The sequence below is a fragment of the Paenibacillus sp. HJGM_3 genome, assembly GCF_045062745.1.
In the GTDB taxonomy this organism is placed as follows: Bacteria; Bacillota; Bacilli; order Paenibacillales; family NBRC-103111; genus Paenibacillus_AA.
The window spans coordinates 115,344-230,686 of the sequence record NZ_JBJGED010000007.1 but is presented as its reverse complement, the minus strand read 5'-3'; the positions used below and the strand labels follow the sequence as shown (position 1 = coordinate 230,686).

The 115,343-nt window shown below is 53.7% G+C and carries 90 protein-coding genes and 1 pseudogene (1 of these 91 only partly in view); 12 read left to right on the top strand and 79 right to left on the bottom strand.

Going from position 1 to position 115,343, the window contains the following annotated elements:
• Nucleotides 1-27: 27 nt before the first annotated feature.
• From ACI5FR_RS10665 to ACI5FR_RS10645, 5 genes are all read right to left on the bottom strand, one after another.
• Nucleotides 28-3,018, bottom strand: coding sequence for a M60 family metallopeptidase (locus ACI5FR_RS10665; RefSeq protein ID WP_405454202.1), 2,991 nt, complete (start codon nt 3,016-3,018; stop codon nt 28-30).
• A gap of 70 nt (nt 3,019-3,088) precedes the next feature.
• Complete coding sequence (locus ACI5FR_RS10660; RefSeq protein WP_405454199.1) at nt 3,089-3,313, bottom strand: hypothetical protein; 225 nt, start codon at nt 3,311-3,313, stop codon at nt 3,089-3,091.
• Nucleotides 3,314-3,466: 153 nt separating this feature from the next.
• A complete protein-coding gene (locus ACI5FR_RS10655) occupies nt 3,467-4,573 on the bottom strand; it encodes a DNA alkylation repair protein (RefSeq protein WP_405454196.1) in 1,107 nt (368 codons plus the stop codon).
• 262 nt (nt 4,574-4,835) lie between these two features.
• A complete protein-coding gene (locus ACI5FR_RS10650) occupies nt 4,836-6,569 on the bottom strand; it encodes a hypothetical protein (RefSeq protein WP_405454193.1) in 1,734 nt (577 codons plus the stop codon).
• Nucleotides 6,570-6,780: 211 nt separating this feature from the next.
• Entirely contained in the window at nt 6,781-7,614 is an 834-nt protein-coding gene (locus tag ACI5FR_RS10645) for a helix-turn-helix domain-containing protein (RefSeq protein WP_405454311.1), read from the bottom strand.
• A 136-nt stretch (nt 7,615-7,750) separates the two neighbouring features.
• Here ACI5FR_RS10645 and ACI5FR_RS10640 point away from each other — a divergent pair, with 136 nt between their 5' ends.
• Nucleotides 7,751-8,587: a phytanoyl-CoA dioxygenase family protein gene (locus ACI5FR_RS10640; RefSeq protein WP_405454189.1), complete on the top strand. Its 837-nt coding sequence runs from the start codon at nt 7,751-7,753 to the stop codon at nt 8,585-8,587.
• A gap of 196 nt (nt 8,588-8,783) precedes the next feature.
• Here the strand turns inward: ACI5FR_RS10640 and ACI5FR_RS10635 are convergent, their stop codons facing one another.
• The 11 genes from ACI5FR_RS10635 to ACI5FR_RS10585 form a co-directional block, all read right to left on the bottom strand.
• Nucleotides 8,784-9,437, bottom strand: a complete 654-nt coding sequence (locus ACI5FR_RS10635; protein WP_405454186.1) for an isochorismatase family protein — start codon at nt 9,435-9,437, stop codon at nt 8,784-8,786.
• Nucleotides 9,438-9,658: 221 nt separating this feature from the next.
• The gene (locus tag ACI5FR_RS10630) at nt 9,659-9,931 is read right to left on the bottom strand and encodes an aspartyl protease family protein (protein WP_405454182.1); all 273 of its coding nucleotides are present in this window, start codon (nt 9,929-9,931) and stop codon (nt 9,659-9,661) included.
• 109 nt (nt 9,932-10,040) lie between these two features.
• On the bottom strand, nt 10,041-10,283 hold the full coding sequence (locus ACI5FR_RS10625) for a hypothetical protein (protein ID WP_405454179.1): 243 nt from the start codon (nt 10,281-10,283) through the stop codon (nt 10,041-10,043).
• A 185-nt stretch (nt 10,284-10,468) separates the two neighbouring features.
• Nucleotides 10,469-10,972 carry an SRPBCC family protein gene (locus tag ACI5FR_RS10620; RefSeq protein ID WP_405454176.1) on the bottom strand — a complete coding sequence of 168 codons (504 nt, stop codon included), beginning with the start codon at nt 10,970-10,972 and terminating at the stop codon, nt 10,469-10,471.
• The gene (locus ACI5FR_RS10615; protein WP_405454173.1) at nt 10,969-11,313 is read right to left on the bottom strand and encodes an NUDIX hydrolase; all 345 of its coding nucleotides are present in this window, start codon (nt 11,311-11,313) and stop codon (nt 10,969-10,971) included. The genes ACI5FR_RS10620 and ACI5FR_RS10615 overlap by 4 nt, the downstream gene beginning before the upstream one ends.
• A 234-nt stretch (nt 11,314-11,547) precedes the next feature.
• Nucleotides 11,548-12,027 carry an NUDIX hydrolase gene (locus tag ACI5FR_RS10610; RefSeq protein ID WP_405454170.1) on the bottom strand — a complete coding sequence of 160 codons (480 nt, stop codon included), beginning with the start codon at nt 12,025-12,027 and terminating at the stop codon, nt 11,548-11,550.
• A gap of 283 nt (nt 12,028-12,310) precedes the next feature.
• Nucleotides 12,311-12,931, bottom strand: a complete 621-nt coding sequence (locus tag ACI5FR_RS10605) for a histidine phosphatase family protein (protein ID WP_405454168.1) — start codon at nt 12,929-12,931, stop codon at nt 12,311-12,313.
• 261 nt (nt 12,932-13,192) lie between these two features.
• Nucleotides 13,193-13,555 (bottom strand): VOC family protein, encoded by a 363-nt coding sequence (locus ACI5FR_RS10600; protein WP_405454165.1) that lies wholly within the window; start codon nt 13,553-13,555, stop codon nt 13,193-13,195.
• Nucleotides 13,556-13,800: 245 nt separating this feature from the next.
• On the bottom strand, nt 13,801-14,391 hold the full coding sequence (locus ACI5FR_RS10595; protein ID WP_405454162.1) for an AAA family ATPase: 591 nt from the start codon (nt 14,389-14,391) through the stop codon (nt 13,801-13,803).
• Nucleotides 14,392-14,627: 236 nt separating this feature from the next.
• Entirely contained in the window at nt 14,628-14,912 is a 285-nt protein-coding gene (locus ACI5FR_RS10590) for a hypothetical protein (protein ID WP_405454159.1), read from the bottom strand.
• Between the two features lie 1,210 nt (nt 14,913-16,122).
• Nucleotides 16,123-17,271, bottom strand: a complete 1,149-nt coding sequence (locus ACI5FR_RS10585) for a GntR family transcriptional regulator (RefSeq protein ID WP_405454157.1) — start codon at nt 17,269-17,271, stop codon at nt 16,123-16,125.
• 123 nt (nt 17,272-17,394) lie between these two features.
• Between ACI5FR_RS10585 and ACI5FR_RS10580 the strand changes: the two genes are divergently transcribed.
• Together ACI5FR_RS10580 and ACI5FR_RS10575 are read left to right on the top strand one after the other, a co-directional pair.
• Nucleotides 17,395-20,232: an alpha-mannosidase gene (locus ACI5FR_RS10580; protein ID WP_405454154.1), complete on the top strand. Its 2,838-nt coding sequence runs from the start codon at nt 17,395-17,397 to the stop codon at nt 20,230-20,232.
• A 157-nt stretch (nt 20,233-20,389) separates the two neighbouring features.
• Nucleotides 20,390-22,303: an ABC transporter ATP-binding protein gene (locus tag ACI5FR_RS10575; protein WP_405454151.1), complete on the top strand. Its 1,914-nt coding sequence runs from the start codon at nt 20,390-20,392 to the stop codon at nt 22,301-22,303.
• Between the two features lie 63 nt (nt 22,304-22,366).
• On the opposite strand, the gene ACI5FR_RS10570 is transcribed toward ACI5FR_RS10575, so the two are convergent.
• From ACI5FR_RS10570 to ACI5FR_RS10525, 10 genes are all read right to left on the bottom strand, one after another.
• A complete protein-coding gene (locus ACI5FR_RS10570; RefSeq protein ID WP_405454148.1) occupies nt 22,367-25,834 on the bottom strand; it encodes an alginate lyase family protein in 3,468 nt (1,155 codons plus the stop codon).
• Between the two features lie 280 nt (nt 25,835-26,114).
• Entirely contained in the window at nt 26,115-26,975 is an 861-nt protein-coding gene (locus tag ACI5FR_RS10565; protein ID WP_405454144.1) for a diguanylate cyclase domain-containing protein, read from the bottom strand.
• A gap of 15 nt (nt 26,976-26,990) precedes the next feature.
• Complete coding sequence (locus tag ACI5FR_RS10560) at nt 26,991-28,658, bottom strand: two-component system response regulator (protein ID WP_405454141.1); 1,668 nt, start codon at nt 28,656-28,658, stop codon at nt 26,991-26,993.
• 35 nt (nt 28,659-28,693) lie between these two features.
• The gene (locus ACI5FR_RS10555; protein ID WP_405454138.1) at nt 28,694-29,071 is read right to left on the bottom strand and encodes a response regulator; all 378 of its coding nucleotides are present in this window, start codon (nt 29,069-29,071) and stop codon (nt 28,694-28,696) included.
• 145 nt (nt 29,072-29,216) lie between these two features.
• Complete coding sequence (locus ACI5FR_RS10550; protein ID WP_405454135.1) at nt 29,217-29,837, bottom strand: hypothetical protein; 621 nt, start codon at nt 29,835-29,837, stop codon at nt 29,217-29,219.
• A gap of 46 nt (nt 29,838-29,883) precedes the next feature.
• On the bottom strand, nt 29,884-30,597 hold the full coding sequence (locus tag ACI5FR_RS10545; RefSeq protein WP_405454132.1) for a response regulator transcription factor: 714 nt from the start codon (nt 30,595-30,597) through the stop codon (nt 29,884-29,886).
• A 138-nt stretch (nt 30,598-30,735) separates the two neighbouring features.
• The gene (locus tag ACI5FR_RS10540) at nt 30,736-32,400 is read right to left on the bottom strand and encodes a thiamine pyrophosphate-binding protein (RefSeq protein WP_405454129.1); all 1,665 of its coding nucleotides are present in this window, start codon (nt 32,398-32,400) and stop codon (nt 30,736-30,738) included.
• On the bottom strand, nt 32,387-34,201 hold the full coding sequence (locus ACI5FR_RS10535; RefSeq protein ID WP_405454126.1) for a GAF domain-containing sensor histidine kinase: 1,815 nt from the start codon (nt 34,199-34,201) through the stop codon (nt 32,387-32,389). The genes ACI5FR_RS10540 and ACI5FR_RS10535 overlap by 14 nt, the downstream gene beginning before the upstream one ends.
• A 33-nt stretch (nt 34,202-34,234) precedes the next feature.
• Nucleotides 34,235-34,606, bottom strand: coding sequence for a response regulator transcription factor (locus ACI5FR_RS10530; RefSeq protein WP_405454124.1), 372 nt, complete (start codon nt 34,604-34,606; stop codon nt 34,235-34,237).
• 352 nt (nt 34,607-34,958) lie between these two features.
• Nucleotides 34,959-35,162, bottom strand: coding sequence for a hypothetical protein (locus ACI5FR_RS10525; protein WP_405454121.1), 204 nt, complete (start codon nt 35,160-35,162; stop codon nt 34,959-34,961).
• A 563-nt stretch (nt 35,163-35,725) separates the two neighbouring features.
• Here ACI5FR_RS10525 and ACI5FR_RS10520 point away from each other — a divergent pair.
• The gene (locus tag ACI5FR_RS10520) at nt 35,726-40,378 is read left to right on the top strand and encodes an Ig-like domain-containing protein (RefSeq protein WP_405454118.1); all 4,653 of its coding nucleotides are present in this window, start codon (nt 35,726-35,728) and stop codon (nt 40,376-40,378) included.
• Between the two features lie 569 nt (nt 40,379-40,947).
• Here ACI5FR_RS10520 and ACI5FR_RS10515 read toward each other — a convergent pair.
• Complete coding sequence (locus ACI5FR_RS10515) at nt 40,948-44,664, bottom strand: Ig-like domain-containing protein (RefSeq protein WP_405454116.1); 3,717 nt, start codon at nt 44,662-44,664, stop codon at nt 40,948-40,950.
• A gap of 272 nt (nt 44,665-44,936) precedes the next feature.
• On the opposite strand from ACI5FR_RS10515, the gene ACI5FR_RS10510 reads away from it, so the two are divergent.
• Nucleotides 44,937-46,334 carry an extracellular solute-binding protein gene (locus ACI5FR_RS10510; protein ID WP_405454114.1) on the top strand — a complete coding sequence of 466 codons (1,398 nt, stop codon included), beginning with the start codon at nt 44,937-44,939 and terminating at the stop codon, nt 46,332-46,334.
• Here ACI5FR_RS10510 and ACI5FR_RS10505 read toward each other — a convergent pair.
• Nucleotides 46,303-46,809: a TetR-like C-terminal domain-containing protein gene (locus ACI5FR_RS10505; protein ID WP_405454111.1), complete on the bottom strand. Its 507-nt coding sequence runs from the start codon at nt 46,807-46,809 to the stop codon at nt 46,303-46,305. The genes ACI5FR_RS10510 and ACI5FR_RS10505 overlap by 32 nt on opposite strands.
• Before the next feature lie 6 nt (nt 46,810-46,815).
• Here ACI5FR_RS10505 and ACI5FR_RS10500 point away from each other — a divergent pair.
• The 3 genes and pseudogenes from ACI5FR_RS10500 to ACI5FR_RS10490 form a co-directional block, all read left to right on the top strand.
• Nucleotides 46,816-47,736 (top strand): annotated as a pseudogene (locus tag ACI5FR_RS10500) (MFS transporter); the annotation flags it as partial.
• A 179-nt stretch (nt 47,737-47,915) separates the two neighbouring features.
• The gene (locus ACI5FR_RS10495; RefSeq protein WP_405454108.1) at nt 47,916-48,620 is read left to right on the top strand and encodes a hypothetical protein; all 705 of its coding nucleotides are present in this window, start codon (nt 47,916-47,918) and stop codon (nt 48,618-48,620) included.
• Between the two features lie 11 nt (nt 48,621-48,631).
• The gene (locus ACI5FR_RS10490) at nt 48,632-49,330 is read left to right on the top strand and encodes a CD3324 family protein (RefSeq protein WP_405454107.1); all 699 of its coding nucleotides are present in this window, start codon (nt 48,632-48,634) and stop codon (nt 49,328-49,330) included.
• Nucleotides 49,331-49,682: 352 nt separating this feature from the next.
• On the opposite strand, the gene nagA is transcribed toward ACI5FR_RS10490, so the two are convergent.
• The 21 genes from nagA to ACI5FR_RS10385 form a co-directional block, all read right to left on the bottom strand.
• A complete protein-coding gene (nagA, locus tag ACI5FR_RS10485; protein WP_405454102.1) occupies nt 49,683-50,834 on the bottom strand; it encodes an N-acetylglucosamine-6-phosphate deacetylase in 1,152 nt (383 codons plus the stop codon).
• Between the two features lie 30 nt (nt 50,835-50,864).
• Complete coding sequence (locus ACI5FR_RS10480; protein ID WP_405454099.1) at nt 50,865-51,644, bottom strand: DeoR/GlpR family DNA-binding transcription regulator; 780 nt, start codon at nt 51,642-51,644, stop codon at nt 50,865-50,867.
• Nucleotides 51,645-51,707: 63 nt separating this feature from the next.
• The gene (locus ACI5FR_RS10475; RefSeq protein ID WP_405454097.1) at nt 51,708-53,021 is read right to left on the bottom strand and encodes a four-carbon acid sugar kinase family protein; all 1,314 of its coding nucleotides are present in this window, start codon (nt 53,019-53,021) and stop codon (nt 51,708-51,710) included.
• Nucleotides 53,018-53,680 carry a class II aldolase/adducin family protein gene (locus ACI5FR_RS10470; protein WP_405454094.1) on the bottom strand — a complete coding sequence of 221 codons (663 nt, stop codon included), beginning with the start codon at nt 53,678-53,680 and terminating at the stop codon, nt 53,018-53,020. The genes ACI5FR_RS10475 and ACI5FR_RS10470 overlap by 4 nt, the downstream gene beginning before the upstream one ends.
• A gap of 37 nt (nt 53,681-53,717) precedes the next feature.
• Nucleotides 53,718-56,156 (bottom strand): alpha-mannosidase, encoded by a 2,439-nt coding sequence (locus ACI5FR_RS10465; protein ID WP_405454091.1) that lies wholly within the window; start codon nt 56,154-56,156, stop codon nt 53,718-53,720.
• A 53-nt stretch (nt 56,157-56,209) separates the two neighbouring features.
• On the bottom strand, nt 56,210-57,130 hold the full coding sequence (locus tag ACI5FR_RS10460) for a class II fructose-bisphosphate aldolase (RefSeq protein ID WP_405454088.1): 921 nt from the start codon (nt 57,128-57,130) through the stop codon (nt 56,210-56,212).
• A gap of 60 nt (nt 57,131-57,190) precedes the next feature.
• The gene (locus ACI5FR_RS10455; protein ID WP_405454085.1) at nt 57,191-57,427 is read right to left on the bottom strand and encodes a hypothetical protein; all 237 of its coding nucleotides are present in this window, start codon (nt 57,425-57,427) and stop codon (nt 57,191-57,193) included.
• Complete coding sequence (locus ACI5FR_RS10450) at nt 57,408-59,249, bottom strand: alpha-amylase family protein (protein ID WP_405454082.1); 1,842 nt, start codon at nt 59,247-59,249, stop codon at nt 57,408-57,410. Before ACI5FR_RS10450 ends, ACI5FR_RS10455 begins: the two co-directional genes overlap by 20 nt.
• Nucleotides 59,250-59,295: 46 nt before the next feature.
• The gene (locus tag ACI5FR_RS10445; protein WP_405454079.1) at nt 59,296-60,171 is read right to left on the bottom strand and encodes a carbohydrate ABC transporter permease; all 876 of its coding nucleotides are present in this window, start codon (nt 60,169-60,171) and stop codon (nt 59,296-59,298) included.
• A complete protein-coding gene (locus ACI5FR_RS10440; protein WP_405454076.1) occupies nt 60,168-61,103 on the bottom strand; it encodes a carbohydrate ABC transporter permease in 936 nt (311 codons plus the stop codon). The genes ACI5FR_RS10445 and ACI5FR_RS10440 overlap by 4 nt, the downstream gene beginning before the upstream one ends.
• 135 nt (nt 61,104-61,238) lie before the next feature.
• Nucleotides 61,239-62,576 carry an ABC transporter substrate-binding protein gene (locus ACI5FR_RS10435; RefSeq protein ID WP_405454073.1) on the bottom strand — a complete coding sequence of 446 codons (1,338 nt, stop codon included), beginning with the start codon at nt 62,574-62,576 and terminating at the stop codon, nt 61,239-61,241.
• 532 nt (nt 62,577-63,108) lie between these two features.
• Complete coding sequence (locus tag ACI5FR_RS10430) at nt 63,109-64,086, bottom strand: ROK family protein (protein ID WP_405454071.1); 978 nt, start codon at nt 64,084-64,086, stop codon at nt 63,109-63,111.
• A complete protein-coding gene (locus tag ACI5FR_RS10425; protein ID WP_405454068.1) occupies nt 64,083-64,721 on the bottom strand; it encodes a D-sedoheptulose-7-phosphate isomerase in 639 nt (212 codons plus the stop codon). Before ACI5FR_RS10425 ends, ACI5FR_RS10430 begins: the two co-directional genes overlap by 4 nt.
• A 10-nt stretch (nt 64,722-64,731) precedes the next feature.
• Nucleotides 64,732-65,523 carry a DeoR/GlpR family DNA-binding transcription regulator gene (locus ACI5FR_RS10420; protein ID WP_405454066.1) on the bottom strand — a complete coding sequence of 264 codons (792 nt, stop codon included), beginning with the start codon at nt 65,521-65,523 and terminating at the stop codon, nt 64,732-64,734.
• A gap of 23 nt (nt 65,524-65,546) precedes the next feature.
• Nucleotides 65,547-68,168 (bottom strand): glycoside hydrolase family 2 protein, encoded by a 2,622-nt coding sequence (locus ACI5FR_RS10415; RefSeq protein WP_405454062.1) that lies wholly within the window; start codon nt 68,166-68,168, stop codon nt 65,547-65,549.
• Nucleotides 68,158-69,981: an MBL fold metallo-hydrolase gene (locus ACI5FR_RS10410; RefSeq protein ID WP_405454059.1), complete on the bottom strand. Its 1,824-nt coding sequence runs from the start codon at nt 69,979-69,981 to the stop codon at nt 68,158-68,160. Before ACI5FR_RS10410 ends, ACI5FR_RS10415 begins: the two co-directional genes overlap by 11 nt.
• Before the next feature lie 27 nt (nt 69,982-70,008).
• Nucleotides 70,009-71,571, bottom strand: coding sequence for an FGGY-family carbohydrate kinase (locus ACI5FR_RS10405; RefSeq protein ID WP_405454056.1), 1,563 nt, complete (start codon nt 71,569-71,571; stop codon nt 70,009-70,011).
• Nucleotides 71,568-72,239: an aspartate/glutamate racemase family protein gene (locus ACI5FR_RS10400; protein WP_405454054.1), complete on the bottom strand. Its 672-nt coding sequence runs from the start codon at nt 72,237-72,239 to the stop codon at nt 71,568-71,570. The genes ACI5FR_RS10405 and ACI5FR_RS10400 overlap by 4 nt, the downstream gene beginning before the upstream one ends.
• 239 nt (nt 72,240-72,478) lie before the next feature.
• Nucleotides 72,479-73,234, bottom strand: a complete 756-nt coding sequence (locus ACI5FR_RS10395) for an alpha/beta fold hydrolase (protein ID WP_405454051.1) — start codon at nt 73,232-73,234, stop codon at nt 72,479-72,481.
• A gap of 182 nt (nt 73,235-73,416) precedes the next feature.
• A complete protein-coding gene (locus ACI5FR_RS10390) occupies nt 73,417-73,803 on the bottom strand; it encodes a DUF6220 domain-containing protein (protein ID WP_405454048.1) in 387 nt (128 codons plus the stop codon).
• A complete protein-coding gene (locus tag ACI5FR_RS10385; protein WP_405454045.1) occupies nt 73,800-74,735 on the bottom strand; it encodes a DMT family transporter in 936 nt (311 codons plus the stop codon). The genes ACI5FR_RS10390 and ACI5FR_RS10385 overlap by 4 nt, the downstream gene beginning before the upstream one ends.
• 132 nt (nt 74,736-74,867) lie before the next feature.
• Between ACI5FR_RS10385 and ACI5FR_RS10380 the strand changes: the two genes are divergently transcribed.
• Nucleotides 74,868-76,214 carry an aminotransferase-like domain-containing protein gene (locus tag ACI5FR_RS10380; protein WP_405454042.1) on the top strand — a complete coding sequence of 449 codons (1,347 nt, stop codon included), beginning with the start codon at nt 74,868-74,870 and terminating at the stop codon, nt 76,212-76,214.
• A gap of 31 nt (nt 76,215-76,245) precedes the next feature.
• Here the strand turns inward: ACI5FR_RS10380 and ACI5FR_RS10375 are convergent, their stop codons facing one another.
• Nucleotides 76,246-76,683, bottom strand: a complete 438-nt coding sequence (locus tag ACI5FR_RS10375; protein ID WP_405454039.1) for a MarR family transcriptional regulator — start codon at nt 76,681-76,683, stop codon at nt 76,246-76,248.
• 165 nt (nt 76,684-76,848) lie between these two features.
• On the opposite strand from ACI5FR_RS10375, the gene ACI5FR_RS10370 reads away from it, so the two are divergent.
• Nucleotides 76,849-77,853 (top strand): carboxymuconolactone decarboxylase family protein, encoded by a 1,005-nt coding sequence (locus ACI5FR_RS10370; protein WP_405454036.1) that lies wholly within the window; start codon nt 76,849-76,851, stop codon nt 77,851-77,853.
• Here ACI5FR_RS10370 and ACI5FR_RS10365 read toward each other — a convergent pair.
• The 11 genes from ACI5FR_RS10365 to ACI5FR_RS10315 all read right to left on the bottom strand — a co-directional run bounded on the left by ACI5FR_RS10365 (nt 77,843) and on the right by ACI5FR_RS10315 (nt 92,685).
• On the bottom strand, nt 77,843-80,719 hold the full coding sequence (locus tag ACI5FR_RS10365) for a glycoside hydrolase domain-containing protein (protein ID WP_405454033.1): 2,877 nt from the start codon (nt 80,717-80,719) through the stop codon (nt 77,843-77,845). The genes ACI5FR_RS10370 and ACI5FR_RS10365 overlap by 11 nt on opposite strands.
• A 78-nt stretch (nt 80,720-80,797) precedes the next feature.
• Nucleotides 80,798-82,669, bottom strand: coding sequence for a DUF4082 domain-containing protein (locus ACI5FR_RS10360; protein WP_405454030.1), 1,872 nt, complete (start codon nt 82,667-82,669; stop codon nt 80,798-80,800).
• 102 nt (nt 82,670-82,771) lie between these two features.
• Entirely contained in the window at nt 82,772-83,656 is an 885-nt protein-coding gene (locus ACI5FR_RS10355; protein ID WP_405454027.1) for a ComEC/Rec2 family competence protein, read from the bottom strand.
• A gap of 58 nt (nt 83,657-83,714) precedes the next feature.
• Nucleotides 83,715-84,464, bottom strand: coding sequence for a glycerophosphodiester phosphodiesterase (locus ACI5FR_RS10350; protein WP_405454024.1), 750 nt, complete (start codon nt 84,462-84,464; stop codon nt 83,715-83,717).
• A gap of 31 nt (nt 84,465-84,495) precedes the next feature.
• Complete coding sequence (locus ACI5FR_RS10345; RefSeq protein WP_405454021.1) at nt 84,496-85,122, bottom strand: histidine phosphatase family protein; 627 nt, start codon at nt 85,120-85,122, stop codon at nt 84,496-84,498.
• Nucleotides 85,119-86,594, bottom strand: coding sequence for an FGGY-family carbohydrate kinase (locus ACI5FR_RS10340; RefSeq protein WP_405454018.1), 1,476 nt, complete (start codon nt 86,592-86,594; stop codon nt 85,119-85,121). The genes ACI5FR_RS10345 and ACI5FR_RS10340 overlap by 4 nt, the downstream gene beginning before the upstream one ends.
• A complete protein-coding gene (locus tag ACI5FR_RS10335) occupies nt 86,581-87,597 on the bottom strand; it encodes an NAD(P)-dependent oxidoreductase (RefSeq protein ID WP_405454014.1) in 1,017 nt (338 codons plus the stop codon). The genes ACI5FR_RS10340 and ACI5FR_RS10335 overlap by 14 nt, the downstream gene beginning before the upstream one ends.
• A 28-nt stretch (nt 87,598-87,625) precedes the next feature.
• Nucleotides 87,626-88,687, bottom strand: a complete 1,062-nt coding sequence (locus ACI5FR_RS10330; RefSeq protein ID WP_405454011.1) for a DUF4082 domain-containing protein — start codon at nt 88,685-88,687, stop codon at nt 87,626-87,628.
• Between the two features lie 850 nt (nt 88,688-89,537).
• Nucleotides 89,538-90,170: a carbohydrate-binding family 9-like protein gene (locus tag ACI5FR_RS10325; protein ID WP_405454008.1), complete on the bottom strand. Its 633-nt coding sequence runs from the start codon at nt 90,168-90,170 to the stop codon at nt 89,538-89,540.
• A 43-nt stretch (nt 90,171-90,213) separates the two neighbouring features.
• Entirely contained in the window at nt 90,214-90,897 is a 684-nt protein-coding gene (locus ACI5FR_RS10320; protein WP_405454005.1) for an RraA family protein, read from the bottom strand.
• Between the two features lie 66 nt (nt 90,898-90,963).
• Nucleotides 90,964-92,685, bottom strand: coding sequence for a glycoside hydrolase domain-containing protein (locus tag ACI5FR_RS10315; protein ID WP_405454003.1), 1,722 nt, complete (start codon nt 92,683-92,685; stop codon nt 90,964-90,966).
• 218 nt (nt 92,686-92,903) lie between these two features.
• Between ACI5FR_RS10315 and ACI5FR_RS10310 the strand changes: the two genes are divergently transcribed.
• On the top strand, nt 92,904-93,704 hold the full coding sequence (locus ACI5FR_RS10310) for an IclR family transcriptional regulator (RefSeq protein WP_405454000.1): 801 nt from the start codon (nt 92,904-92,906) through the stop codon (nt 93,702-93,704).
• Nucleotides 93,705-93,764: 60 nt separating this feature from the next.
• On the opposite strand, the gene ACI5FR_RS10305 is transcribed toward ACI5FR_RS10310, so the two are convergent.
• The 14 genes from ACI5FR_RS10305 to ACI5FR_RS10240 form a co-directional block, all read right to left on the bottom strand.
• The gene (locus ACI5FR_RS10305) at nt 93,765-94,772 is read right to left on the bottom strand and encodes a Gfo/Idh/MocA family protein (protein WP_405453997.1); all 1,008 of its coding nucleotides are present in this window, start codon (nt 94,770-94,772) and stop codon (nt 93,765-93,767) included.
• A 13-nt stretch (nt 94,773-94,785) separates the two neighbouring features.
• Complete coding sequence (locus tag ACI5FR_RS10300; RefSeq protein WP_405453994.1) at nt 94,786-95,175, bottom strand: RidA family protein; 390 nt, start codon at nt 95,173-95,175, stop codon at nt 94,786-94,788.
• Nucleotides 95,172-95,948, bottom strand: coding sequence for a creatininase family protein (locus ACI5FR_RS10295; protein WP_405453992.1), 777 nt, complete (start codon nt 95,946-95,948; stop codon nt 95,172-95,174). The genes ACI5FR_RS10300 and ACI5FR_RS10295 overlap by 4 nt, the downstream gene beginning before the upstream one ends.
• A gap of 14 nt (nt 95,949-95,962) precedes the next feature.
• Entirely contained in the window at nt 95,963-97,072 is a 1,110-nt protein-coding gene (locus ACI5FR_RS10290; RefSeq protein ID WP_405453989.1) for a mandelate racemase/muconate lactonizing enzyme family protein, read from the bottom strand.
• Nucleotides 97,073-97,169: 97 nt separating this feature from the next.
• Nucleotides 97,170-97,853 (bottom strand): hypothetical protein, encoded by a 684-nt coding sequence (locus tag ACI5FR_RS10285; protein ID WP_405453987.1) that lies wholly within the window; start codon nt 97,851-97,853, stop codon nt 97,170-97,172.
• A gap of 25 nt (nt 97,854-97,878) precedes the next feature.
• Nucleotides 97,879-98,436, bottom strand: a complete 558-nt coding sequence (locus ACI5FR_RS10280; RefSeq protein ID WP_405453985.1) for a HupE/UreJ family protein — start codon at nt 98,434-98,436, stop codon at nt 97,879-97,881.
• A 104-nt stretch (nt 98,437-98,540) separates the two neighbouring features.
• Nucleotides 98,541-101,042, bottom strand: a complete 2,502-nt coding sequence (locus ACI5FR_RS10275) for a discoidin domain-containing protein (protein WP_405453982.1) — start codon at nt 101,040-101,042, stop codon at nt 98,541-98,543.
• A gap of 198 nt (nt 101,043-101,240) precedes the next feature.
• Nucleotides 101,241-102,086 carry an amidohydrolase family protein gene (locus ACI5FR_RS10270; RefSeq protein ID WP_405453979.1) on the bottom strand — a complete coding sequence of 282 codons (846 nt, stop codon included), beginning with the start codon at nt 102,084-102,086 and terminating at the stop codon, nt 101,241-101,243.
• 23 nt (nt 102,087-102,109) lie between these two features.
• Nucleotides 102,110-102,985, bottom strand: a complete 876-nt coding sequence (locus tag ACI5FR_RS10265) for a carbohydrate ABC transporter permease (RefSeq protein ID WP_405453976.1) — start codon at nt 102,983-102,985, stop codon at nt 102,110-102,112.
• A 17-nt stretch (nt 102,986-103,002) separates the two neighbouring features.
• Nucleotides 103,003-103,908 carry an ABC transporter permease gene (locus ACI5FR_RS10260; protein ID WP_405453973.1) on the bottom strand — a complete coding sequence of 302 codons (906 nt, stop codon included), beginning with the start codon at nt 103,906-103,908 and terminating at the stop codon, nt 103,003-103,005.
• Between the two features lie 85 nt (nt 103,909-103,993).
• Complete coding sequence (locus ACI5FR_RS10255) at nt 103,994-105,715, bottom strand: type 2 periplasmic-binding domain-containing protein (RefSeq protein WP_405453970.1); 1,722 nt, start codon at nt 105,713-105,715, stop codon at nt 103,994-103,996.
• Between the two features lie 369 nt (nt 105,716-106,084).
• A complete protein-coding gene (locus tag ACI5FR_RS10250; RefSeq protein WP_405453967.1) occupies nt 106,085-107,803 on the bottom strand; it encodes a DUF4091 domain-containing protein in 1,719 nt (572 codons plus the stop codon).
• 108 nt (nt 107,804-107,911) lie between these two features.
• Nucleotides 107,912-108,670: an amidohydrolase family protein gene (locus ACI5FR_RS10245; RefSeq protein ID WP_405453964.1), complete on the bottom strand. Its 759-nt coding sequence runs from the start codon at nt 108,668-108,670 to the stop codon at nt 107,912-107,914.
• The gene (locus ACI5FR_RS10240) at nt 108,667-109,407 is read right to left on the bottom strand and encodes an amidohydrolase family protein (protein WP_405453962.1); all 741 of its coding nucleotides are present in this window, start codon (nt 109,405-109,407) and stop codon (nt 108,667-108,669) included. The genes ACI5FR_RS10245 and ACI5FR_RS10240 overlap by 4 nt, the downstream gene beginning before the upstream one ends.
• Before the next feature lie 294 nt (nt 109,408-109,701).
• Here ACI5FR_RS10240 and ACI5FR_RS10235 point away from each other — a divergent pair, with 294 nt between their 5' ends.
• Nucleotides 109,702-110,493, top strand: a complete 792-nt coding sequence (locus ACI5FR_RS10235; RefSeq protein WP_405453959.1) for an IclR family transcriptional regulator — start codon at nt 109,702-109,704, stop codon at nt 110,491-110,493.
• Nucleotides 110,494-110,567: 74 nt separating this feature from the next.
• On the opposite strand, the gene ACI5FR_RS10230 is transcribed toward ACI5FR_RS10235, so the two are convergent.
• The 4 genes from ACI5FR_RS10230 to ACI5FR_RS10215 form a co-directional block, all read right to left on the bottom strand.
• Nucleotides 110,568-111,416, bottom strand: coding sequence for an SMP-30/gluconolactonase/LRE family protein (locus ACI5FR_RS10230; RefSeq protein WP_405453957.1), 849 nt, complete (start codon nt 111,414-111,416; stop codon nt 110,568-110,570).
• On the bottom strand, nt 111,413-111,586 hold the full coding sequence (locus ACI5FR_RS10225; RefSeq protein ID WP_405453955.1) for a hypothetical protein: 174 nt from the start codon (nt 111,584-111,586) through the stop codon (nt 111,413-111,415). The genes ACI5FR_RS10230 and ACI5FR_RS10225 overlap by 4 nt, the downstream gene beginning before the upstream one ends.
• A gap of 82 nt (nt 111,587-111,668) precedes the next feature.
• Complete coding sequence (locus tag ACI5FR_RS10220; protein WP_405453952.1) at nt 111,669-112,643, bottom strand: phosphotransferase family protein; 975 nt, start codon at nt 112,641-112,643, stop codon at nt 111,669-111,671.
• A 264-nt stretch (nt 112,644-112,907) separates the two neighbouring features.
• Nucleotides 112,908-115,343, bottom strand: partial view of an OmpL47-type beta-barrel domain-containing protein gene (locus ACI5FR_RS10215; protein ID WP_405453949.1) — the 3' portion only. The gene runs 1,896 nt beyond the window's last position; only the last 2,436 of its 4,332 coding nucleotides appear in the window; its start codon lies off the right edge, out of view; it ends in the stop codon at nt 112,908-112,910.

Genomic DNA, 115,343 nt, shown 5'->3' with positions numbered 1-115,343 from the left:
GCCCCTCAAAGGCGGTCTTCTTCTTAATTAGTTCAACTCAAGACTTGCAAGAGCATCTAGCAGCATCTGCGCCGGCTTAGCGTCAATTTGCTTTCCTGCTTGCGCACTAATATGGTTTTCAAGTGCCTTTAAAGCGGATAGCACCTGATCGCGATTCTCCTTTTTCTGCACTTCCTGAACTTGGGCTATCACACTTTGATAAAGGCCTTCATTCTGGATCCAGCCCCGCTCCTTGACAATCGCGAACAGCTCATCGAGCCGATCGATCGTCAGGATGACCTGGAACGGGTACTCCTGCGTGACCTCGTTTCCAGCGGCATCCTTCGCCGTTACTCGAAATACATGCTGACCGACCGAGAGGTCTAGGGGTTGAACGCTCAGCGGCACTTGAACGGGCTTGCCGTCCAGATAGAAGGAAGCAGATTCTACACCGCTTGGCGAGTCATAGACTTGGGCCGTAACCGTGAGCAAGTCGGTTAGGTTGACCGTCCGGCTCACGGCAGCTTGAATCGTTGGAGCCGTTTGATCGATTTTGACCGTTATCGTGCTCACCGGACCCGTAACGCCGGACAGCTCCCTATATCGTGTGGAAACCGCGGTTTCTCCCTCCGTTTCGATAACTAGAGGTGCCGTATAATCCGTCCAGCCGCCGTTTCCGACTTTCACCTGCTTGATCGCCATCGGATGCCATTCCGCAGTGACAACGTCTGCGATGCTGTCTCTCAGGGTAACGGTTACGGGTCCGTTAGACCATTCCCTCGCGGAGCTAATGTCGAGGACAGGAGAGGGCAGCCTGTTCGTCTCACGCAGCTGCCATACCGGTTGCTCCGGTGTAGGCAGATTCAAGGCTTGCACCTGAGGGACGACGGCAGATTTCGTATAGGGCAGCGACCACTTGTCAAAAAACTCAAGCAGGTTGTAGCCGGCCGTCCGGGAAGCGTTCACGACGAATAAGTCAATTTCCTCTTGATTCGTCTTGGGAAGGCTTGCGGCCGGCAGTTCCCGGTAGATTCGATGCAGGTCCGTATAGAACTCCCAGCCGTAGGCCAAGGACAGTTGACGGAACATAACCAGATAGCCCATCACATCGAGGTATGCGGTGTCGCCATACGTTTTGTTCGGATTCGGATTATTGATGTATTCTTGAGCTTTATCATAGAGAGTTTTGCCTTGTGCATCCGCAACGAGCAGGTTGCTGCTGTTGCCGAATTTCTGCTGGACGTAGAGGGAATAAATGTTGACGGTGATCTCGCTCGTTACGCCCCAGTTCATATGCACTTGCTGATATTCATGTCCGGTCTCGTGCCAGAAGCCCCAGCCCCCTCGCGTCATTCGATCGTTATCTACCGCATACGGCGCTGACGGAGTGATATGGAACATGATCGGATAACCGGCATGCATGAATCCGGCCGAGATCTCGATGTCCGCCACGTAGCGGAACGGCAGGTTCACGCTTTGGTGAGGCAGCGGCTGATCAGGTGCCAACCCGGCGAGCTCATCGTCAAAATCCACGATGGCATCCCAGCTCTTAACGACTTGCTCCGGATCGTCCAGGGTACGCAGAACAGTGGATGGTACGGTGACAATCACCCGTCTGCCCTGTAGCTCTGCCCACGGCGCCGGGGCGTTCCGAATCGTTTGCCACTCTGCCGCCGTCGTTCGCCCTAACACATAATAAGGGGCTTGCACCGCATCGCTGATTGTAACGACGGTTTGCACACCTGGCTGCGGCTTGGTCGGGATCAGATAGATCAAACCGCCGTACGGACTGCGGATCAGATTCTCCCCGGCCGTTAACGTTTTACGTTGGAATACAACCGGTACCCGATCCCAAATATCTTTGCTCGATAAATTGTCCGTCTGCGCTCCGATTTGCACGTCCAGGTTAGTCACCCCAGGCGGCACTTGAACCTTAACCCACTCTCCGGCGGGAGCGTATAAGCCCGTACTGACCCATCCCTTGGGAACCGTGCCTTGGCGTAAATAATCATAGGTCGAGTAGTCGAAGCTTACCGGTATCGTAACGTTCCGGACGCGCTCGGCATTACTGGGAACAACGCCCGGGAAAACGTCCGCATAAGGGGATTTGGCTCCGGTCAAATTCCCCGGGATTTGACTGAGTTTGTAAGACAGCAATGCGCTGGTGTAAGGCTTTTTCGATTTATCCAAGGGGAATTCCAGCGTATTTAACTGTTCCGCCTCCGCTTGCACCTCCGCGTAAATCGAACTATATGGGGTCAAGGTCCCGAAAGTGCCGGACAATGCCGCCGCCATGATTTGCAGCTTCTTGGTCGGTGCAGCATCGGGTGCTCCTACCTTGACGTCATCGATCGTCAGCGTACCCGCTTCCATCTTCTTCGATTGGTCCCGAAGCGTGTTCATATGATACGCGACGGATTGCTCGACGGTTGTTTTCGGAAGGACCGCGGTTTTGGTCGTAGCCGTGTTGTTCATAAGGCCAAGCCCCACTTGATTCAACAGCCTTTGTACGGGAAAATCCTCGGACAATTTGGCTGAGCGGCCCTCATAGGCGCTGCCTAGGAAAACGGACGGATATTGCTCCATGACCCAGCCTTTTAACGGCACCACCACATTTCCGCCTTGGCGTATGTATGCTTCCAGAACCGGAATCTCTTCCGCTTTGACCGTCCCGTCGACATACGCTACCGGATACACCGCAGGATCCAAAGCATGGTCGGTGAAGCTGCTCCACTTGAGATGCTCGATCGGATATTGGCTGTCAATCGTCCAGTTTTTCGTGGTAGCACTTACGAGCGAAAGCTTCCCTTGTCCCTGCAGGGCTTCCCGGTACGTAATCGGAGAGGCGGTTTCCGTCACCCAGGAAAGAATGTTGCGGGCTACCGTCTTCCTCTCGTCGGTGATATCTGAGGAAAATTTGAAGTAGGAGTCGTCCCCTGCCACTACGACACGTCCTGCTCCATACCTGGCCGCCGCGAGGATGGGAGTCGTATCCGGATTCACCGCGACGATGAAGGCGGAAGACTCGATTGCGGCCACGCCTCCGTTATAAGTAGCTGAAAAGGTAGGGTACCCATTCAAGTCCTTGTAAAACGCGTCCAAGTCCGATTCAGCGGTTGAGGGTGCGGCTACTGATGCTGTCGCGGGTGGAGCCGAAGCGGCCTCCGAGGCGGTCACAGGCTGGGCGATTGTTGAAGCGACAGTAAGGAAGCAAAACGCTGAAATAAGCCATGTTTTCCCTTTTTTCAACAAATCCATTCAACTCCTTCTCAATAGTTAAATCAGCTGAGCAATCCGTTCCTCCTTTGCCTTGGATTGAAAAATACAAACTCATTATAGCTGGCCGCCTCTCCGGTAAGGCACCGACAATAAGCAAGAGAGGCTGACGATTTTAAAGAATCCGGGTCTTAACCGCCTGCGCACAATGAAAAAACCGAGCGCATAAAGCGCTCGGCGGTGTGACGTGACGAACCAGTTATTCGACATTCTAGGCCTTTACCAATTCAATTTCCGTCTCGGCGACTTCTTGCCCATTCACCACTAGCACGATCCGGTGCGTGCCGGAGTAATGGCGGCGTGTGCTTAGATCCGACCAATTGTGCGATCGGCTGCCGCTCAGCTGGAATCCGCCTTCCATGATCTTGTCGGTCAGCAAGAACAATTTGCGGGAAGTGTTCCCCCCTGCTTTTACGAAGTATATCCCGTATTCGACTCGGAACCGCTTGGGGTCGCCTTCCCGGATCGTCAATTCATACCGTAGATCGCAACGCTCGCCGATCGAGATCGTGGATGGCTCGGATACGATTCGGGCGCCGGTCACCAAAGCCATCGTATCGTTCTCCTCTTCGTAGCCGAACAAGGCGAGCACGTCCGGATCCGCCTTCCGGATCAGGGTCCGGCATGCGTGCCGAACGATCCAATCCGTCTCCGCCTGCTTCCCTAACCAGCGTCGAGCCGTCTCGATCACAATCGACGGATGATCTTTGGCAATATCGTTCAGGTTGTTGGCGACGCTCTTCCTTACGTACAGCGACGGATCCGCTTTTAATTGCTCCAGGATGGGTAGTATCGGAGACGGATCTTTCTTCAGCATTTGCAGAACCTTCCCCCAGGGCAGCCTGGGCCGACAACCCTCGCTGGCCAGACGCCGGACATGCTCATTCTCGTGTCTCGACCAGACGAGCATCTGCTTCATGGCCCGGTCCGGATCCCGAACGATAAATTCCCGGATCGCGAACTCGGCGGAAGAGAAGCAAGTGAACCGTTCCAGTGCCTTCATGGACAACTCCCAATGCTCCTCACGCGTCCCGTACACTTCAACGAAATCCGGGAAAAACAAATACGGAAATCCGGAACACTCCTCACAAATGGAGAGCAGCACGTCTATGGCATCTTCGTACCGTTCTGGGAGAGAGGAGCCTAATACCGTGGAGATTCGGCGAATCCTGGCTTTCAACTCGAGCTCCTCCCAACCATCCTCCATAACTTTGGCTACGAATGCCTCTTGGTTAAAGCCGCTGTATCGATTTCGCACTATATGGGCGAAGCTGTGCAAAAACGCAGGACTGTAGATTGACTTTAAGGGTTCAGCCATTATCGGGCTCCTTCTCTGCTACTAGGGATTAGAAATTCCATGCCTGAAAGCGGAAAAATGTTATTGTCTGTTCCATATAACTGACTGCCATTCGTTAACACCTTGTTAAAAGACGTACCAGTCTTCTTCGATACTTCTTGCAAACTTATGTTCTATATTTCTTCTTGAATCCCTCCTTTTATGTTATAAGTTAGGTGATATGGTCTCAAATTCGGAAAGGCCGCAGAAATGTCTCCACGGCCAACCGCTTTGTTTTTAATCATTATTGGCTCAAACCCAAAACGTCTAACAACCTCGAAGTATATTCGGATAGCGCCTGTTGACTCTCCTCTTCAGTCAGGCTGCCGCTCACGACAAAATCGTTCAGCTCACGGTTCACATCGCTCAGCAGCTTGTACACCAAACTGCCGTTGTCTGTCCCGACCTCATCAGCCAGCAACCGGCCTTGAGCCAATGCAAGGAGCAGCTCATCCGCAGGCTTATTTGCAAGTGCCGCCACATCCGCTACGACCCGCTCGAGTCGTTCCTGCACATAAGCTTCTACGCCTACTTTGGGGACGTGTCCCCTTGTTTCGATTGCCTGCTCAAGACGATGTCCCGCCTCAGCCTTGGTCAGAGCAGCGGCGCCTTGCGCTAAAGTCCCGTCATCGACCGCAGAGTTGATATAAGCATCGACGGTCGATTGCAGTACCATGAGCAATTCATCCTGCTCCACGCCGGTAGCCTCGACGAGAGTCTGTCCCGCCTTCAGCGCGTCTCGCACTTCTACGGTGGATAGGTTGGCGTAGCTGGCGCTCCGCTCGATCATGTGACGGAGGCTCGCCTCGGCGACACCGGAATCGCTCCTTGCGTCCGCGGACGCCGCAGTACCGTAACCGGCCATCCTGACGGCCTCTTTCAACCTCTCTGCAGCCTTCTGCTTCAATTCGTCCGCCAGCTTTACCGTTACGCTTCCGCTTCTCCACGCGCTATCAATCGCCTCGTCGGCTTTCGCGCCCAATCCCGCCAGCAAGTCGGATTCGGTCATGCCGGAGGCGGATACGAGAGTCCCCCCTTGCTCGAGCGACTCGATCACCTCGGAGGACTCCTGGTCACACAGGAGGGCCGTATCCATAATAATCCAATCTAGGCGGTCGTGCAGCAGCGATTCACCATACTTTTGCATCCAAACCGACGTCTCCGGCTCGTAACGGGCCGTGCCCAAGATGCGGTCGATCGCTTGGGTGCCCTTTTCCATGCTCTCGGCTGCTGCTTCAGCGGTCAACTCGCCTGCCCGAACGCTCCCATCGAGATCCTGCTGCAACAAACCGACGAGGTACACGGATAGCGTAGTATCCTCAATATCCGACACCGTGGAATCCGCACCCGACTCATCTCGAATCGCCGCGGCGTTTAGGGTTTGGCCTTCACGGAGTGCCTGTCTGATCTCGATCGTGCTTTTCTTAGCCCAAAAGGCTGCATCCTGCACGATACTTGCGAGCCTCCGTTCCACAACGTCCACCCCGCGCGTCGGGAAAACACTCGCGGCCGCCTTTGCGCCCCGGGAGCCGGAGACGGCCTCTTCGAACAAGCTCGTCGCCTCTTGGAGCGCCTCGTCCGCCTGCTGCCGGGTGATGCTTCCCCTCATCACGTCCCGATCCAGTTCCCAGCCAAAATCATCGCGCAGCGCCTCCACGAGGGAAGCGGCTCCCATCCCTGTAGCTTCCGCCAGCGAACTGCCGGATTCGACCGCATCGAGCACTTTATTGTAATCCTGATCCGCAACAGCAGCCGCTTTGACAACGATCAGGGGCAGCTGCTTGTACACCAGTAACGTAATGAAGTCGATCTGATCCGTATGCGCTATAGTCATGGCAGCCTCTGCCTGAACGGCCGCCGCTGCTATCGCCGGGTGCCCTGGAGTGGCAAAGTTGCCCGATGCCGCAATGACAGCAGCGCCCATAAGGACCATCAGTCTTTTTTTCATCGATTTTGTTGCATGATTGTTGTTCTCCATTCGGATCTCCATCCTCTCGTCTCTGCATGGTTTCTTTTTGCTTCGTCCCCATCATAAGTCCGATGCGTGACATTCATGGGTCAGATGCGTGACAATGGTGTGACATGCAGCAGCGAGGCGAACCGCGCCTATTTTTTTCAATCGAATGCAAAAAAAAAGCCGCCGAAACAATCCCGGCAGCGGAGTATCACTCTTTAGTTTGACAAGCTGGTTAACCGCGATTCCGCCATTCGGTCGGCGTGGCGAACGTATGCCGTTTGAACACGGTGGCAAAATGCTGGCTCGACGGGTAGCCCAATTCGTGCGAGATTCGGGTGACCGACTGAGCCTCTTCCTTCAGCCTTCGGCATGCTTCCTTAATCCTTGTCCGCTCCAAATAAGACATGGGCGAGAAGCCTGTGTAAGATTGGAAGGTGCGGTGAAAGTGCGAAACGCTGACACGGGCATCGCCGGCCAAATCTTGAACGGTAGGCCGCCATGACGGCTCTCTCTCGATCCTAGCGATCATACGGTCGAAATATCGAAGGAGATCTTCCGCGATTACGCGTTCATCGGGAACAGGATGAAGAAATAGCAACAAAAGCTGGACCAGGGTCTGACGTACGGCCATGCTGCGGAACTCGCTTTTCTCTTGCAGGCTGCGCTGCAATTGCTTGAACGGCTCGACGGGCAGAAGTCCGGTATGAATGATTCTCGGCAAAGCGTGCAGCGCTGTTCTCGCAACGGTCTGTTCTCCCGGGGACAAGCGAAGCCAATCCTCCCGCTCGGGCGCCCTAAGGATGATCCACCAAAACTTGCACGGTTCGATGACATGGAACGCTCCTCGATGGATTTCTCCCGGACGTGTATGAAAAACGTCTCCGGACCGCGTTTCATACAACGCTCCGTCCATTTCCCAGCTCGCCTTGCCCCGTTCAACGAACACGAATTCATAACTGCCGGGGTGAATATGATCCTTGAGCGGCAATGCCTTGCGAGGGTCATCGCTTCCTACCATGACCAACTCCGGAACGGAGGGTACTTCTTGGTCATACACCCATCTCATCGTGGACAAGATCCCCTCCCGATTTCATGTATCGATTTCTTCCTATGTTTCTGATTCTACTCTGTACGAAAGCGAACGCCAAGCCCCATTCACTTCCTTAAGATAGGATCAAGACATGCAAAGGAGGAAACGAAGTATGAATTTGACCGCTGAAAGGCAGTATCGGATTACGGAAGAAGATAAAACGGTGTTTTGGCGTGACGGCTATTGGATCAGCCCCAAGCTGTTCGATGACGATCAAATTGAGAGGCTGCGAAAGGCGCATGAGCGGATTTGGTCCGGCGATTGTGACGGGGACGGACACCCGATGAACGGTTATTATTCCAAGCGGGATCCCGATGCGCTCCGCAAAATGGATAATGGCTGGTGGATTAACGACGAAGTCCGGCGTGCGGTAACCGACCCGATCATGGGCGAATGGGCCGCCGATCTGCTTGGCATAGATGAAATCCGGCTTTGGCACGACCAAGTGATCTACAAACCCGGGGTAAACGGTAAGCCCACGAAAGCCGGAAACGTCGGTTGGCACCAAGACTACGGATACTGGCAATGTGCCAGCACATCCGATATGATTACGGTCTGGGTTGCGCTCCAGGATACCGATCTGACGAATGGCGGCATGATGACGATTTTGGGCTCGCACAAGTGGGGACTCGTACCGGACAGCGACTCGTTTTTTAACCAGAACATGGAGGAACTGCAGCGAAAATACGCGAACGGCCGCGAATGGGTCGAGGAACCGTGCATTCTCAAAGCGGGGCAAGCCAGCTTCCACCATGCGCTTACGTTCCACGGCTCAGGCGCGAACAACACCGATCAACCCCGAATGTCGGTGGTTGCCCACTTGATGCCGGGGGATACGTGCTATAAAGCCCATATTCAGCGTCATGACAATGTACGATTTTTAGGGCCGCGCCCTTCGCACGGCATGCCTTTCAACAATGAATACTTCCCTGTTGTTTTCAAGCGATAATCAAGGAACACAAAAGCCGCTGCTATCGCGGCTTTTGTGTTAGGGCGGAGTCGATCCGGCCTGGCCCTTCTAAAGAGAACGATTAGGGGTGACAGACTTCCCACATGTTCGGGTTCAGATCGTAGAACTGAAATTTGGCGTCAACATGCTCGTCCTTCCAGCGGGTGTGTCGCCTGAAATCGCTTCCCGAATTACTCTACAACCATTTATTTAATATAGCCCTTACTAGTTCGATCGAAGTTGAAGTGTAACCTATATCCGTTTCATACATTCTTATAAAAACAAACCTTAACCATCCACCTTCTGGATTGCTAGAATCAACTGTATCAGGAAATTCTAATGTATTTGTACAATCCCTCAACATAATCACGCGATAATTATTATGTCTTGCACCTATACAAGTATGAAACAAACATGATTTGATATGAAATCCCACAGCAATAATCGTATCTATATTCCATGTTTTTAGGTAGTAATCAAGCATTGTTCCGTTGAACCCATCTTTATGCGATTTCGGTAAAATAGCTTCTCCTTCAAGCGGTTGTATTAATTTACTGAAAGTAGGCATTAATGGCTTCCAACTGTTCTCAAGATAATCTAATCCGTGAATCCTAGTCGTAACATCATAAGGCCCGCCAACCCCCTGAATAGCGTTATATAAATAAACTATTTTCATTCCAGAACGTCTAGCGATATCTAAAGATGAACATATTTGATTTTCGACTATCTTTTGATCTGCACTCGATTCATCACAATCGACTAATAAGAAAGCTGTTTTTTCAGGAACAATCTTAACATTTAGATCAGGATCGGATTTGTACTTTCTTACTGGTAAAAATAAATCATCCATACTCTAATCCTCTCTTCGGTAATTTCTAACCGAATTTACAATAGATTATTGCTCGGTTTTCGCCTAACGTTCCCGTATTCACGACGCCCCACCGACTTAAGGCGACGAAGTCGCCGGCTGCTTGCGGAGTTAGTCGGTGTGGATGTGTCCGCTGAATCAACTCCTCTGCCAATTGCATTTTATCTCTCCTTCGAAAAACATACAAAAAAAAGCTGCAATACTTATTGCAGACGTTGTAACAGTTCTAGGTTGTATAAATCTATGTTGAATTTCCCATTCATTAGTACATCAAGTCCTAGTAGTCCATTTATGTTGGTATACTTAAAGGAAGTAAAATCAAGCGGAATGTCGTTCAATACATATTCACCGACTTCTATTGATTGTACGGTTTTTACAAAAGCGTGTTCCTTCCCACCGATTCCGTAGCTTGTAATAATATCATCTTCATATGTTACTTTAATTCCGATTTCATCGACTTCATCTTGTGATAGCAAGGTATGGCTTGCTCCCGTATCTATTACGATATTATTCACTTTCTTCTTAGGCCGTTATATTGAATCGTAAGTTCTGTAAAAAGAAGTCCGTCTCTATATACAATCCGCATTAGAGTGTTCTCCTTAGACCAGTACTCTTTCGGATTTTTACTATAACTTGGTCTTTTGAAGTATGATAAACAAGGGTCTTCTCTTTGCAACCTAGAAGTTCCCGCGTCGCGTCTTCATCTTTGACAGGTCCAATAACTGCAACTTCATCAATGATTTCTTGGTTGTCCATCTCTTCAGCGTGAAGGATTTCGAACTTTACGAATTGATTTGGATAAATGTTCTTGACTTCCTGCCATTTCACGCTTGATCCCTCCAAACGTTTTGCTTTTATTGTATCATTTATTGGTTTATGCCCTAGTTAGAATTTCACTGACTTAATCGAGCGCAGTTAGGTTCGCAGGGTTGTCCGCCTGAATCACTTCCCCGAAATCCCTCGGGCGGACCGAGGGACGGCGAATGCCGACCCGACGCGTGAATAAGGTGTTATCAGAAGTTAGTGTCTTCTTGAGCTGCTTTCGCACGTTCTTCTGCGATCTTTTTTAATTGAATATTTCGATGTTCTATAAACTTCTTCATGTATTTCTTAAGTATAATCCTTTCAACTATCCAGCCAAGAAGCCCAAATGGGGCTTCAAAATGCAAAGTATCAATCATTAATGTCTTTCCATCTAACTCTTTGAACTCATGAATATGTTTAAGTCTTTTAAATGCGCCTCTTTGCATTTCATCGACAAATATAAAAGGCTCATCAAAAACTGTTATTTTTGAGGTGAGTGTTTGCTTCAAAAGAAAATGACTGGCTTGGAATGTTACCGTTTGTCCAAATTCAATTGGGCCAGTGATGATTCCATCAATTGCTCTTTCCCTTGTATGTTTCCAGACTGTTTTTGTATGAATTTCAATGTCTCTTGCTAAATCAAAACAAAGACGAATTGGAGCAGAGATCTCGATCTGCGTCCGTACAATAACCAAATGATCTCCGCCCTTCATGAATTGACATGCTCTACAGTAATTTCCGATAACGTTGTTGTATTCGCGACATCCATCCCCCTTAGAAAGCGATACTTGTAATACATATCTTGTCCCGAATAAATATTAATAAATTCTAACGACCTCGCCTTTAAGCCCGCTTCCTCGAATAATTCTCGTTTTGCGGTTTCTTCAAAAGATTCTCCAGGTTCCATAGATCCGCCAATTGTTCCCCAATCAAGCGTATCAGTTCGGCATTGAAGGAGTAACTGATTCTCATTATTAAATACAAGTACACAGGCTCCGGCCATAATTAAAGGTCGTGTCCCGACGACCTTTCTTAAATCTAAAATATATCCCATTAAATGACCCTTTCTGTTTATAGGTTTCCGGCGATTTACTGTTATGTTCTTTGTATTCACGAACCCTCACTGGCATAAGGCGCTTAGCGCCGGGTGCGATGGACTTACCCAGTACAGCGTTGTCTGCTGAATCGCTTCCTTGAAATGCCTCTGCAGACCGAGGGCCGTCAGGACCGCAGCGTGCATACGGTGTTATAAGAAGGTGGGGACTTCTTCGAGATCCATTCAATAAAGTCATTCTAAGTCATTATTTATCAAATGTTTTATCCCCTTGTCTAAATTAATGTTTTGTATCAATCCCTTTAATGATCTTGGATAAATATTCATTCCTTTTATTTCATTAATATCAATCCATTTAAAAATCAGGTTTATATCTTCTTCATTCCCTATAAATTCTTTATCATTAATTACTAATTCTTCTTTACATTCCATCAAATAATAAATTCCAAATTCATGTAAATTTTCATTTCCATATGCATTAAAGTTTTCAATAATCCCTAATAATCTTTGTACAGTTACATCTAGATTGAGTTCTTCTTTAAATTCTCTAACTACTGTTTGATAACTTTCTTCATTAATTTCTGCTCTACCGCCAGGTAATACCCAACCCTTCTCACTCTTTGTCCTATGTAACAAAATCTTACCTTGATTTATCAAGACTCCACAAACTCTAAGTAAAAATTCTTCATGACCAACTTTCATCGAGATCGGCAAAAAGATTCCCTCCTGATTGTCTATTGCTTCTGGACTTGAAATATATTCAATTCCCCCACTTTCTTATAACGTTCCCGCATTCACGACGCCCACCACCTTAAGTCCCGAAGGGCCGGCTGCGATGCAGTTAGGTGGTACGGGTGAGTCCGCCTAATTCCGCTCCCCTACTACTGAAATCGCTCCGTTGTGATTTCAATTCTACTGCTTCGGGCGGACCGAGGGACAGCGGAGCTGGCCCGATGCGGTGAATGTATTGTTAGATGATGTCGATCGCATCGTCGAACTACCCACAAGTTTCTAAATGACAGGTGTCATTAAGTTTTGAAATTGTTTTTTCGCCCCAACTATTTATGATTAAATGACTTATACTACAAGGCGCCACTTTGAATGATACTCTTGATATTACTTCTTCAGGAAACTCTAACCACCAATGAATTATCGAGATCCCTGAATTTGCATGTGATACTATTAGGGTTGTATCATGCTTATCGTTAAGTATTCGGTCCATAAAATTATTGATTCTCATACGCATCATATTCCAGCTTTCTGCTTCTGGATAAGGCACCCAATCTATAGCAGGTTCTGTAAGAGGTAACATTAATTTTTCTGCTTCTTCTTTTGACTTATTCGCAGCAATTCCATTATTTAGTTCCCTTAGATGGTCACTAATTGTCGGTGATGATAGGATCTCATCAGCGATTATTTCTGCTGTTTCTCTTGCTCGTGAAAGATCACTACTATAATAATTAATCGCTCTTCCACCAAGAAATTTTCTTAATCTCTTTCCCGTATTTCTTGCTTGTTCTCTTCCAAGATCAGTTAACGATGTATTTGTCCAGCCTCCCACTGTCCCTGTGAGCAAATGCTCAGCTTCTCCGTGTCGAACTACATATAATTCCTTCAAACAGTGCTCCCCCCAAGTTAATATGCTTTTTGATCGATTTCTAACGTCTCTCGTATTCACGAACCCGAGAACCTTAAGCCCCAACGGGGCGGCCGCGAGGCGGTTAGGTTCGCAGTGTTGTCCGCCTGGATCAACTTCTCCGAGATGCCTCGGGCGGACCTAGGGTCGACGCATGTCGGCCCGACGCGGGAATACGGTGTTATCGGATGTCAAATTCCTGCGAGAAGACAAGTCTATATTGCGGTGATTATTACGAAATTATTATATTCCCAAATTCTCAGTCTTTTGAACAACGCAGAATAGATTGCCATCAGGATCTTCCAACACAACGTAGTCTGCGTATGGAGGATATCGCCATGGATAGCGGCGTGCACCTAAAAGTAGCAACCTATCAACTTCTCCCTCTTGGTCATTCGTATACAAGTCTAGGTGTATCCAGTTTCTTCGTCCTGCTCGCCTGTTTCTTGCTTGGAAAGATATATTAGGGCCTTTTCCTTTAGGGTCATATAACACTACCCAATCGTTGTAATCAGCATCTCGAGGAACATAGTGGAGCACTGCCTGCCAAAATTCCACCATGCGATTGAATTCATAACAGTGGATCACGATTGATCCTATTTTCATTCGACCATCTCCTCTCGCTGTTAGTTCTGTTTTGCATTGATTTCCGATAACGTTCTTGTATTCACGAACCCGGGAACCTTAAGCCCCAACGGGGCGGCCGCGATGCGGTTAGGTTCGAAGGGTTGTCCGCCTGATACCGCTTCCTCGAAATGCTTTCTGTCGGACCGAGCAGCCACCAGGCTGCGATGCGTGAATACGGTGTTAGCCGAAGCCATTTCCTACTTTGAGCTGGCTTCCAATTGCTATTAGAACCTATAATGTTTAATTTGAGTTATTAATCTATCTATTTTCTTTTTTATGAATCCTCTATTGTCCGGTTGCAACTTAATATTACACTCTCTTGAAATGTAGTTAATTATTTCTTCTGTTGTTAAGTTATCCGTCTGAATATGTACTTTGAACAAATCTTGAGATAAGCCAGATATGCATCTATCAATTTGATTGGCAGGCCATGAGTTTTCATTATCCCCTCTGCTTTTCAATCTCTTTAACAATGTTTCACGGTTTGCTAGTAAGGTAAAATGATTGACTTCAACTCCACTTGATCTTAATTTATCTATAATTTCATTAAAGTATTGAGGGTTTACAATCGTCATAGGAACAATAATAATGCCGGGGAATTCATCGCTGATTGTTTGAAGAATTGAAAAGTTAATCTCTCTCCATATAACATGATCTTGAAAATCGTCTTTTAATATTTGTTTTGGAACATTCTTTCTAATGAAATAGCCAACATTCTCAGGATCATAAACAAACGAGTTGGGTATTCTTCTCTTTAATTCGTACGATATTGTTGTCTTACCTGATCCAAATGCTCCATTAATCCAAAGGATCAATTGATTCACCTCTTTTTAATCATTGCAATTTCAGCTAACGTTGTTGTATTCACGGATCCTCACTGACTTAAGGCCCGCCAGGGCCGGCCGCGATGCGGTTAGTCGGTGCAGGGTTGTCTGCCTGATTCTACTTCCTCGAAATTCCTCGGGCAGACCAAGGTCGGCAAAGCCCGCCGCAGCGTGAATACGGTGTTAGACGAAGGTACATTGAAATACCCGGATTGTTTAATAATTTATTACTGTCTGATATTCTTTTTGATTTGTATTATTGAATCTTTCTCTTTGTCGTATCTAAAAAAATAGACCTGTTTCTCATCTTCTTTATACAACCAGTAACCATCCTGCGAAGTGCCGCCAGACAAATTATTCTGACCAATGAGACCAAGGTTCCCTTGCATCGTAACCACTTGGTTTGAATTATTATTATTATTTCGTACTTCTTGTTTTAATTCTAGAAGTTGATAGAACAGAAACATAATTATCGTTAATAACCCTGCAATCAATAAACTAACATTTCTCATTTGCTCTTCACTTCCTTCTTAATATTGAACATCGTACTTTCGTCTAACGTTCTTGTATTCACGAACCCTCACTGGCTTAAGGCCCTCCAGGGCCGGCCGCGACGCGGTTAGCCAGTGTTGGGTTGTCTGCCTGATTCCACTTCCTTGAATAAGCTTCGGGCAGACCAAGGTCGGCGCAGCCGACCGCAGCGTGAATACGGTGTTAGGTGATGCTCTCAGCCTCTCCGAATTTACTTTCATTGTTTCTTATTAAGTCATATATCATCAGATAAATTTCAATCAATAAAAGACCTGTCGTAATACCAAAACCTATCCTTAGTAATATTGGATTTAATGAATTAATTAGAAAGAAGTAACCTGAAATTAGAAAGAGACAAATTACCGGATAAAACTTAAGTAAATATAAATGTATTTTTCCGCCATCTCTTCTTATAAAAGCATTTATTACTATTGCACTTAATAACGGCAAAGGAATGCTGATAATGAGATGTAAGAACTTTAGACCCTCATCATGTGTGGCCCAGGGAAAGAAATCATAGTCATCCGAGTATAGAAAAAAGGCAAATCCGATTGAAGCTATTAATAGTAAATGATGAATAATTTTTACCAATAGGTTAATGAACGAAATTCATCAAGATTACATTCCTTTCTTATTTCGAGACCTTCAGCCAGGTAATAAAAGACGCGAATTAATATTTATTCTAATGTTTTGAGAGTTTCACCTAACGTCTTTTTCACGAACTTCGCAAAATCTCCAGACTAGAAGTATTCGCGAAGTAAGAGAGCAATCCTGCCATTATCGCGAAACGAGGTTTCAGAACGAATCAGAGGCATTCCTGGACACATGGCATGACTACAATGTGACGGTCGCCGGGAATCGATTGCAGATTCAACCCTCGATGCCAACTTGATTTCCTGCTCATAACATTCCTCCTTTGAACGTTTACGGTTCCCTTCTCACTACCAACCCAGCTTGATGCAAGGCTTGATGTATGACCTGTTGTAAGTCGTTAAACGATATCCCCCTTTCCCATGCATTCCATATCGTGGCATGCAAGCAATAAGCCATGGAATAGACGGGCTTTACATTTCCTTTGTTATTCTGGAATAAGAAAAAACCTCTGAAGCCGATCTCTTCAAAGGTTCTTGGTCGTGAAGTTCACTGAACTATTAACGCAGGTTGGTGATTCGGCACAAATAAGCCGAACAATTACTCCCGAAGAGGCACGGCCGTCGATTGACGCAGCACCAGACGTGTAGGAAGTACAATTTTCCTCCGTTCCTGCAAGGGGTTGTCCATGACGGACAGCAGCAGTTTCGCCGCCTCCTCGCCGATCTCGTGTTCGGGCTGAACGATACAGCTGGGCGGGATGCGGGAGAGCGAGGAATGTACATAATCGTCGAAAAAAAGGACCGACAGCTGCTCCGGCACCCGGATACCCAGCGCCTCCGCGGCCTCCAGGACCGCAAGCCCGCTCGCTGTTGTTGCCGCGAACACCGCGGTGACATCGCGGTTACGTTCCAAGAACGATTGAACAGTCGCTCTCCAATCCAACGGGACTTCCTCCTCGCGGCGATCGGCTGCCAGTTCGAAGAGACAGCGGTGATGGTCTACCGGGATATGATGCTGGGCGAGCGCCCGCTCATAACCGGTCAATCGATCTTCCAGGCTCGTCGTGGTCCGGCCGTGTACGGAAACGAAGGCGATGTTGGTATGCCCCTGCCCGAGCAAATACGATGTGGCATCGAATGCGCCTCCGGCGTGATCGGAACAGACACAGTTCGTCTCGACCCCGCGCAGGTAGCGGTCGATCACGACGACCGGAAATTGGTTCAGCGTGAGGCGCAGCAATTCTTCGCTGTAGGACTCGCCGTCGACCGGAAACACAATGATGCCTTTCGCACCCAGTCGTACGCTCTCCTGCAAAATGCGGCGCTCGGTCTCCGGCTCGTTCCGGGATGACCGATACACGACCTGGCAGCCGTTCCCCGAGAGCTGCTCTTCGATGCCGGCCAAGATGTTCGCGGCCAAAGCGCTCTGAACGTTCGGACACACAAAAACGACAGGTCGGAACGCCGCTCCGCCCGGAGGCTCCGCCGATTGCGAATGATTCTCGCGCGCGTCAGGAGCCGTGCCCTTGATGTAAGTCCCTTTTCCCTGAATGCGATAGACGAGGCCATGCCGCACGAGCTCGGACAGCGCTTTTTTGACCGTAAACCGGCTTACGTCGAACTGAACGGCCAATTCCGCTTCCGTAGGCAGCTGATCGTCCACGCGCCAATGGTCCCTGTGAATTTGCTCAAGAATATAGTCTCGGATTTGAAAGTATAATGGAATGCGTTTCGTGTCGCGGTTCACCTATGTCTATCCTCCGTTCACGTGCAATATGCATAAGTGTAGCACACAAAAATACCAATATACAAATTTGGTATGTGATATATTGGGCATATAGGTATTCAATTTAAGGATGGAGGGATTGGAATGCAATCGATCGATTCACGGTTAAGGCAGCTCCTCGGCTCCGTGCCCCAAAGCTACTGGGATGAGAAAATCAAGTCCTCGCCGGGCTATTGGGGCGAGCGGATTATTTCGCAGCTGGTATTTGCTCATGAACTGTCAAAGGTCCATGATCGGAAGTTCAATCCCCAAATTGAAACGTCACTGACCTATGTGGAAGGCCGGATCGCCGAAGAAGGAGTCATCACCAAACAGACCGCGCTGCATGCCGAACAGATGCTGAGCGGACTTGCTTCGGAGGCGAAGAGCTACGACATCCTCTGTGTCGCGCATGCCCACATCGATATGAACTGGATGTGGCCCTGGGACGAGACGGTAGCGGTGACGCTGGATACGTTCCGCACGATGCTGAAATTAATGGAGGAATATCCGTTCTTCCGGTTTTCCCAGTCCCAGGCGTCGATCTATCGGATCGTCGAGCAGTATGCGCCGGAAATGCTGGAGGAAATTAAGACTCGGGTCCGGGAGGGTCGTTGGGAGGTCTCGGCGTCGCACTGGGTGGAAGCGGACAAAAACATGCCGAGCGGGGAGAGCTTGACCAGGCATTTGCTGTATGCGAGACGATACTTGTCCAGCCTGTTCGACATCGAGGCGGACCGCTTGAATCTCGATTTCGAGCCGGATACGTTCGGACATAGCCTTCATGTACCGGAAATTCTCGCGAACGGCGGCGTCAAGTTTTATTACCATTGCCGGGGCTTCGACGGGCATATCGCCTACCGCTGGGAGGCGCCGTCCGGCCGGTCGATCCTCGTGTACCGCGAGCCGACCTGGTACATCGACTCCACCCAGCCGATGCTTGGCTCGTATGTGCCTGATATATGCCGGCAAACCGGCTTGAAGACGCATCTGCACGTTTATGGGGTTGGAGATCACGGAGGCGGTCCGACGAGGCGGGACTTGGAGCGGCTGAAGGATATGACGGATTGGCCGGTTTACCCGACGATTCACTTTGGCACGTATGCCGATTATTACAAGCTGTTGGAACCGTTGAGCGATCGGCTCCCGGTCGTCCGCGGCGAGCTCAACTTCGTCTTCACCGGATGTTACACGTCCCAGACACGGATCAAAACGGCCAACCGGATCGGTGAAGCCGCCTTGAACGAGGCCGAATTGTTCAGCTCCGCGGCAGCGGCGGCGACTGGCTTCACCTACCCTCGAGCGGCGTACGAGGAGGCTTGGAGAAACGTGTTGTTCAATCAATTTCACGACATCCTGCCCGGCTCAGGCGTGATCGAAACCCGCGAACATGCGCTCGGCTTGTTTCAGAATACGATGGCGATCGCGGGCACGAACCGCAAGCTGGCCTTGGAACGCATCGCCGCGAGCATAGACACCTCCCATCTGGGAGGACCGGAAGATAAGCTATCGGTATCCGAAGGCGCCGGCGCGGGATTCGGTACGATGGCGTATAAAATTACACAAGTCGAGCGCGGGAACGGCCTTACGAGGATCGTGCATATTTTCAACCCCTCACTTCATGTCCGCGAGGAACCGGTAGAGTTCATCCTGTGGGACTGGAAGACTCCGATCCGGACGCTGCTCGTCCGGGACGGTGAAGGGAACGATGCGGCATATCAATTGATCGACCATAACTTTAACAGCTACTGGGGCCATCATTATATGCGGCTGCTCATTCACGCCAATGTGCCGGCATGCGGGTACGCCACGTACACCATATCTCCAGGTGATGATGCGGTGAAACCGTTCTTGCCGGCCGATCCGCGGGTAGATCGTGAAGACCAGTTCGTCCTGGAAAATGAGATACTCAAAGTAACGTTCAACTCCCTCGATGCGACCGTCGTATCGATGGTCCATAAGCCTTCCGGCGAAGAAATGATTGACCGGTCGCGCCCGGCCGGCCTGTTCCGCCTGATTCAGGAGGACCCGAACAAAGGCATGAGCGCTTGGTGGGTCGGCCGCTACATGAGCATCGCGAGCGTGCATCAGAACGTCAAGTTGAAAAAAGCGGAGCAAGGAACACTGCGCCAGTCGCTCAGCTACGAGCTCGAATTCGGCCGCTCCACATTGAAGGTGGCGGTCTCGCTCGACCGGAACAGCCCGTATCTCCACTTCCAAGCCGAATGCGATTGGCAGGAGATCGGCAAACCAGGCCACAGCATTCCCCAGCTGAACTTCCATTGGCCGCTTGCCCACGAGTGCAGCTCGTACAAATACGATGTCCCCTTCGGCGTCATCGAGCGCCAGCCGCTTGAAATGGACGTGCCGGGCAACAGTTGGGCGCTCGGCATGCAGCAGGATGAAGGAAAACCACGGGTCATGGTCGTGACGACCAATAAATACGGATTTCGCGGCACGGACGATTCGCTGTCGGTCTCGTTAATTCGCAGCTCCTTCGACCCCGACCCGTATCCGGAGCTCGGCAATCATCACAAAATCAGCTTGGCGGTAAGCGTAGTCGACTTCAAGAGCAACCGTGAAATTATCGAAACCGCATACCGGTTCAACCACCCGCTCAGCGTGCTGTCGGGAACGGCGCACGGCGGCAAGAAGTCGACCCGCTCCACCTTCCTGCAGCTGATGGAAGGATCGGTGGCCGTATCCGCCGTGAAGATGCCGGAGGATCATGACGGGAGTCGCTGGATCGTCCGCGTTTACGAGACGGAAGGACAGCCGACGACGGTGAAGCTTCGTCTTTTCCAAGCCGTGTCCGAAGCTTACTTGGTCGATTCGAATGAACGGAAGATGCCGGACGCTACGGAAGTTCGGACCGATCGCGAGATGGTTTCTTTCGATGTGCCGGCTTATACCGTTGCGGCCGTTTGCTTGAGCTTCGAGTGAACGTCGTTCTCGAACCCTTATCCTATCCGCTGACAGCCTCCACTTAAAAATCCAATATTGTCCATGTTTTTTGATGGAATCGTTCATTTCTTATTGGGATTTTTTGTGTTAGGTTGTGTGAAGTGCTATTGAGCGTAGATACAGGGGGGTTGGGGGATTGGGGAGCAATACGAAGCTGTTTAAGCGGTATCTGGTATTTCTGAAGCCTTATCGGCTGCGATTGTTGGCCATTATCGGACTCGGCATCTTGAACTTCGCCGTGCCGATGATTTCGCCATGGATGACGAAAATCTTGATCGATGAAGTACTTCCAGGGAAGCCGAGCGCTTGGACGCTCGGAGAGGTTGTTGCTTTGCTGGCCGGCTTGTATATAATCGGGATCTGGCTGAACTTCCTGCGAAGCACCACGACATTCCGGCTGGGCAATCAGATGGTGTACGATATCCGGCACCAGTTGTACCGCCATATGCAGCTGCTGTCCCAGCGCTTCTATGACAACCGCCAGGTCGGCAGCATCGTCTCGAGAGTGATCAACGACGTGAACGGTGCGCAAAATATAGTAACGAGCGGGCTTATCACCTTGATCATCGATCTGTTTCTCGTGCTGTTCGCCGGCTTCATGCTGTTCACGCTGCATTGGCAGCTCGCACTCCTGTCGTTGTGGATGCTCCCGCTCTACTACTTGACCTTCACGAACATGAACGTAAGGATTCGCTTAACATGGCGGACGGTCCATCGGCAGATGGAGCGCATCAACGGGCTGCTAGTGGAGCGGATCGGCGGCATGAAGGTCGTGCAGTCGTACAACCAGGAAACGAAAGAAATGCAGCGCTTCGAAAAGCAAGCGAAGCACCACATCGGCTTCGCCAATCAAGCGCAACGGCTCGCCTCGTCTCTGGGACGTATCAGCCAGTCGTTCACGCAAACCGGCAACTTGATCATCTGGCTGGCAGGAGGCACGCTGGTGCTGCGGGGACACCTGACGATCGGGGCGCTCGTGGCTTTCCAAGCCTATCTGGGGCAGCTGTACGGCCCGATTCAACGATTCGCGGAAGCGAATGCGACGATCCAGAACTCGCTCTCCAACATTGAACGCATCTTCGAGGTTCTGGATATCGAACCTGAGGTTAAGAGTCCTGAGAACGCTTTACCCCTGCCCTCGTGCAAAGGCGGGATTCGGTTCGAGCGCGTCTCGTTCACTTATGTGATGGATCGCCCGTCACCGGCTCCTAAGGTTCCGAATCGCGACCCTGTCGATCCGGATCTGGTGGAATTGATCAAACCGGCCAAAAAGTTTTATCTGATTCCGCCCAAGACCCGGATGGACCCGCCGCCTACCGTGCAGGAAACCCAATCGGCCCTGAAGCACATCAGCTTCGAGGCGCGTCCCGGCGAGGTGATCGCTCTCGTCGGTCCCAGCGGAGCGGGGAAGACGACGCTCATTCACTTAATCCCCCGCTTCTATGATCCGGATGAAGGCACCGTGTTCCTCGACGGGGTGGATATCCGGCAACTCGATCTGTACGATCTGCGCCGGCAGATCGCCGTCGTCATGCAGGATAATGTGCTGTTCACGGGTACGCTGCTCGAGAATATAGGTTACGGCAATCCGGATGCGACGAGAGAAGACATCGAAGCCGCAGCCAAGGCGGCCAACGCCCATGGCTTCATCATGGAGATGGAGCACGGCTACGAGACGCTTGTGGGCGAACGTGGCGTCCGATTGTCCGGCGGGCAGAAGCAGCGGATCGCGATCGCTCGCGCGCTGCTGAAGCAGCCGCGCATCTTGATCCTCGACGAAGCGACCTCGGCGCTCGACGCCGAGTCCGAATCGCTCGTGACAGAGGCGCTCGAGCGGCTCATGAAGGATCGCACGACGTTCATTATCGCGCACAGGCTGGCGACGGTCGTCCGCGCAGATCAGATTCTCGTCCTCGACCACGGGACGATCGTAGAGCAGGGCAACCACCGGGAATTACTCGCTGCAAACGGCGTGTATCGCAACCTGTATATGAAACAGCTGAAAGCGATGAGTCCGGACGAACAAGCGCTTCAGCACTCTCTTGCATGAGTACGGGCCGCCGAATACCATTCGGCGGCCCGCGGCTTATTCAAGAGCTTGCGTTTCCGTTGCTTACGGAATCAATTGCACGGATGCATCATCGAATCGGACTTGCGCCTTCGAGGCGTGCATGCCGAAGCCGCCTTTGCGGATGAGCGTGTCATAAGCGGACAGCTCTTCCGTTCCGTTGACGAAGAACTTCAGGATGCCGCCGTCGACTACAGCCCGGAACGTATAATAGGTGCCCGTGTTGAACGTGTACACCTTCTCCGCCAGTACGACCGGCACGGCGTCCGCGAGTTGGCCTTCCACGACCTTCTCGATGCGAAGCTTGCGGGTCGTGCCATCGTTATAGACGATGAAGCGGTAGCCGTCGTTGCCGTCCAGCGAGCGGGCGACGAGCCCGGCGCGTCCCGGCGCCGTCCCCCAAGCGACGACCTTCACCTTCGCCTCTCCGATATAATCGTACCAATCGTTTTGGTTCACCGTCCGGATCTCCGAGTTCGTGTCGTTCAGGCTGTCGGAGAACAGCTCGAAGTTGTTGATGAGGAAATGGCCTTTGCCGATCTCCCACGTGTCGCCGTCGACGATCTCGTTCACCTTCACGTCATCGAAGTACGCATCGCGCCTGTGGGCGTACAGCCCGGCCTTGCCAATGAACACATCGGTGTCGTATGCGGTCAGCTGCAGCACGTTGTTGGCGTAGAACTTCAGCACGTTGCCGCTGACGACCGCTTTGAGCGTATAGGTCGTGTTATGGTTCATCGTATACGCGACGCTGGCGAGATTCGTACTCGTGCCGTCGAAGTTCTTGGTGATCATGAGCTGCGGTGACCCGCCGTTCGTATAATATTGAAACAAGTAGTTGTTGGCCGGATCCTGGTACCGCGCATACAGGCCCACCCCGTTATAGCTGCCGTTCGAGGCCAGCGTCGTCACTTTCGCTTCGACGAGCACGTCGGTCCATTTGCTGTCCGTCACCGTCGTCGCGCTCACCTGGCTGCTATCGAACTGGCGGTACACCTTGCTCGTGCCTTGGGTCTGCACGCTCCACGTCCCGACCTTCTCCTTCCAGCCGGTTTCGAGTCCGTTCTCGAAATCCCATGTCTGGCTCGTCAAGCCGGCTACATCGAAGCTGTCGATCAACACGCTCGTGCCGCTGGTCGGCAGCGAGCTGCCGCCTACGATGACGTTGCTGCCGCTCGGCGTGAAGCCGATGGCACTGCCGTTCAGCCTCACGGTCGTCACGCCCGGGGCGTAGATCGTGATCGTCGGTGTCAGCACATCGCTGGAGTACAGTTCCAGTGTCGTTCCGTTATATTGGACGGATAAGTTCTGCACGGTCGCGGTGGCGCTGATCAGATTCGTTGTCCCGTCCTTGAGGAGCGTGCCTCTAGCGATCGACGCCGTCTTCAAGGCCCCGGCCGACGTTTTTTCCACATAGGCGATTTCGCCGTTATAGTTGTACGTCCCGAAGCTGCGCGTGCCCGGCGTCGCTTCATGCGAGAGATAGTAGGTCGAGACGTTGCCGCTGTTGCCGGCGTCCTGGTCGATTTGGAGCGCCGTCGCCGTAGTGGCGGGCACGCTCATCGTCAGGCGCGTGACCGTCACGTTTTTGTTCGCGCCTGCCGCTTCCGGGAACAGCACGGTATCGAACGACGTGCTGCCGGTCGCCGTCCGGCCGTAGTGAACATATTGGACACCGCTGTCTACTATGCCGCTGTCGTCGGAGTAATAGCCATCCGTGTGAATCGTTCCGGTCAACGACGAAGGGTCGGCCGGCACCACCTTGACGTTCGCTTCGCCCGCGAAGCTTGTCGAGGCGCGCTTGGACGTCGGATCCATGGTTACGGTCGTCGGCATGAAATGCCAATATTGCCGATACGTCCTCGACACCGTACTGCCGGTCATGAGATCCGAGACGATCCAGAAGTCGGGCTTGGCGAAAAACACTTTCCGGGTATGGACAATCCCGAGCGACGAATAGTCGCTATGCTGGCCGTGGTAAAAGTCGAAGCCGCCGTTCGAAACCCAATTGACATGCTTCCGGTCATTCGTACCCTGGGTTAAATTGTCCACCTCGATCGTATTGTGCGCCCGCGTCGTATCCCTCAGCCAGTTGCTGGCCGCATTATTGTTGTAGTCGTTCACTCCGGGATCGACGACAAGCCGCTTGCCGTACGCGTACATCATGAGGCTCAAATCGTCCGGATGGCTGTGGGAACCGTTAAAGTCGGTGTCCTCGTTCTCGATCGCCATATATTTGTCGTTCGTGCCCCATCCGCTCTTCATAATCGCGAAGCTGTTGGGATACAGTACAGAGCGGCTGGTCGGCACCGTTCCCGACGCGCCATTCGTTGCGATATACTCGAAATCGCTCCGTCCATAATTGGAGGCGTAATCGCTCATCAAGCCGCTGATGTTCAAATCCTTTTCCGCGGTATCGCCGATCATCGGCGTCTCGAAATTCGGCAGTCGCAAATCCATCAGCACTTCGCCGCCGCGCTCCAGCAGCTCCGCCAGCTCGCCCAGGACGGGATTACCGTTCATGCCCGCCAGCTTCTGCAGCCGGTCGGCGAGCGACAGCGAGTAGTGATGGTAGCCCTCCGCCGGTTCGACGTTCATGCCGTCGCCCTTCATGTTTTTGGACATATATTTGTATGTGGCGCCTTCGCTGCGCGCCCGCCAGTTCTCGGCATCCTTGAATTCAGGGAAATACGTCCCCGAGGCGAAGATCGACCAGACGGCGCTCATGTACCAGTTGTTGCCGCTCGTCCCTTCAATGCCGTTATACAGCATATCGGCCATCTGCCACATATGCTTCAAAAAGGCGGCGTTGCCGTTCGCGTCGATGACCGAGCTGTTCTTGAACACCGTGTAAGCGCTGATCCAGTTGGCGATCCGCTTCGCCATGTCCAATTGGTTGTTGTCGACACCGAAGGCGAGCGAATTGCCTTCGTCCGTGAGATATTCAAGCGTGAATTTCATCCATGTGTCCGCATATTGCGCCCGTTTCGGGTCGCCGGCGGAAAGCGCGTTGTAAGACGGGGCCAGAATGGAGTTCATCATGAAGTCCATGATGTAATAGTGCGGTCCCCCGTACTGACTCGGGTCGTCCGGGTACCAGTTGTAAGCCCAATCGATATTGCCGGCGAAATTCCGGGTTTGCCCGTCGGTGAATTTGAAGATATAGCCCACCAAGTCGTCGGCCGTCGAGGACATAGGCGCAGTAACCGGGACGGTGCCTACGGTGAAATAGACGGGACTGGTCCGGTTTTTGAAGTATGTGAGTAAATTCGCCTTGGCCGAGGTATAGTCCCCGCTTTGAACATTCGCTTTGACCGTAGAGAGGCCGGGGTAATCGAGATTGATTTTGGCGAAAAAGTCCGCATCGGTCATGTTGCTCGTATCTGTGTAGGCAAAAGTCGACTTGGAGGCGGCGAGCAGCAAGACCAAGAACACCGCGATCGCGACCGCCCGCTTGATGACTGCGGGGAGCCGCTCGGACCTTTGGTCCGATAACCATGCGAAATCGTTCATAATAGATTCCTCGTTTCTGATAAATTGGTGTTCCTGCCTGCATGGATGCCATTCTGGTAACCGCTTACATTTTAGATCGTTTTACCGTCTTTACATAACGACTCACCCCCTTTGCCTAAGCGAGAGCCGACTCTATGCTGTAATGCCTTCATTTTAACCGACTCGAATGACCCTTAAGAATGGACAAATCGGAGCGGCGGTTGGACAAATACGGCTTTGTTGCGTCGTCGGCCGTCGCCGCCAACGACTGGATCCGTAAAAGAAAATCCTCTGGAGCGGATCATTCCAGAGGTCCTTTGGCGTTAGCGTTCTTGAAAAACTGGTAGTTGTTTTTCCCCAATTTTTTAGCCTGATATAGAGCCGAGTCGGCCTTATTCACCAAGATGTCCGGTACATCGCCATCCCCTGGAAAAAAACAGATGCCAATACTCACAGATAACAAGAACCGATAATCCTCCACTTCAATAGGTTCCGAAATGGAAGCCATAAATCTCTTGGCAATCAACTCGGCATCTTCGATATGTTTAATATTGGGGGCGATGACCGTAAACTCGTCTCCCCCAAAACGGCTTACTGTATCAAAACTCCTTACGCTTCCTTGCAGCCTTTCCGCTACAATCATCAATACCCGATCGCCGTACTGGTGCCCGTACTCATCATTAATCGTCTTGAATTGGTCCAAATCCAGATACATAACGGCAATTAAAGTTTTCTGTTCTCGCGCTTGGCGCAACAATTGGGTTAGCCGATCATAAAACACATTCCGGTTAGGGAGCTTTGTCAATGAATCCGTAATGGAAGCTTCATAATATTGCTTGGATTTTTTTGTAAATTGTTTGTGTGACTTCAACACTTCTCTGCATAGATAAATACAAATAGGGATGTAAGTACATTCCATAAGCTTAATGACGGTCTCCAATCGACTCTCGGCAGGAAAATGAACAAAATCAAGGAGAAGCGCAGCCCACGCGATGATGAGGATATAGAGGATATAGGATCGGTTTTTGATTTGTACACGATCCTGTAACAGTTGTTCCTCTTTCATTAATCTTTTGGTCACTAAATATAAGAGATGGAAAATGAACAAAATCAAACTATGCAATAAAATAACGTCTATATTCAGGTCGATCATTCCATTCATAGGAGCACATCCAGTTTAATTTCTCATCATGAAAGAGAAGTGTTTCGCATTTTGATGATGACTACGCAAATAGGTTTCAAAATCTGCAGCGGACAACGGCTTACTGAACAGGAACCCTTGGACCTCATGGCATTGTTTATTCCTCAAATAGTGGAGCTGCTCATTCGTTTCCACGCCTTCAGCCACTACTTTTAAATTCAGCGCTTGAGCCAAGGAAATGATCGCATTCGTAACTACCGAGTTGTCCCCGGCATGGGTAATATCCTTAATAAAGGATTTATCAATTTTAAGACAATCGAGCGGGAGCTTTTTCAAATAACTTAACGACGAATAGCCGGTCCCGAAATCATCGATCGAAATATGAATGCCCAATTTCTTAAATTCATTTAACAAATTCATCGTTTCCGCTGCATGATGAATCAGAACCCCTTCGGTGATTTCAATTTCAAGTAAGCAGGGGGGCATCGACGTATGGTTCAAAATCTCGACGATCGTCTGTAATAAGTCCGGATTTTCGAATTGGAGCGCCGACAAATTTACGGCCACGGTTAAATCCCGGAACCCTTGATCGTTCCATTTTTTATTTTGTTCGCAAGCCGTCTGAATCACCCACCTTCCAATGGAGTCGATCAGTCCGGTTTCTTCCGCGATCGGAATGAATTCCAGCGGGGACACGATCCCCCATTCCGGATCGTTCCAGCGTACCAATGCCTCCGATCCGATGAGTTCCCCGGACTGAATATTGATCTTCGGTTGGTAGACCAGCGATAGCTCATTTCGTTTGAGCGCTCGCCTGAGCTTGCTTTCCATCTGCATTCTTTTGGATAGGCGGCCGTCCATGTCAGGATTATAAAACATGGATTTATTCCCGCCTCCGGATCGTTTGGCCGTGTGCGTGGCCACTTCAGCTTTTTTGATTAACGTTTGCGTGCTGTCACCGTCAAAAGGAAATACACTGATTCCGATATTAATCGTTATGTATAGTTCTCCTTCTTCGACGAAATAGGGTTGATTGGATAAGAGATGGGTTATTTTCTTCGTTTCTCTCTTTACATCCTGGGATTCGGAAATGTTGGAAAGAACCGCGAGAATTTTATCCGAGCCTTGACGAGAAATAGTCGTAAAGGCAGTTCCGCTTTCCTTTAAACGCACCATCATCGTTTGTACTAAAGCATCTACCGCATCTTGACCCAAGGTGTCATAGATTCGGTCCAATTGGTCGATTTGAACCATCACAAAGCATAATGTCTTTCGATCGGCTCGAGCTTGTCCAATGACGGACTCCAGGCGTTTGTTCAACACCCGCTTATTGCTCTTTCGATGCTGCAACGCAATATTCACTTTCTTTTCCAACAACTCTAAGTCAAACGGTTTCGTTAAATAATCGAATACCCCCAGCTCCAACCCCTTAAGAATGGCTTCTTTTTGTGTGTTGGCCGATAAGAAAATGATCGGCGTGTCGAAATCCGTAAATTCATTTAATTGCTTACAAACCTCGTAGCCTGAAATATCGGGAAGCACAACGTCCAGCAATATTAGGTCGGGGTTCACCTTATCTACCATATCCAGTGCGTCCGCCCCGCAGATCGCTTCATACACCTCGTAATTCAGAGATTTAAAATAGATACGCAGTATATCCAGGTTAAACGGTTCATCATCTACCATTAAAATACGAATAGACATTGTCCACCATCCCTTACTCTACGTCTGCATGCTTACTACATTTTTGAATCGATTGGAATCTCCATCACTCTTTGGATCACTTCAATAACCGTGTTAATTTCAAACGGCTTTGCAATAAAATCCTTGGCACCCGCTTTTATACAGCTAACAACCGAATTTCGTTGGGCCATCGCGGAACACATGATGATTTTCGCATCGGGGTTATAACCGATAATGGATTTTACCGCTTCGAGGCCGTTCATCTGCGGCATGGTAATATCCATAATGACCAGATCCGGGGAGAGCGACCTATACATGCGAACCGCTTCTTGACCGTCGGACGCTTCGCCAACCACCTCAAACCCGATTGCCGTTAGCACATGTTTCAGAATGATTCGAATGTAGCCCGTGTCATCTACAAGCAATATATTCACGATCGTTCTCCTTAAATTAAGGTAACCTAAGTATGTTAAAAAAAGTATATCCCTCTCGTGTAACAATACGGTGATAAACTTGTAAAATTCGTGTTTCAGACGGTGCCGGAAAATAGCAAAGGGACGGATAATCCGTCCCTTGTCGTTAAGGATGTAACTGGACACCATAGTGCATGCACCCGTCGCTCTTTCTCTCTTTCCAAACTATGGTCCCCTTTAAAACTTCCTCTTCTGTGGGTACCTGGAAAGTAATTTCTTGCCCATCGGGTAAGTCCAAGTTGCTGGAAAATCGCAAACCGGTTGCAAGCGGTCTTAGGTGCACCCCATGCTTCCGTCCTAGCCCGTAACTTATCTCCTCTACCGTAAACGAGTCATGCTCCTGATGTTCGGGCTTGATGAGCGTCATTTCAAGCGACTCCTCGAGATCGACTCTTTCGTTTTTTCGTCGGTTTACCATTACCGGTACTTTGATCCCGTACATGTAATCGCTCGCATTGATTTGTTTTTTCCAGGCGACTTCACCTTTTAAGGAGCCATGCTGATCCGGTACTTGGAAAGAAATCTCTTGCCCTACCGATAAATCGACGTTCCCCTTGAACCGAAGCCCGGTTAGCAAAAGGTTTAAATGTACACCATATTTCCTCGCGAACTCATAGCTCATTTCGTCTACAAGAAGCGGTCCTTGTTGTTGCGATTCCGGATATAGTAAGGAAAGTTCAACTACTTCATCTAGTGTCAGCCGCTCACCCCGACGTCGGTTTGACATGTAATCCCTCCGATGATTGGTTCAAAGTAATAGGGGAACCATTCTCCTAATCTTCCAAAAAGCGATATCCGGTTCCCGGGACACCCTCTATAATATCCTTATCCAAAACAGCCTTAATCTTTTTACGCAGCCGGCTTGCGCATGCATCTACGGCCCGTGTCTCTACATCCAAATTATCGATTCCCCAGACGTTATCCAAAATGACCTCTCTGGAAAGGACCTTCCCTTTCTTCGAATGCAATAATCGGAATAACATAAACTCCTTATTGGTCAGGGAAACCTCTTGGGAATTGATGAACACACGATGCCGTTCTACGTCGATTCGAAACAAATTCGTATCTTCGCTTTGTTCGGATCCCTCTTCGGATGTTGGAGTGGAAGGGGACGTATAGCGATATCGCCGCAACAGCGATTGAATGCGAGCAACCAGTTCCGCAGCGCTAAAAGGCTTCACGACGTAATCGTCAGCACCTAACTGAAAACAAGTAATTTTTTCAATGTCCGTATTTTTCCCTGAAAGCATAATAATGGGGGATTGAGTTTGCTGTCGAATTACACTAATGATGTCAATTCCGTTGGCATCAGGCAGGCCAATATCTAGAATAAACAAATCCGGTTGAATCTCTGCCACCAGTTCGTTCACCTTTTCACCGAAGGCAGTACTATACACTTTGAAATTATTTGAATTTAAGATAATCTCAAGAACACGAGTGATGGAAGCGTCATCTTCGACAATTAAGATTTTTTTGTGTTCTGTCAACCGGTATCACCTGCCAATGAAGGAGGATTGTCGAAAACTGGATATATTCATAGTAGCACCGCCCAATTTATAAGTCTATAGTCCTAGTAAAAACAAAAAAGCGTACAAATATAGGCCATTTGTACGCCTTCGGGTGAGTTAGTACGTTGCGCCTTCCAAAAACTTCACTCTTTCCCCCATCGGCGGTATCTCATTACCTTCTACAACGACCTCTATGACGACGGGTTCGTTATAGCTTAACCATTGTTGCATTTGCTCCGGTTGTAACTCGTCCAGCGATTTCACCTGTACCGATCGAATCCCAAGCGAGTCGACTACCTTCGAAAGATCTACACGCTCTTGTGAAAAATCATCGTGGCACCGTTTGTACTGGAGCATATGCCCATGGTAAACCATCCCTAACCGAGCATTATTGATGACAAAAAAGAGTAAAGGGATTCGATATTCTTTGGCCGTCAACACCTCAGAACCGTGCATGAAGAAGCTTCCGTCTCCGGTTATGCAGATAACCGGCCTATGCGGTTCCGCCAGCTTGGCTCCGATCGCTCCTCCGATACCTGAGCCCATCGCGCCAAAGTTGATGTCGATATCAAAATGTTGATCATGGGTGATCCGTATATTTTGAATGGCATACGTCATCAATTCCCCGATATCGATGTAGAAGCGGGCGTTCTGCGGAGCACAGGCACCAATCTGCTCAATGGCAATCTTGGTGTTCCAATCCTGCTCTTCCTTCGGTTGGACCGGCTCAAGGAGATCGTCATGAATCGTTGCCTGCAGCTTACTTAGACTCTCGGGAAACTGGGACGAGTGCAGATGGCGAAGCGTTTGTTCAACTACGATTTCCGCATCTCCGCAAACGGCTATGTCCGGAATATAGTTTTTTCCCAATTCCGTCGCATCGATATCAATATGGATGAGCTTCTTGCCTTTTACGAGTCGTGGATCCCAATTGCATGTCGATAGTTCTCCAAGACTGGAACCAATGACCATGAGGACTTGATGTTCATTGCCATTCAGGTATTCGATCGCCTTTGCGTTGCCGGCCAATCCGTATACTCCGAGCGAGAGCGGGTGGTTTTCTGGAAATGCGCCTTTGCCTCTTGGCGTCGTAGCTGCGTACCATCCGGTATACTCCGTCAATCGAACGATGGCAGAGCGGGCCACCTTCGCCCCGTGTCCCAACAGCAGAACACCCTTGGAGCCGGAGTCACTGATCAATTGAGCCACTCGCCGAATCGTCAAATCGTCCACCTGCTGGGAAAAGGCTAGCTCATGCGGCTTAGGAGGCTGGACATTTCCGATATCCTGCATTTGAATATTGATCGGCACCGCCAGGTGCACCGGTCCGGGAACATCGCTAATCGCGACATGATAGGCGTGGGCAATCGCTTCCGGCAGTCGTTTAGGATCAAGCACGGTTTTGCTCAGCTTCGTGATCGAGGAAAATATAGGCTCGGCGGCAAGTTCTTGTGCTCCGCCTTTTCCAAGTTTAGTCGAAGGCACCGAGCCGGTAATAAATAGGATGGGGAGCTTCTCCACCCACGCGTTCGCAGCGGCCGAAACCAAATTGGTAGCTCCCGGGCCGCTTGAGCCTACACATACGGAAGGAACTCCCGTGATACGTGTATAGGAAGCAGCCATATAGCCGGCGCTGGTCTCATGCTTGACAATAACGGACCTTAATTCCGGGATGTCGATCATGGCGTCATACAGCGCGTTAATCGAGCCTGCCGGTATTCCAAATATATGATTGACGCCCATTTGAACAAGAAATCTCAGTCCTGCTTCAATTGCCCTCATGCGTCTCTCTCTCCTTTAAGGGTAGCATAAACCGAAATGTAGACCCTTCACCTTCATGGCTGGTAAAAGATATTTCACCTTTATGCAATTCGACGAATTGCCTGGATATAGCCAAACCTAATCCGGTTCCGTTCAATTGGTTGTTCACTTGATAAAATTTCGTGAAAATTCTATCCTGCTTCTCCAGTGGAATGCCGCTTCCATTGTCGCGCACTTCAAATATGTATTTAGATGCCTGTGCATACCCTTTGACCGTAATGTGTCCGAAGTCGGGAGTAAATTTATTGGCATTGGACAGCAGATTGAGCAGCACCTGCAAGATGCGTTGACGATCCACGTGAATCATTTGATCTCCAGCTTCTACTTCGATTGTCAAATGTTGTTTCTTTTTATTAATCAGGGGATCCATGATGACAACAGCTTCACGAATCATGTCGCCAATGAGGATATCCCCATAGTTTAACTCGAAAGTCCCATTCTCCAGCTTGGCAAAATCCAATAGTTCGTTCACTTGGTTGAGAAGCCGGTTAACCGCCTTGTTCGACATTTCGACCAATTCCATTTGTTGCGGATTTAAGCTGCCCAGAATGCCTTTTTGAAAAATATCGATCGTCCCTTTTATAGCGGTTATCGGTGTCCTTAACTCGTGAGAGATCGAGGCGATAAAATCATTTTTCATAAGACTGGCCGTTTCCAGCTCCTTGACCAGTCCCTCGAGCTTGAAGTTTGCCTGCTGCAGTTCGGCCGTTCGTTCTTTTACCGCGTTATCCAAATTTTCCGCATAGATGGCGTTGGATAAGGCAGTAGCCGTTACATCTGCAATCGATTGGCACAGCTCAATTTCGCTTGCGCTGTACACTCTTTTAATCCCTACGGAAGGCAGTGCTACCGTGCCGAAAACTTGGCCCTTCGCCACCAATGGAATCAACAATAAGCTCTCGATGCCGAAGGTTTTGCAAGCCTTATGATTCGGGCGCGGGTCCGCATATACATCTTCAACCGCGATCCCTTTTTTGGTCTCGACGACTTCCTTAAACAAGAGGTCGTCATCGATGCTTAAGCGAATACCTTGCTTATGCTTCCCTTTCCATTCCTCTACTGTAAAATGCACCGACGATAAGTCGTAGGCTGTGAACATTCTTTCGTTTTCGTTATATAGATGCAGACCTACATCTTCGATGCCGGTCGTCTTAGTTAAAAACTCGAAGCACGTTCTCAGAACCTCATGCAACGACAGCGACTTGGATAAGGCATTGGTCGCATCCAATAAAAGCTGTTCTCTCTTTAGAAGGTCTTGCATTTTCTCAAACATTTGAATGTTGTTGATCGCAACGCTGGCCATATTGACAAACGCTTCGGTTGTCTCAATTTGTTCTTCCGTCAGATTCATCGATTTACCGAAGTCGTGTACAAACACAAGAGCAAAAATTTCGTCGTTTACAATGACGGGGAGTCCAAGCATCGATTCAATTTTAGTTAATTCCAGCTTTTCTTTATCGGGTCTAGGGTCAGTTTTCGTATTCGGGATATACTCGCATTTTCGAGTAGACAAAATATCTTTTACAAATAGATCTTCTTCCGGATCAATCGTCAATTCCGTAATATCGACAGGAAGATTATTGGCAACAAATCCGCGGAATCTACCATCTTCGTGTTTCAGGAAGAACCCTACCAAATCGGCATCGGCAATCTCCCCGGCAATCGCATGCACGAGAATTTGGCAAATTTCCCGCAACTCGAATTTCGAATTGATCAATTTCGTCATTTCGAATAATTTATTTGACTTTTTTAATGTTGTCATTTTCATTCCCTTTCGTCAGAAGATTTCCTAACGTTATTTCGCATTTGCGAGTGCTAAGCTGATTTTCTTTTCCAGCAAATCAAAATCAAAAGGCTTTTTCAAATAATCTACCCCTCCGATACTCAACCCTTTTTCGATCGCTTCAGCTTGGACGTTTGCCGAAAGAAAAATAATCGGGGTTGTAAATCCGCTCCGCTCTTTTAATTGTTTACACACCTCAAAGCCCGAAATATCAGGCAGCATGACATCCAGCAAGATCAGATCGGGGGCATATTCATCTACCATTCTCAAAGCATCTTGCCCACAAACCGCCTCATAAAGCTCGTAACTTAATGCGGTCAGAACAATACGCAAAATATCTAAATTATGAGGCTCGTCGTCAACGAGTAAAACTTTGATTTTCATATTTTCAATGCACCACCATAATCAATTGAATATAGAGCATTCGCAATGTATCAAGTTAGTCCTATCATAAACTTCCCCTGTAACATTCAAGTCACAAATTCGGTAACAAAGCAGTAACAAAATTGGATCATGACAAAATTAAGTCTAGAAGGGGGAATTGGATTCCAGCGATGGGAGTACATGTGACGCACGTGAGGGAAACGAGGGAGAAATGTTAATAAAGAAAATGAACGCGACTCCATTGTCCGACCATAACGGGATCGAGATGCACTCACTTGAAGTGGACCTGATCAGGTTTCAGAGAGAACGATACCCGTTATGGTGGAAATCAGTAATCTATCATTTACAAGGTTTACGTGAACCCTACAACCACAAATTGGTTTGCAGACCTAACCAAATATTTGTCCTCAATTGCAACATACAAAAAACCATAAGATGTAATTTTTCCAGGCCCGTATTTTTTCTGATTACCTTCCAGTGCTTCTACTATGTATCCTTTTTGAATGGCCCGTTCAAAATCTTGATCTTCTTTTAAAACGAATCCTATTTCCGACATAAGTACCTCCTAGTAAGTAAATGCAAATCATGCAGGAATACGTAATAAACGCTTCTGGTTGAATCGTTATTTTACATTTATTAGGAGACTTAAGTCTCGCGAGAATTGTCGAACTATTACTATTAAACTATACATCTTTTCCAATGTAAAGAAATAACCGCAACTTTAGACCTATATTCAATGAAAAATAGAGGACTTATATACTATTTTTAATTTTCCCTTGCCACGCTCAAGCACTTCGTTTCAAAACAAAATAAGGGCCGTACGTTCAAGGCACGGTCCAGGCCAAATCGGAGCGGCGGTTGGACAAATGCGGCTTGTTGAGTGAACCCGTCCAATCTTATTTGCGGATAATCTTGTTTAAAATTGGATAGCCCGGAAACTTAACCCCGGATAACTCGGCATTCGAACAAACTGTATCTTTGGAGCGGAATTGCCTTTATGGTAATTATGTAAGATCTATTTCAGATGAAGGAGGGTTATTATAGACCAAAAATTGTAAGGGCTTACAATACGGAACGGAGCTAGGCAAAGTTGAGTCGGAATAGGAGGTACGTACGTTCATGAAACGAATGATTAGCGGACTATTAGTGGTTTTATTGGCATCAGGATTCATTCCCTCCGGATGGGGATCGGTCAGAGCGGATGAAGCGGCAGCCCCCAATTTACTGCAGAACGGCGGATTCGAGCAGACCGCTACCGCTGCCGGTTGGGTCGGCAACGTCTCGGCTCTATCCTGGACCCGGTATGTGTTCACGGGTACGCCCCTCTTCGCGGTTGACTCCTCCGTAGCGCACAGCGGCTCCAAATCGGTGCGGCTGGAAGCCTCGCCGGCGGCCCGCGGGACGGTCTATCAACAGACGAATGCGGTTGCCGTCGGCAAAACTTATAAGGTGAGCGGTTGGATGAAGACGGAGATGACCTCGGGCAAAGGCCTCGTGCGGTTTCAAGTCGGCCGGACGTCCGGCGGCAACCTGCTCGTCAATATGGCCGAAGCGGCCGGCACGAAGGATTGGTTCTACTTCGAGCGGACGGTCACGATTCCCGACAACGCGACGAGTCCGGCCTGGCTAAAGGTCGAGGCGTTCCTGGAGACCGGGACCGGCAAGGTGTGGTTCGACGATCTCGCCGTTCAAGAATGGAACGGAGTGCAGAGCGTCAGCATAACCCCCGCCACCCTCAGCTTACAGCCTGGCGAGATAGGGACGCTGACACCGCAGTTTCAACCGGACAACGCGACGAACCGCAACGTAACTTGGACGTCGTCTAACGAAGCGGTTGCCACCGTCAGCGATACCGGCACCGTCAGCGCTCATGCGAACGGGTATGCCTTCATTACGGTGAAAACCGCGGACGGCGGGTATACGTACAGCTCGGTCGTAAGCGTAGGCGCACCTGCGACGTTGACGGTAGAGCCGTATGCCGGCACCGTCCTCGAAGACGGGGAGCTGGCAGGCCTTCTGTCGGCTCACGACAGCACCGGCGCTGCCGTGACGTTCGAGAAGATCGTCGAGCCGAAGAACGGCAAACTGACGGTATTCCCCGACGGCCGATTCTTGTATTATCCGAATCCCGACTTCAATGGAACGGATGAATTCACGTATATGGCCAAAACGTCTCAGGGCGGACCCGGATTCGCCAGAGCGACGGTTCAAGTTCGGCCGGTTAACGACGCCCCTGCATTGGACTTGAAATGGTCGTCCACCCCTAAAAACACGGTGCTGAATGACAAGCTGCAGCAAGGGACCGACAAAGAAAACCAAACGCTGGTGTGGAGCAAAGTGGCCGATCCGGAACACGGCACGCTGCAGGTGAATGCGGACGGTACATACATTTATACGCCCCAAAACGGCTTCACCGGCTATGACGGCTTTCGCGTAGCGGCTCAGGACCCGCAGGGCGGCCGCACGGAGGGCAGCGTGCGCGTGTTCGTCGTCCCGGCGCAGGACGATTTCATGTCGCAATTCCGGAGCCAGCCTACGTACGGGGAACATCCGCGCCTGCTGGCCGGGAAAGCGGATTTCGACCGGACCCGGTCACTGATCGGCACCGATTCGTATGTGAGCGAATGGTATGGCAAGCTGAAGGCGCTGGCCGACCCGGTGCTCGCTACCGTTCCTCTCCCCTACGCTTCCAACGGGACGAACAATTCCACCATCCGCGACAGACTGCTGAATACGGCCTTGATGTATCAGCTGAGCGGTGACGCCCGGTATGCCCAGCGCACGATCCAAGAGCTGGAGGCGCTGGCGGGTTATGCCGACTGGGGGGACCGGTACAACAACATCCTCGCGATGGCGGAGCTGGCGACTCCGGTTGCTCTCGCGTATGACTGGGTTTACGATGCGATGACGGAAGCCCAGCGAACGCTTGTGGCCGATGCGATCCGCGTGAAGGTGCTGAATGTGGCGAACGACTGGTACCGCGGCGTCTTCACACACAATGGTGAGTTCAACAACATCAACCTCGTGGACAACGGCAACTTCGGCCTCGCGGCGCTTGCGATCGCGGATGAGAATCCGGCCGCCGAAGCGGCGGCCAAACAAACGCTCGCGGGCATGTACAAGAAGCTGCAGCTGGCGCTACGCCACTACACGCCGGACGGCGCTTGGCCGGAAGGGCCGGCGTACTGGCATTACGGCGGACAATATTTGTCCTACATGATTGCGGCAATGAACCGAGTGCTCGGCACGGACTACGGCTTGTCCGCGCTCGACGGCTTCGAGGAATCGGGTGCGTTCCCGCTTCACTTGCTCGGAGAAGGCGGTTACTTCGATTTCTTCGACGGCGGAATCTCGATGGCCCAACCGGAATCGATGTGGTTCGCGGACTTCTTCGGCAAGCCGGAATTCGCCTGGCATCTGGGCGACTTGTACCGCCGGAAAGGGGTCTTCCATCCGCTGTACCTCGTCCTGTATAAACCCGGCATGTTCGATGTGAAGCCGACGGAGCTCGATCAATTTTATTCCGCGATCGAATCGGGCTCGATGCGCAGCGCCTGGGACGACCCGAACGCACTCTTTGCTTCCATGAAGGGCGTTAATGAAACCTTGAAGAGCCATTTCGATCTCGACGCCGGCACCTTCGTCTTCGACGCCCTCGGTACGCGATGGGCGATGGATTCCGGCAATGAGAGCTATAGCTTGCCCGGCTACTGGGATTACACGAACCAGCGCTGGACGTATTATCGCAAGACCACGGAAGGCCATAACACGATCGTCATCAACCCGGCGGAGAACCCGGTCGTCCAGCAGGATCCGTGGGGAACCGCGCTGCGCATCCGTGAGGAATCGAAGCCGCGGGGCGCCTTCTCGGTGCTCGACATGACGGACGTGTACAAGAGGGATGCCGTCAGCATGAAGCGAGGCATGATGCTGACCGCCGACCGCACCCAGTTGATCGTGCAGGATGAAATGAAGCTGAAGACCCCTTCCGAGCTATATTGGTTCATGCATACGAAGGCCAGCATCGACATCATCGAGAACGGCCGCGCCGCCATCCTGAAGCAGGGCGACAAGCGGCTGTATGCGAAGCTGCTGGAAGCGCCCGAGGGTGCAGCCTTCTCGGTAATGGATGCCGAACCGCTGCCGACGTCGCCGAATCCGGCCGACCAGTCTCAGAACTTCGGCGTTCGGAAGCTCGCCGTGCATATGACGGGCGTGCAGGAAACGAACTTGGCCGTGTGGCTCGTGCCGCTCTACGACACGGATGAGATCCCTTCTGCGGCTCCTGCTTTCACTCCGCTCGCCGCTTGGTCGATTCCGGACGGCGCGCTGCAGCCGCAGCCTACCCGTCCGACGCTCGACGGCTTGACGGTGGACGGCCAACCGGTGCAGGGATTCACCCCGAAGGGAACGTACTACGAAGTGCCCGTTCCGTTCGAAGCAACCGCCGTGCCTGTGGTTGCGGCAACATCGGCTCATACGGTCACGATCGAGCAGGCCGCGGGTATTCCGGGAATGGCGCGCGTCATCGTAAAAGACCGGACGAATCCGTCCCTCATGAACTCGTATACGATTGCCTTCAAACGGCTGCCGATGATCGGCGACCCGCCGGGCCTGCAGAAGTACGAGATCGCGGGCGTCACCGCCAGTGCGGTTCCGGAGGCTGCACAAGGCAACACGCCGGAGAAGACGATCGACGGTAATCTCGACACCCGCTGGTCGGCTGCAGGGAAACAGTGGATTCAGTATGATCTGGGCGGCGTGAAAACGGTCAGCGCGGTATCCGTCGCGATCTTCAACGGCAATACGCGGCGTGCATACTATGATCTGGAAGCTTCGACTGACGGGAAAACATGGACGAAGCTGTTCAGCGGAGAGAGCTCGGGGACGACCGTGCAGCCGGAAACGCTCCTCCTGCAGGCGACGCCAGCGAAGTATGTCCGCCTAGTCGGCAGCGGCAATTCGGCCAACAACTACAACAGCATCACCGAAGTGATGGTGTACGGCCCCCCTCCGGTCTCCGGCGTAGAACTCGACCGCAGTGAGCTTGTGCTGAGCGGCCGCGAACGCGAAGCGACGCTGACCGCCCGTGTGCTGCCGGATACGGCGGAGAACCGCAGCGTACGGTGGACAACCGCCGACCCGAACGTCGCTACCGTTAACGCCAACGGCACGGTTACGGCTGTAGGCGACGGACGCACGACGGTCACCGCCGTGACCTACGAAGGCGGCTTCACGGCGTCCGCCACCGTCACGGTCGACCTGACCGCGCCGCAAATCGTGCTGAACGTTCCTGCTCGCGTGTGGCAAAGCGATTCCGTCACGCTGAACGTCTACGCGGATGACGCGATCACCGGCGTATCGTCCTTAAGCGTCACCTTGGACGGCTCCCCGCGCGGTACGCAATTTACGATTGCGCCGCTGGAGCTCTCCGTGGGCGAGCACACCGTCCGCGTCGTCGCGGTCGACCGGGCCGGCAATGAGGCGGTGCGCGAATTCGTGCTCGGCGTTGACGTGGATGCGTCACACCTGTCTGCCGTCGTGCAAGCTGGAGCCGCCAAAGGGTGGATCCGCAACGAAAGTGTTGTGAAGAACTTAATCCGGAAAGCCGAGCAAGCCGCTGCTAATCAGGATGATGCCAAAAAGCTGAAAACCGACTTGAACCCGTTCGTGGGAATGGTGCAAGAGGCGACAGACGAAAAAAGCATCGATCCCGCCTTTGCCGGGCTGCTGCTGCAGGATGTGGATTACATCTTGAAACGAAGTAAGTAATCTCGTGCAACATCAAAACTCCAACCTCCCTCAACATCACATTGCGGGCAGGTTGGAGTTTTTTGGTTTCCCGTTCAGTTTGGCGCGCGGGGAGGCAGACAGAGGGTTCAGGCCGCTTCCTCAAAATCTTGTTAAGCGTTGCGTTCTCCGTACGTTCTACGCCCGCTTTCGGCATGAGGGGGAATTTCTCCCCCTTTTCGATGGATAGGCAGCCAGATCGGCTCCATGATGAGGAATTTCTCCTCCTTTTTCAATCGAAATCCGTCCAATCGGAGCATTCGCTCGGAAAGAGAGGGAGGTTTTCCCCTTGATGCAGCCAGAAGTCGAAAAATCGGCCCAATGAGAGGGAGGTTTTCCCTCTGACGTAAGCGCAAAGTGAGTACGGCTTCACCCTAATGCCGTTCAGGGGCCGTTGCGGGCCATCGAATTCAGTAGGTAGGCGCCCAAAGCCCGTATTGCGGCGGAAATAACTGCACATTTGTAGTTATCCGTGCGAGATTCCAATCCTCCCCGCAAAAATAAAACGGCTGGGCGAGAAACCTCCTCGTCCAGCCGTCCCTACTTTAGTTTTACTCGTTCTTCTCGTTCAGCTTAGTAACAACGAGCTTATCGCTCGCTTCCTTGCCGGCGTACGCCGCGATAATGTCGGTTTGCCCTTTGGCAACCGCGGTCAGCAGGCCGGCAGGACTGATCGTCGCGGCTTCCGGCGTACTGCTCTTGAATGATGCGCGTGCGGTCACATCCGCACTCGTACCGTCTGAATACTTAGCGGTAACCGTGACTGGCAGCGTTTCGCCCTCCTTCATCGGTTTCAGCTTGGTGATGGCGATGCCCGTCAGAGAGGCGGTCACGGCGAGACGATACTCGGCGGACTTGCCCCCATATGTAGCCGTAATGACGGTTTCGCCGACGGCTTTTGCCATAATCATTCCTGACGCATCGATTGCAGCCACATCAGGGTTACTGCTGCTGAAGGTAATCCCAGCGGAGACAGCCGTACTGCTGCCATCGGAGTAAGCCGCCGATACAAGTGCTTGCTGGCTGTCGCCTTCCTTCGCCGAGCTCAGCCCGGTGATCGCGACCGACGTTAAGGCCGGGCTGACGACAAGCGTGTATGTGGCGGATACCCCTTCATAGGTGGCGGTGATCACCGCTTCCCCATGGCTGACCGCTGTCACTTTGCCCGTCGCGTCAACCGCAGCCACCTGCGGATTGCTGCTGGAGTAAGAGATTCCAGTGGCCGGGGTGCGCTTCGAACCGTCCAGGAACTGTACGGCGACCGACGCTTGCCCGGATTCGCCCGTTACAAGCGGCGTGAGTCCCGATAGCTCCAGGCCCGTCGCGATCTCCGCCGGAGTACGAACCGTAATCCGATACATCAACGTGCGGTTCTCGGAAGGAGCGTAATACAGATGGCCGTCAGGGCCAAGCGTAAAGGTCTCCCCATCGCCCAAATATTTCGTCGCGAAGCTGCTCGGCTCAATGGCGTACAGCTTTTTCCCCAGCATGGCGAACAAAATTCCGTCCTCCGACCACTTGAGCCCGAAGTTGCCCCAACGGAAGCCCAATCCGTTATCGGCGGGATTGATGTTGGAGGACTTGATTACTTTGAGAGTCTTGGGATCAAGTGCGAACACATACCCATTGGCCCCTCCCCACAAGAGACCGTCCGGTCCGAATGTCAGCCCGCCAATTGCCGGCGGTTCCGTCAGCCCCGGTATGTCGAGCGAAGCCTCGGCAATCTTCTCTTCCTTGACCGTGTCCCATACGAACAGCTTCGCTTCCTTGGCCTTCGGATCGGCAGCAACCCCGCCGTTAATGCTCGTCGAGCCATAGAGCTTGCCGTCACGGTAAGCGAGCGAGATCACGCTCTGGTCTTGCACGACATTGCGGTACACTCGGTACGAGGACGCGACATCCGTGCTGTTCGGATCGAAAGCTGTGATCGCCCCGCCAACCGCGCCGTAAGTCGCAACGGATCCGATGTAGATTTTGTTGCCCGCCACGACGGCTGCACCGGGACGGTCCTGCTCATTGCCGATAATGAAGAGGCGCTTCGGATTCGTTCCGCCGACAGGCAAAGAGAGATCGTATTCGTATACATCTCCGCCCGGATAAACGCCGAAGTACATTTTATTGCCGAACGGAGTCACCGCTCCAGCCTGCCCCATCGGGAACGTTGTCGCTGTATTCGCGGCAATATCATAGGCGGCCGCCTTGGAAGCCTGCATGCCGGTCACGTAGATTTTGCCGTCCGGCCCGTTCGTAAATTTGTTGGTGACGGTGGCATTCGGCGGCAGCACGTTCGGATAGCGCTTGACGAGCCCCGTCTGCGGATTCATAAACACAATGATGCCGGCAAAATTCATGGTCACGAGACTCGTTCCCGGCAGCTCCGGATCGTCCACCTGCACCCAGTTCGCCCCCCGGAAGGCGGTCTCGTACACCATCCCGGAGTCTTCGATCGCATGTGTCGCTACGTCGAAGGTGACGATTTTTTTGTCCACCGGCATATAGATCTTGCCGTTCAATGACTTCTTCGGAAGCTGCAGGCCCGAAGAGCTTTTCTCGATCACGAGGTCGAGCCATGCACCCTGCTCGAGGTCATAGATATATCTTCTTTGCGGAGTGTCGTAGCGCACGACAAGGAATTTGTCATCGACGATGTTCAGGTCGTACACATAGCCCTTCTCGCCAAGCGAGGAAGCGAGCTCCACCTTTTCCCCGGTCTCAACGTTCACGCGGTATACTTTGCTGTTGGACGTGCCGGCATAAATATATCCGTTGCTATAGTCGATCGATCTCACGTATACCTGGTTGATCTCCGTCACCAGGCGTCCGTAGTCGCGGCTCTGCTTCGTAACGGGATCATATTTCAGCACCTTGCCTCCGGGCCCCGTCCCTACGTAGACGTTGCCCCGCTCGTCGATGGCGAGACACCAGAACGTGCTTTCTCCTGGGAACGTGAACACTTTCTCGGCTTGCTTCGTCACCGGAGAATAAGCCCACAGCTGGCCGGCGGATGTGATATAGACGGTGCCATCAGGAGCGATGGCATGGTTCCACACTTCTCCGCCGCCCTCGAGCGGAACGCTTCGCACCAGATGGTAGTCGTCCAAATCCACGACATGCAGCATCGGAGGAATGCCCTTCACCGTCGTATACATGACGTTGTGTCCGTCTTCGACGCCGGCTTCTCCGTCGAACACCCCGACCGCATCGGCGATCGGTGCGGTACGGTATTCAGGCGTTCCGAACTGGATCTGGTCCAGCGGCACGGCAGGTTCCGAGGAGCCGGTGCCGATCGTAACGAGCTTCACCTGGTCTTGGTTCAACGCGTACGATTCGTTCAGCGTCGACCCTTTCCCGAGCAGCACCCACGCCGTGCCGTTCTCCACCTTCGCGCGGAAGCTGATCTTCGCAAGATCCGTATCGGCGCTCAGCTCCTTACCGTCCTTCTGCGCCGCGATGAGCCGGATCGTACCGTCGTCCTCGCTCGAAGCGAAAGTGGCGGCATCGCCCGCGAACGCGCCGGCCGGCGAGACGGAGACCAGCTCAAGCCTGGAATTATCATAATAGACGGACGCCTGAACGCTCGAAAGCGCCTTCACTTCCGACAGTCTCACGGTCGTGCTGAATTCTTGCCCCGCCTGGACCTGAGCAGGCGCCGAGAGGTTCCACACGCCCGGGATCACATCCGGCTTGGAATAAGTAAAACGAATATCGTCATAATAGGCCGTCGACGTACTGAAAGCGGTCGTGTACACGATGATCCGGGCATAAGCCGCATCGGCAGGCGTGGTCATCGTAGTCGAAGTAGGGTTCCATTGCCCGCGAGTGAAGCCCTTGTTCGGATCGTTATGTATCGGGGTTTCACCGACCGAGACGTTCGCGGAATTGAAATATCGCAAGTTCAAGCTGGCGATGCCCCCGCTCTCGATGAACACCTTGGCACTGGCCGTGTAGGCCGTACCGGGGGTTACCGGCAGCTTGTCGGTCTGCAGGGCGACAGAGTTGGCAGTCGTGGTATCCGTAATCTTCAAGCTGTACTGGCCGCTCGCGCTTTTGGCATTCGTCACGGCATACGTATAACTTCCTTCCTTGACGGCGAAAATGCTGCTCCAACCGGGAACTTTACCGTTCGCTAAAGGTTCTTCGAACCCCGGATTGGTCAACGGGATATCGACCGTAGCCGCTCCCGCACCGATTGGGATGACGAACATCGAAGCGAGCACGGTGAGCGACAGCATCGAGGCAATGCTACTTCGGATCGAGAATGGTCTCAATTTCATTTCCTCCCACACATGGAATTGTCTGTTCGACCTGCTGCAAGTGTTGCGGACTTGATTGTGGCTAAATCCTCCTCCAATCTGTTTTGTGGTATCCATGAGGTATCCAAAATAATCGTACTTCCCCATTCACGTGCTGTCAATCCCTTTTGGAAGCGTTTAATTATTGTTTTCTAGATTACATGTGGTATCCTTGTACCTAATATCCGTGTGATATGCTATACTGTGTGCAATGAAAATCCTTTGAGTTAAGTAAGGAGATTGCCGGCATGAGCCAAAAGCCCGACCGCGTCACATTCCAAGCCCGATTCGACGAGATGATCCAAACGCTGAGGCGCGAAATTATTCGTTCCGAGCGTCCGCCTGGTAGCTATCTGCCCTCCGAGCTCTCGCTCGCCGAGCACTATAACCTGAGTAAGAAATCGGTGCGCAAAGCACTTGACCTGCTGGTAGAGGAAGGACTCATCTCGAAAGTACCTCGCGTGGGGAATCGGGTTCGCATGCTTGAGACGCAGGAGGCGGTTGCTCTCACCGTAGGCTTCTATCCCTCGGTGGAAGGGGAGGCTCAGTTCGCTGAGTTGATCGGTCGATTCGTAACGCAATATCCGCATATCAAAGTGGAGACCGTCTCCCTTCCCTATACGGATTATCCCGATTCGATCAAGCGTTACCTCGAGAATGGGTGGCTCGATGTGATTACCCTGAACGGCTGGAACTTTCGCGAGATCGCGGAGCACGACGCCCTCGACCTGCTCGAGCCCCAGACAGCCTCAAGCGGAAGCTATCCTTACTTACACCGGATGAGCAGCCACGAAGGCAAGATGTACGTGCAGCCGCTCATTTTCTCGCCGGTCATTTTGTGCTACAACAAGACGATGTTTCGGGAACTGGGGATGGAGGAGCCGGACAGCAGCTGGTCGTGGGGACAACTGCTCGATACTGCGCTGCGGATCAAGCAGGAGCGGGATATTTTCGGCTTCTATGCCCATATCGCTTCTGCGAACCGGTTTACGATTCCGCTCCTTCAGCGGAACTACCGCTTTGCCGGCGACTCGCCTCGGTTTCTCTATGACGATCCGGGCTTGTGGGGCTGTCTGGGGGAGTTTCGGGATCTTATGTATAGCCAAGGGCTGTTCCCGGCTTTCCTGTCCGAGAACGATGCGGATGCGGAGAAGCTGTTCGCCCAGCAAAAGGCGGCTGTCATCATGACCACCTATTTCGGCTTGAAGCACCTGAAACAGGTAGAATTCGACTACGATCTCGCCCCTCTTCCGTATGAACAGAGTGCAAGAACGCTGCTGCTCGTCACCGGGCTTGCAATAAACCGCTTCTCGAAGCAAAAAGAAGCCGCGAAGCTCTTCGTCGATTTCATGAGCTCCGAGGCGTCCCAGTTGTATATTCGGCAGCATACGCTGAGCATCCCCGCCCACAAAGCTTCGGCCGAATGGACGGGCGCCGAGCGCCTGTACCGTCCTTCGCGCTACCACTTGTACCGGGAGATTACGCCTACCTTCGGCACACACGTCGAGCTCGGCCTTCCGATTCGCGAGCTTTCCCGTTTCCGCGACGAGTTGAAGCTGTTCTGGTCGAATCTCGAGACGCCCGAGTCCGTAGCGGAGCGTCTGCGGCCGCCTGCTACAGCTTCAGGTTCGAACGCATCAAGGTAAACTGTTTGGCGAGAAAAGAAGGGGTATACGGCATATCCTTTTTCAGCCAAGCTACAATTGTGCCGATCAAGGCGGACGCTCCGTACCAGACGGCAATGTCCTTTTGGATACCGGCGGCGGCAAAAAAAGGTTCGGTTCGCATCCGTTCAATTCGGGCCGTAACCGAACGCGACAACAGTCTCAGCATCCGATCGGTGAAGATGGGCGTCCTTCTGGACGTAAGAATGATTTTGTACAATTTTGCGTGTTCGGCGATATGCTCCAGCAGCTTGACGAGCTGCGGCCAATCTTCCTCTTCTTCCGGGGTATGCGGTGCCCCGGATTCGTCGTCCAAAATACGTTGAATGTTCTCGGTCATCTCGTCCGCCATTTTCTCCAGCATATCCGGGATGTCCCGATAATGCAGATAAAACGTAACCCGGTTGATCGTAGAGCGCTCGGCGATCCGATTGACCGTAATTTTCTCCAGATCCATTTCCCCCAGCAAGTTTCGGAACGGGAAGCGACCAAAATCGATATGCTCAGCGTCGTCCTCTCCACGATCGGATTCGGCGCTCTGCTGTACGGCTTCAGCCGTGCCGGCAGCGAAGGGTGGTCGAGCCCGGAGATCCTCGCCTCGATCGGCGGGGGCATCTTGGCCCTGGCCCTGTTCACATGGCGGCAGCTCGTTTCCCGGAATCCGCTGCTCGATCTTCGCGCCTTCCAGTACAGCATGTTCTCCTTGACCACAATCATCAATATCGCGGTCACTATGGTGATGTATGCCGACATGATGCTGCTGCCGCTGTACTTGCAGAATGCGCGGGGCTATACCGCTCTCGAGTCCGGTTTGCTGCTGCTTCCCGGCGCGCTCGTCATGGGATTCCTGATGCCGGTCGCCGGCCGCCTGTTCGACCGGTTCGGCGCGAAATGGCTGGCCATTATCGGCCTATTCATCACGATTCTCACCACCATCGGCTTTATCGATTTGACGGACTCGACCAGCTACACCTATCTGATCCTGATGTCTACCGGCCGCCGCATCGGGATGGCCTTGCTCCTCATGCCGGTGCAGACCGCAGGGCTTAATCAATTGCCGCGGCAATTGAACGCGCACGGCACGGCGATCTCGAATACCGTTCGGCAAGTGGCCGGCGCCGTAGGGACTTCCCTGCTCGTGACCGTGATGACGAACCGTACCCAAGCTCACCTGCAGGAAAGTCTCACCTCAGGCGCAGCTGCTGGTGCGACGAAGGAGCATCTGATCATGGAGGCGTCCATTCAAGGCATTAACGATGCTTATCTGGTCATCGTCGGCATCGGGGTGCTCGGCCTGCTGCTCTCGTTCTTCATTAAACGTACCGGGCAAGCCAAAGCGGAACCCAGACTCGTTTTGAACCGGGACCCCGTCTCGGAAGCTTGAGTGAATGACAAAGGGCCTTAACCGACAAGGGTTGAGGCCTCTTTTCATGTAGTAACATATGTAAAGTTGACTTAAGTCATTCAGTGCCTATTTTCCGAAACATTACGAGTGATATGATTTACATGGATCAGGTGCGCAACTGATGATCATTAGCTGAAAGGGAAAGGAAGATATAGCGAATGAGTAAGGACCTTATCCTTAAATCCATGCTTTCCGAGAAGATATGTATGACCCCGCATGGTTTTGTTGCGGATCAATTAACTCCACAACAATTTGCAGATTGCTGCGATTTGATCTTTGACAAGATTTTAGAAATTAGTTCTACCGATATCGCAGGAGTAGGAGGATATGGGCAGTTTAATGAGGATTGTAAGACGGAGTATGCTACATGCAGAGAATTTCTAATCGATACATTTACAGAGGATAAAGATGGATACTGGTATAATTGGAGGGAAATGTTTGAAACGACTCTATTAGAGCGACAATTTTTCGAATCATACTTCAAGGAAATGGAAGACAGAATTCAATTTTGTGAAGGAAAACGTTTTTTAGTTAATAATAATACTTTTTTTATCAACATGATAACCGATGGAAAAACAATGGTAGGTTTCCCTGACTGGAGCAGATCCGGTATTTGCGATTTCCTTTTGGATTTTGCCATCATGGACTTAAATAAGCCTTACTTAAAAATACCCGAATTGTTCTTTGAATATTGCAAGAAAAGAAATATCGTCATCCAGGATTATAAGGAAAGATTCCTATGCATGGCCTATTATAAAGGGATCGATACATTACGTTGGCATGCCTCGATTGATGACACGGAATCCTGCAAGTCCATCATGAAATCAATAGGTGAACTGAAAGATCGAATAAACGCCATATAGACGGTGATGTTATGAAATATGAAAATGCCTGTGATGTATTACCGGAGGAACTTTTAAAAGAAGTTCAAAAATACGCGGCAGGCAAACTTCTTTATATTCCTTCCGGAGATGAAAAAAAGCCCTGGGGCGAATCATCAGGTTACAGAGCTCAATTGAAAAGGCGCAACCTCATGATTTGCAATAAGTATGCACATGGGATGACGATTTCCGAGCTTGCAGACGAGTATTTTTTATCTTTGGATTCCATTAAAAAAATCATTTATTCAAAGAAAAACGATAAAAGTTTAACATACGCACCGAATATAATATCAGCTGTACAATATGCAAATGTCGGTATGGTTGAAGAGTGGATGCAATGCTATCTTCTCTTTTCCGTAAAAGTCACTCCAGCTTTAAGTGCTTTGGTGAAAGAAGATCCTATCTATTTTGGGGTTGTGAAACTCCCCTTGCGTTTGGTTCAAAGGGATGGACTGTGTATGAAGGAAAACCATGATGAAACGAATTTGAATATAACTGATCGAGCACCCCTTATTATTAGGTATGATGAAGGCAAATTGTATTCCGTCGTACAGCAGGAGCTACTTGCCGCATTAAAGCAAAGGGGAGTAAATGCGTATCCGACCATAATCGTTTTGAAGCGAAGCGCTGATTATAAAAGGTTTATGAAGCAGTATGGACAAGTTTTATTTTTTGTTGATGCGGGTGAATAAGAAGCGGAACAAGATCGCAGCATAGAGGGGGTGTGATAATCGAATGAAAAAGGAGAAATGAATCCGTGAAGCTGGCTGCACATGAACTTCATGACTTAAATGAGTGATGCCCTCGAGCCGGCGAATCCGTTCATGATTCAAAAAGTCGGCGCCATGTATCAGGTTGTGCCTGAAGAACAGAATCGGATCCAACAATATTTAACTCAGTATCAGAATCCGGAAGCGGGACAAAGTGACCAGCTGTATCAATAAGCGAAATCAAAAGGCGATCAGGAGAAAACGGCGAAAAAGCGCCGTTTTCTTTTTTTGCTGTTCACGAGCGGTACTTATCCCTTAATACTTATCCGCTTTTTTAACCGGCCTCAAACTTCTTGCCGGCTATCCATGTGGATACGACTTCCAACTCTTCGTCCAGCAGCACCAGATCGGCGTCACAGCCGAATGCAATTCTGCCTTTGTGAGGAAGCTTCAACAGTTCAGCCGGCGTCCGGCAAGCCATCTGGACCGCGTCGGCAAAGTGAATTCCCGCCTTCACCGTGTTTTTTAAGGCTTCGGCCATCGTAACCGTACTTGAAGCAAGCGTTCCGTCCTTTAACCGGGCAATCCCTTCCGATACCTTTACCTGATGACCGCCGAAGAGGTAATCCCCATCCCCCAGCCCCATCGCCTGTAGAGCATCGGTGATCAGCACCATGCGATCCGGCCCTTTGATCCGGTGCATCAGGCGGATCATCGCCGGATGCAGATGTACGTTGTCCGCGATGGCCTGAAGGCTCACATGGGGCTGTTCGAAAGCGGCAACGATCAAGCCGGGATCGCGATGGTGGATCGGACGCATGCCGTTAAAGCAATGGGTAACATGGCTCGCTCCGAGCCGAAACGCTTCGGCGGCCTCCTCATACATGGCATCGGAGTGAGCGACCGCGGCTATGATGCCTCTTTCGCTCAAATAAGCGACAAGCTCCATGCCGCCGGGCAATTCCGGAGCGAGCGTCACCATTTTGAGCAGATGTCCCGCTTCTTGCAGAACGCATTCCATTTCCGCTATGTTCGGATGACGCAAAAAGGCCTCGTTCTGCATGCCTTTGCGCTTGGCGTTCAGATACGGTCCCTCCGTATGAATGCCGACAATATGGGCCCCTTGCTCTTGTCCCGCCGCCTCCTTCACATTGCGGATCATGCGAAGCAGATCCTCCAAACGGGAACTGACCGATGTGGCCAAAAACGACGTACATCCCGTAGCGGCGCATGTTTTGGAGACCTCCAGGATACTTTCAACCGTACCGTCCATCATATCGCACCCATTCGCCCCATGGATATGGACGTCGATCATGCCGGGAATTAGCCAGCCCGCTTCTCCGTCGATGACCTCGAATCCGGCTGTCCGCTGCGGTAGCCCTTCTTGTACGGCGGTAATCTTACCATGCTCGATTTTCACGGATCCCCGATCGATGATTCCGGTTTCAGTCACGATCTTGACGTTCACAATCCATTTGGCGTCCAAAACATCCCTCTCCTCCCCTCATACGTCCCCTTACAGCTCACATATCATGATTTCTACACCCAGCCGTTCGATCTCGGTCAGGATGGATGGGTCGACCAAAGAGCTCGTGATCAGGACATCCACATCCTGGAACGAGCTGTAGGAAATCAGGGCCTGGCGTTGAAACTTGCTGTGATCGGCGACGACGACGACCTTCTGGCCGGCTGCGACCATCGCGCGCTTGATCTCCGCCTCGTAGATGTCGGAGCTGGTGAAGCCCTTGCGCAGGGAAATGCCGGACGTCCCCATGAACACGCAGTCGGCATTGTACTTCTGCAGCTCGGCCTCCGCTACGGGACCGACGAGGCTCATCGATTTCTTGATCACCATGCCGCCGAGAAGGAACACATGGGAATCTTCGTTCTCCACGAACTCCTCGGCGATGTTGATGCCGTTGGTGACGACGGTAAGCCCGGCGCGCTGCTTCAAATGCCGAGCCACGCACCAAGTCGTCGAACCGGAGTCGACGATGACGATCTGGTGCTCCTTCACGAGACTCGCCGCCTTCCGCCCGATGGCGTCCTTCTCTTCATACAGTTCGAATTTCCGCTGTTGGACCGGTGGAATCGAGGCGGACAAGTGCTGCAACTCCTCAATCAAGATCGCGCCGCCATAGTTTTTTTGAATAAGCCCTTCGCGCTCCAACTGATTCAAATCCCGCCGAATCGTCTCCTCCGACACATTGAATTCCTTCACCAGGTCGGCGACCTTCACGCTTTTTTCCAACAGCAGCTGCTCTTTGATTTTGTTGCGCCTTTGTCCGACCATCATTGGAATGCCCCCTCTAGATTGCCATGTTTCGTTGCTATTATGCCTTGGCTTACTGTCCAACCATCACGCCTCGCGCAGATGGTCCGCCGCCTGCAGCAGGAACTCGGGCGGGCCGAAGCTGCCCGACTTCAGTACAAGCAGCAGCGGGTTGTCGCCAATCGACACGCACGACGGCAGCCCCGGCTGGATTTCCCGGTAGATGCGCATGCCCTTCACGCCCAGTGCGGCGCATACCGCCGCCGACGTATCGCCGCCGGCCACAACGAGCCGGTTCTGCCCCGTCTCCGCGAGGACGCGCCGCACGATCTGTGCGATCGTACCCGACACGAGGCGCGACACCACCTTGTTGTCGAGCCCGCGGCGCACGCCCTCCGCCTTCGTGCGGGCGACCGCCTCCGGCGCGTTCGGCGCATGCACGAGCGCATCCCGGCCGGCCCGCAAGTCGGCGGCTAAGGCGCCCGCGAGACGGACAATCTCGGCCTCGCGCTCCGCGGGGGCGAACAGCCGGCTGGTGTCGAGCTCGTGCGCCGCGGCGGAACCGGCGCCGCGCAGCACCTCGATCTGCGCCGCCGTCTGCGGCATGAGGCTGCCGGCGGCCAGCATGACGCCGAGCCCGGGGCGCGAGGTCACGCCGGGTCCGGCGGCGGTCACGGGCTTGGCGCCCCAGACGAGCGCAAGCTCTTCCGAGAGCGCCGATGCGCCTGCCGTGACACGCTCGTCACGGACCGCTTCGGCAATCGTGCGCAGCGCCGCCTGGTCCTCCACGTCGAACACGATGTAGGCGGCGTCTCCCTTCAACTCCTCGAGCCGGGCCTTCGTCGCCGCAGTTCCCTGAGCGATCGTCTCCCGCGTCAACACCGCGACCCTCCGATCCGTCTGCGCCTGCAAGATGCCGGCCACATCCGAGCGGGTCATCGGGTGTACCGGATCGTGCCGGAATTCGGACGCTTCCAGCTTCCGGCCGTGCACGTAATGGATGCCGTCCAGCGTCAGCCGCCCGTTCTTCGGGAAGCCCAAGACGACGGCGGCGAAGGGCGCATCCAGTGAATCCAGCATGGCATCGAATTCCGCACCGATATTGCCGCGGCCGACCGAGCAAGTCTTGTTCACGAACGTCGAGCAGCCTGCCCGTACCAAATCCAATGTCGCGGCATGCACCTTGCGGTAAGCCTCCTCCGGCGGGTCGAATCGCGAGTCTGTGTCCAATATGATAACGTCGGGCTCCCCGTCTGTCGCGTCCAAAAAGAAAGCTCCCTCGTACGAGTACACATACGTGATGTAGCCCGCTTTGGCATACATGATGCCGATATCGTTCGCTCCCGTGATATCGTCGGCCACGACTCCGATCCGGGCAGGCGCGCCGTCCTGTCCGCTCATGTCGGCCACTCCCTTCTCGGTTTATACCCCGCATGCTGCCGGAACTCTTCCGCAGTGTCGCTGGAGAGACGAACGAGCGAGATACCCGCGCTCTTGGCGGAGAGCCACATCCGGCACGCCATCTCCAGCGTCTGCAGCGCCATCCGCGCCTCGCGAATCGTCGTGTCGTAGACGAGCACGCCGTGATTCTCCAACAGCAGGACGTTCGCCAGGGACGCCTTCTCCCGCACCGCCTCGCCGAGGGCCTCCGAACCCGGATGCCGGTACGGCACCCGCTCGACGCGCTCCAGGTAATACATCGTCTCGACGAACAAGTCCGGCGGCACCTCCTCCCCGGAGCACGCGACGAGCGTGCTGTAGAAAGGGGAGGCGTGCAGGACGGCGCCGATGTCCGGCCTCGTCTCATAGACCGCCCGATGCATCGGCATCTCTTTGGATGCTTTGCGCCCTTCGGGGAACGTCTTCCCTTCGAAGGTGCATTCGGCGAAGTCGTCGTCCGCCAACTCGCCCAGGAATGTGCCGCTCGCCGTGATCAGGTAACGCCTGTCGCCGGTGCGGGCGCTGATGTTGCCCGCATTGCCCCATGCCAGACCGTGCGCCATCATATACCGCCCCGCCGCCTGCAGCTCGGCGCGTACCGTGTCCAAGTCGGTTAGCATCGAATTCGCCTCCTTGCCCGGAATTTCCTTCTTCCGCTTACCATTCGATCAAATTCACTTCGCGGATCGGAGCGCTCCCATCCTTCGGGATGCGGAACGTCTTGATCTCGCAGGGCCCGAATTTCGTCCGAATCGTCCGTCCCCAGTGGGGCAGCTCAATCGTGGTTTCTGTCGCAACCTTAGCCGTCTCGTACAACCGGAGGATGAGGTCGTCTCCGTCCTCGCTGTTCTTCATAGCGCCGACGATGACGTTGTCCTTGTCTACCGACAGGAAGGAATCCTGCTGCGGCAGCGGGCCTTCGTGGTACGTCTCGATGATCGCGACAGGCCGCTGGATGAGCTCCTGCGCCCGCTTGACCGTACCCGCCTCCTCCCAATTGCCTTCATGGGGCAGGATCCGGTAATGGAACGTCTGAATGCCCTGATCGATAAATGTATAGTGGCCGTTCATGTCCGGCACGAGCGGATCGTGATGGGCATAGATCGGGCTGCGCAGGACGGTGATCGCCAGCTCCTTGTTCAGGATGCTGTAGCTGTACTTCGCGTCGTTCGCAATGCTGCAGCCGTAGACGACGCCCTTGTCCCGGGCGATGCCGCCGTAATCGACCCACGATTGTCCGGGCTCTTCCTCCCCGTTGTGCTCCCGTTCTTTGAAGCCGTAGGGAATCTCGTAGGACTGGCGCGTGAAGACAAGGTTCATCGGGAAGACGAGCTTCAGCATCCGGAATTGCTCCCGCCAGTCGACCGTCACCTTGACGTCGATGTAGTCCAGCTCCCGATACATGGTGAAGTCCTGTACCAGCTTGGAGCTGCCGTAGGCGGACGTCACCCGGATGACGGATTTGACCGGACCGTGCTCGACCCGCTTCACATGGGTCGCCCGGAACTCGCCGATCGCGTTCTGGAAGTGGAATACATTGTGGCTCCACGTGTCGCTTTTGTCTTCGAGCACAACCGGCCGCGCAGCGCCGCCGTTCTCCGGACGGAACACCTCGAATCCGAGCTTTTTGTCGTGCAGGCTGCTGATGAAGCCCGTGGCCGGATCGAACTCGAGGCGGAAGCGGCCGTTTTCCATTGCGTAATCGTTCGCTTTGATCGGGCTGATCTGGAGGCGAGCCTCCGACGCTTGCGTGCGCAGCCTGTAGACGCGGTAGCCCATCGCGGGCAGCTCGGCTACGAAGCTTAGCCGGTACCGGCCGTTCGCCGTCGCCAGGGACTGTACGGCCTGGAACGCGACCTGACTTCCCGTCTCATCGACAAGAATCGTGCCGTCCTTGACGCTCCCGCCCATCTCCAGCTCGATGTTCGCCGGATACGCCCAGGAGTGCGGGTTGAACACGACGATCGGCTTCATGCCCGCCTCCTCCTCGATGCCGATTTTCCACGACAGCGACTGAAGCGCGTAGTTCATGTTGCGATCGGCGATGGCGAGCGCTTCCCCGTACAGGTTGCGGGCGTCTTCATACGCCGGCTCGATCGAAGTGCCCGCGAGAATGTCGTGGAACTGGTTGAACAGCACGGCCTTCCAGGCGGTGGCGAAATCGTTCGGGTACGGCTGGCCTGCCGCCCGATCGGCGATCGAGGAGAACTTCTCGGCCGCGATCAGCAGGTTCTCCGACTTGCGGTTCAGCTTCTTCACCTCCGAGTGAACCGCATAGCAGCCGCTCGCATGATGCTGGAGGTCGTCATGGACAACCGGATAGGACACGCCCTTCTCGGCCACATCCTCGAAGAAACGGTTCGGCGTGCTGAACACGAGCTCCGGCAAGCCCGGATCCTCGTTCATCCGGCGAATGCTGGCGATGTTCTCCTTCGTCGGACCGCCGCCGTGATTCCCTACGCCGTAGAAGCACATCAGCTCGCCAACCGGCTCGCGGAGCTCGGCGGCGCAGCGGGCGACGTGCAGATCCAGCTCCTTGCCCCACGTGCAGTATTCGAACAGGATGCGAAACGTCAGCACCTGCGAGCCGTCGTCGGACTCCCAGTGGAACAAGCGGCCGGGCAGCCCTTTCTCGTTCGGCATCGGGCGCATCATCACGTAGTAGTCCATGCCGGATTTCTTGAGGATTTGCGGCATCATTCCGAAATGGCCGAAGCTGTCGACATTGTAGCCGACCTTGGCCGTGACGCCGAACTTTTCCTGAAAATACCGTTGAGCGTACAGCCCCTGGCGGACGAACGACTCGCCGTTCGGGATGTTGCAATCCGGCTGGATCCACCAGCCTCCCACGATCTCCCACCGGCCCTCCTGTATCCGCCGGCGAATCTCCTCAAACATGGCCGGATCGTTATGCTCCACCCACTCGTAATACACCGCGGAGCTCGATGTGAACAGAAAATCGTCGTTCTCCTTCATCCGGTCGAGGGCGGATCGGAACGTCGCCTTCACTTCCTGAAAGCCTTCCTGCCATTGCCAGAGCCACACCGGGTCGAGATGGGCGTTGCCGATCATATGGAGCTTCTTTTTAGTAGACATCGGACTGATCTCCTTTGCAAATCCTTGATTGATGGGTTGCTGCGGCTCCCGGCTCAGCTGGCGAAGTCCGCCGCGTGTCCTTGGCTGCCCAGGAAATAAGCGATTTTCTCGTACACGGTGGCCTCCACCGCCGCGAGTCCGACGGCCAGCGCCTCCGACGGCAGCGCCTTCAGCTCGGCGTTCGTCAGGCGTTCCTTTCGCCCGAGCGCTTCCAGCAGCGCGAGCTCCAGGTCGGTGGCGATGTTCACCTTGCTGATCCCGCCTTGCGGCAGGCGAATCGCCTTCTCGATCATCCAGGCCGGTACGCCCGAGCCGCCATGAAGAACGAGGTGTACGGGTGTCAGCGAGCGGATCGCCTCGAGCCGGTCAAAATCGATTTTCGGTTCCTTGACCATGTAGACGCCATGCGCCGTTCCAACGGAAACGGCCAGGGAGTCGACGCCGGTCTCCTCGACGAACCGCTTCGCTTCCTGCGGATTCGTGTACAGCTCTTCATCGTTATCGGTCTCGATGAAATCGGTCGTGCCGATCATGCCGAGCTCCGCCTCGACGGAGACGCCACGCGCGTGCGCAAACGCCGCGACCTCCCGGGAAATCCGGATGTTTTCTTCCAAAGGTTGCTCCGAGGCGTCGATCATGACGGATGTGAAGCCCGCTTCGATCGCCTCCTCAATCACGGCGAACACCTTGGTATGATCCAAGTGCAGCACGGCGGGAACCGTAATGTTCTCCGACTTCAAACGCAGGTAGAACTCTTCCGCGAATTCCTTCGGCGTGATGCCGTATCGTTCGAGCTCCTTTTGCGAAATCTGGCAGATGAACGGGGACTGGGCCCGCTGCGCCGCACGCAAGACCGCCTGGATGACCGGCGTGTAACGCGGAGAGAACGAACCGATCGCGAATTTGCCTTTTTCGGCCATGACGGAGGCTTGTTTCAAGGTTACGACATTGTGGGGCTTGTTTACGGAACCCATTGCTGATCACTCCTGGCTGTATATGAATGATGATAATAATGAATGCTCAAAAAACGGTGATTACCTATAAAGTTTCAACGTTACGATGGCCGACGCGCCGGCCCGGATCCGGAATCGCCCGTCCTGCTCCAATGCGATTGGCTCGGCGGCCTCTTCCTTCAGATTCGCGTAGAAGACGGCGGCCGGGCGCTGGGCCAAGCGGATGACCGCTTGCGTCGGTGTTGGAGCTACATTCCAAAATCGCACAATCCATGCCGTGCTCGCTTCGCCATCTCCCTCATGCCCACCACGCCCCATTCCCCTTCTCCGCCATGGTGGCGCCAGATCCGGGGTCACCATCCACCTCCGCCGGCCTAGCGGTCGCTTCGGTCGACGCGGTTCCTCGCCGGGCCGCTTCCGCGATACGTCCGACGCCGCCGTTCTTCCGCGCGGCCTCCCATGTCTCGCGGATCAAGGCGTAGTCGTCAGGCTCGAGCGGCTCCTTCGTCATGTCGAGATGACTGACATAATAGAGGGAAGGCACGCCCAATTCGGGCTGCAGCCGCACATAGTCCCGCCAGTCCGAACGGTTCGTGATCGGCCAATTGTCGGTGTCGATGATCGCCTCCGGACATCCGATGGCGGCGACCTTCGCGCGCAGCGTCATCGCCTGGATGACGTCCTTGCCGGTATTGATGTCGTTCAACCGGATCATATCGACCACATCGGCCAAATACGGATGCGGTGTATGCGACATCACGAGGGCGTCCGGCTTGGTCCGCTTCGCCTCATCGTGCAGGATCCACAAATAGCGGCGCATCAGCTCGAGGCCCCACTCGTCTCCGTACGCCCGGATGCCCGGCCCGCTCGGGATGCGTGCGGAGAAGTCGATCTTGAACCCGTCGGCGTCGTAGCCGTCCGCCGAGAGCATCAAGCGGACGGAAGCTCGCAGACGCCGTTCGAACGCCGGATTCGTCGGATCGAAGGCGATCGGCAGTCCCGCCGCATTGCGAATGCACTCCTCGGCGGGCAGGCCCTCGGGGTCCCATGCCTTCAGCCAGAGCAGCACCTTCTTGCCCTCCTCGTGCTGGCGGCGGATGAAGGCCGACAGGTCCGGCCACTTGTCCTCGTCGACGGCGTTCTCCCCGTACTGTGCCTGCCATTTGTCGTCCAGGACGACGATCCCCGGCGTGACCCCATTGCGGTCGAGCTCGGCTATAAACCGCTCGTACAGCTCCTGCCGGGCGTAGTGAGGCGCGCGATCCTGGGCGAGAGAGGCGACATAGCACTGCGAGCCCCAACCGCAGAAGATCGGCGATGTCCACCAGCCCGGCTTCTCTGCCGGCTGCGGCACGGGGACGAGGCTCGTCTCGCGGAGCGAACGCACGTGTGCGGCGAGCGCGCCATATTCGGTATCGGCGAAGTCGAAGCCGATTGCCGGCAGCGAGTACTCGCCGTTCACAGCCGTATGCCCTTCATAAGACAAAGTCAGGTGGAAGCCGAATTGGGCCTGATAGCTGTACTCGGTGAACCGGTTGTGACCTGGCTGGGCTTCGACGCCCAGACCGACCCAACCGCGTTCGCCCTCGAAGGCGAAGCAGAACGGCGGCGGCGTGAAATACCAGTCGCCCTTGCCCGGGAGCGGGACGCCCATCATGTCAATGACCGATCCTCCGGTCGGGGCGAAGTAGTTGATCTCCTGCCCGTTCGGTTCGGGATTGAACCCCCGCTTGAACCGCTGGCCGGACCAGAAAAAGCCTGAGCCCCAGCGCACATGTCCCGAATAATACCCGCCGAAATAATGCACCTCGGCGAGCCGACCTTCGCCGCGGACGGCCATCTCGTAGGTGAACCGGTTGGGCCGGCAGCGGAACCGGTACGTTTTCGCCTCCCAGATCGAGCTTTTCGCCTCGAGAGAGGCGACGCACCCTCCTGGCGTTTCCTCGATCCGCCATTCGCCCAGCCGTTCGACGGTATCGTCGCGCCCGGTGAGCGTATGGATGCTGGACGGCACGAACAGCTCCATCAGGACGTCTCCCTCCGCGTCCTCGACAACCACGAACGGGCGGTCTTGCGGAAAGGCCAGGGCATAGCGGTCTCCCTTGATGTACAGCCTGTCGTTCTCTCTAGTAATCTGCATGGTTTCGCTCCTCCCCGCTCTGCGGTTGCTCCAGCCGTTTCCCGGTTCAGCCCTTCGTGCCCGCCGAGATATTCATGCCTTCGATGAAATAGCGCTGGAAGAAAAAGAACATGGCGATGACGGGTGCCAGCGCGATCAGGGACGCCGCCATCAAGTAATGCCATTGCGTCAGCTCGGCGCTGCGAAACGCGGTCAGCCCGATCTGGATGTTGAACATCGACTCCTTGTTCACGTAGAGCAGCGGGCCGAGGAAGTCGTTCCAGGCACCCTGGAACGTCGTGATCGCGATGACGATGACCGCCGGCTTCGATAAGGGCACCATAATGCGGGCCCAAATGTAGAAATGGTTGGCCCCGTCGATTTTGGCCGCTTCTATCAAGTCCTTCGGAATGCCGAGGTAAAACTGCCGCAGCATGAAAATTTGAAACGCGCTTCCGAAAAAGCCGGGAATCGTAAGCGGCAAGTAGGTCCCGACCCAGTGCAGCTTCGAAAATAGGATGTATTGCGGAATCAGGGTACAAAAGCCGGGAATCATCATCGTCGCCAGCATAAGCGAGAACAGGAAATTCCGGCCGGGAAACTTGATCTTGGCGAAACCGTACGCGATAAAGGTGTTGGACAGCACATGCGAGCAAACGCCGACGGCGGCCAGAAACAGCGTATTGAGCGCATAGCGGCTGAACTTTCCGGTCACCCACGCGTGCACATAGTTGCTCCATTGAATCGAATGCGGATATTTCGTCGGCGGATAAGTCATAATCTCTTGAATCGATTTCAAGGAGGTCGACAGCATCCACCAGAACGGCGCGAGAATGATAATGCCAAGGCCAATCAGAATTAAGGTGAGGACGGTATTCACGATGCGCTTGCGTGTGCGCCGGCTCTGAAAATACCGGCCCGAGGAAGCGGCTGTCATGCTCATCGCTGATCCCCTCCTTCGTAATGCACCCATAGTTTGGAGAACGCCATGTTAATCAAGGTGAGCAGGATGACGACGACGAACAGGAACCACGCCATTGCAGTCGCATAGCCCATTTGGAACGATTGGAACGCCTTCAGGAACATGTGCAGATTGTAGAACAGCAGCGAATTCATCGGAGAGCCGGGCGTACCTTGATCCTGCACCATGACGTATCCTTCCTGGAAAATCTGAAACGCCCCGATCAAGTTCGTCACGAGCTCAAAAAAGATGACAGGCGTGATCATCGGCACCGTGACGTGCCAGAAACGCCGGAACGGGCTCGCCCCGTCGAGTTCGGCCGCTTCGTACAGATGGTCGGGGACGCCCTGTAACGCCGCCAAGTACAGCAGCATGCCGCCGCCGGCACCCCACAGCTTCATGAGAATCACCGCGGGCTTCGTCCAGTTCGGATCGGTCATCCAGGCCGGGCCGTCGATCCCGATCCACCCAAGCGGCATATTGACAAGCCCCGTTCCCGGGTTCAGCAGCATCATCCAGAGGTAGAATACGGCCACGCCTGCCAGGACGGACGGCAAGTAGAATACGGTCCGAAAAATTCGCATACCGGGAATTTTCTGATTCATCGCGACGGCGAGCAGCAGGGCCGCGAAAGTGGTCAATGGAACGTTGAACACGACGTAGAACAGCGTGTTCCGGAGCGACTTCCAGAACAGCGAATCGTGAAAAAACATATTGCGGTAGTTGCGAACCCCTACCCAATCCATCTGAGAGGTAATGTCGTAGTTCGTGAAGCTCGTATAGAGCGAGAAGAGCAGCGGGCCGAATGTGAACACCAGGAATCCGACGATCCATGGCAACACGAACACATATCCCCAGAGGGCATCCTTCCGCTCCAGCGACAGCTTGCGTTTTTTGACGGTCGTGTTGGACAAGCGAAACACCTTCCTTTCCAAGGGCTGGCCCGTTTTTTCCTTAGGTTAGGGGCCATGGCGGGAGAGAGCGGCTATGAACAAAGGAGGAGTGGTCCACAATCAACCACTCCACCGGGATTTCTTCGTTATCGCATATCAGCCGCCGTTTTGGGCGATCAGGTCGGAAACGTCCTTCTGCGCTTGGTCGAGTCCTTCCTTAGGCGTCTTCTTTTTGGTGAGAATGGCATCGTTCTGCGGATCGATCATCTTGAACATATCGGCCGCCGCTGCTGGACGCGTATAAACGCGCGTATCTTTCAGGTTGTCGACGGAAGCCTTGTACACCGGATCCTTGATCAGCTCGGGATCATTGGAGGCCTTCACGTTCGCAACGTTGTCATAGTTTTTGAGTGCCCAATACGTCTGGGCCTGGACGTCGGTCAAGTACTTAATGAATTCCCAGGATTCCTGAGGATGCTTCGCGCCGGCCGGAATTTCGGCTACGAAGCCGCCGCCTGTGCTCCAGTGGCCCGCCCCCGCCTTTGTTTCCGGGATGGGCGCCACGCCTACCTCCATGCCGTTGCCGAAGTCGCGTATTTGCGTCTGGAACGTGACCGCGTCCGGCCAAATGGCCACCTTGCCGGCGATGAACGGGTTCGCTTCTTTGCTGCCGAAGGCGGCTTTGAACTCGTCGAGATTTTTCTGGCCGATGCGGTCGGCATACCGGAGCACGTAGTTGTAGCCTTCGATCTTGGCCGGCGTGTTGATCGACGCCTTGCCCTTTTCGTCAAGGAAGCCCTTGCCTCCATCGAAGTTGACCGCGATGCTCTTCGCGTCGAAGCCTGCGAATTGCGGGGCGTAGCCGATGCGGGTATATTTGCCGCTCGCGTCTTTCTTATCGAGCTTCATGGCGACTTGCTCGAGCTCATCCCATGTGGTCGGGAATTTATTCGGATCGAGGCCGACTTCCCGGAACGCCGCTTTGTTGTAGAACATCATGCGCGTGTCGGTCGTGAACGGCAGCGCGTATGGATCGTTTTTAAAGAGGACGGTATCCCAGAGGTCTGAGCGGAAGCGATCCTTGACATCCTTATCCTTCGCCACGAACTGGGCCAAATTCGTGTTCTGCTTCTTCGCGGCGCGAAGTCCGGTTTCTTCGATGCTGTTGATGATGACGTCGGGCGGGTTGCCGGCCGCGGTTTGGGCCAGCGATTTGGTCCAAATGTCGCCATAGGGATAATAAGTATGTTTGACTTCGATTGTGCCTTGGTGCGCTTGATTGAAATCGTTGATGATCTTCTCGATGATGGGGCGGCGCGTTTCCGAGCCCCAGAACGTCCAGAAATCGAGCACGACCTTTTCCTTCGGCGCGGAGCTCACCGCCGGGGTGGGCGATGCAGCCCCGTTGTCCTTACTGCTGCAGGCGGAGAGCAGCATGCCGGTGGTCAGTGTTAAAGCAAGTGCGGCAACAACGGTCTTTCTCCCTTTTTTCATCCCATAGACCTCCCATTTTATAACTAAACATCAATCCCACACAAATATGACGGATTGTTAAAAATGAACCGCTTACAATGTGGGTTGTTGATATTTATACCTCAGTTATATTCCAAACCAGTCACAATGTCAACCTATTTTTTGAGGTATTATTAACGTTTTGACGATTTAGTATGCCTTTTTCTTGGAGTTTTATGCATGTTTTCGCTGAAAACGGTAAGAAACCGTCCTACGGACGGCCCTTGGCGTTGGCGTTCAGTTAGGTTGCCCCTAACAGGTTTGGGCCGGTTTGGAACGCATCGAGTCGAATAGTAAGCCTAACTTGCGTTATTTATAAGGTGCGCTTTACAAATAACCGAAGATAGCCTTACAAACCGGCGAAATCCGTCAAAATGACGTGAAAATAGTTAAGGTACCCGTCTTAATTGTAAACTTCGGCTTACAACTTCGAAGCTGGAGTGAAGACGATGCAGCAGTCGTATTGCTTAACAAGGGATACCCCTTAGCGCTCTGTACAGTAAAGAGCTTAGGATCAGGCCTGAGGCGCATCCAGCGCGTTCATCGCGACGGACAAGCTGGCCAGATCACCGACCGCTTCCCCCAAACCGGCGGGAACGACCCGGCACACTCCCAAGCTGAGGGGCAGCGCCTCCTCGGTGAGCGTCTGCAGGACGATCGGCTCCAGCAGCGGCTGCTGCCTCGCGTAAATGCTCCCAATGACGATCCGCTCCGGATTCAGGATGTCGACAAGCAGGGCTAGCCCCTGTCCCAGCTTCTTCCCTACGATCCGGAAAATGTCCAACGCCAAAGGGTCCCCTTCCCGGGCCGCCATGCCAACCTGCTGGGTCGTCAGAACTGCCAGATCGGCAGGCGTACGGCAGAACGCCGGGGCTTCCCCTCGGGCTATCGCCTCCTGCACGCGGCGCCGCGCGAGCTGGGCTATGCCGCCGCCGCTGCAGAAGCCCTCGAACGAGCCGGCCTTCCCATAGCCGACCGGACCTTCGTCCTCGAGACGGATGTGGCCCACTTCGCCGGCCATGTCGTTCGTTCCCGCGTACAGCCGGCCGTCCAGGATCAAGCCCGCGCCCATGCCGGTTCCGAAGGTGAGGAACACCATGTTCCGGGTACCTCGGCCGGCGCCCCACTTCCATTCGGCCAAGGCTCCTGCGTTGGCGTCGTTCTGCAGCCCGACCGGTACCCCGAACCGCTCCCGCAGCGGGGTCACGGCATCGATCCGGTCCCAGCCCGGCAGATTGGGCGGCGACAGGATCAGGCCCGCACGGCTGTCCAGCGGTCCCCCGCAACTGATGCCGATCGCCTGTAAGCGGGCTTCGGGATGCTCCTCCAGCAGGGCGGCCAGGGACGAGCCGAACCGATCCAACGCCTCGAACGGCGTGGACGGAGTGGGGAATTGGTGTTTGGCCGCGATCTCGACGGATTCTCCGTCCGCTCGGCCTAGGGTAACGGCGCATTTGGTCCCGCCTATATCGACTCCGCCTAACCATCTCATGATGCGAAAAACTCCTGTTCCAGCATGATGCAGAGCGCATGGTAGATGGGCAGATGGCGCTCCTGAATATCGGGCGTGCGTTCATACGGGACACAGATTGCCACGTCGCACAGCGCCCGCATTCGACCTCCGGAGCGGCCGGTCAGTCCGATCGTGCGGAGCCCGAGCGCCTTGGCAACGCGCAGTGCGTGGAGCACGTTGGTGGAGTTGCCTGACGTACTAATCCCGACCAGCACGTCGCCCGGCCGTCCATAGCCATATACTTGCTGGGCGAAGACGAGGTCCGGCGCCGCGTCGTTCGCAAACGCGGTCGAGAGCGCGGTGTGGCTCACCAGCGAAATCGCGGGCAGGGCCCCCTGCAAGGAATCGGCGATATAAGCGGCTGAGCCCTGGTCGATCTCGGTCAGCTTCTCCCGGAAATCGGCGGGTACCGGACGCTGCAGCAGAAAGCCCTTCATCAGCTCGCCCACGATATGCTCGCAATCCGCGGCGCTCCCTCCGTTGCCGCAGAGCAGCGTTTTGCCGCCGCCGCGGAACGAGTCCTTCAGGATGCCGAACGCTGACAGGATCTCATCGCCGCAGGCCTGCTCTAGCTCTGGATATTTCGCATACAACGTTTGTAAAGTTGCCTTCATCGATTATCCCTCATTCCGTTTTTTTGAGCGGGCATACGGTCACGCGCACGCCCTGCTGCTCGATCTCGCGCAGGATCGCCGCGTCGGCCAGCTCGCTCGTAATCACTTGATCCACGTCGCGGAAGGCCGCGAACGAGACGAAGGCGTGCTTGACGAATTTACTGTGGTCGGCCACTACGACGACGCGCTGCGCCGCCTTGATCATCGCCCGCTTCACTTGCGATTCGTACAGGTCCGAGCTGGTAAACCCTTTGCGCAGCGAAATACCCGACGTCCCGAGGAACGCATAATGGGCATCGTACTTCTGCAGCTCGTTCTCCGCTTGCGGCCCGACCAGACACATCGACTTCCGGATCAGCTTGCCCCCGAGGAGGAAAATCGAGCGGTCCTCATTCGCGCTGCATTCCTCCGCGATGTCGATGCCGTTCGTGACGATCGTCAGGTTGGAGACGTTCCTCAGATGGCGTGCCACACACCAGGTCGTCGACCCGGAATCCAGGATGACGTTCGTGCTCTCCTCCACGAGCGCCGCCGCGGCCTTGGCGATCGCATCCTTCTCCTCGTAATACTGGAACTTCCGCTGCTGTACCGGCGGCACGATTGCCATCGCTTGCTGCCATTCCACCGCCAGCACGGCGCCGCCGTAATTTTTCTCCAGGATGCCCTCCTGCTCCAGCTGCATCAGGTCCCGCCGGATCGTCTCCTCGGACACGTTGAACGCTTTGGCGAGATCGGCGACTTTCACGCTTCCTTCCGCCAGCAGCAGTTCCTTGATTTTGTTTCGGCGCTGAGGCGCAATCATGCTTGGTCTCCTCTCTTATACTTTCAGCGGACCTGGACGACCCCCGTGTTCCAGCCGCTCAGGGACAGACGCCGCGAGACGGGAGGAACCCCGCTCCACTCCACGGCCACCGTTCGGCTCTCACCCGGGAGCAGGCTGAAGCCGTTGTCCGAGAAATAGGCGTAGCCCTCCGCCTCGAGCGGCCGTTCCTCCTCGAGCCGCAGCTCGACCGCGGCGGGGCCCCCGGCGTGGGATAGCTCCAGGCACCATGACGTACTTCCCGTCTCGCGCCTCGTGATCGCCACGGCCGCGATGGGCAGATCGAGCAGCGGCTGCAGATCGTCCGTCCTGCTGAATGTGTAACGGTTGTCCGCGACAAGCACGCCCGAGGCGTCCGTCAGGTCGACAGACAGGAAGAAGAGCTCTTCCCGCAGCTGTGCCAGCTCGAAGCCGACCATTCCCACCCGGATCGGCTTGCCAGCCGCCGGCCGACAGGCCTTGCGGCCTTCGGCGTACACGGTGCCGTCCGACCCGGCGATGCTCCAGGCGGCTTCCCAGCCTTCCTGCGGCGCCGGCTCGTCGCTGACCGCCCATAGTTCGGCGGCGAATGCCGGCTCGCCCGCCCACGCCTGCTTGGCGAAACGCGCCGTAACCGACACGGATCGATACGCTCGGGCCACTGCGTAATACGCCGGCTTCGGATGGGCATAATAATCGATCGCCGATGTGCAGTACGCATTCGGATAAGGCTCGTTGAACTGCCAGGGGAGCGAACCGCTGTTCTGCCCCTGCCGGCGGCGGTTGGCTTCGATCGCATAGCGGAGCCCCTCCGCCTGCAGCGATTGGCTCGCCCGGATCATCGTGTCGATGTCCTGAATCCGTCCGCCGAAAGCGCCCTGCACGAGCGGCTCGTTAATCCACCAAGCCCCGCGGTGGAAGTAAACGGGGTTGTCCTTGCTGGGCGGCCATTGATGGGAGGGGTGAATCGTCGCGTCCAGCGCCCTCCGGTTCGTCATCCCTTCCACCCCGAATTCGCTGTGGAGGAGCGAGGCGGCTCGGTTGTACAGCTCGTATTGGCCGGTCAAGCCTTGATGTTCCCAGGGGCCGTGAACGTCGTGCATCCCGTCCGGATCTTCATCGGCATTCTTGAGGCTGTTCATGAACAAGCGGCCGCTCGGAGACGTCGGCAGCCAGAGGGCGCCCGGATGAAGACGCTCGACCGCCTCCTTCAGCACACACAGCACCGGCTCGTCATCGTCCAGCGGCACGTCGCCCGGCCCTGTCAGCTCGTTGCCGCCGCACCAGAGGACGAGCGAGGGATGGTTGCGCTTCCGCGGGATGATCGCCTCCGCCTCCCCCGCCATCATCTCCAGGAATTCCGGGGCCGCACTCGGCCGGTTCGCGATGCCCGAGCTGGACTGAATGAACTCCTGCCAGACCATGATCCCGTAGCGGTCGCAGAGCTCGTAGAACGACTCCCGCTCGATCAGGCCGCCGCCCCAGACGCGCAGCATGTTCACCCCGGCGCGCCGGGCCAGCCGCAGCAGCCGCTCCAGCTTGCCGCTCCGCGGTACGCCATACATGACGTCTAGCGGCACCCAATTCCAGCCCTTAATGTAAATGCGCCGCCCGTTCACGACGAGCGTATACGGCCGTGCCGTCCCGTCCGGGGAGTCGTTCGCCTCGAACCGCACGTCCCGGATGCCGAACGCGATGGTTCGCACGGCGGACAGAGTCTCCTCCGGGATGTCGTCTTCCTCCGGTCGTACGACCTTGACCGAGATCTCAGCCTCGTAGAGTGCGGCATCCCCGGCGGAGCCGTCATCCCCTTCTTCGCCATGCGCCGACCCGCCCGGCCACCAGAGCCGCGGACGGGCCAGCTCGATCCGCGTGTTCAAGCATGTCGTCCCTATGGCGACGGCATGCCAAGTTCTGGCCGAGGCGACCGGCTCCCCTCGGAACCGAATGAGCGTCTCGACCTGAACCGTCAGCGCCGATACAGCCGACAAAGCGGTCGAGACGGAGAGCTCGGCCGCTTCCCGGTCCGCCGTGAGCTGCGGCCGGACGTACACATCCTCGATCCGCACCGGGCCTGTGACCTCCAGGAAAACCGCGTCCCAAATGCCCTGATGGATCATACGGGGGCAGAAATCCCACCAGTACGTCATCCGGCTTTTGTGCGTGCGAACGTATTCGGTTTTGCTCACTTGCGGCTGCTCGTCCGGGGCCTTCTGGATCACGACGGCCAGCAGATTGTCACCTCCGTACTGCAGCTCCTCGCTCACCTCAAACGCGGCGGGGGTGAACATGCCGGTATGACTCCCGAGCAGCTTGCCGTTCAGGTAAACGAGCGCCTCATAGTCGATCCCCTCGAAACACAGCTGGATTCGCCGGCCACGCAGGGTTTCTTCCACAGTGAACGTCTTCTTGTAGATCCATGTCCGCTGCGGCACCCATTCCACCAATAAACTGTTGCGCTCGAACAACGGATCCGGCGTTTCCCCGTTCCGCCACAGATCGTGCAAGACGGTTCCAGGCACCGTCCCTTTCCGCCACCACCGGACGTCCTTCGTATCCGGCTTCTCCGCGTGGCGCCAGATCCAATCCTCGCCGATGAAATCCTTCATTAACCAGTCGCTGCCGTTCAGCTCGATTCTATACGTCATCGCCCGGACCCCCATCTTCGGCAATCGTGATCAAGGCTTCTGCTAGCTGGCCAAAGCGGACGCCATCCGCGGTCAGCTCCACGGCGATCCGTGCCCGGCGTACCGGAGCGCCGATCGGGACGACTCTCAGCGCCAGCTCCCCCGACGTGCGGGCCGCCAGCTCCACCGCGGCTTTTCCTGGCTCTCTCCGCCACCGGGGCGGGAGAACGAGCTCAATCTCGACGAGCGCGGGCCGCGGAAACGGGTTCCTTACCTCCACGAGCAGTTCGACAGGTTCTCCGCTCCTCACTACGGATTGATAGGGCACGATGCGGGCACCGGTCCCTTCCGCTCCGAAATCGACGCGCTCCAGCGGGAGCAGCTCCCTGTGCAGCCGCTCCAGAGCGTCCCCCCGCTCGGTTAGCTCATCGAAGTAACCGCTGCCGGTCCAGAGCGGATCCCAGTGTCCGGTGAGGATCACATCCGGCTGAAGCGAAGCGTACAACGCGGCGCTTCGCGCATAGTCCCCCGCGTCGAACCGGTTTTTGTACACATAATTGTAGAGCAGCCCTTCGCCGCCTTGATATTGATCGCCCGCAACCAGCACCTTGCGACCGTCCACCTCGAGGGCGATCGCCACCGCGTACCGGGTATGGCCCGGCAGGGGATACAGCGTGAACTCATATTCCTCCCAACGGATCGGGATGCCGGTCGGCAATTCCCGGTCGACGTCGATCGGGTCGTACCAGAGGCATGGCAGGTCATACCGGTCCGGGCGGCGCAAAATGTCCGAGAATGTACCCGCGGCCCATACTTGCGTGCCCTCCTGCTGACGCAGGAGGTTGAAGCCGGCAACATGGTCGTCGTGATAGTGCGTGGGCACGACCACGTCCACACGGGTGACCCCGTATTGCCTTTTCAGCGTGCCGAGTGTGTAGAGCCAAGGCCGACGGGACGCCCGGTCCGTCTCCGTCGACACCCCCGTGACGAAGTCGTAGCCGAAGTCGAAGAACAGCGCCTGCCCGCTCTCCGACAGCAGCACGTAATAGTACGCCATGCCCGTCCGGTTGCGAAGCAGGTGGGGCGTAACCGCCTCGAACGGCTGCTCGCGCAGCAGGAACAGCCGAGGGTTGTGCTGCCGGTACCGCATCAGCTCGCGCAGCCGGTCAATCAGGGGAGCGACCGCTTCCGCCGGCCGGTCCATCGGCTCCCCGTGCGACGGCAGCAGCCGATCGGGGCCTCGGTCGAGCAGATCCAGCAGCGAAGCGACCGTAGCCGGCAAGCCTTCCCCGCCGTTGTACGTCCATTGCGTCGCCGCGAGCGACCACAGCTTGCCCGGGCCCGCGATCAGATCGCCGGTGAAGGCGCAGACGCGCCCGTCGATCCGCGCCATCAGGCTGATCGAGCCGATCGTGTGTCCCGGGGTCGGGACGATCGTCCACTCGATCCCGGCGAAGGTGCGGGTCTCGTAATCCTTCAGCGTTCCCGCGATCGGCACCGGGTCGAGCAGCGAGAACCGTTCCTGACGGACGTTGTAATTGTTCAGAACCTGGCGCGCCTGCCAGATCGCGTCCACTTCCGCGAACAGCTCCTGCTCCATATGCGGGACCCAGATCGGGATGCCGGCCTCCGCCGCGCGGGCAAGTCCCTGCCCCTGATCGCGGTGATGGTGCGTCATCAGAATCGCGCTCACCCGGCGCACGCCCAGTTCGGCGAGCCGGTCCAGCACCCCGCCGCTGCCGAAATCGATCAGGACGGCCTCTTCGCCGTTCCGGACGACGTACACCAAGCAGGTGTCGGGGTAGAGAAACAACTGGTCGGATATAGCCTGCATGCGATTAGTCCCTCCTCGTGGTATGCCTTATTCGCCGCTCAGGACGCCGCGATACAGTGCTCGGAGCGGCTCCTGCAGCGGAACGTAGCCTTCTTCGAACAGCTGGCGGTACCGGCTGTGCGCCTGCGGCTGGGGCTGCACCGACCGCACCTCGCCCGCCGATGCGGCCGCCGCGGCGGCCTGATCCACGTCGGCGTACAGGCCGCAGGCGACGCCGGCCAAGAGCGCCGCACCCAGCAAGGCCGCTTCCGGCCGCTCCGGTTGGCGAAGCGGGCAGCCGGATACGCTCGCCTTAATCTGCAGCCAGGCGGGGTTGTGGGTGCCTCCCCCTGTGACGATCAAGTCCCGAATCGCGGCACCGGTCGCCTGTTCTCCGGTCCGGCGAATCCATTCCAGCTCGTAAGCGGTGCCTTCGAGCACCGCCCGCAGCAGATCGCCCTGCCCGTGATCCGCGGTGAGGCCAACGAAGGCCGCCCGGGCTCGGCCATCCGGCCGCGGAGCTCCGCTGCCCGTCAGATAGGGGAAGAACAAAATCCCGGTCGGACCGGCCGCCGGGTCGAACCCGGCAAGCCGCTCCAATATGCGTTCGTAATCGAGCGCCGGCTCGGACAATACGGAGCGGAACCATTCCACCGCTCCTCCTGAAGCCGACAAGCCGCCCATCCAAAAGTACCGGCCCTTCGCCGGGTGGATGCCGAAAGCGAGTCCCGACATGCGATCCTGCGCGGTCAAAGCCCGCTCCGGCAGCACGCCAACCAGAGTCTCGGCCGTACCCATCGAATCCATGACCTGGCCCGGATTCACAACTCCGACTGCCAGAGTGGCCGCCACATGGTCGTGACCCGCTATCGTTACCGGGAGGCCGGCGGGCAACCCGAGAGCCGTCGCGGCATCCGGATGAATGCTGCCGACGGCTGAACCGCTCGGGATCGCTTCCGGGAAGAGCGATGGCTCCAGGCCGAAATGACGGACCCAGTCGCGGTCCCAGTCGCGGCGATCGAGGCGGAACGCATAAGTCCGGGCTGCCAGCGTATAATCCGTCGCCATCCTGCCCGTTAACCTGTAGGCCACGTAATCGGATGCCGAGAGCCACATGGAGCCGGAGAGCGCCCCGGGGTCATTCTCCTGCAGCCAGAGCAGCTTGGCCAGCCCGTGCTTGAAGCTCGGGTGCAGCCCGTGGGCGGCGAAGCGCTCCGCCAGGTCGCTCTCCGCTGCGATTCGCTCGGCCTGCGTTACCGCGCAGCGGGAGTACCAGGGAAGGAACGGCGAGCGGGCCCGGCCGGAATTCGGATCGACCAGCAGCCCGGTCTCGGCCATGCTGGCGATGCCGATCGCGGCAATCGCCCTCATATCCGCGGGATGGCCGGTTGTATCCGTACAGTCGCCGCCCTGTTCCGTGATTTCGCGGATTAAGCGCACGACGCTGGTCCAGAGCCGTTCCGGGTCGAAGTACGCCCAGCCCCTGTCCGTATAGACCTCGGTCTTCGTCTTCGCGAGCTTCAGCAGGTCGCCCCTCTCCGAGAATAACGCCGCCTTGCAATGGGTAGTTCCGATATCGAGCCCCAGGAGAGTGCTTCCGGTCGATTTCATCCGATCGCCTCCGACATCTGCCGGGCGACTTCCTCCATCCCCAGCCGCGGGCTTGACAGAAATTTCGGCTGCAGCTCCTCAGGCAGCGCCGCGACCACCCGGGCCATCGACGCTTGCGCGAGCACAACCACATCCACCTTCCCGACCAACTCTAACAGCGCTTTCGCGAGGATGCGGTCGTGCCCGTCCCGGTCCCCGCTGATCAGCCGCTCATACGCCTCCTCGGCTAGCGCCGGAGTCAGCTCGATCGGACTGCCGAGCTCTTCCGCCTTCCGTTCCAGCAACCGAAACGTCGGGTTCAATGTCGTGGGCATCGTAGCGGCGACGCCGATCCTCGTCCCGCGGTGAACGGCCGCTTCCGCCATGGCCTCGTCGATTCGCAGCACGGGAACTTGCATGATGAGCCGGGCCGCTTCCGCCAACTCGCCAACCGAGGAGCAGGCGCTCACTATGCAGGCGGCGCCCTGCTGCTCGGCGAACCGCGCATACGCGAACCAGCGCTCCCTTACATCCTCGATCCGGCCGCCATTGCGGAGCAGCTCAGGGAGAATGGAGTCGTCTACGAAGTTGAGGACGTCGCAGTCCGGCAGCAGTTCGGCGGCCAGCGCTTTCAAAGGATCTACCGTTACGGGAGTCGTATGGATAAATGCCAATTTGGATTGAGTCATCTTTGTATCGCCCTCCAACTCAAACACAAACCCACAGCCATTTTTGCATTGTTGCCGATCTAGTGGGGTGTTGATCATTTCTTTTCATTATATTTCTTGAAAACCACATCAGTCAACATTATTCAACACAAGATCACGCAAAGGAACTACAGTCCCCAAATGCGTCGAAACCAAATAAAAACAAGGTCAGGCTTATCCTTTCATGCCGACCTTGTTTGTTGTATTTTTTGGTATTCCTCCTAGGAATGAAACAAAAAATCATGGAGTTGATCGAGTAACGGCTGGGGCTGTGCCGCAATATACGAGGCATGATCCCCACTCACCACTACAAGCTTGCTATGAAGGAACTTGGCCATCTCATGAGCGTATTCCGGGCGAATGATATCCTTGTCTCCCATCACAAGCAGGACAGGTGCAGTAATTTGTTGCAGCTGCGCCGGTTCTAGAAAATCCTCTTTATTTCCTCGGTTCGCCATCTCAGCGCCTTTGGCAATAAGCTTTGACCAATCCTCGGGATGCGGAGCTACACGTTCGTATTCTTGCCTCATCTCGGATGGAAAAGCTTCTGCCGAAGCATGTTTAAGGCCTTCAACAATATAAGGAAAATAGCCATCCATACTATAAACCGTTGAGGCTAGCACCAGTCTGCGGATAAGGTGCGGATACAACTTAGCTAGCTGCAGCGCGATTGTTCCGCCTGCGCTATAGCCAAACACGTCCGCTTCAATGATCTCTAGTTGACTCAATAGATCAGCGGTATCATGGGCCATTTGAGCAAAACTTAAGGGACGATCAATGTCTGCGGTATGGCCATGGCCTTGCTGTTCAATTAAAACTACCTGGCGGTGCTGAACCAGGTCTGGCAACAGGGGGTAGAACATGCTCGCAGTTGCAAACTGACCATGCAGCATAATGAGCGGTTTGCCGCTACCGTGGATTTCATAATACATATGGAGTCCATTAACCTTCTTATAACCGCTTTTTGGATTATTCATGATTAGCCTCCTTTATGCGCTAGTGTGTTTGTGCAAGAAATACTATAGTAACCTCGACTGCGGATTATGGGTACTAGCATTTTAATTGTACAATAATGATTGTTTATAAGTTTCTTTTGTATTGCTATCTTTCATGAAGTTCCTATCGATGTCTACTCCAGTATACGGAATCGACCTAGTGCTCAATAGCGATTGGACTTCGACAAGTCGGCGGTTAACCGGATGACGGTCATCGTTCTAAAAAATAAAAACACGGCGATCACAGGATGGAGCGAGGCCAACCAGCCGATATCCGACCTAAACATGGCGCTCAGGGCGATCAGAATGATCATCCCGATCAGCATGCCGGTTTGAGCGCGAAGGGCCGCAGGCAGACGACCGATGAACGCCGTTACGAGCATAAGGACAGGAATAATCGAGATGTACACGGCAAAGCTTGAATGACCGGTCCAATGCTTCGCATCCTCAAACAAGGCCATACCGGCGATTAGCACCTGAACGACAATTCCAACGGCAAAAATCCATGCCAGCCATTTAAAAATTACAAGCATCTTAGTAACCATGTTCATTGAGTTAAATCCTCCCTTACTTTCCCTTTTGAAGTTTGGAGGAAATTCGCGCCTGTCACGCCCAAAATAATGAGACCGGCTCCAACGAGGTGATAATACTCCAGCTTTTCCCGCAGAAACACGACGCCACCGGCAAGCGTCACAAGCGTAGCCAAATGATTGAATACGCTGAGCTTTGTTGCTTCCATTTTGGAAAAAGCGAAGTTGGATAACCATGAAGTCACCAGTGTAGACAAGATGCCTAGATAGAGGATGGACATCACGAACAACGGATTTTGAAAGGGGACGTAAAACGTTCGGAGCGTTCCCTCTGAAAGGTGTTGAATGACGGATAAACTGTTGAAGAAAAGGAACCCGATCACGAGCATCACGATCGTCAAATCCGTTGCCCTGAATGTTTGGGCCAGCTTTCGGGCTAATACACTATAACCTGCGAGAGAAAGGACAGAGAGTAGAATAAGCATCGATCCTTTGATATTTGCCGTTTCAAATTGGAAGCCTTTTCCGACGAAAATATAAACGACGCCCGCTACCGATATTAAAGTAGATCCTTTTTGCCATACATTGGATGGCTCGTTCAAGAAATAGTGCGCCAAAACCATCGTAAAAATCGGAACCGTCGCATGAATAATTCCCGCCTCCGACGAAGTCGAATACACCATACCGAATGCCTGGAAGGCAAAGAAAAGCGCAGGATAAAACACGGCTAACGGCAGGATCGAAAGCACATCTCTCAGCTTGACCTTCAGCTTCATCCATCCGAACGAAACCGCAACGATTATAGCCGCGACTGATACGGTAAACCTGTGAGCCAGCGTATCGATTGGACCCACTTCGGCTAAGGCCGTCTTGACGAACATAAAGGACAATCCGACGATGCATGCATTGGCAATGGCTGCGAAATAAGGCTTCAACCGAGTAGTTTGAATCATGACCTTCACTCCTCACTTCAAATGGATGGAATCGCAGTTTTCTCAAAATCTATCGAATTTGTCCGTGCAAGGAGTTACAATGAGGAAAAGTATGATCTATACCGGTATAGATCTAATAATGAGGAACCTGTCGTGTACAAATATCAAATGATGTTTAATGAAATGGAAAGAAAAATGGAACGCCGCATCTTCAAAGAGGGAGATAAAATTCCCTCGATTCAAACCCTGGCCGAACAGTATGGCTGCAGCAAAAGCACCGTCCTCCGCATGCTCTCTGAGCTTGAAAAGCGCCATATGATTTATTCAATCCCCAAAAGCGGCTATTACGTGGTCAAAGGGAAACATGGAGACGAAGGAGCGGCATCTTCGATCATGCTCGATTTTGCAGCTTCCACACCGGATCCTGACGTGTTTCCTTATTTGGACTTCCAACAATGCATCAATAAGGCGATCGATACGTACAAAAACAACTTGTTTCGTTACGGCACCCAGCAAGGGCTCCCGTCCCTGATTCGTATCGTTCAAAAGCATCTCGCCAGCCACCAGGTGTTCACGAACGAGCGTAACATTGTCATTACGTCCGGCATTCAGCAAGCGCTTTTCATCCTGAGTTCCATTCCTTTTCCTAATGGGAAAAAGAAGATCTTGGTAGAACAGCCCTGTTATCATCTGTTCATCGCGATTCTGGAAACTGGGAATATACCCGCTGTCGGCATCCAAAGAACGGCGGAAGGAATCGATTTGGAGGAATTGGAAAGGATCTTTCGCACGGAGGATATTAAACTGTTCTATACGATGTCACGGTTTCAAGTCCCGCTAGGAACCGCGTACTCCAGGCAGGAGAAACAAAAAATTGTGGAGTTGGCACGAAAATACGATGTACTGATCGTCGAGGACGATCATTTGGCCGATTTGGAGCAGGACCGGAAAAGAGACCCCCTGTTCGCCTATGACACCTCCTCTCATGTCATATATTTAAAAAGCTATTCCAAAGTCATCTTTCCCGGCCTGCGCATCGGGGTGGCCGTTATTCCGGATGCACTGGTTGAAATATTTGTCCGATACAAAAAGCTTCAAGATATCGATAGCTCCATGCTGTCGCAGGGCGCCCTGGAAATCTATCTGAAGAGTCGCATGTTCGAACGGCACAAGGAGAAAATTCGCAGCTCCTATGCCCGCAGAGCCTCCATTATGGCTACTTGCTTGAAAGAACATGCCGGGAGGAGCAACGGGCTGTTCACCTTTTACCCACCGGATCAGCCCAGCATACACACTCACATCAGCCTGCAAGCCAGAATTCCTCTCTCTCTTCTGCTCGCTCGGCTCCAAAAACAGTCCATTCTACTAGAGCCGATTGACAAGCATTATTTATCCTCTTTTCCAAAAGCAAACGTGTTAAAGCTAAACGCTTCCCAGGTCAAAGAAGATGAGATAGCCGGGGGAATTGCGAAAATCGCGGAAGAGCTTCGGCGAATCTAAAAACGAGTCCTCTTTGTCGGAGGACTCGTTTTTATAACTCGTGCTTGAAATGGAATTGTCTCATGATCGTTAGAAGCAGCTGGATGCTGGTTTCCATCGATTCCATTTGCTGCTCCGGAACGTGTTTCAGAATTTCGGCACAGCCTTTGATCATCTTCTCATGAATTTTATTCAGTACCGAAAGTCCATTGTCGGATAGCCGGATTAACACCTCTCTGCGATTATCCGGATTCAATTGACGGTCTATTAACCCATTCTTGACGAGCAAATCCAGTGTGCGTGTAAGGGTCGAAGGTTCGACGCCCAATCTCGCTGCCAGCTCGCCGTGCTTGAATACATTCGTGCCGATATCCATCACGATATGAACTTGTCTGGGCGTCAAATCATCGATGAAGGACTTGTCCGATACCAGAATGGTAGACTTGACTAAGATCTCATTGAACAGCTCGCCCAAAAGGGAAGGATTCATTGCGCTCACCGGCCATTGTTTTTCCATATTATACAGCGGAAATATGCATTTATGCAACAATTGCAATTTGGGACTATTGACATTCAAAAAGTCATATGCATAATTGTATTTATACATATTTTATCACTATACAACATTTAGTGCGTTGAGATGAGGAGGACCTTCATGATCAAATATATCCAGCCGGTGAATAAGGACTCATTCAAGCCCATTTATAACCAAATTCGGAGGGATTTCGGCCTTGTCGGAGACATCTTCAAGATGCACTCCCCTTCTCCTCTTCTGTTGGCAGCCGTCTGGTCGGGATTAAGAGAGACGCAGCTGGTAGGCGTTGTGCCCCGGGATGTAAAAGAAGCCATTGCCGTAGCGGTATCCAAACTCAATCAATGTCCATTCTGCGTGGACGCCCATAGCGCCATGCTCATCGCTGCCGGCAACAAGGACGTGGCTAAGAAAATTAACAGTAACTCGGTTCATGAAATCGCAGACAGCAAGATGAGGGCGATGATTGAGTGGACACTCGCGACACGTTCACCCGGTTCTCCGCAACTTATCAATCGGCCGTTTTCTGATCAAGTTGCACCCGAAATCATCGGAACGGTCGTGATCAACAACTATATCAACAAAATGATGGATGTACTGCTGAATCAGTCGTTCATCCCGAAGCATACTTCTTTGAGAGCCGCCCTTTTCAAGACTAGCGCCGTTTATTTGTCGTCCACCGTGAGAAGAAGCAAACAACCTGGAGAATCGTTACCGTTTTTGCCCGACGCCCCCTTGCCGGAGAATCTCCGCTGGGCAGGATCCAATCGCATCATTAGCCGAGCATTCGCAAGTCTCGCCGCCGCCACCCATGCAGCGGGAGAGAGCGTTCTGGACGATCGTGCTCGCGAGGTTGTAATCGGGTATTTGGATCATTGGGACGGCAAAGATCCTGGAATTAGCCGAAAATGGGCGGAGCAAGCCGTCGAAAGTTTGTCCGGGCCTTCGCGGATCGCAGCCAAGCTCGCCCTGCTTACCGCCCTTGCTCCTTATCAAGTGGATGAGGAACTGGTGCACGTATTCCGAGCCGCCTATCCGGAAGACATACAGCTTCTTCATCTATTGTCTTGGGCCAGTTTTACGGCCGCTTGCAGAATCGGAACGTGGTGCGGGTCAACTATTGCATAACCGACTGAAGAACATGATGCAGCCAGTCCTCGGAGCGAGGAAAATCGGAATAATTATGGATGGCACCTAACCGCTCGTCGTCGGGATCGACACCGAGCGTCTGCAGCAGAGCGTAATCCTGCAGCCCTTCAGCGAAAATTTCCCACCGGATGGAATCGACAGGGCCATCCTCCCCCGGATAGACGACGAACGCATCGCCGTATGGGAGCTTTTTTTGACCGGCGGCTCCATCGGTATAAGGATCAACCAGCTGTTGTCCCTCGCAATATCGGTACCAATAATTGTAGCCCCAATGCAGAAAACCGAGCGTACGCAACCGATAAAACACCAGCCCCTGCATCCGCACTTTGATCAAGGGCGTGTCGAACAGTCGGTTGATGTAGCGTCCTCGCGGAATGACACAGTAGTACACCCAATGCGGGATGCGCTTCTCGACAAAGGCGTTGGCCGATCTGGCATCCGGTATGATGGCATCCATCAGACCAATGGCCGCCGAGGTATTTTTGTAAATAGCGTCGACGACCTTCATCCATGGGGCAAGCTCCTTCAACAGGTCTCTTGATTTCTTGTAGTTTTCGATCTCCTTCGGCTCGTCGGATACATGAAAAAACGATTGCTCCAAGATCCCCTCCTCAAGCAAAAACCGTTTGAATTCCGGCAAAAGTACGCTTAGGAAGTGGCGGTAGATCTCTCCCCCGCCGTCCAAATCCTCCGGAAACAGCAACTCCATGCTGCCATTCCTCTCCGTATAAATCCGTGTGGGCGTGCTCATCCTTCCACCGGAAGAACCATACGACCACAAATGCGTCCATTCAAAACGTTCAAATCCAAGCTCTTTCGCCAAATCGACAAACTTGCGGACCCGCTCCCAGTCGAAAGAGTACTTTCCCGGCTCTTCCGTTACTATTAGAAGCTGCGGAGGCCTTTCCATAATCTCGGGGGAGCGGATATTGAACAGAGGCACATAGATGGTGTCGCACCCATGATCAACCATGTTTTTGAGATATTTGGCGATCCATTCGAAGCTTTCATCCCCGAAGGGCCGCTGGCCGTACCAGTCGTAAATACAGTCTGCGTTCCACCAATGGGTGACTGGAAAGCTTCGGCGCTTACCGATGATTACGGATTTCACCTCGATGTCGGCGGACAAATTCATCGTCTCGGTGAAGGAGGGACTGCTGAAGCTTACCGTGATGCGGTATTGTCCCGGCTTGACTCGTTCAGGAATCTGAACGGTTATCCAAAACGCCTGATTCGTGAAGGCGCTGATTTTGGCGTGCCGATCGGGATAGAGGGGGTCGGGAACAAAGCCGGGAATGTAAGCCGAGCCGTCGAGCTCTTCCAACGGAACGTCCTCCGACAAATAAGCTTGCGGAACCCAGCCGACGCGCCTCACCTGAACGCCGATTCCATTAGGAGCTTCCGCTTCGCACTCCACTTGCAAGGAGAGCGGGCGGTTGTTTTTCAGACAAGCCTGAAACGAGATTCGAGCATTTCTTGCCGTTGTGAGCGACAATTGACTGCCGCCTTCCGGTGCCGACTTTGGAAAAACGCGCTTCAGTGAGGTTTGAAGCCAGAACGCGACGTAAGCATCTTCATGAACCGCATCGAACTGCAAAGCGGCAGGCAGCGGCATGATGGATGGCTGCAGCATGTGTAGGTTCGTCTGGGGCCACAGCGTAAACCCGGCGGAGGATCGCATCAGGTTCCCCCGTTTGACGTAGTCGATGATCGCCCGCTGCAGGGAGGTCACAGGCGTAAATGTGGACAGGTCGATGTCTGGCTGCTCGAATACAAGGTCGTACGTCTGCCGTTCGTCTCCGATCACCGGAAGCGGGTCGAACCTCCGTTGAAACTTGACCAGCTTCGACTCCGGCGGCAGGATGCGGGCGAGCGCCGGGTCCATGATCCACGACTTGCAGATGAACGCCCGGAACGGTACGCTCGGGAAGTAGTGCGCGAAGAACGTATACGCCTGCTCATACGCCTCCTCGCATTCGGCCTCAGACAGCTTGCTGCCGGACGGGATGTGCACGTCCACAACCGGATCGCCCTTAGCAAGAACTTCCTCCCACTCCTTCGGATCGAGCTCGATCGGTTCCTGTTGCACGATCCCTTCGGGTGTGACCGGATGACCGGCTAGCAAGGAGTCTGAGCGCTGCAGGATTGGCCGCCACGCGTCCGGCTCCCTTCGATTGTTCGTGCCGTCCGGCAGTCCATCCCCGCGATAGCGGACATCACCGTCGCATAACGTGACCATCGCCCCGGTTGCCCGGTTGCGGACAGTGAGGAAAGGCCAATGAAAGATGACGGGATTGAAGACGAGCCGGCCGAGCCGGAAAATGCGGGCATGGACGTGATGCCGGAGCCACCCTAGCTCCGATAGTCCCCATCTCCCATATCTTTTGTAATAATCCCGTGTATACAGACCGCCGAATGCGAGTGTCTCCATCGCGATCTTGGTCGACACTCCGAGCTTGTTGTACGCCTCGGATGCACGTTCGGATCCCGAGACCAGGACGGCTAGCGGCCAAATGGATGCCCGATTGCCCAGTTCTAGGTCAGGGAGTGGCCACGCGGATGCGTTCCCCCCCGTTCCCGGCGGCTCGTAAAAAATCATGTAGTGCCAGAAGCTCCCGAGCAGAGACAAACGTTCGTCCGCCGCGATAACCGGATACAGCTCGGCTATTGGCTTCATCGCCTCTTGCGGCAAATCGTAAATAAGGGCCGCGTCCTTCGGCATCCGGTCGAAGCTTGCCGTCCGCTCGTTTGCTTGCCTCCACTCCTCGAAAGCGGCCGAATATTCCAACAAGCTTGGCGGGGCATCCAGCCCCGTCAACTCCTTCATAACTTGCCCTAGCTTCATCTCCCACACCATCCCAGCTCAAATTCGATGGCAAAGAGGCTGTCGAATGATGATCGCCAGCCCCCCTGCTTAATTGCATTACGGTTCGAACACGATGTCTCGCAAATAGTTGTTTCCGTTAAATGTCCCGGTCGGTCTCGTACCCAGCGTGGTCGTAAAGACTCCCGCATTGGCCGTCCAGGACAGATGGTTCGCATTGCTGCCGGCGCTGTTGAAGTCGCCGGTGACGGCGGCATAGAGCTTGCCGGAATCCGTTCCCGTCGTAACCGACACGGTATAAGCGGTATTCGCCGCAATACTTACCGGCGATGCCAGATTATACTGTACCCAACTGTCATTTCCGGTAAACTTGAACGTAAAAGGACCGCCGATGACCGTATTGTCCGAGTTCCTCCAGATCCGAATCGTATGGTTGCCCGATTCCCCTTGCACTCCGAACACACGGACTCCCGTTATGTCACCCGCTACCGAGGACGTGAACACGGTGCCGAGTTCATACGCCCCTCCGTTTCCGCCGGATCCCGTATCGGCTTTCACTCCGAACATATTCTCATCGTTACTAGAGGCCGGGTAGAAAATGACATCTCTTAAATAGTTCGTTGAGTTGAACGTCAAGGTCGGTCTCGCCCCGACCGTATACGTGTATACGCCCGCATTGGCCGGCCACGTCAAGCTGCCGCTGCTGCCGCCGGACGCCAGATCGTTCGGAATCGATGCATACACATTGCTCGTGTCACCGCCGGACGACACCGATACCGTGTACAAGGCATTAGCCGTTACTTCAAGCGGCGTCGGCAAGTAGAACGTCACCCAGTTATTGGAGCCGGAGAAGCTGAAGTCGAACGGTCCCGCTACGACGGCGCCGTCCGAGTTGCGCCAGATGCGCACTTTGTGAACCCCGGACTCACCCGATCTGCCGTACACCTTCACCCCGGCAATGTAACCGGAAGTCGTAGGCTGGAATATCGTTCCAAGCTCTACATCCGAGCCTGAACCGTTCGATGTGGCTGACTTGCCGGCAAACATCGTATCAAACCCAGACGCCGTGTACCCGTTGAAATAGCCTACATTGTCGTATCCGCCGAGCCGATTGGTGTTGAACCAGAGTTTCCCGTCGGGGGCGACATTGACGGACTCAATCTCAATATATCCGGTTTCCGCGAGGGTGAATAACAGATTACTATCTGCAGTGATCGTACCCGACGCAGTGGATACATTATGATAAACAAGTACAGCGCTCTCGGTGGGGGAACCCTGGGTAAACGGAGCATAGATGGTATCGTTGGCGCTCCAATAACCCAAACCCTGCGAGGTAGAACCGGCATAGCTTCCAAGATCGATCGTAAAATCAGGATTAGCCGCTACAGTAATAGTACCGCTCGTTGCATTCAGGCCGAGGGATGCTCTGCGAAACTGGGTCCCCGATTTGAAGAGCAAGTTTATGGTGCTGCCGGTTTGGCCCGTAACCTCTACTCCCGACATGGCCCAGAGTGCACCAACCGTATCTTGAATATTGAACTCGCCCACTTTAAAATAGGTGTTTCCTACAACCTTTAGTTTCACGAGCTGAACAGTACCGGCACTATTCTTCAAGGTGACAACGAAAAGATAAGTGACTCCATCGATGATGGTGGCAGCCATATCGTTGGCGTGGCCCAGACCCGAAATGACGGTTGTATTATCGTCGCCGTTCGTCATGAGCGTACTGGCTCCGCTGGTCATGTTCGTTGAGTAAAGGACAGCTTGAGCATCCGAACCATCGACTTTTACGGAATAGGCGTAGCCATTCGCCAAGGCAAATCCTTGCATGGAAGTAAAATTGCTATTGATGATCTGATCTTTTTCGGTGTAGGTGGTGTAAGTAGCGGCAGTGGCCGTGAGGGGGAGCATCATAGTTGCGAGGAGGACGACAACTAGCACCAATGCGGTAAAACGCTTTCTGAACTTCATTAAAAATCCCTCCATTTTTAGAATTCTTTCATCTATATAATGGGTAGAGCGCGGTGACGCGCTCGTCCCCTTATTTTGACTGCCGTCCACCACCCCTCGGTTTTACTCGACGATCTTCTCCTCCTGCTCTACCCCGTTCTCGGTCACCACCTGAATGCGATCCCCGTCCGACATCAGCAAAATGTTGCCATGAATGCCGACATGATACGGCGTAACCCCGAGCGCCCTATACCGGGCCAGTATTTCCGCCGTGACGCGATTGTTCACGCGGAAGCTGACGACCGAAATTTGTGGATTCACGGCCGTAATGTAAGGGACGGAGCTCGAGGAGGTGCTGCCATGGTGCGGAGCATGCATCATATCCGCCTTCAAGCGATCCCCATATTTCTCGATCAGCATCTGTTCGCGCGGTTCATAAATGTCGGTGGAGAACAGGAACGAATTCCTCTTGTAGGTCACCCTGTAAACCATCGAATGATGGTTGATGACCGAATCGTGCTTGGATTCGAACTCGGCGGGATTCATCCCCTTGTCCGGACTGAGCACCTCGATCTCCACGTCCGGTCCGAGGCGAAACTTGACGCCCTCCTCGACGACCAAGCGTGGAATTTGCTTCCGGGCCAGTACCTCTTCCGCATCCCGATACGCATCCGTATACAAATCTTCGAGAGAGATGTTGATCGTATACAGCTGTTGGACGTACTTCTCCTCGAGAATCCGTGCCATCCCTCCGACATGGTCGAGATGGGGATGGGTCAGGAGAACGATATCGAGGGTCTCTACGCCAAGGCGGTCCAGGTAGTCCAGCACCTGACTGGCGGTATGCGGGACCCCCGAGTCCACCAGCATCGTCTCGCCGCCCGGCGCTCGCATAAGGATGCAGTCCCCTGTCGGTTTGTCCCAACGCATGCACATATAGCGAACCGTGAACATGCCTTGCTCTCGCTCCCGGTCAAAAATATCGAATTCGTTGCGTATCGCCCCCATATCGGGCACCTCCTAACAAAATCGTACCGCGGCTCTCGATGTCTGCCTTGTGGAAAGGTCAATGCGGCCAATATTTCCCGGTCTGACAAGCGTGCTCCCGCCATACCTCGAGTGCGTTCGTCGTCACCCAAATATGCGGGTACGGCTTAATCCGCTCGATCTGCTCCGCATTGTCGACCGGCCATGTAATCAGTTGGAGGTTATGGCGCAGGCATTGATTCACCGTGTCCTCGTTCAAATATTGGATCGGCAGCGCGAAGTAGGAGGCGCCGATCTCCCGTAAAGGTGCAAAAAGAAATGGATTGTTGCCGCCGATTACGACGCCGACCTCCACCTCCGGACACAGCTGCTTCACCTTGACAACCGAATATTGGTCGAACGAGATGATATACACTTGCTCCACCATATCCATGCGGCGGACCAGGTCCACCACTTTCTGCTCGAGCTCCGGATAGTAATCGCCGGCCTGCTTCAGCTCAATGCTGACGATAATCCGGTCCCGGCAAAGCTCCAGCGTCTCCTCCAGGGTCGGGATTTTCTCCGTGACGCCGACGTTCACCCGCTTCAGCTCGGCGAGCGTCATGTCGCGAATCGTCCCCTTTTCCCCGCACATCCGGTTGATCGTCCAGTCGTGCATAACGACGATTTCCCCGTCCTTGGACAAGTGTACGTCAAGCTCCAGGTGGGAGAATTGCAAATCGATCGCCGCTTGAAACGAACGCAGCGTATTTTCCGGCACTTTACCGGGGTAACCTCGATGCGCGATTCCCCGTATTTTTTTGAAATTCGCGTTGATTGCATTCGTCATTTGAATACGTCCTCTCGAATCGAACTATAGATTATGGGTTGACTGGACCAAGAGCGTCGTACCGGTTGTTGAACTGCAGCAGCCGAATGGTCCCTTCGGCGGCCTCCAGCACGGTTATCCCAACGTTGCTCAGGACCAGCTGGCGGTAGCTGCGCAACGTCATGGATAAGACCCCTGCCAAATAAAGACGGATGGCGGTACTGTGGCTGACGACCAGGATGTTCTCGTCGGGGTAGCGTCGCGTTTGTTCCTCGAAAAACCCGTTCATCCGTTGAAAGACTTGAATGGCGGTCTCTCCCGTCATTCCCGCTTGCGTACTAGATGGATCGGCATACCAGCTTCGCCACGATTCCGGATACCGCTCCACGATTTCGGCATGACGCAATCCTTCCCATCGGCCGAAATCCGCCTCCGTCAATCTGTCGTCCCGCTCCACCTCTAATCGGTGCAAGGCGGCAATCGGCCGCGCCGTATCCACGGCTCGCTGAAGGCCGGATGCGAATATACGATCGAACCCGACTGCCTTCAAGTACAACGCCGTCTGCTCCGCCTGCCGAATCCCTTGCTCCGATAACCCGATATCGGAGCGTCCGCAGTAACGGTTGCGGTCCCGATTCCAGTCCGTTTCTCCGTGCCGCATCAGGTAATAACGGGTCATGCGCGTCCACGCTCGCTTTCCTGCCAATAACCGAGCTCGGTTATTCGCTGTTTGAACAATTGGTAGTTCTCTTCGTACCGGTCGCAAACGGACGCTTCCAGCGGCTCAATCACTTGATCGGGGACGACCATCGCCCTGCCCGCTTCCCCCAGGCCGGAGAACAAGGTGTTGGAAGCGGCCAGAACGGCCGCCCCCACAGCTCCTTCGATGTGCTTCATTTTATGAATCGGCCGCCGCATGACGCTGCTCCGGATGGACAGCCACACGTTGCTATTGCTTCCGCCGCCGGCCGTATAGAGCGTGGCTGGCGGCTGCCCGGTCAACTGCTCGATTAATTCGTAGGACAGACGTTCGATATAAGCGACGCCTTCCATTCCGGAGGCGAAACGCTGTTCGGGCGACAGTCCTGCCGGTTCGAAGCCGCGCGCCTCTTCGGCAACAAACGGAAACCGCTCCGATTTCTGAAGCAGCGGATACCGGATCCAGGGCGTAGGAATGAGCTGTTGCGCCGCATGGTTCAACGCGTGCAGATCGGTCCCTGCATAGTCCCGCGTCACCCAATCCGCTCCCGTATTGCTCGCGCCTCCGGGCATCCAATAGCCTTCCGGATGCTTGTGATTGTAGAGTCTGCCCAGCGGGTCGGCGATCGGCTCGCACGTCACGCCCTTGACGACGAGCGTCGTTCCGATCGTGGTGCTCCAATCCCCCGGGCGGACAGCGCCGGAGGCCAGCTGCGAGGCGCACCCATCCGTCATGCCGGCCACCACTTTAACATCTCGGGGCAACCCCGTCCTGTCGGCAACCTCGGGTAGGATCGACCCGATTACCGTTCCCGGAGGTACAACGCCCGGCAGCCAGTCGGCAGGTACTCCCAGCTCTGCGCTTATGTAAGAAGGCCATCGATCCTGTACCAGGTCGTAGCCTGTCTTCAAACCATTCGTATAATCGGTTACACCCCATTGCCCGCTGAGCTTGCCGGTGATATAGTCCGCGGCATGGGCCCAAAGCTTGATGCGTTCCGCCAGATGGGGAAAGCGATTCATGAACCACAAGATTTTCGGCAGGCCGCAGGAGGCGTTGAAGACGGTATACCCGGATCCGGCATAACGCTGCGCCGCCTCCTTGCACGCCGTCGCTTCCGCGAACGATCGCGGATCGCTGTACATCAGCGCCGGCCCGAGCGGCATATGGTCACGATCCAGGGGGAGCATCGTGCCCGAAGTGGAAGTGACGGCGATCGCCGCAATCGAGAGCTCGGAGCCCGCCATCCGCTTCAGCTGCGCGACAAGGGCGGACAGACATGCCAGCATGTCATTCCACCAAACCTCAGGCGCTTGCTCCTCCCGTGAACCCAGCAGGGCAAAAGAGCGGGCGTACGGCGACAGTAGCTCCCCTTTGCCGTTTACCGCCATTACACGAACGCCTTGCGTCCCGACGTCAACTCCGATCACAACGGGGCTACAATTCGTCATTTCCCATCCCTTCCGCAGTCAGGACCTCAGGATTGACCAGCTGACGGATGTTCCGGTTTTGATGGACGAACCACTGCTCCAGCACACGATTCATCATGATGGCGCTGTGATCGTCAACCTCATAGGAGGCACCTGCAATATGAGGAGTCGCGTACACGTTCGGCAGCAGGATTAGCTCATAATCCGATTCATCGGGAGGCTCGTGATAAAAGACGTCCAAAATCGCCCCGGCAATCCGCCTCTCTTTCAAGGCCGAGAGCAAGGCACCGCGTTCGACCACAGAGGCCCGGGCGCTGTTCACCAGGATCGCGTCCGGCTTCATCAGGCGCAGGAGACGTTCGCCGATCAGACTTTTCGTTTCCTCCGTTACCGGAAGATGAATCGAGACGATATCGCTCGTCATGAAGATCTCTTCGATCGTGCTCCTATGAAATTGAGGATCGGGAGACTGTTTCAAATACGGATCGTAGTACTGGATGCGGCAGGAGAATCCCCTTAGCACCTCCGCCACCCGCTGGCCGACGCCGCCGAACCCGATCAAGCCGACCGTTTTGCCGGCAAGCTCGTGTCCCCTGAAATGAAGGTAGGACTCATGGGCATCGGACTTCCACTCCCGGGATTTCAGCCACGTCTCCCCCTCCCTCATCTTGCGCAGAAAGACGATCAAGGCGGCGGTCACGAGCTCGGCAACCGCTTGCGCATTCCGGGCGGGCGTGTTGAATACCGGAATCCTTTTCTCCGTCGCTTTCCCGATCTCGACGTTCGACGGAGTCCCGCGGCAAACCCCGATGAACCTCAAATTCGTTGCCTCAATGACGGAAGCGTCGACTTGGTCATGCTCCGTGATCAAAGCGTCGGCGTTCGTTTCACGCAGCAGTCCCAGCAGCTCATCCGAGCGAAAAGCTCTGCCGTGAGGCTTCCAGGGATGATAGAAGACGTTGCCGTAGGCTTGCAGCTGTTCTCGAGCTTCTGCCGAATACGGTGCCGTTACCAAGATATTCATTCCTTCCATCCTTTCCCGCTAACTTGCCTTATGGCTCGAACACGATGTCTCGCAAATAATTGTTTCCGTTAAACGTTAAGGTCGGTCTCGTGCCGAGCGTGGATGTGTAGACCCCCGCATTGGCCGTCCAAAGCAGATGGTTCGCATTGCTGCCGGCGCTGTTCAAGTCGCCGGTGACGGCGGCATAGAGCTTGCCGGAATCCGTTCCGGTCGTAACCGACACGGTATATGGGGTATTCGCCGCAATGCTGACCGGCGTCGCCAGATTAACCTGCACCCAACTGTCATTGCCGGTAAACTTGAACGTGTACGGACCGCCGATGACCGTGTTGTCCGAGTTTCTCCAGATTCGGATCGTATGGTTGCCCGATTCCCCTTGCACCCCGAATACTCGGACCCCTGTGATCTGGCCCGCAACCGAGGAAGTGAACACGGTGCCGAGTTCGTACGCCCCTCCGTTGCCGCCGGATCCCGTATCCGCTTTTACGCCGAACATATTTTCAGTGCTAATAGAGGCCGGGTAGAAAATGACATCTCTTAAATAGTTCGTCGAGTTGAACGTCAAGGTCGGTCTCGCCCCGACCGTATACGTGTAGACGCCCGCATTAGCCTGCCACGTCAAGCTGCCGCTGCTGCCGCCGGTTGCCAGATCGTTCGGAATCGATGCATACACATTGCTCGTGTCACCGCCGGACGAAACCGATACCGTGTACAAGGCATTAGCTGTTACTTCCAGCGGCGTCGGCAAGTAGAACGTCACCCAGCTATTGGAGCCGGAGAAGCTGAAGTCGAATGGTCCCGCTACGAGTGCGCCGTCCGAGTTGCGCCAGATACGCACTTTGTGAACCCCGGTCTCACCCGATTTGCCGTACACTTTCACCCCGGCAATGTAACCGGAAGCGGTAGGCTGGAATATCGTTCCGAGCTCCACATCCGAGCCTGAACCGTTCGATGTGGCTGACTTGCCCGCGAACATCGTATTAATGCCAGGTGCCGTGTACCCTTTGACATAGCCTACATTGTCAGTCGGCCGATTGGAGTTGAACCAGAGTTTTCCGTCGGGGGCAACTTTGGGAGACTCAAGCTCCATGTATGTGCTTTCCGCAAGGCTGAATAACAGATTGCTATCATAAGAGATCGTCCCCGACGCTGCGGATACATTTCGATAAACAAGTACAGCGCTCTCAGTGGGGTTACCCGCAGGGTTACTAAAGGTAACCACAACATACAGGCTATCGTCCCTCCAATAACCTATCCCCTGAATTCTTAAATCGCTCATGCCGCTGTAGTTTCCAAGATCGATTACAAAATCAGACGTACTGAGGTTGGAAACCGTAATCGTTCCGCCGGTTGCGTTCACGTCAAGCGATGCTCTGCGAAATTGGGTCGACGATCTGAAGAGGAAGTTTAGGGTACTGCTCGTTTGGCTCGTAATTTCTACTCCCGACATTGCCCAGACCGTACCATCGGGACTGCTAATATTGAACTCGCCTACTTTAAAGTAGGTGTTACCTACCACTTTCAGTTTCACGAGCTGTTTAGAACCAGGAGCATTCGTTAATGTGGCGACGAAAAGATAAGTAACTCCATCCATGACGGCGGCAACCATATCGTTGGCATGGAAGAGGCCTGCAATGGTGTTTGTATCATTGTCGCCATTCGTCATGAGCGTAGTGGCACCGGTGTTCATGTTCGTGGAGTAAAGAACGACATAATTATGGTTATCTTCGACTTTGGCGGAATAGGCATACCCATTTGCCAAGGCCATTCCTTCCGTTGCGGTAACAAGAGTATTGGGAAGCGTTGCGACCTGAGTGTAGGTGGTGTAGGTGGATGCACTGGCGGTGAGGGGCACCATCATCATAGTTGTGAGGAGGACGACAACTAGTACCATTGCGGTAAAACGCTTTCTGAACTTCATTAATAATCCCTCCATCTTTTCAATCGAAGATCAAAGCTCCGAACTTGCCCGGCACATGAAAGTTCAGTTCCTCCGTCGGCGACCAGGCGGAATATTCATCCGAGCCTTCGCGGCCGCGGTCGATCCGAAAGCAATTCATCAACCAGCGGTCGCCGGAGCTCGGGACGCCGCCGGTAAAATTCGCGAAAGGAATTGCCCACACATAAACGGCGCCGCCTCTCGAATCGCGATACACTTCCGTCCGCCATCCTTCCGCGTCCCACTCTCGAATAACGTGAATCTGTTCCGGTCCGTCGTAACGGATGAGCGCATCGAACTTGACGTTTGCCGGACTGTTCTCGAACTCTTTGTACTCTTGCTCCCGCCGGGTTTCGCTCAGGAACACTTCCACAACGTCTTCCGTATAGATGGGATCGTCATGCTGTGCCAAAGTGGCTACGAAATGATCGTCCTGGCAAGTAAAACGAAAGAATAAGGAATGCTCGTTTCGGAATGCCTCCACAGTAGTCGCCAAGCGTGGGGAGCCGCCGGTAACCGTATCCCTCAATTCCATACGGGGCAAGCCGCTCCATACCGGATCGTCGTGGGCCGGGAAATGCCGGATTTCTTGTCGCAAACAAGTGTATGTATGGCTTCGCTCCGTCGTCTTCATTCGATCGCTCCCTCCTGATCCCACGTGAACCACGGATCTTCACTCACAGAACGCCGTATTTCTCGTAGACGTCCTTGAGCAGCTTCCCTTCCAGCAATTCTCTGCGCGTGTTGTTTTCCCGCTCGACTTTTTCGACCGCTTTTTGCACGGTTTCATGAAGCACCTGAGACGGAATCACGGCTACTCCGTCGCGGTCGGCAAAGATGACGTCGCCCGGTTTGACGAGAATCCCGCCCACTTCCACGGGACAATCGTAATCGACCACAAGCCCTCTCCCCCGGGAATCCACGGGTTTGAAGCCGGCGCAAAAGACCGGGAAGCCCAATTCCACGATTTTCTTCGTATCCCGGATCAAGCCGTCGACAATAGCGCCTCGCCCTCCGCGCATTTTGGCCGCGGTTGACAAAAGCTCTCCCCAGATGCCGTTGTTTTTGGACTGATTCGTGCAGACCACAGCAACTTCGCCGGGTTTGATGCTGTCGAGCGACTTGATCTCCATCTCGTAAGGATTGTCGTTTTCGTAGTAAACATCGACAGCCAGGATCGTCTTCGCTCGGCCGACAATCACGTATTCATTCACGAGAGGTCTCAAGCGTTCGTTCATCGCCTGATTGCGGTAACCCAATTCGTCCAAGGTGTCGCATATGACGCCTGTATACAGCTTTTTCTCCATCCGCTCAAATAATTGATCGTCCGACTCCGTACTCACGCTCAATTTCATATTCATTTTGAAGTCCTTCCTCCTGTTAATGGCGTTCTTTATGTAGCGTCTTTTTTACTACCTATCGGCCCTTTATCGGGTTAAGAGCTTGAGCATCGTCTCTTGGAACCATAGCTCCGATTTGGGAAACTCCCTGTAGTTCACGATTGCCTGAAGCCCTTCATCGTCAGGGTCGACGCCCAGCGCCTGCAGAATCGCGTAATCTTGCAGCCCTTCGGCGAACACCTCCCAGCGAATCGAGTCGATCGGTCCGTCCGGTCCGGGATACACGACGAACGGGTCGCCATATGGCGTATGGCCGCCTGCAGAGCCGTCCGTGAACGGATCGAGCAGCCGCTGGCATTCCGAATCGTACAAGCTTGTTAAGTGATACCAGTAATTCAAGCCCCAGTGCAGGAAGCCAAGCGTCCGAAGCTTGTAGAACATAAGTCCTTGAATGCGGATCTTGGTCAGCACGGTGTCGAAGAACCGGTTGATGTACGGCCCCTGCGGGCTAAGGCAGTAATACACGCCGTGCGGAATTCCTTTTTCCAAGTAGCTGCAAGCCCCGGGCGCCTGCGGGATCGGATAATCGACCAGTCCCTGTGCAGAATACACATCGCTGTACACGGCATCCATCACCTTGATGGAAGGATCGATTTGTTCCAGCAGCTTCCTGGCTCTCCGGTAGCTCTCGATCGCCTCCGGATACTCCGGAGGTTCGTCGCAAATATGAAACCAGGACCGGTCCAAAATGCTCTCTTCCGTTAGAAACCGCTTCATTGCGGGAAGAAACTGGTTCAAGTAATGTTGAAATACGTCCCCCGTCGCAACCAGGTCCTCCGGAAACAGCAGTTCCAACCCCCGGCCTCGGTCCGTGTATACGCGGGTCGGCGTTCCGGCGGGCATCGGCTTGTCGATCAGCTTTCCGTAAGTCCAAAAATGAGTCCACTCGAAAGCATCAAAGCCGATTTCCTTGGCCATCCTCACGAACCGGCGAACCCGGCTGAAATCGAATTCGTATTGCCCCGGCTTCTTCTCGCTCACGATCAGGAGCTGCGGAGGGCGATCCGTGATTTCTCTGCGAATGTTCAACAGCGGTACATAAATCATGTCGTTCCCGTGATCGTACATGTTCTGCAAGTACTTGCGGAGCATGCCGAAAAACGTGTCGCTGAACGGTTCAAGCTTATACCAATCGAAGATGCAGTCGGCATTCCACCAGTGGGTGACGGGAAAGTGGCGGCGGCCGCTCACAACGGCCTCCCTGACATCTACGGTCGCCGTCATCCGAATTTCTTCTTCCAATCCGGCACCTTTGATTATGACTTGGAGCGTATGCTTGCCCGGCTCGGCATCCGCTGGCACCCTCAAACTGATCCAGAACGATTGATTGACGAACGGCCGAATGAACGCCTTGGATTCGGGAAACAGCGGATCGGGTACAAGACCGGGAACATGGCCTGTACCGTCCAGCTCGGATTCCGCCGTATCGTGGGTTATGTAGCCTTGCGGGACATAGCCGACTCGGCGAACTTGAACCTCTAAATCGCCCGCGTTTTCCACCCTGCATTCCACTTCTAACGGTTGGGCTCTGTGGTTTTTGACGCACGCTTGAAACGAAAGGCGCGCATTGCGCAGCGTGACCAGCTCGATGGAGGCCGATCCTTCCGCATTCGACAGCGGATAGACCCGCTTGAGCGAGCTTTGCAGCCAACAAGCTACGTGGGAGTCCTCGCGTATAAGTCCATAACGGCTTTTGGCCTCCAGCGGTATAAGGATCGGACCGTTCTTCTGCAAAATGGATACCGTCATCACTTCTCAACTCCTTGGCCTGGATGGGCCAGCCCCTATTTTCTTTGCTTTGTTCCGTATTTGGAACATTATTTGTAATAAGTTCTGTATTAAGGATATAATGCGTGAATCCTGATGTCAATCCTTCTTTTTCTAACCTCTCATTGTGTAATTATTGTAAAAAAGTATCGAAGAGACTAAAATAGATTACAGAAAATCATTTGATGGGTGGAATAGAAATGAAAGAATTGGACGATATACTGAAAACCAAATACTCCGTTCCTGCCTTGGAGAAAACAATCGCGATCCTTGGCTATTTGTCCCGGCACCGGGGCGGCCTTCCTATGTCCGATCTCGTGAACGCGCTAAAGCTGCCGAAAACAAGCGTTTTCTCGATCCTGCAAACGCTTGAAGCTCATAACTATATCCAAAAAGACAAGAAAGGCTTGTTTCGGCTGGGCTTAAAATTATACAGTCTTGGAATGGCGTCCCTCAGGAATTTGGATACGAAGGATGATTTTCTTCCGTATCTCGAACAACTTCGCGATGACACTCATTTTACCGTTCACCTGGTCGCCTATGACAAAGGGGAGACGGTCTGCATCGAGAAAATCGAAGGACCGGGCATGATCCGGTTTCTGTCCTACGTCGGGGAGCGGAAATTGATGAATACTTCGTCCGGGGGCAAAGCGATTGCCGCCTATTTACCGGAGAATGATCTGCGCGTCATCATTGCCAAAGGCTTCAACTGCCTAACTCCCAACTCCATAACGAATGAGCATGCGTTTCGCGACCACCTCGCTCAAATTCGGGAATACGGATATGCTGTGGATGACGAGGAGGGTGAGATCGGCATTCGCTGCTTAGGCGCCCCGATCTTTATGGAGGACGGATTTATATTCGGGGCCGTGAGCTTGTCTACGCTCAAAAACAATCTTCCTGCCCAAAAGTTTCCGGAGTACAGCGAGAAGCTTATGAAGGTGGCGGAGGAGCTTTCCCGTCTATTGGGTTACACAGGGCCCTACCCCAAGCGCAGGTGAAAAAAAGAACCGATGGTAGGCATTCACATCCGGATGCCCTGCATCGGTTCTTCTCTTCTATCAATCGTTCATCGGTCGATTTCGCCTAACCGAAGCTTCTATGGATTTGGTCAATCCGAGACTGTAGATCCCTTCCGCCGTACCGGGAACGAAAGGACGGCCTTCGCGGATGGAGGAGAGAAATCGGTCCAGTTGGATACGGAAGCAAGCGTCCCACCAATTCTCCTCATGCCGGATCCGTTCCATCCCTTCCGGCGTGGTCAATTCCACATATCGCTCGTGACGGTCGAATACGGCGATGCCGTTAGGCCCGAGCACCTCAAACTCTCCCTTCGGGAATACGGGATACATCCAGCCGATCTCCACCTTCGCCATATCTCCGTTCTTAAAATGAATGATGGAAGTATCGTAATTGGAGGCCGGGAACTCCACTCGGCTCTTGAAGCCGAAGGACTGCACGTCTTCTACGGGAGAATCGGTAAGGAAATTTAAAAAATCGGCGATATGAGCGCCGTCATGAATCGATGGAATGCCGTGTTCCATCGTAGTGATAATGCGGTCATAATGCTCCGGATTCCCCTCCGGGTCCCAGATCTCGTCGAATATCCCCATTCGGAATACGAGGGGGGCGCCCAGTCTGCCAGCCCGGATCCATCCTTTGAGCGTTGCCAGCAAGGGGTCGTGGCGATACGTGAAGCCGACCTGGGCATGTTTCCCCGTTTCCCGCTCCGCGTCCCGAACCTCGCCAGCGGCCTCCATGCTAAGGGCCATCGGCTTTTCACACAGGACGTCCTTACCGGCTCGCAAAAACTCGATCGTTATCTTCGGCGTAACCCAAGGCGGCGTAGCTACCACAACCGCGTCAATCGCCTTGTCTTCGAGCAGTTCCTTGTAGTCTGTGGTGAAAATCGGAACATCGTACTCAGCGGCCAGCCGACGGGCCTTCTCCAGGTCCGAGTCGCATAAAGCGGCCAGCTGTGCCTCAGGATGGGCATGAATGGTAGGGATGTGCCGGGTCGAGGCGATGTCGCCGCATCCTACCACTGCCAGTCGAATCAGCTTGCTCATACGAGTCCTCCCCTCATTCCCGTTCGTCTCGAATGGCCGTGCATTCGATCTCGATGTCAAACCCGTTCAGTTCACACGCCACTACGCATCTCGCTGGATACGGGGCGGTGAAATATCGTCCGTAGATTTCGTTGAATACAGACCAGTTGGCTATATCGTTTAAGTACACGGTCGAACGTACAATATCGTCCATTTCGAACCCGTTGTCTTCGAGCACGTGGCGGATATTTTGCATCGTTTTGTCCACCTGCGCGGCGAAATCGCCGGCCCCTACGAGCTGTTGATTTTCATCAAACGGTCCGTGACCGGACAAAAACATCATGTTGTTTTTGAGAACTGCCGTTGAATAATAGCCGAATACCGGGGCGACATGAGGGGAGTCGACCGCCTGTTTGCTGTTCAAAGAGATCCCTGCTTTCCTATAGTGTGGAGTTCTTCCGCGAACGCGTCGAGCTTATCCGCGATGGCGCGAAACAACCGCTCGCCCTTATCCCTGGACGCAAGCGTCGGCCGGCCGAATACGCCGGAGGCGGTCAATTCGTCGAAATTCATCACCCTCGCGGCGGCACTGCCCGCCAGCATGTCCGAGCGGAACATCGAGCCTTCCGCCTGAACCCCGTCATCCTGAATCAAGTCCATGCGAACGCCGGCTTCATTGTTATACAAGTACAGCGATGTTTCGAGCTCGCAAGCATGACCGAGTCCGCCGAATTCCGATTCCCGAATGCTCATAATCTCTTCTCTGGCCACATTCCAATACTCGGAAGCCGTAACAAGCACATCCGCGAATTCATTCTTCAGCTGTTGCAGCACCACCCCAAGCGGCATGCGATTGCCGCCGTGTCCGTTCAAAATCCATATTTTGCGCGCCCCCATGCCGATGCAGCTTTTGCATACGGAAGTGATCATATCCGCGTATACCTGATGATAAACGGATAGGGTGCCGCCGAACGACAAATGGTGAGGCGAGTGGCCCAGCCACATGGTCGGAATCAGCAGGATCCGCCCCGGGTTTCTCGTCTCCAATTCGTTAGCGAACATCGTTACAAGTCGGGTGTCGGTGTCCACAGGGAGATGGTGTCCATGCTGCTCCGTTGCGCCCACGGGAATCAAGACCAGGGTGTCCTGCCAGACGATGTCCCGGAGTTCCGGCCAAGTCATTTGATGAAAGATCAAATTCCCTCACGTCCTCATCCGTTCTTTTTGTATCTTTCCAATTTCTCCAAATCCAACGTTACACCCAGACCGGGGCCGCTCGGCACGATCAATCTGCCTTCCTCGATGACTAAAGGTTCGACCGTCAGATCGTCGCGATACGCGGTAAATCCGCGAATATCGGACGCATGGCCGGACAGATTCGGCATCGCGGCCGCCACGTGCGCCGAAGCGGCAGCGCCGATCCGGCCCTCCGGCATCGATCCGATCGTGCAATCGACGCCGAAGACAGCGGCGAATTCAAAAATTCGGCGCGACATCCCAAGCCCGCCGGCCTCGGTTATATAAAGATGGAGCATATCCGCAGCTCCTGCCTCCAGGTAGCGTCTGGCGTCCGACACATCCCATATGCCTTCGTCGATGAGAATTTGTGCCCTCGTATGCTCTCTCAGCCAGGCCAGCTCGGCGATGCAGCTGTCCGGAAGCGGCTGTTCGACGATCCCGACTCCGTATTCCCACATTTCGTCGATCAGCGCTTTCGCCTGCTTCGGATTCTTCCATGCCATATTGGCGTCTACCCGCAGCTTGATCCGATCCGGAATGGCCGCCCGGATCTTACGGACCCCCTCCAAATCTTGCACGTCGTCCAGTCCTACCTTCAGCTTCAACTCCCCGAAGCCCTGCGCGACTCTGAGCTTGGCGCTCTCCACCATTCGATCGACCGTATCCATGGCGATGCCGCCCGTGAGCAGGATGCTGTCCCTCAGCTTGCCGCCCAGAAGCTCATACACCGGCCTACCCAGCGTCTTGCCCCATAGATCCCATAGAGCCATCTCGATCCCGGCCTTGGCGAGCAAGTGCCGCTTGGAAAAGCTGCATAGATGATCCATGAGCATCGAAGCTTTGGACAGCTCAGACGTATCCAAGCCCACCAACTTCCCGGCCCAATAATCGTTTACATCCCGGCATAAGCCGTGCGCGCCTCCGAACCAGGCTAAGGCGATCTCGCCCATACCGTATCTGCCGGATTCGTCCCGGACAACCACGATGCCGTGATTCGATGACTCATACTTTCCCCAGCTGTCGCTTACCGGCTCTTGAAACGGCAAATTCACAGGTATTGCTTCCACGGATACGATTTTCATCCTCCAACGCCTCTCTCATTTCTATTCCGTATACCAAACCAAATGTAAAATAAATTCTAAATTTAGGATAATGTCGCAGTTAAAACTTGTCAATATCCTATTCCGAGTGCGCCGCGGTTTTCCGCCGGGCTTTTAAGATTGCAAATAGAACCACTAGAATGGCCGACCCCAGAAGAGCCGCCAAGTAACCAAAGGCTGTCCGACGGCCGGTCTGCAGCGGCTGAGCGACATTCGTCTCACCCGCATTCGCCTCATTTTGAACCGTTCCTTTCAAAATGTGACTTCCTTTCGTAAAAATTTTATCGCTCTTCGATGCCCCCGATTGGACGGTAGCAAAGTTTTTATGGTCGGTATCGTAACTGTCGAAATATAAATGATAATCCACCTGATAGTTTCGGATCGGCTCTTGGAACGGGTAGCGAAAATCAAACCGGATCAGCGACAGGTCGTTCCGTTGGACCGCAGATGCACCTACAACTTCCGGTTCCCGCTCGGCCCCGTTCACCGAGACCGTGATGTGGTCCAGAATGAACATCTTAATCCGTTCCTTCTGAGAAAATTCCTTCTCGCTGACCTTCCCGTCTCCGTTATCGTCGATCGGAAGATATCCGATGAGCTGGTCGTAGTCCAACAGCAATGCATATTCGATTGTTCTATCGCGAATGACGATCTCCGAGTACCCCGCCGTACCGAAAGTATGGGCAGCCGCCGTAGCGGACCACTGCAACAGCAGGACAAGGACCGCCAGCAACCCGTAAGCCTGTTTGCTCTTCCTTCCCAAGCCCGGCTCCCCCTTTCCTATCATTTCAGGATATAAAGACCCGCTCGACAAACCAATACAGCCCGAATACGCCGATAACGGCGGGGAGCGCGTACTTCATCCGGGAATGGCCGTCCGTTCTTCTGCGTATATATCCCAACACCGGAAGGGCAACCGCTGCGAAAACCAATTGACCGATCTCGACGCCCAAATTAAACGAGAACAGCGCGAGCACAAAGTTGGACGAGAAAAATCCTTTCAATACGCCGGCAAACCCGAAGCCATGCACGAGCCCGAACAGCAAAGTAAACCGCCAGCGGCCCCCGATCGACCTCCGCATCAAGCTCTCCCCCGCAGCCAACACGATGCTTAACGCTATAAGCGGTTCGATCACGGAGGGGGGAATAGAGACGATGTCGAGCGAAGCCAACGCCAAAGTAATGCTGTGCCCCACGGTGAAGGCGGAGAGGATTTTCAAATAGTCCCACTTGCTTCCGGTTCCGATCAAAACAGCCGCCAAAAACAGGAGATGATCGTAACCGGTCCAAATATGCCCGATCCCGAGCGCTGTGTACTCGAGAAATGAATTCCAATCGCTATTCACCCTTTTACACCTCTCCCTCATGTAAACGGTGCTCGTAAAACAGATTCCCCATCCGAGGAGGATGAGGAATCGGTCTCGACGGCTTTGCCTGTCAGAGCTCGCTTTTACTTGGTGCGGCCCGGCCCTTGAGATATGTGCCGAACAGGGAAATTCACGAACGGTTCCACACGATAGCCCGCATAATCGCGTAACGGCTTAGAGCCCGGGGTATAACTGACGGCGATCGCCTTTTGATCCGGAACATGGTCGGGAACCGATTTGGCCAATGTCAGTGTAATCCGGCTCCCTTCCACATACACAGCTGAAACCACCGTCGGCTTATTCTCTACATAAAATTGGAAATCTTGCGGGTCGGGTTGTGAATCGTTGCTCAGCGGCCTGTCAAAATTCAGAATCAGCTGTGTCCCGTCTACCGTAGCGGAGTAGAGCCCGGAGCGCTCTTGGAATCTCCAGATATCGGATTTGATTACGTTCCCCGCCGAGTCGGTCAACTTCACGAACCACCCGTCCGCCTCTTTCCCAATCCGGTCGGGGTCCAATTCGAGCGCGACCGGCCCTTCGGTCACAGGACTCACCGTACCGATCGGCTCGCCGACCGATTTTGTGCTGATTTGGAACTGATCCGTCATAATCGACATTTCGCCCTTTGGAGCGTCCAGCGGGAAGGTCGCCTGCTCCAGGTCATCCGCGAAGAAGTTGTAGTCATCCTTATACGGCGAATAGGTGTTCATATACATGCGTTTATTTTTGGCGTCGAACTGCAGCAGCCGGATGTACCCTTGCCCGCCTTCCGGTCCTTCCTGGTAGTCGGACATCACCTCGTAAACCACTTTTCCATTGATCCGTTTTACGTTGTAAAAAGCGCCGTGGTAATGTCCGTTTACCGTCATAATGACATTCTCGTTAGGAGCGACAATTTTCTCCATCATGTCTTTGCCGTTAAGCCCGTATTTGCCGGCCGCATCAATGTATACATGGGTGCCTACAATGGCATAACGATCCTTGTACTGGCTTAGTACCCCATTGGCCCAATCAATGGTCGGCTGATCGATGCGTCCGTATACGCCGAGGTACAGAATGACGAAATCCATCCCGCCCGCCGAGATCAAGTCATAATGATGCCGGTTGTTTTGCATGTCTCCGCCATACCCCGGCTTGCCCGCAAAACGGTCGCGGCCAAAATATTTCCAATAATATTCATAATCGTTCACCAGATGATTCACATCGTGGTTGCCGGACACGACCCCATACGGGATGCCGGCACCCTCCAAAATTTTCATGCTTTGATCGGCTACCTGCCATTGATCCTCTTGATTCCAGTTCTGAACCAGATCCCCGGTGTGGATGACGTATTTGATTTTTTTGGCATCCTTGTTGTCGGCAATCCACCGATTCATCGTTTCAAAGATGTTCGGGTATTTCTGCGAATAATATTGGGTATCCGTTTCCCAAACGAAGGAGAAATCGTACTCGTTCTCTGCCGGTTTCTTGGCGGGCTCAGCGATATTTTTTTGCGTCGCGGCCACCATAAAATGCGCTTTTTGCCCTTGCACCAATTCCGGGTCGATCTTGGCCAGTATTCGGACATCCTGACTTCCATCGCTCTCGCGGGACTCCAAGGGCTTCCATTTCGTGGTTGCAAAATCCCATACATACAAGGTAGCTACCTGATCCGTTCGGCCTTCCCACGTTACATAGATCTCGCTCCCCACAGGCTCATCGAACTGCACGTCGAACCGCTGGTAGGGAGAGTTGTACTTGGAGTTGGTCGCATGATACACGTTATCCGAGTCGGCCATCTGGGCCAGGGCTTCGGGTGAGAAGCTCGCATCGCCATATTCTTGCGGGTAATAGTCCGGGAGCTGCATCGTTTGCGTATTCTCGAAGCCTGATAAGCCGTTAGGTCCCAGTTGGGCCGGCACCAAGGTCCATTCGTTGAACTCAGCTGTCAAAGGCTCGCCGGACGAATTGCCGACCTGAACCGTCAGCTTGCCATCGGCGTGAATGCCATTTGTTACACCTAACCGGGACGATGGGTTTCCATAGACCTCCATCTCGGCCAATTGCATGCCGTATATCCACGTTTTGATGCCCAAGCCTTCCACCCTTACGAATCTGGCCCGGACAGGGTCGAATGAAAAGCTTTGCACCCCTTTAGGATTGATAGGATAATTGCTGATCTGTTTTACCACGGTCCAGTTTTCGTTATCGGAAGAGACCTTCAGCTCGAAATTGACCGGGAAATTGTTGCCGGCATACTGGCCGTCATCCCGGGGGTACAAATCCACTCGGCTGACTATGTAAGAAGAATCCAGATCGACCGTGGCCCAAACCCACTTCGTACTGGACGTATTATACACATCGCTTGACCATCCGAAGCTGTCCTTCGTCGTGCTCCGGATTCCGTCTACTAGAAATTTTTTGCCCGTATTGGCCGTCTCGTAGCTGGAAGAAGCAAAGACCGTTTTTCCTTTCGCCAAGTTGACGTCCTCATTAACTGCAGCAACTACTGTTGAGCCGTCTTTCGCATGCAGCGGAATCCCGGTGAACAAGCTGAAAACAAGAGATACGGCCAAGATTTTGGCAAGCAGCCTTGTCGTTTTCATCACTTACCTCCTGAGATGGTTTGGATTTCACTTTGTCAAAACATCGCGAAATGACCTGCGTTTACAATTTCCCTTGGCTCACCTCCCTTTATAATTGCCGAAATCGATAGGAATTTGGAAAGGGCTTCGTACCAGGCCGGTATCCGGGCCTCTCGAAGCCTGTCTTCCAAACCAAAGGGAACGGTTTTGACTGTGTCGCTACACAAGACCAAGCAATTCAGGCGTATTTTTGTGCAAAATTTTCTCGATGACCCGTTCCGGAACTCTAGGCAGGTTCGTCCCATCAACGGCAAGATTTATATTCCGCAACGACTCGACCGTTCGCTCCACAGTAAAAAACGGAAAGTCGGTACCGAATAGAAGTTTGTCCTCAATCCCATACTCCACCGCTTCGACAAGCGCATTGTACATCTGCCACGGACGGCTGGCCAAGGCGGAAATATCGGTGAACACGTTCGGATTTTTCCGAACGACGCTGATCGTCTCGCCCATCCATGGATGGCCCATGTGGGCGATGATCATTTTCAAATCCGGGAAGGAGCGGGCAACCGGATCGAGATAGACCGGCCGCGATTTCTCAAGCGGGCCTTTATGGACGAACGACGTGCCCTGGTGCCACATAATGGGCAGCTTCAATTCTTGTGCTTTGGCATAGAGCGGGTAACAGATCCGATCCAGCGGATGAAAATCCTGATAGATCGGAGCGAGCTTCAAGCCCTTCAGATGAAGCTCCTTGACCGCCGCTTCCAGCAGGCGTTCCGGGCTGTCCCGGTTGGGGTCGACGCTGGCGAAGCCGAACAGTCTTGTCGGGTTCTCAGCCGTATACTGCGCCACCCATTCATTCGGCACGTTGAACCCTACCGCCGGTGCGTCAAGCGCGAGCACAATCGCGCCCGTACAGCCCTCGTTCGCTTTGCGGTGTTCCTCCGGGGTGCTGCTCAGCCGGAAGCTCTCGCCCCAAGCCTTCTTGGCGTCCGCCAGGAAATGACCCGATATGTGATGAGGCTCCACCAAATGGGTGTGGCAATCAAAAAGCAAGTTCATCATCTCTTTTCTTGGTTGATCATTCAGCCCTTGATGGAACCGATCAACATTCCCTTCATAAAATGCTTTTGCAAAAACGGATACACGATCATAATTGGCAGCACGGTGATGACCGTCATCGCCATTTTCAGCGTCTCCGGAGTCACCGCACGCATGGCCTCCTGGTCCAGCTGGAACTGCTCAATGGATGTAATGGATTGAAGTGCGATATATAAGACGTACGAGAGCGGGAACAGCTCCGGATTCATCGCATTGTAAAATTGGGTGTCGACAAACGAATTCCATTGCCCGATGGCTGAGAATAACGAGATGGCGGCGACAACGGGCGCGCTGAGCGGGAATATGATCCGGAAAAACAAATACAGATCGCTGGCGCCGTCGATAAAGGCCGCGTCCTCCAGCTCCTTGGGCAAGCTCTCGACATACGTTTTGATCAGGATCATATTGAACACGCCGACGGCCCCGGGAATGACGTAAACCCAAAACGTGCCGGTCAATCCAAGCTTCTGGATCAACAGATACATTGGGATTAGCCCCACGCTGAAGTACATCGTGAATACGAAAAACTTGCGAATATATTTGATTCCGAGCATATCGTCGCGAGAGACGACATAGCCGGCCATGGAGGTGAAGAACACCATGATCGACGTTCCGACAACGGTCCGGGCGACGGAAATGAAAATGCTGTGCAGAAGATTCGGATTTTGAAACATCGCCCGGTACGACTCCAGCGTCGCGCCTCTCGGATAAAGCAGGAAATGCCCGCTCACTTTCGTGAAATCGCTTATGGAATAATTGATGATATGAAGAAATGGAAACACCATCACGACGAACAACACGATCATGATCAGAGCATTGACGAAGTCGAATACTCGGTCCCCGAATGAAAGCTTATGCACGGATGTCTCCTCCTTGATCAGAACACGGATCTTCCCGTCGCTTTGCGCGCCAATGCGTTGGTCAATAACAGAAGCACGATGCTGACGACTGTTTTCATGATCCCGACGGCGGTAGCATACGAGTAATCAAGCTGCTTCAGACCGAATTTATAAATATACATATCAAGAACTTCCATTCTTTCCCAATTCGTCGCATTGGTGAACATAAAGTACAACTCGAAATTCGAATTCAACACCCACCCGCTGTTCATGATGAGGATGACGATCAAGGTTGGGATCAGGTTCGGTATCGTGATAAACCGTATTTTTTGTAAACGGGAAGCCCCGTCGATGTCCGCCGCCTCATACTGCTCGGTCGGGATGGCCGAAATCGCGGCGAGAAATATGATGCTTATATACCCGATCGACTTCCATGCCTGTAGAAAAATGACAAGAAACCAGGAGTAGTCCGGGTCTCCAAGAAAATTGATCCCTCTCTCAAGCCATCCCCATTTGACCATCAGTTGGTTGAGGATGCCGGAATTTTGGGCCAGGAAGCTGTTCGCTATGGAATACGTGATGACGTACGAAATGAAAAACGGAAAAAAGGAAACCGTCTGGACCGTCTTGATGAAAAACCGGATACGGATTTCGTTGAGCAGGACGGCGAAGATCAGGCCCAGAGACAAATTGACGACGATCGACATCAGGTTCATGCTCAGCGTATTGCGCAGCACGTAGATGTAATCCTTGCTCTGAACGAAGAACAGCTTGAAATTGTCGAGTCCGACCCATTGAGCGTCCCATATGCTCAGACCGACCTGATACCGTTTGAACGCCATCAACCAGCCGGCGAGCGGGATATATTCGAATATCAGCACCGCTATGATTGCAGGCGCCAGCATGAGAATCAAATAACGTTGTCGATACAGCTTAGACGCCACCGTACAGCACCCGCCTTCTAATGTTGCGGACCAACCGGTCAGGACAACCGGTCGGTCCGTTGTGACATGATCCGCCTAATGCGGCTTACTTTTTGGCTGAGTTTAACTCGGCCTGATACATTTCGTTAAACTTGTCGATCACCTTCTGCGGATTCAGCTTCTCGTATTCCGCGAGCAGGTCCTTGTAGATTTGATCGAATTCGGCCTCGCTCTTCGCCATGATCAGCTTCGGCGTGTTTTTGACGCGGAGATCTACCATCTTTTGATAGACCGGATTCAGCTCCGAGGTCGGATCGAGCTTGATATTGCCGATCAGGCCGACCTTCGCGCCTTTGCCGTTCTTTTGCCACCACTCGACCGACGATTTCCAGCCCAGCTTCTGAATGGCGTTCATCGTCTCGGGCGTTTGGCCCAGCTCATCCCGCAGCTGCGGATCGTAGCCGAAGGAGTACGGTTTGCCATCTTTACCGGCGCGTTTGTCCTGACCGAAAATAAACCAGTTGCCGCCGGATAAACCCGTCTTGTTATCCGGATTTTTCGTCTCGGTTTTGTAGAAATCCGTAGGAACGCGCACGCCGTTCTGAACCGTGTAATGCTTGCCTTCGATCCCGTTCTGCATCAAGATTTGCCCTTCTTCGGAGGCGAAGAAGTCGAGCAGCTCCACGATTCGTTTCGGATCTTTGGCGTTCTTCGTAATGACCATGGAGTAGAACGGATAAATGTCCAGCTCCATCATAAGGCGCGGTTCCTTGTTCTGGATTTGCCGGTTGCTCTGGATCGGCATCATGATGAATTGCTGGTCCGGACGGCCCGACGATTTGATCTGGTTGTTGTTGTGCGTCCCGGAGTACCAGGAGCTGATCGACCGTCCGCTGTTCGTCTTTTCCCTAACCTGAGGTACCTTGTCGGTGAAGCTTTCGGGATCGAGGATGCCTTCGCGGTAGAGCCGGTTGAAAAACTTAAAGGAATCGACGACGTCCTGGTTTTTGAAGTAGTCTTCGAATTTGTTTGCCGCGCTGCTGAACAGGACGCCTTCATTGCCGCCTACTCCCGTCGTTTTGCCGCCTTTTTCGTACAAGATGCCCGCAATTCCCGCCATGCCGTATGCTTCGCCGAACGGGGCGGTCATCCCGATCGTTTTGGAGCCGTCCGGCGCCGTCGGGAAGTCTTTCATCGCCTGCTTCAAAAACTTGACCCAATCGTCCTCCGAATGAAGCTGCGGATAGCCTTGCTTCGCCAGAGCGTCGATCCGGACCCAGATGTCGTTCCCCGCTCCCAGCGTAGAAGAGTCGAAATTGCCGAACTCCCATTTATACAGCTTCTTGTCGTTCGCAAGCCCTCTCCAGAAAGGAATTTGTTCCTTCCAGCGGTTCTGGAAATTGGTCAACTGGGGCAAATAATCGTCCAGCGCCACGAGCGCGCCCGCTTGCTGGTACTTCTTGTAGTTGATGTTGCCCTGAATCCAGAGAATTTCCGGGTAGTCCTTGGCGGCGAGCATCATATTCGTTTTCTCGTCCCAGTTTCCCGCATAAGGAACGTATTCGATCACGATGTTGAATTTATCTTTAATGACTTTTCCGATTTCCGTTTCATCGCTGCGCTTCAGCTTCCCGTCGCCGCCCGGCACCATATACTTGATCACGTATTCCGATCTGGCTGCGGCAGTGGGAGCAGAAGTACCGGAAGGCGGATTGGTGGGCGAAGGCGAACTTGTCGAGCCTCCTGAACTGGAGCAAGCGGCCAATAAAACGAGCAGCGCGCACATGGCCCAGATCAGCACCATCTTTTGTCTATGAAAGCCTCTCATATCGTCATCTCCTAATGATTAGTTTCATTGGAACAACAACAACAGCTAACCCCTTACAGTAAACGCTTCCAAGATGTTCTCGTAGAAGTTCACAACCTCCTTCATTCATGAATTTGAGTATAATCCCCCCGCTGTCAATCGCCCTATCGTTCCATATCCGGAACAATAACTATGTAGTATTCTATATACAGGATAATATTCGACTTTATGATTGTCAATATTGTTTTCCGTGTTTTCTGCCTGCAGAATATGTTTTTAACGTAAAGGACGGGATGGAAATCGTCCTTCCTCTTGCAACAAGACAAGCTGAAGGACGATTAAGTGTCATGCGGGGGAAACGCGGCTGGATGGAATCTTGACCCTATTCAGTTAGGACAACAGCATCCTCATCGTATCCTCGAACCATTGCTCCGACTTGGGGAAGTCGCTGTAGCTGTGGATCGGCAGAAGCCGCTCGTCGTCGGGGCTGATATTGAGCGCCTGAAGAAGCGCATAATCCTGCATCGCTTCGGCGAATACTTCCCAACGAATCGAATCGATCGGGCCGTCCGCGCCTGGATAAACGACGAACGCATCCCCATACGGCGCCTTGGCTCCCGCGGATCCGTCGGTGAACGGATCGACCATGACCTGAACCTCGGGGTCGAAGCCATTATTCAGGATGTACCAGTAGTTGAAGCCCCAATGCAGAAATCCAAGCGTTTTGAGCTTATAAAACATCAGTCCCTGGATCCGCACTTTGGGCAGCTTCGTGTCAAAGAAACGATTGATAAACGGACCTTGCGGGCTCATGCAATAATAAACCCAGTGCGGGATTCCCTTCTTCAAATAAGTGTTCGCGCCAGGCGCCTGCGGCACCGGGTAATCGGTCAGCCCAGGGACGGCATACAGGTCGCTGTAGACGGCGTCCATCACCTTGATCGAAGGATCGATCGTTTCCAGCAGCTTCCTGGCCTTCCGGTAGCTCTCGATATCCTCCGGACGATCCCGGGGCTCATCGCAAATATGGAACAAGGAATGTTCCAGGATGCCTTCCTCTTCCAGGAATCGCTTGAACGCCGGGAGGAACTGGTTCATATAATTCGCGAATACTTCTCCCGTCCCGTCGAGATCGGGCGGGAACAAGAGCTCCATCTTGCCGTCCCGCTCCGTATAAATATTGGTCGGGTTGCCGGCCGACGCGGCGCGTTCTACATTGTGGCTGTAAGCCCAGAAATGCGTCCATTCGAACCATTCGAACCCGATTTCCTTGGCGATCCCGACCATTTTGCGAACCCGCGAAAAATCGAATGCGTATCGTCCCGGCTCGGTTTCTTTCACGATCAACAGCTGCGGAGGGCGCTTCATGATTTCTCTGCGGCCGTTCAGAATCGAAACATAAATGACGTTGGAGCCGTGATCCATCATATTCTGCATGTACGTGCGCACGAGCTTGAAAAATTCGTCGCAAAACGGCTCCTCCAGCTTATACCAGTCGTAGATGCAGTCGAGATTCCACCAATGCGTTACGGGGAAATCTCGGCGCTTCTGCAGCACGGTTGACCGGACATCCACATGGGCGGTCAACACTTGCTCTTCCTCCAGGGCGGGACTCTTGAACCTGATTCGCACCGGATAAACGCCCGGCTTGATCGATTCCGACACTTGCACGCTGATCCAGAACGACTGATTGTTATAAGGACGGACGATAGCTTGGGCCTCGGGAAAGAGCGGGTCGGGAACGAGACCCGGACCGTGCTCGAAGCCGTCCAGCTCGGACGGATCGGTGTCGTGAGTGAGATATCGCTGAGGCACATACCCTACCCGGCGGACTTGAACCTCTATGCCTGCGGCCGCTTCGGCCTCGCACTCCACCTGAATCGGCATCGTCCTGTGGTTTTTCAGGCACGCCTGGAAGGACAGCTTGGCGTTGCGCGGAGTGATCAGTTCGATCGATTGTCCGCCCTCCGGTTCCGAGGTCGGAAATACCCGCTTGAGCGAGCTTTGCAGCCATATCGCGAGATGAGAGTTTTCCAGCTCGATGCCGTACCGGCTTTTGGACCCCATCGATATTCGCTTCGGTCCTTCCCCTACGGTTGACAAGTTCATGAGACATTCGCTCCTCTGCTTATTTGATTTGTCTGGCAGTACCGCCTCTAATTACGGATTTGATATGTATAGCTGCGGGCGATAACTGGGTTAATCTCACGGATTCCCTTACTGCTTCACCGGCTTATCGAATTGCCTGAACAGCTGCTGAGCATTGGAATACAAAATTCTTTCCTTCACGGAATCCGAGAAAGGGAGATAATGGATTTGCTTGATCCGCTCCGTCACGTCCTGCGCCTTGGCCGCCGGATAATCCGACCCCCATACGATACGTTCTCCGCCCATCCGTTTCGTAATCTCTTCCATTCCCCATTGAGGCGTTCCGCAGAAGCACAGCCATATATTGTCGTGCTTCAGCGCAGCCAGCAGGGACTCCCTCCACAGGTCCGGCAATCCGGCATGCCCGAGCACAACGGTTAGATCCGGAAACCGTTTGGCGATCTCCGCCAGTTGGAACGGTTCGGAATACGGGGGAGTGCCATCGTGGAAAAAGAACAGTGCTTTTCGGCGATTCCCTTCTTCGGCCAGCCGCATGAATTCGGCGTCAAGCGGACCGAAAGCTTGAAGCCAGGAATGGAATTTGAAGCCGATGAGATTCGTTTCATCGAGACAACGGTCAATTTCCCGCAGCGCCTTCTCGCCTTGTCTCGGGTCAATCGTTCCGAGGCCGGCAAACCGATCCGGGTATTGCGCCACCAGATCGGACACCAGATCGTTGTCCTGCTGGAAGTCGCTGAAAAAACCGTCAAGCGGAAGCAGCAGACTTTTCTCGATCTTGTTTCGGTCCATCATGGACAGGAAATCTTCCGGGTTCGTTTTCTCCGTATAAACGCCGCCGAAAATATGCGTATGAAAGTCAATAATCACCTCGCACCCGCCCCTTCCAGAATCCGTTTCATATTGTCTCGGCCGATTTGGTGCAATTGTTCCTCGGTAAGGCTGCAGCTGAGCAGTCGGTCCAGCTCGTTTTCCAGCGACAGATAAGGGGCATCGGACGAGAAAACGATCCGTTCCGCACCGAGCTTGTGAACGGCGCCTTCAATGGTAGAGATGGAGTTATACGCGATATCGACATAAATATTAGGCCGATGCTCCACTGACGGAATCGCATCGATCCAGAAGTCCGGAAAACCGAAATGCCCCTGAATGAATACACCCTCCGGGTATTTGTCCGCCAAATAAGCCATCTGCATCGGCATAGCGGTGACGGGAGTGCCTGTCGGCGCGTAAATTGGCAGCCTGTGATCCAAAGCTCTTTCGATCACCGGCAAAATAAACTCATCCGAGAGCTGGAAGCCTTGATAGGGTGGGTGAAGCTTAAGCCCTTTCGCACCGGAGCCTGCGCAACGGTCCAGCTCTTCCAATGCCCGATCCCCGTACCACGGGTTAACCGTACAGAAGGAAACGAAACGGTCGGGGAATCGCTTAGTCAGCTCAAGCGTGTATTGATTTCCTTCGCGGTTGTCTACAGCTATCGCACGGTCCCAGGGCACGATGACCGCTTGAGCGATTTCAAGCCGATCCATCGTGTCCAAGAGACGTTCCGGATCCATTCCGTTCATGATTCCTTGCCCTACATGGCAATGAGCATCTATCCATTTCATATCGTTCAGTCCTCCATGTCCTATTGGCCAATCGATTGCAAGACTCAAACCGCCTAACTAGTAAATTTTACAGCATCCCCCTTGTCGTTGTTCCGTATGATGAACATACGTAAAATATAATTCCACATATAGGATAATCCGGCGCGTATAAGTTGTCAATTGCTTTTTTGGAAGCGATTGCTTCCTAGCTGCGCAAAAAACAGGAGCTGTCCCAAGCCAAGGGACAGCTCCGTACGTTTCCGGTTGCAAAATAATTGCAAAAAGCTACAATACAGATATGGGAGGAAACGATTGATGGAAAATAATACTCAGACCAAAATGAAATATACGGTCCCAGCATTGGAAAAGACGATAGCCATACTCGATTACTTGGCGAAAAACGGCGGACTTAACTTGTCCGACCTCAGCAGTGAATTGAAGCTCCCGAAAACCAGCGTGTTTTCTATCTTGCAAACATTGGAAGCGCATAACTTCATCCGACGGGACAAGAAAGGCGGCTTTCAGCTCGGTCTGGCGCTGTACAGCCTTGGCATGTCCGCGCTGCGTAACTTGAATATAAAGGAAACGTTTGTTTCGCATCTGGAGCAATTAAAGAACGAGACCCGCTTCACCGTTCATTTAGCAGCCTACGATCACGGGGAAACGGTTTGCATCGAAAAAATCGAAGGGCCCGGAACCATCCGATTTTTGTCTTATGTCGGGGAGCGGAAGCTGATGAATACGACTTCCGTCGGAAAAGCGATCGCCGCTTATTTGCCGGAAAGCGAGCTGCAGGTCGTGTTTTCCAAAGGCTTCAACAACTTTACACCCAATTCAATTACGAATGAGCGGGTGTTTCGCGACCACTTGAAGCAGATCCGGGAATACGGCTATTCCGTAGACGACGAGGAGGGAGAGATCGGCGTTCGCTGTTTGGGCGCTCCGATTTTCATGGAGGACGGCCTTATGTTCGGTGCCGTCAGTCTCACGACGCTCAAGAGCAATTTGCCGGTCCAAGAGTTCCACGAGTATGGCAAAAAGCTCATGGTAACCGCTGAAGCACTGTCCCGTAATCTGGGCTATTCGGGGCCCTATCCGAAGAAATGAGCTCACACCCCGCCAGGCGCCGCCAGCACAACATGATGTTGTGCTGGCGTTTTGCTTGATTATTCGCTCCTGCTCTACCAGGGATGTGCGGCTCGGAACCAGCATCGACCGGTTGTTTCCACGGTAAACATCTCCACATTTCTCCGATCGGCCACCGTCACATAACAGGTTTTGCCGTCGGCACCCCCGAAGGTCAGATTTGTGCAGTTCTTCCCTGTCAAGGCAATCTCCCGAAGCAGCTTTCCGTGCGGGGACAATTTCACGACAGTGCCCTTGCCCCATCGGGTCACATAGAGATTGCCGTCGAGATCGCACCGCATGCCGTCGAGGCCGAAATCCGAAAATTCCATGACGAGCGTCTTGTTGCGAAGTTCATGGTCGGGCGTCAGATCATAGCGGTATATTCGACGTTGAACGGATTCGTTCACATAAAGCGCCTTCCCGTCAGGAGTTACTTCGATGCCGTTAGTCGTCCCCATTCCCGCTTCCATCAGAGTGACTCGGCCTTCCCGATCAACCCTCCAAATTCGCCCGGTAGAAGCTTGCCAGTCAGGGTCGCTAGCGAACAGTACGTCATCGGGGGTGATGCAAATATCATTCGGCTGGCTCATCCGCGTTTCGTGTGCGAATAGTGTGACTTCTCTCGATGGCATATCCACCTTTAAAATATTGTGATTCGTATAATCGGCAACCAGCATCTCTCCCCGGCTGTTGAAGCGAATCCCGTTGCCGATGCTGCCGTTCGGAAGCTGAACAAACACAGAGCAATTCCCATCCGGGGTGACGCATCCGATCGTATGCTCTCTAGCATAGTTGACCGCATACAGGTTTCCATGCCCATCCGTCGCCGGTCCTTCAATCCCGGCCGTGAATCCGTGCTCGGCGGTAAAGACGCGGCTTTGGTACAGCGGGAGCTCGCTCATGGCCGTTCACCGGCTTCCGACCAACGATCGAATTTTTCCGACATCTCCCGGACAGCAGCGTCACCGCGGACCTTAACATCTTGAATGGCATCCCGTACCGTTTCATAGACCGTTTGTTCGCCCATGAATCCGCCGGCAGCCGATCTGCCCTGCTTTAAAAATCTTAACATCCCCATCCTCCTCCGTTCGTGTTTCCCTTGCTATATTGGTCCAAGAAGTCATGCCGCTACATAATAGACTTCTTCCATTCCTTCATAGTGCGGAGCGCTCCAGCTCCGTCAAGTCTGCCATTCCTTTTGTTTTTGAGGCTTCACTTTGCTTTTGATCCCCACTATGAATCTTCCAGACATATACCATGTAGAAATGATTGATCATCCTGTACGCTAGCCTTCTCGATATGCCGTCCTTCGAGCCATCCAGCTCCTTGCCGTATCCTTGCATAAAACTTCGGTCATTCCCCCAAAGTGCGTACTCATACTCGGGATCGGCATAGAGGGCACGTTCCGGATCGATAAGCGCCGCGATTCTGCACTTCCCTCCCTCTTTCTGGACCAGGATATTCGGTTCCCAGATGTCGTTATGGACCAAACTCGGCTTGCCGACCCCGTCAAAGAGCGCCCGATGTTCACGAATAAATCGGTAGAACCGATGTAGAGTCGAATCTTCGACCAAACCGAAATTGGAATTCCGGCGGCAGATTTCTTCGGCATATTCCATTAAGACATCGGACCAGCGATACGAACCGCGAACGGAGCCGTCCGCCCTGGGCCAACCGAACCGCGAATGATGAATCGTATGTAAGTCCCGCGTCATTTTTCCCAGTTGAACAAGCACATCGGATCTCAAAGCAGGAGGAAGGTTGGCATGCTCCAAACATCCCTCGATATACTCTACAATGGAATATTCCCGATTGATGGATCGGAACGAATCATCATATCGCACGACTGTGGGTACAGGGATCCCTTTCTCGGCCATTCGCTTGTAGAGTACGGGTTCAATCGCCAGCATGCCTTTCTCAAATTCAAAGAGTAGGTCTTTATTGACTGGAGCGAATCGGAAGATGAATCTTTTCTTCTCATCTATCAGCTCGATTAAGTACGACGTGTTGGATACACCTCCACCGACCACGGTATACGAGCGTAGTTGAGTTTCAGCCCCGAAGCTATCCCGGATGGCGTGCTTTAATTGTTCCTCGCTTACCGGTGTAAAACGGTTATCTATAACCATTGAAACGGTCGGATCCTTTCCTATTTTTTAAATCGTATGTTTGCTCACACCCACTTTCTTATTGTAATTATTCAATATACAGAACATAGTAATGTTATTATTCAAAATAAAGAATAGTACAGTCAAGAAATCCTTGTCAATACTTTCTTCTGCCCAAACGGCAGGAAAAATGCCGTCTCAAGCAAAAAAAGACCACTCTCAGGAATCGGGTGCAATTGGCACATCCATTTCCCCAGAGTGATCTCTTCACATTGTAAATGGTAACTATTTCGAACGATTGTGTAAAAATCTTGCATCCCGAAGCAAATAATCCGCCGATTCGCTTGAAATGTGCTTGCCGCTTTGGGCCTCCACTTCATGGATGAAGCTTTCCAAATTGTTATTTTCCAGTTTCATCATCAAGCTGTTTGCAATACCGGGGTTATCGATCCGGTTCTCTCCGATGAAGCGCGTTACCAATTCTTTTAAGGCATCGACACTCGTGACCGTCTGAAAGGTCGAGCTCATGCTCTTCGTATTCCCCGCCAGGTCAGCCGTTGTAATGGAAAGCGTGTGCGAGCCAAGCGTTAAAGTGTAGAGCAGAATCGTGGCATCATGCCGGATCGTTCGACCATTCAAAGTAACGGTTGTCTTGCTGCTGTCCACCCCCGATTGATCATCGGTCGCCGTAAATTGCAGGGTTATATCTCCGGAATCGCTTAAGCTGCTTCCGCCGGCAGGCAAGGAGATCGAGATGTCCGGTGCATGCGAGTCCAGACGAATCGGAATGGTATGTGCCGCTTCCACGTTCCCTGCCTTGTCCACCGATCGGTATAGGACGGAATAGCTGCCGTCTTGATCGATAGTTACCGGAGCCATGTAAGCTTGCCAGACCGCCCCTCCGTCAAGGCTGATCTCCGTTCTGGCCACGCCTGTCAAAGGATCTTCCGCTGCGAGGCTTACCGTTACGTTATCTGTATACCATCCGTTCTGTCCATCCGGTTGTGCCGGCAACACGGTCGCTGTAGTAACCGGTGCCAGCGAATCAATCGTAACGTTCACCTCGCCCCTTACGCCTGAGCCATCGTTTGCAGCAGCTATGACTCTCACGATTCCGTCTTTCCGTGCCGTTAGCAAACCGGTGTTGCTTATGGAAGCCGCGTCGGCAGCCGCCCCGTCGATTCCTCGTATGGACCAGGTGACCGACTTATCAGCCGCATCCTGGGGAGCGACTGCTGCGAGCATCTGCAACGTGCTTCCCAGCCGGTTCATGTAAGTGGCTTCGTTCACTCCGGTCACTCTAATGCTTGCAACCTTCTGAATAGGTGGGTTGGGTGCGGATTGCGTTGTGACCTGGGCATCGTCAAACATTGGTGATGGGTTAGAGGCGGACCGGAATCCGATCTTTCCGCTGGCAAGCTCGTTTATGCTGTTGGTCCAATCAAGTTGCAGAACGTCGTCGATATACCCCTTGATGTTATTACCGGTCACGATTACTTTGAACGTATGCCACTGGTTTACAGACATATTGCTTGCCGTGCCCGCAACCTTCGTCATGGTTCCTCCTACCTTCTTGTACAGCTCAGCGTTGCCGGCGTATATTCTGAAATGGTAGAAGTTGTTCACATCGGCATATCGGAATACAAGCCCCGCGTTGGTGCCCGTTTGCGGCACATTGATTTTGCCTGTATAAGTGATGTCCGACCAATCGTCTCCTGCTACAATGATGCCTTCTGCCGAAGAGGTCTTCTTCAGCGTACGGTTTGCGCCATCCACTACATTCGCCCATGTACCATTCGCTATTGTCCATCCATTCAAAGTCCCGCTTTCAAAGTTATCGCTAAACACCGTTACAGGAACGCCGCTGGTAGCCGTGCTCGCCGTATTGCTGACAGGGGACAGGTTATTTGCGGCATCGTACGCCTTCACCGTATAACTGTAGGTTGTCGACGGCGTTAAGCCCGTGTCGCTGTACTCCGTCACGGTGGTGGTTCCCACTTCCTCGCCACCACGGTAAACCTTGTACCCGACAACGCCCTTGTTGTCCGTGGAAGCGGCCCAACTCAGTTGGATCTCACTGCTCGAAACGGCGGTCGCGGTCAAGTTGGCCGGAGCGGTCGGCGCCTGCGTGTCTGGGGTGCTTTGCTCGGTAATGATCACCCCACCCGGAGTGTATTGAATGAGTCCCGTCATATCCTTGGGATTGCCTTGATCGTCCAAAACCTTCACTTGCACAACACCCGGCACATTTACCGTCAGCTTTTTCCAGTCCGAACCATATACGGTAACCGTATTCGACTCATAAAGCACGTTCGCTCCGTCCTGTTCCGCAACGACCGACATGGCGCCAGTCGGATTGTACGAAGTCAGACCGACCATTAAAAAGGCCTGGCCGTCATTACGGACCATCCCATAGGCTGTGCGGCCATCGGTACGGCTGGAGAACGTATAAACGTCCTTCTGACCCGGCCAGCTGACGGTCAGGCTCGATCCCTGCATAGTCGTGGATGGCAGTGCCATGCCTTGATTATGAGGGAACAGTAAGGTTTTGAAACCAGGGTTCGCGGATTGGGTGGGGATCACCACTTTTTTACCCGTTCCGAACGTTTCATTCTGGTAGGACCCCGTTTCCGGCGAATTGCGGACATCGAAGGTATCGACTCTCGGCGTACCCGTCGTTGCTGTCAACGACCGGATCAGCATCCGTGGCGTGCTGGAGGT

Coding starts and splice junctions, on each gene's coding strand:
- ACI5FR_RS10660 (WP_405454199.1), bottom strand. CDS start 3,313: ATGAGTTTGTATTTTTCAATCCAAGGCAAAGGAGGAACGGATTGCTCA.
- ACI5FR_RS10655 (WP_405454196.1), bottom strand. CDS start 4,573: ATGGCTGAACCCTTAAAGTCAATCTACAGTCCTGCGTTTTTGCACAGC.
- ACI5FR_RS10650 (WP_405454193.1), bottom strand. CDS start 6,569: ATGGAGAACAACAATCATGCAACAAAATCGATGAAAAAAAGACTGATG.
- ACI5FR_RS10645 (WP_405454311.1), bottom strand. CDS start 7,614: ATGAGATGGGTGTATGACCAAGAAGTACCCTCCGTTCCGGAGTTGGTC.
- ACI5FR_RS10640 (WP_405454189.1), top strand. CDS start 7,751: ATGAATTTGACCGCTGAAAGGCAGTATCGGATTACGGAAGAAGATAAA.
- ACI5FR_RS10635 (WP_405454186.1), bottom strand. CDS start 9,437: ATGGATGATTTATTTTTACCAGTAAGAAAGTACAAATCCGATCCTGAT.
- ACI5FR_RS10620 (WP_405454176.1), bottom strand. CDS start 10,972: ATGAAGGGCGGAGATCATTTGGTTATTGTACGGACGCAGATCGAGATC.
- ACI5FR_RS10615 (WP_405454173.1), bottom strand. CDS start 11,313: ATGGGATATATTTTAGATTTAAGAAAGGTCGTCGGGACACGACCTTTA.
- ACI5FR_RS10600 (WP_405454165.1), bottom strand. CDS start 13,555: ATGAAAATAGGATCAATCGTGATCCACTGTTATGAATTCAATCGCATG.
- ACI5FR_RS10590 (WP_405454159.1), bottom strand. CDS start 14,912: ATGAGAAATGTTAGTTTATTGATTGCAGGGTTATTAACGATAATTATG.
- ACI5FR_RS10580 (WP_405454154.1), top strand. CDS start 17,395: ATGCAATCGATCGATTCACGGTTAAGGCAGCTCCTCGGCTCCGTGCCC.
- ACI5FR_RS10570 (WP_405454148.1), bottom strand. CDS start 25,834: ATGAACGATTTCGCATGGTTATCGGACCAAAGGTCCGAGCGGCTCCCC.
- ACI5FR_RS10565 (WP_405454144.1), bottom strand. CDS start 26,975: ATGAATGGAATGATCGACCTGAATATAGACGTTATTTTATTGCATAGT.
- ACI5FR_RS10560 (WP_405454141.1), bottom strand. CDS start 28,658: ATGTCTATTCGTATTTTAATGGTAGATGATGAACCGTTTAACCTGGAT.
- ACI5FR_RS10550 (WP_405454135.1), bottom strand. CDS start 29,837: ATGTCAAACCGACGTCGGGGTGAGCGGCTGACACTAGATGAAGTAGTT.
- ACI5FR_RS10540 (WP_405454129.1), bottom strand. CDS start 32,400: ATGAGGGCAATTGAAGCAGGACTGAGATTTCTTGTTCAAATGGGCGTC.
- ACI5FR_RS10535 (WP_405454126.1), bottom strand. CDS start 34,201: ATGACAACATTAAAAAAGTCAAATAAATTATTCGAAATGACGAAATTG.
- ACI5FR_RS10530 (WP_405454124.1), bottom strand. CDS start 34,606: ATGAAAATCAAAGTTTTACTCGTTGACGACGAGCCTCATAATTTAGAT.
- ACI5FR_RS10525 (WP_405454121.1), bottom strand. CDS start 35,162: ATGTCGGAAATAGGATTCGTTTTAAAAGAAGATCAAGATTTTGAACGG.
- ACI5FR_RS10520 (WP_405454118.1), top strand. CDS start 35,726: ATGAAACGAATGATTAGCGGACTATTAGTGGTTTTATTGGCATCAGGA.
- ACI5FR_RS10510 (WP_405454114.1), top strand. CDS start 44,937: ATGAGCCAAAAGCCCGACCGCGTCACATTCCAAGCCCGATTCGACGAG.
- ACI5FR_RS10505 (WP_405454111.1), bottom strand. CDS start 46,809: ATGGATCTGGAGAAAATTACGGTCAATCGGATCGCCGAGCGCTCTACG.
- ACI5FR_RS10495 (WP_405454108.1), top strand. CDS start 47,916: ATGAGTAAGGACCTTATCCTTAAATCCATGCTTTCCGAGAAGATATGT.
- ACI5FR_RS10490 (WP_405454107.1), top strand. CDS start 48,632: ATGAAATATGAAAATGCCTGTGATGTATTACCGGAGGAACTTTTAAAA.
- ACI5FR_RS10480 (WP_405454099.1), bottom strand. CDS start 51,644: ATGATGGTCGGACAAAGGCGCAACAAAATCAAAGAGCAGCTGCTGTTG.
- ACI5FR_RS10475 (WP_405454097.1), bottom strand. CDS start 53,021: ATGAGCGGACAGGACGGCGCGCCTGCCCGGATCGGAGTCGTGGCCGAC.
- ACI5FR_RS10470 (WP_405454094.1), bottom strand. CDS start 53,680: ATGCTAACCGACTTGGACACGGTACGCGCCGAGCTGCAGGCGGCGGGG.
- ACI5FR_RS10465 (WP_405454091.1), bottom strand. CDS start 56,156: ATGTCTACTAAAAAGAAGCTCCATATGATCGGCAACGCCCATCTCGAC.
- ACI5FR_RS10460 (WP_405454088.1), bottom strand. CDS start 57,130: ATGGGTTCCGTAAACAAGCCCCACAATGTCGTAACCTTGAAACAAGCC.
- ACI5FR_RS10455 (WP_405454085.1), bottom strand. CDS start 57,427: ATGGGGCGTGGTGGGCATGAGGGAGATGGCGAAGCGAGCACGGCATGG.
- ACI5FR_RS10450 (WP_405454082.1), bottom strand. CDS start 59,249: ATGCAGATTACTAGAGAGAACGACAGGCTGTACATCAAGGGAGACCGC.
- ACI5FR_RS10445 (WP_405454079.1), bottom strand. CDS start 60,171: ATGAGCATGACAGCCGCTTCCTCGGGCCGGTATTTTCAGAGCCGGCGC.
- ACI5FR_RS10435 (WP_405454073.1), bottom strand. CDS start 62,576: ATGAAAAAAGGGAGAAAGACCGTTGTTGCCGCACTTGCTTTAACACTG.
- ACI5FR_RS10430 (WP_405454071.1), bottom strand. CDS start 64,086: ATGAGATGGTTAGGCGGAGTCGATATAGGCGGGACCAAATGCGCCGTT.
- ACI5FR_RS10425 (WP_405454068.1), bottom strand. CDS start 64,721: ATGAAGGCAACTTTACAAACGTTGTATGCGAAATATCCAGAGCTAGAG.
- ACI5FR_RS10420 (WP_405454066.1), bottom strand. CDS start 65,523: ATGATTGCGCCTCAGCGCCGAAACAAAATCAAGGAACTGCTGCTGGCG.
- ACI5FR_RS10415 (WP_405454062.1), bottom strand. CDS start 68,168: ATGACGTATAGAATCGAGCTGAACGGCAGCGACTGGTTAATGAAGGAT.
- ACI5FR_RS10410 (WP_405454059.1), bottom strand. CDS start 69,981: ATGCAGGCTATATCCGACCAGTTGTTTCTCTACCCCGACACCTGCTTG.
- ACI5FR_RS10405 (WP_405454056.1), bottom strand. CDS start 71,571: ATGAAATCGACCGGAAGCACTCTCCTGGGGCTCGATATCGGAACTACC.
- ACI5FR_RS10400 (WP_405454054.1), bottom strand. CDS start 72,239: ATGACTCAATCCAAATTGGCATTTATCCATACGACTCCCGTAACGGTA.
- ACI5FR_RS10395 (WP_405454051.1), bottom strand. CDS start 73,234: ATGAATAATCCAAAAAGCGGTTATAAGAAGGTTAATGGACTCCATATG.
- ACI5FR_RS10390 (WP_405454048.1), bottom strand. CDS start 73,803: ATGAACATGGTTACTAAGATGCTTGTAATTTTTAAATGGCTGGCATGG.
- ACI5FR_RS10385 (WP_405454045.1), bottom strand. CDS start 74,735: ATGATTCAAACTACTCGGTTGAAGCCTTATTTCGCAGCCATTGCCAAT.
- ACI5FR_RS10375 (WP_405454039.1), bottom strand. CDS start 76,683: ATGAATCCTTCCCTTTTGGGCGAGCTGTTCAATGAGATCTTAGTCAAG.
- ACI5FR_RS10370 (WP_405454036.1), top strand. CDS start 76,849: ATGATCAAATATATCCAGCCGGTGAATAAGGACTCATTCAAGCCCATT.
- ACI5FR_RS10365 (WP_405454033.1), bottom strand. CDS start 80,719: ATGAAGCTAGGGCAAGTTATGAAGGAGTTGACGGGGCTGGATGCCCCG.
- ACI5FR_RS10360 (WP_405454030.1), bottom strand. CDS start 82,669: ATGAAGTTCAGAAAGCGTTTTACCGCATTGGTGCTAGTTGTCGTCCTC.
- ACI5FR_RS10355 (WP_405454027.1), bottom strand. CDS start 83,656: ATGGGGGCGATACGCAACGAATTCGATATTTTTGACCGGGAGCGAGAG.
- ACI5FR_RS10350 (WP_405454024.1), bottom strand. CDS start 84,464: ATGACGAATGCAATCAACGCGAATTTCAAAAAAATACGGGGAATCGCG.
- ACI5FR_RS10345 (WP_405454021.1), bottom strand. CDS start 85,122: ATGACCCGTTATTACCTGATGCGGCACGGAGAAACGGACTGGAATCGG.
- ACI5FR_RS10340 (WP_405454018.1), bottom strand. CDS start 86,594: ATGACGAATTGTAGCCCCGTTGTGATCGGAGTTGACGTCGGGACGCAA.
- ACI5FR_RS10335 (WP_405454014.1), bottom strand. CDS start 87,597: ATGAATATCTTGGTAACGGCACCGTATTCGGCAGAAGCTCGAGAACAG.
- ACI5FR_RS10330 (WP_405454011.1), bottom strand. CDS start 88,687: ATGGAGCTTGAGTCTCCCAAAGTTGCCCCCGACGGAAAACTCTGGTTC.
- ACI5FR_RS10325 (WP_405454008.1), bottom strand. CDS start 90,170: ATGAAGACGACGGAGCGAAGCCATACATACACTTGTTTGCGACAAGAA.
- ACI5FR_RS10320 (WP_405454005.1), bottom strand. CDS start 90,897: ATGAATATGAAATTGAGCGTGAGTACGGAGTCGGACGATCAATTATTT.
- ACI5FR_RS10315 (WP_405454003.1), bottom strand. CDS start 92,685: ATGACGGTATCCATTTTGCAGAAGAACGGTCCGATCCTTATACCGCTG.
- ACI5FR_RS10310 (WP_405454000.1), top strand. CDS start 92,904: ATGAAAGAATTGGACGATATACTGAAAACCAAATACTCCGTTCCTGCC.
- ACI5FR_RS10305 (WP_405453997.1), bottom strand. CDS start 94,772: ATGAGCAAGCTGATTCGACTGGCAGTGGTAGGATGCGGCGACATCGCC.
- ACI5FR_RS10290 (WP_405453989.1), bottom strand. CDS start 97,072: ATGAAAATCGTATCCGTGGAAGCAATACCTGTGAATTTGCCGTTTCAA.
- ACI5FR_RS10275 (WP_405453982.1), bottom strand. CDS start 101,042: ATGAAAACGACAAGGCTGCTTGCCAAAATCTTGGCCGTATCTCTTGTT.
- ACI5FR_RS10270 (WP_405453979.1), bottom strand. CDS start 102,086: ATGAACTTGCTTTTTGATTGCCACACCCATTTGGTGGAGCCTCATCAC.
- ACI5FR_RS10255 (WP_405453970.1), bottom strand. CDS start 105,715: ATGAGAGGCTTTCATAGACAAAAGATGGTGCTGATCTGGGCCATGTGC.
- ACI5FR_RS10250 (WP_405453967.1), bottom strand. CDS start 107,803: ATGAACTTGTCAACCGTAGGGGAAGGACCGAAGCGAATATCGATGGGG.
- ACI5FR_RS10240 (WP_405453962.1), bottom strand. CDS start 109,407: ATGAAATGGATAGATGCTCATTGCCATGTAGGGCAAGGAATCATGAAC.
- ACI5FR_RS10235 (WP_405453959.1), top strand. CDS start 109,702: ATGGAAAATAATACTCAGACCAAAATGAAATATACGGTCCCAGCATTG.
- ACI5FR_RS10230 (WP_405453957.1), bottom strand. CDS start 111,416: ATGAGCGAGCTCCCGCTGTACCAAAGCCGCGTCTTTACCGCCGAGCAC.
- ACI5FR_RS10225 (WP_405453955.1), bottom strand. CDS start 111,586: ATGTTAAGATTTTTAAAGCAGGGCAGATCGGCTGCCGGCGGATTCATG.
- ACI5FR_RS10220 (WP_405453952.1), bottom strand. CDS start 112,643: ATGGTTATAGATAACCGTTTTACACCGGTAAGCGAGGAACAATTAAAG.